A 90,165-nucleotide genomic window follows, 5' to 3' on the forward strand; every position below is an offset into this window, starting at 1 on the left:
GACATCAGGTCTGCCTTTCCCTAAGGAAGGGGTTGCAGCAATTAAGCGTATCGTCTGACGTAATTCTGAAAGGTATGCTTGAGACTGGGTTTCTCCCCACTGTTGCACCGTGTACTGGCGAATACCGATAATATCGGCCTGGGCATCCGGAGTGAGGCGATAGTAAGCGCCAAAGAATCAGCACCTACAATTTAGAATGTAACCGCTTCAAACTAACTCCATCAAATTCAATGTATGGAGTTCAGAATGACCAACCAAAAACGCCAAGACAACTGGCAGCAGATTATTACCCAGTGGCAGCAATCTGATCTTTCAGGTGCTGCTTTTTGTCGGCAGCAGTCCGTATCGTATCATCAGTTTTCCTATTGGCGACAAAAGCTGACAGATGACCAGATCGGTGAGTCAAAACAGCCAACAGGATTGACACGCGTCACTCAGGTCAAGGAATCCATTACCGCCAGTGAACTTGTATTGACCTTGCCAGGTGGCTTTAGCATCACCGGTCTACAGGCCAGCAACATCCATCTGCTGGGTGCTATTTTGAGGCAGTTGTGATGAAAGGTCGATACCTGCGTCCTTCCTATGCGTTGCCTGAGATCTATCTGTATCGCGTACCGATCGACTTTCGCAAACAAGCCAATGGACTGGCACTGCTCGTGGAACACGAGTTGGGACACAGCCCTTTTAGTGGGGCGCTCTATGCGTTCACCAACAGGCAGCGTAATAAGATCAAATGCCTGATGTGGGAAGACAACGGTTTTATCCTGTATTACAAAGCGTTGGCTGAAGAGAAATTCAAATGGCCAAGCCCGTCTGATGAGCTAATGTCCCTGACGGGCGAACAAATAAACTGGCTGTTAGATGGCTATGATATTACCCTGCTGAAGGGCCATAAAGCTCTGCATTATGAGACCGTTGGATAGGTTTTTTACGTGCCATAACAAGCTGTTTTTGTTATACTTTACGCATGAAAAAACCACCTGAAAACCCCGTCAAAACCCCTGATTTTAGTGGCCTTTCGGCCACCGAATTACTGTCTGTGGTTGCAGGGCTTCAGCAGCAGTTGGTTGAAAAAGAAACTGAAATCCAGAAGCGCAATGAGGTGCTCGAACAGCGTAATCAAACCGTCAAGCAACGCGATCAGTATATCCAGCTGCTTGAAGAACTCCTGCGCTGGAAACGCATCCAGCAGTTCGCTGCCAGTAGCGAGAAGTCGGCTCATCAACACCACTTATTTGATGAGGCTGAGCTTGAAGCCGAGATCGATGCACGACGAGACCAATTACCTGACGACATGGAAGAAGCCGATGCACCGCGTGAAAAGCGTAAAGCGCGTCACCGGGGCTTCTCTGAACACCTACTGCGTGAACGTATCGAACTGACACTGACCGATGCAGAGAAAGCCGGTGCCAGCAAAGTGTTCTTTACCAAGGTAAAGGAAGAGCTACAGTTTATTCCAGCTCAGTTGAAGGTACGTGAGATCTGGCAGGAAAAAGCCGTCTTCATCGAACAGGGTGAAGAACGTATTCTGGCCGCCCAACGTCCAGTTCACCCCTTAGGTAAGTGCATTGCTACTACGTCATTGCTGGCCTACATCATCACTGCAAAATATGCGGACGGCTTGCCCTTGTATCGGTTAGAGAACATCTTTAAGCGTCATGGGCACGAGATCAGCCGAACCAACATGGCTCACTGGGTGATCCGCTTAGAACAGGTGTTCAAACCACTGATCAATCTGATGCGCGAAGTACAAAACAGCAGCGACTACTTACAAGCGGATGAAACGCGGATACAAGTGCTGAAAGAAGACGGTAAAACAGCCCAATCGGATAAATGGATGTGGGTGACACGCGGAGGGCCACCGGACCATCCCTCGGTCTTGTTCGAATACGATCCCTCTCGTGCTGGCAGTGTACCCGTACGTCTATTAGATGACTTTAGCGGCATTTTACAGGCTGATGGCTATTCCGGTTATGGCCGTGTCTGTACTGAAAACAACATCACCCGCATTGGTTGCTGGGACCATGCTCGCCGCAAGTTCGTCGAGGCATCAAAAGCCGCCAAGCCCAAAGGTAAGGGCAAACAGGCTAAGCTCTCTAAAGCTGACATGGCACTGAGTTATATCAATAAGCTCTATGCCATCGAACGAGAGATAAAAGACCTGAGTGTGGCTGAGCGTTACCGCATCCGTCAGGAGTTGAGCCTGGCAAAGCTGAATGAGCTTAAGGCCTGGTTGGAAGCCAACGTCACACGCGTGCTAAAAGACTCCCTCACTCGCAAGGCGATGGAGTACACGCTTAACCAGTGGCCAACCCTTGTGGGCTACTGCGAACGTGGCGATTTACAGATCAGTAATGTCTTGGCTGAAAATGCCATCCGTCCCTTCGCTTTAGGCCGAAAAGCCTGGTTGTTTGCCGATACCCCTCAAGGGGCACGTGCCAGTGCAACCTGTTATTCATTGATTGAAACGGCTAAGGCGAATCAGCTCGAACCTGCTGCTTATATCCAGCACATCCTGGAACATATCGCTGAAGCCGAGACAGTAGAAGCACTAGAGCAACTGCTGCCATGGAATGTATCGATGGATAAAACTCCGAAAAAAGTGGCGCAATACGATTAGAGTCAAGGTGCCGATTTAGCGGCGCTTACGATTGTAATATCTCATGTACTTAGCCACATCTTGACTCATATGCTCTCGCGTTGGCTGGTAAACCTTCAGTATCCAGTCATGCTTCAGGCTACCGAAGAAACGCTCAACAACAGCGTTATCCCAACACGCTCCAACGTCCCTCATCGATGAACGCAGACCGTAACTTTTCAGCAGGCGTCGGTATTGCTTGCTGGTATATTTTGATCCTCTGTCACTGTGAAAAACCAAGCCCTTCCAAGCCCTTCTTAGGTTGACGCAGATTATTGGTATCCCCAGGTTTGGTAAATACGTTTATGATTACAATAAATGTTTTCAGTCAGTTTCTCTGAATGACTTATTGAATGATGCGAATATTGGATTTAATAAATATTCGAGAGTCGTTCTTTCTCCTAAAAGGATCATGACTTCAGCAGGCATACCAGGGTAAAGCTTAATGTTTTTGTTTTTTGATATGGACTCTTGGTCGAGCTCTACTCTTATTGAATATGCAGATGTCCGCGTAGTTTTATCATCAATTCTATCAGCAGATACATTCACCACTTTTCCATGAATAGGGAGGACTCGTCTATAGTTATATGATGTGAGCCTTATTTCAGCTTCGAGCCCTTGAGTCACGACATCAATATCGCTTGTGCTGACGAGAGCTTCTACAATAAGTGTGGCTTTTTGTGGCACGATTTCCATTAGTACTTCGCCGGGGTTGATTACTCCTCCTTTTGTGTGAAGCGATAAATTTACTACAGTGCCTTCTATTGGACTGTAGATAGATGTTCGTTCTAACATGTCCTTAGCATCTTGTAACGCAGCTTTTAACTGTAAAATCTTTATATCTAAGCTTTCTAGTTCTTGGCTAGCATCCTTAAGAAAATCTAGCTTGATATTGGCAACTTGTTGCGCAGCTTCAGAAATCTGAAGCTCGGCTCGTGCTGTTTCTGAATCGAAATCGCCAAGTTTTTTCAAGATACTTATCTGTTGAGCTTGTAGCTCAAGTTGTCTGCTTTTTGACACGTAGCCTTTTTTTAGTAGTGAACTCACCATATTTAGTTGTTCTTCTACTACTTTCAGGGATTGGCGGTCTGACTTGACCCTTGACAAGTAGCTCTCTAAATTTTTCTGAGCCTGATATTCCTTTTTCTTCGCTACATCTATTCTACCGAGTAATGACTCTTTTCTACTTAGAAATAATCTGTATTGATTTTGCATCGCTTGAACAGAGGTTTCATTCTTAGAATTGAGTTCTGACGAGAAATTTACATTAGAGTAACTGTTTACTTCGGCTTGTAATCTATTATATTTAGCCAACGCATTTGCGTATTGTGAGTACAGTTGTTGATAATTAGCTTCGTATTTTGTGTTTTTTAGTTGTACTAGTAATTGTCCTTTATTAACAAGGCTTCCTTCATCTATATATATGTTATCGACTATGCCTCCTTCAAGGTGTTGGATTTTTTTACGGCTTCCCTCGACTTCAATTGAGCCAGGTGCGATAGCTGCGCTTTGGATAGGTGCTAAAGCTAACCATGCTATAAATAGAGAAAATCCAAAGACTAGGAAGAAGACACCTAATCTGATCCACCTGTTATGCCCTTCATTTATGCTCATGCTGGTGCGCTATTTTTTGGTTTATCGATTGATTTATGCTGCTGAGAAATTTTTTCAGGTGTTTGATCGCGTTCGATTCTGCCGGAGTTCATAACAACTATTCTTGTTGTTATGTTTAAGAGGGGTGACCGGTTTGTTGAGAATATGGTTGTAAGCTGTTTCTCTTTTCTTCGTATAAATAGTTCTTTTAAAATGTTTTCTCCTGCAGGGTCTTGATATGAGTCAGGCTCATCAAGTACAAGTAACACTGGGTCCTTATATATAGCTCTGGCGAGTAGCAGCCTTTGCATTTCCCCGTGGCTGGGTTTGAATTCAGGCCCTATTGTGGTGTCATAGCCCTTCGGCCATTTTAATATAGTCTGGTGCATACCTGCTTGAATGCATGCATCTATCATATATTCATCGTCATCTCCGCTGAATCGCGAGACATTGTCCTTTATGCTGCCGCTATGAAATGCTGATTCCTGACTCATATAGCCTATGACTTGGCCGATACTGTTATTTGGCCATTGGATGTAGGTAGCGTTGTCCAGGCGTATGGTGCCAAGGGCAGGCTGTTTCAGGCCCACGCATAACTCTAAGAGTGTGGACTTACCTGACCCCGCTGAACCTACTATGCCAACACAGCTACCTGTTGTAATAGTTAGATTTATACTATGAAGAAATGGTGTTTGCGTGCCTGGGTACAGTGACATTATGCCTTGTAGCTCAAGATTCCCTTTTGGTTTTGGGAGTTTTGTTTTAGGGCTAAATAGTGCCTCGGAATACAAGTTCATTGTTTGAAGCTTTTGCCATGACTTCCATGCTATAAGCCAGGACTGAAAGCTTGTAACTGCTACCTCATATGGACCAAAGGCTCTGCCTGCCATCATTGTTGCTGCGATCATTCCGCCGGCGGTTAGTTGCTTATCAAGTACTAGGTAGGCTCCTGTTGCGATGATGACCACTTGAACCAGTAGTCTCAAGCCTTTTGAAAATGATTTTATGTTAGTCGTGTATTCTTGCTTTTTTAGTTTGCTGGAATCGCTTTTAATTTTGTTATTGTGCCAGCGGTCTACAAGAGGCGAGGCTAAACCCATGGATTTTACGTCTGCTGTGTAGGCAACTTGTCCGAAATCCGGGCTTTGCGGTATTTGTTTGCTATTTATTTGATAATTTATGAACGCCATGGTGCCAAGCAGAGCTATTGTGGCAATTGCAATTACGCCATAGAGAGGGTGTAAAAATGCTAAGATTATTACAAATATAGGAGACCAGGGAATGTCTAAAATTGTGCTAAAGCTTGAGTACAGTGTTGACTTAACATTTGCAAGATGAGAATTGAGTTTGTTGCCCTCAGTTTGTTCGGCTTCTACTAAATCTGAAAAATAGATAAGTTTGCTTATTTTGATTTCCCACTGATTCGTTGCTGCGAAGATCATTCGGCTTCTTATCCAATCCATCACGGCATATAAAAAAATGAACCATACGATAATGATGGTGAGCAAGGCGAGTGTATCCAGACTGCGGGAAGAAAGAACTCTGTCAAACACCTGAAGAGAGTATAAAGGAACAGCGAGTATGAGTAGATTGATAAACAGTGAAAAGATTAGAGCCCACTTTAGATTTTGTTTAAGATTTTTTGATGCAATCTTAAGAGCTTCATAAAGCGAAGAAGTGGTGTGAGGTTGTTCTGTATTGTGCTTAATGGCGATCTGGTTCAAGAAGTACTTCCTTGTATAGAGGGATGGGGTAATTCCATCCCTCTATGTTTGATCAAAGACTACTGCTTATGCCGGTAAGTCGGCGGACAGGTCTTCTCCGGTAGATGCATCAGTGATGTCTTCGAGTGACAGATCAGTAATGATAGTAACATGTTCTCCGCTACCTTTAGTGAAGGTATAGGAATGAAGATCAGTATTCGGGCGTTCTAAGCCAATCATTTCGAGGTAAGCTGCTTCTGCTGTTGCGTCAAGGTCGACTTCTATAACATTATAGTCTCCACCTTCATTCCAGTTTCGACCGTTTGCAATTAGCAATGAGTCGATGCCTACAGCAATAAATGTGTTGTCTGCATCGGGAGTACTAGCATCACCATCGTCCTTCGATTGGTTTAGGATCTGGTCAAGGGAGATTTTTAAGCTTACCTCGTCACCACCTGCACGATCAAAATCACCAACCAAAGCTTCAAAGCCTCTATAGGTGCCGGATGTCATGTCGACATCTACGATCTGATCACCAGAGGAGTCGCGAACCTTGAGGATATCGAAACCAGCGTCACCGGTGACTAGGATGTCGTCTTCTGTGGCAGTGATATTATCGTTTCCAAAGCCTCCGTGAATGATGTCGGCACCTAAGCCGCCATTTAAGGTGTCATCACCCATGCCACCTCTTAGAGTATCGTTGCCGTAATTTCCTTCTAGTGTATCGTCACCAGAACCGCCAAGTAGAGTGTCATCGCCTGAAAGCCCAACTAGAGTATCTGAGCCCGCATCTCCAATCAGAGTGTTAGCTGAATTTGTGCCTGATATGTAGTCGTCGCCGAACGTAGTTAGTGTTGATAGTGGAAGACTCATTTTTTTATCCCCTGGGAAGTTAAGTTATCTATGTTTATTCTTAAACAAAAATTTATATCTGTCCTTGATTGTAAATCAAGACCTTTAATGTCCCGATAACTACTTGTCATCTATCAGGCCTATAGGAGTATAACTAGCAGCCTATTGTTTGACTAGTACTTTGTTTTAAATTTCCATTAAAATATATTCGAAAATTGGCTTTTTTTTTTGTTAATGATGTGGTGGTTTTATGATTAATAGATTTAATTTTAAAAAGATCTATTAGTACGATTTAGCGGAAGTTGTTTTTTTAAGTTATTGTTTTTTGGTTGTTTTTTTGTTTTTGTTTATTGTTGTATTATATGTACTCATCACGAAGCTCATCCTGCAATGATATTTGTAATGAGTACATATATGCACTTTTTCACGTGGCTTATTTGTTTTGATTATAGGTTGTTTTTGTTTGATTATGCTATTTCTATAGAGAGCCCTGTGTCGGCATCATAGAAGTCTGTTTCAGATAGATCGGTTATAATAGTTATTTCTGAACCATCATTCTTAGTAAATGTATAAGCATTTAAGTCCAGGTTTCTAGGTGAGCCAATAAGCTCTAGGTATGCGTCTTCTGTTGCTGCATCTAGGTCTTGTGTAGTTACTTGGTATAGGCCGCTTTCATTCCATAAGTTATCGCTGTCTATTACTAGAGTCTCGATGTCTATGGCGATTAATGTGTTGGAGGTGTCTGGCGTGGTGCTTAGACCGTCATCATCATTTTCTTGTAATATGTCTTCTAGGTCTATTGTGACAGTGATAAGGGATTGCTCTGTACCTGATTCGCCAATAATAGCCTCAATGCCATTTATGGATGAGCTTGTCATGTCTAAATTGATGATTTTATCATCATTACTATCTCTTATTCTAAGAATGTCAAATCCGGCGCCTCCGTCTATGAGGAGATCGTTTTCTACAGCGGTTATATAATCGTTTCCTTCTTCGCCTATTATTGTATCTTGGCCAATCCCTCCATGCAGGGTATCGTTGCCAGATCCTCCTGATAGGGTATCATCTCCATTTCTACCGAAGATTATGTCGTCACCAGCGCCGCCGGTTAGAACATCGTTTCCGCTACGTCCATCGAGAGTGTCGTTTCCGCTATCGCCTGAAATTCGGTCATCGCCGTAGGTGCCTTTTATATTATCGTTGCCCTCAAGTGCTTTAACGCACACTCCGTCGTAACCAGGATAGGTAACTGTATCATCATTTATAGTCAACGTTATGTTCTCAGCACCAGATGGGCAGCAGCCATCGCTATTCGTGTGGTTATGGTGTCCGTAACCGTTGCCTCTGCCGTGACTTTCGTGCCCGTAACCGTGGTCTCTGCCGTGGCTGTGGTCTCTGCTGTGGTCATCGTCTCTGTCTTTGCTTTCACGTCCGAAGCTGTGTTTGCCAAAGCTATGGTGTCCAAATGATGTTTCAGTGTTATGGCTGAAGAGGCTAGAGCTAAAGAAATTGCTGAATAGGCTATGGAAGTACATTTTGGTTACCTTTTCCCTGGTTGCCAGGATTCATGTCTGATTTTTGTCGCTACAAACGCTATCAAGTGTCACTAATTTGGGACAACTATAGCTTGTTCTTTTAAAAATGTTAATTAATTTATTGTTAAGTACTCATTTTGTGGTTCGAATCATTGCTTTTTTTTATTTTGTCTGGTGAGAAACCCAAGTTGGGATGTGATGGTGAACCGAATTTGGCTATTTGAACCTGGGTGTTAATATCACCCATCGTGATGAAGGTGAAGATAGGGCGAGAGGAAGAAAGTCGAGATTGAACTTGAACTCACATGGCTTGTTTTGATCACAAATAGCCGATCATAATGATATTCGTAACGATAAATTATCAGTGATATCACCGACGGCTACAGTTGAGTCATGTCTTATTTTTATTACGATATGAGTTGCTTCAACTGCGCTGATGAGCTTTGCTGGAAAGCTTATGAGTTGGTGGTCTGTTTTGGTTGATTACTGCATTATCGTTAGTTTCAACTGTTTGATCCGGTTACAATGTAACCAATTTAAAAATTGCTGCTTATCGCTTTACAATAGGTTCTGATATGACAAATAAAGTTGCACTCATCACCGGTGTTACCGGACAGGATGGCTCTTACCTTGCAGAGTTTCTGCTGGAAAAAGGCTATGAAGTACACGGTATTAAACGACGTGCATCCTCTTTCAACACCCAGCGAGTCGATCATATTTATAAGGACCGTCATGAAGAGGACGTTAAGTTTCATCTGCATTATGGTGATTTGACGGACACCTCTAACCTGACCCGGATTATTCAGCAGGTGCAGCCGGATGAGATCTATAACCTCGGCGCGCAGTCCCATGTTGCGGTTTCGTTTGAATCACCCGAATACACCGCGGATGTTGATGCGATTGGTACGTTGCGTCTGTTGGAGGCGATTCGTTTTCTGGGGATGGAAAAGAAAACCCGTTTTTACCAAGCGTCGACGTCTGAACTCTTTGGTGAAGTGCAGGAGATTCCTCAGCGTGAAACCACGCCGTTCTATCCCCGCTCTCCTTATGCTTGCGCCAAGATGTATGCCTACTGGATCACTGTAAACTACCGTGAATCTTATGGTATGTATGCCTGTAACGGCATTTTGTTTAACCATGAATCGCCTCGCCGCGGTGAAACCTTCGTTACCCGTAAGATTACCCGGGCAATTGCCAATATCAGCCAGGGTTTAGAGAAGTGTCTCTATCTGGGAAATATGGATGCGCTCCGAGACTGGGGCCATGCGAAAGACTACGTGCGGATGCAGTGGATGATGTTGCAACAGGACCATGCTGAAGACTTTGTTATCGCCACCGGCAAACAGATCTCTGTACGTGAGTTTGTGCGTATGTCGGCTGCGGAAGTGGGTATTACCCTTGAGTTTAAAGGGGAAGGCATAGAAGAGTATGCAGTGGTTGCTGGCATCGAGAGTGAAAATGCCCCTGCGCTGAGCGTGGGCGATGTTATTGTTCGCGTTGACCCTAAATACTTCCGTCCTGCTGAAGTTGAAACTCTGCTGGGAGATCCTTCCAAAGCGAAAGAGAAACTGGGCTGGACACCGGAGATCACCGTTGAAGAGATGTGTGCCGAGATGGTTGTTAATGATCTGAACAAAGCGAAACAGCACGCCCTGCTGAAAAAGCATGGTTATGACGTTAATGTTGTTTTAGAGCATTAAGAGCTTTTGGTAAGAGCGTTTTACCACAGTACCCAAAGGACATGCTAAGGGCACTGAGATCCACAGAGAAGGTTTTTTGGTAAGTCCGTTTTATGGTTGCTTTCCCTCAGAGTTCTCGGTGGTGAATATAAGGGGTTTAAATGAAAAATATTTTCGTGGCGGGCCATAACGGGATGGTGGGTTCGGCTATCTGTCGGCAGCTGGCGGCTGATGAATCGGTTGAGGTGGTGACGGCCGGGCGGGCTCAGCTGGATCTGTTGTCTCAGGCGGATGTTGCCCGTTTCTTTAATGAGCATAAGTTCGATCAGGTGTATCTGGCTGCGGCTAAGGTGGGCGGGATCTGGGCGAATAATGAATACCCGGCGGAGTTTATTTTTCAGAATCTTACGATTCAGAATAACGTGATTCACTCCGCGTATCAGTCCGGTGTTAAGAAGCTGTTATTTCTCGGGTCTTCCTGTATCTATCCAAAGCTGGCAGAACAGCCGATGCAGGAGAGTGCTTTGCTAACCGGTATTCTGGAGTCGACCAATGAGCCTTATGCCATCGCTAAAATTGCCGGTATTAAGATGTGTGAATCTTATAACCGTCAGTATGGTGTGGATTACCGCAGTGTGATGCCGACCAATCTGTATGGTGAGAATGATAACTTTCACCCGGAAAACTCCCATGTTATTCCTGCGCTGATGCGCCGCTTCCATGAGGCGAAACTGGCCAACGATGCTGAGGTGGTTGTCTGGGGCACCGGTACGCCGATGCGTGAGTTCCTGCATGTGGATGATATGGCGGCTGCGTCTGTATTTGTGATGAATGCCGATGTTGAGACTTATCAAGCCAACACCGAAACCATGTTGTCGCATCTGAATGTCGGTACCGGTGAGGATTGCACCATCGCCGAGATGGCGCTGACTATGGCGGATGTTGTTGGGTTTGTAGGCAGGGTTGTGTTTGATTCAACCAAGCCGGATGGTACTCCCCGTAAGCTGATGGATGTCAGCAAGCTGAATGCCCTGGGCTGGAAATATTCCATCAGCCTGAAAGAAGGACTGGCAATGACCTATGAGTGGTTCTTGCAGCATCAGGATGATTTTAGGAAATAAAATCAGAGTTTATCTGGGGCTTTATCGCGACGGGGTAGTCGGAGGACATGCTAGCGTCGCTCCCACAGGTATAGCTGTTGCATATTGCTTTTGTAAGAGGCGCGCTGGCATGCTCTCTGGGTACTTCGCGGCGATTTGATGATGGGTGATTGCCTAAGATTTTTTCGGCACGGGGGCGTGCCTCCCACAAAGGCAAAAAAGGTTCAAAATGATGAATAGATTTTTATCCTCAGATGATTTCCGTCTGATAGTCGATTCTACGCCGTTGATCTCTATCGACCTGGTTGTAAAAGATTCTGATGGAAAAGTCTTGCTGGGTAAGCGGTTGAATAAACCAGCCAAAGGGTATTGGTTTGTGCCGGGTGGGCAGGTGTTGAAGAATGAAACCCTGGTGAATGCGTTTATGCGTTTGACGGAGGCCGAGATTGGCGTTAAAACTCCGATTCAGAATGCCCGTTATCTTGGTCTGTATGAGCATTTTTATGATGACAGTGCGATGGGGGATGATGTGTCTACCCATTATGTCGTTAATGCGTTTGTAATAGAATTAAACGAGTCTGTTGCTGGTCTTCCTGTAGAGCAGCACAGTGATTATCAGTGGTTATCTGAAACTGAGTTGTTAGCGGCGGCTGATGTGCATATCCACTCTAAGTGGTATTTCATGAACGAAAAAGGATATTCCGTATGATTCCTGTCATTATGGCTGGGGGCTCTGGCACCCGACTGTGGCCACTTTCCCGTACTCAGTATCCTAAGCAGTTTCTGGCGTTGAATAGTGATCTTTCCATGCTGCAGGAGACTGTCCGGCGGTTAGGCGGTGTGAGCCAGGTTAGCCTGATCTGTAACGAAGAACACCGCTTTCTCGCTGCCGAGCAGATGCGGGTTTTGAATCAATCCTGTTCTATCTTTCTTGAACCGGTGGGCCGAAATACTGCCCCGGCCATCGCCCTCGCGGCTATTGATGCTGTGAATAAAGGGTTGGGCGGTGAGTGTCTGTTGGTGCTGGCCGCGGATCATGTGATTGAAGATGAGCATGCCTTTCAGCAGGTGATCGCTCAGGCTGAGCCCCTGGCGAAAGAGGGGATGCTGGTTACTTTTGGTATTGTGCCTCAGCACCCTGAAACGGGTTATGGGTATATTAAAGCCGATGTCAGTTCTCCGGCCTCTGAGGCCAAGGGTGAAGAGCATACAGCTTACTCTGTTTCTGCGTTTGTCGAGAAGCCTGATCTGGCGACGGCTGAATCCTATCTGACTGAGGGTGGGTATTACTGGAACAGCGGTATGTTTATGTTCCGGGCGGACCGTTTTCTGGAAGAGCTGGGTAAGTTCCGTCCTGATATTCTTGAAGCCTGTCAAAAGGCGATGGTTAATACTGCAGCGGATATGGATTTTGTCCGGGTTGATGCGGAGGCTTTTTCCGCCTGTCCGGATGAGTCTGTCGATTATGCGGTGATGGAGAAGACGGACCGCGCCGTTGTACTACCGCTGGACGCTGGCTGGAGTGATGTCGGTAGCTGGGCTGCACTCTGGGAGATTAAGGACAAGGACTCCAGTGGTAACGTGTTTGATGGCGATGTTATTGCCCACGGTACGACCGAATCTTTTGTTATGTCTTCCAATCGTCTGGTGACCACGCTGGGTGTGGATAACCTGATTATTGTTGATACCCCTGATGCTTTGTTAGTAGCGGATAAAAGCAAGATTCAGGATGTTAAGAAGATCGTTGCTGAGATTAAGGATGCGGGTCGCAATGAAACTTTCCAGCACCGGGAAGTTTACCGCCCCTGGGGTAAGTATGACTCGATTGATCTGGGTGAACGCTATCAGGTAAAACGCATCACGGTTAAGCCTGGGGCTCGTCTGTCCGTTCAGAAACACCACCACCGCGCAGAACACTGGATTGTGGTGAGTGGCACCGCCATGGTCACCAGGGGTAAAGAAACCTTCCTGGTAACTGAAAACCAGTCTACCTACATTCCTTTAGGTGAGATTCACTGCCTGGAAAACCCGGGTAAGGTAGAACTGGAGCTGATAGAGATACAGTCAGGCTCCTACCTGGGTGAAGACGATATCGTGCGGTTGGAAGACCAGTATGGTAGGGCTTAATTCTTTGTAGGAGGCGTGCTGGTATGCCCTCCGGGTACCTCGCGGCGATGGTTTGGTGGTTTAGCCGGGCTTAAATCGCGACGGGGCGTCGCTCCCACAGGTGTAGCTGTTGCATATTGCTCTAGTGGGAGGCGCGCCCTCGCGGCGATAAGAATTAAATCATCTGTTTCTGTTTAAGCAACTCGATGACTTTGTCGGCAGCTTCTTCAGGCGTCATTTCGACCGTTTTCAGGTTGAGTTCTGGCTGTTGTGGCGCTTCGTAGGGTGAGTCGATGCCGGTGAAGTTTTTCAGCTCGCCACGGCGGGCTTTCTTATACAGGCCTTTGACATCACGGTCTTCTGCGACTTCAAGAGGGGTGTTTACATAGATTTCTATAAACTCACCCTCTTCCAGCATATCTCTGGCCATCTTTCTTTCCGCTCTGAACGGCGAGATGAAAGAGGACAGTACGATAAGTCCGGCATCAATCATCAGCTTGGACACTTCGGCGATACGACGGATGTTTTCAACCCGGTCCTGATCGGTAAAGCCGAGATCATTATTCAGGCCGTGACGGACGTTGTCACCATCTAGCAGGTAGGTGTGGTGTCCCGCAGCCAGCAGTTTCTGTTCGACCAGGTCAGCGATAGTGGATTTGCCTGAACCGGATAAGCCAGTTAGCCAGATAACGCACGGTTTCTGGGTTTTCAGCGCGGCGCGAACCTCTTTGTTCACTTCGGTATGCTGCACGGTGATGTTGGTGCTGCGGCGAAGGGCAAAGTTGATCAGACCTGCGCCGACGGTGTTGTTGGTCATCCGGTCGATAAGGATAAAACTGCCGGTATCACGGTTGGCTTTGTAAGAATCGAAAGCGATATCCTGATCCAGGCTGATATTGCATTCGCCGATACCATTCAGTTCCAGCTTCTTGGCCGCCAGGTGTTCCATCGTATTGACGTTAACCTGGTGCTTGATATCGGTGATTGAGGCGGTGACCGTTTTGGTGCCGATCTGCATCAGATAAGTACGGCCGGGCATCAACGGTTCTTCGTGCATCCAGATGATGGTGGTTTCGAACTGTTTACCGATGGAGGCTGGTTCTTCCGCTGAGGTGATCATGTCACCACGGGAGATGTCGATCTCATCATTCAGTGTGAGGGTGATGGACTGACCTGCAACTGCCCGGTCAAGATTGCCGTCGTAGGTAGAGATGGTTGCAACGGTGCTCTCTTTGCCGGATGGCAGGGTGCGGATGCGGTCACCGGGTTTTACAATGCCGCTGGCCAGCTGACCAGAGAAGCCGCGGAAGTCCAGGTTGGGACGGTTGACCCATTGTACCGCCATACGGAACGGTTCTTTCTGCATCAGCTCATCATCGACCTGGACGGTTTCAAGGTAACCCATCAGGGTGGTGCCGTGATACCAGGTCATGTTGTTGCTTGGCTCGGTGATGTTGTCACCGGCTAACGCAGACATTGGGATAAAGGTGGTTTCATTAATACCGATCTGTTTGGCGAACGCGGTATAGTCATCTTTGATCTGGTTGTAGGTCTTTTCAGAGTAATCCACCAGATCCATTTTGTTGATCGCAACCACAATGTGAGGAATGCCGATCAGGGATGCCAGATAGGTGTGGCGACGGGTTTGGGTGAGGATGCCGCGGCGGGCATCAACCATCAGAATCGCTACGTCAGCGGTCGAAGCACCGGTGACCATATTGCGGGTGTACTGCTCATGTCCGGGGGTGTCGGCAACGATAAACTTACGCTTATCGGTAGAGAAAAAGCGGTACGCCACATCGATGGTGATGCCCTGTTCGCGCTCTGCGGCCAGACCATCAACCAGCAATGCGAAGTCGATATTATCGCCCTGGGTACCGTATTTTTTAGATTCAGCTTCAACTGCGGCCAGCTGGTCTTCGAACAGTAGTTTTGATTCGAACAGCAGACGGCCGATCAGGGTGCTTTTTCCATCGTCAACGCTGCCGCAGGTGATAAAGCGCAGCAGACTTTTCTGTTCGTGGTCTTTGAGATATTGAACGATATCTTCGGATATCATGTCTGATGAATGTGCCATTAGAAGTAACCCTCCTGCTTTTTCTTCTCCATTGATGCGGCGGAATCGTGGTCGATCATCCGGCCCTGACGTTCAGATGTTTTGGTCAGCAGCATCTCCTGGATGATGGCTGGCAGGGTGTCTGCTTCAGACTCAACCGCGCCGGTGAGCGGGTAGCAACCCAGTGTTCTGAAACGCACCATTTTCATCATAGGGACTTCATTCGGTTTCAGTGGCATACGCTCATCGTCAACCATGATCAGTGTGCCATCACGTTCAACGACCGGGCGTTCAGCCGACAGGTAGAGCGGCACAATCGGTATCTGTTCCAGGTGGATGTACTGCCAGATATCCAGCTCTGTCCAGTTGGATAGCGGGAATACCCGGATCGATTCGCCGGGACGTTTATTGGCATTGTAGTTTTTCCACAGCTCGGGACGCTGGTTTTTCGGGTCCCAACGGTGATCGGCGGTACGGAAGGAGAAGATGCGCTCTTTGGCGCGGGACTTTTCCTCATCGCGGCGAGCGCCACCAAAGGCAACATCAAATTTGAATTTATTCAGTGCCTGCTTGAGACCTTCGGTTTTCATGATATCAGTATGCAGCGCCGACCCATGAGTAAACGGGTTGATATCTTTCTCAACACCTTCTGGGTTCATGTAGGTGATCAGCTCGACACCTAGTTTTTCCACTAGTTCATCCCTGAAAGTATACATATCGCGGAATTTCCAGCCGGTATCAACATGCAGCAGAGGGAATGGGGGTTTTGATGGGTGAAATGCCTTCATCGCCAGATGCAGCATCACAGCGCTGTCTTTGCCGATGGAATAAAGCATGACCGGGTTATCTGCTTTGGAAACGACTTCGCGCATTATTTGAATGCTTTCCGCTTCCAGTCTCTGTAGGTGTGTTAATGCCATCGTGTTCCTCACATATGACTGAGTGTGTTCGTGTTTAACAGCGGCTGGCGTTGGTGCCCATATGGCGCTGCGCGGCGATGTTGCATAGGTTAATAGAGTGATTTGTGACTGGTTTGCCAGCCATTGCTGAATATCGTTATGTCGGTTGAGTGAAACGCTATGAAAAGACAGTAAGATCTCTGACTTTTGCTGAGCACTCAGCCGCTCGAGAAAACGAATAATGGTGGTGCTGTCGGGCTTATCGGTGGTCGTTAGCCAGAAAAGCTTGCCTCTGAAATCCTGAGCGTAGATAAAATACCCAATGATATTCTCTGCTTTTAGCGTGGCGATCCCGCCCTTCAGAACTTTGCGTTTCTTTGCGGTGGTTGCTGCGCTTTCCTGAGTGCTGAAAAAATCCGGGTGATGCTGGCTTAGCCACTCATTCGCTGATTCAGTTTTATCAGTAGAGGAGGGGGCTGTGATGCCCCACTCTTTGATATAGCGATTGACGGTTTTGGCCGATAAGGGGTGCTGGTGTGTGTGGAACCACTCTATGACAGCCTGGCTATCCCAGAGCCCGCCCTCATCAGGTGGCGTGGTCAGCATAAACTTCAGACACTCGTTCGGTGAGCCTGGGCCTGACGCCGAACTCTTTGGTCTTCCTCGCTTACCGGTGTTTATGGCATCCCATCCACCCGCTATAAAACGTTTATGGGCTGAAATGATGGTTGGGTTCGATAATCCTGTTTTTTGCTTGATCGTGGCAAGGGTGTCTCCGCTAAGACGCAACTGTACCGCTTTTTTTCGCAGTTTATCGAGCGCTGTAGGTGATAGTTTCTTGCCATTCATTATCAATTTCCCGTATAAGAATTGTGATCATACAAAATTAACGGTATGCTGACAAATATTCTTTGTTAAACATTAAGTGTCTTAATCTGATTTTGTGAAGCGAATGGTTTTATAATTGGACGACACGAACTAAAAAAGTCGGAATATGGATTTTTCAGCCGGGTTAACACTCTTTCTCCTTGTTTCAGTGCTTTTGCTACTGGTGTTTAGTCACGTTGCCGCGGATATGATTTTGATGGCTGCCATGGGTGTGCTGATTATATCTAAGGTGCTCACACCTGCTGAAGCGTTGGCGGGATTCTCCAATGCCGGCGTTATCACGATTGCGGCTTTCTACGTGATCGCCGCAGGACTGAAAGAGACTGGCGCGGTGCGCTGGATCGGACAACTATTACTGGGTTCACCAGAGAGTGAAAAGAAAGCTCTGCTTCGCGTTATCATGCCCTCTGCGTTGTTAAGCGCGTTTATGAATAATACCGCTGTTGTCGCCATGTTTATTCCTGCTGTTCAGGACTGGTCACGACGGATTAAAATTCCGGTTTCAAAACTGCTATTGCCTCTCAGCTATGCGGCCATTCTTGGTGGTACCTGCACTTTGATCGGCACCAGTACCAACTTGGTGGTGGATGGTTTGTTGCAGGCGAAAACCGGGATTGCCCTGGGAATGTTCGATCTGGCCTGGGTGGGTGTGCCGGTGCTGCTGATTGCGAGTGGGCTGATTATACTGTTAGCCCCCTGGGTACTACCGGATCGAAAAGGTGTGGTTGAGCAGCTTGAGTCTGCCCGGGAATACGTTGTTGAGCTGCTGGTCAGCCCCGGAGGCCCTATTGTCGGTAAAACGGTGGTGCAGGCGGGGCTGCGACAGTTAACCTATGGTTATCTGGTGGATATCAAGCGGCGAGGACAGCTGCTGACAGCGGTCTCACCTGACGTGGTGCTGGAAGCTGATGATGTGCTGGTGTTTATTGGTGCCCCCGAGAGTGCTCATGAGCTTCGCGGGGTGCGTGGGCTTGTACCGCCGCATGGAGATCTTGAAAAGCTGGATATCGCCGTACAGGAGCGTTGTCTTGTTGAAGCGGTTATTGGCCCTGAGTTTTTTGGCCTTGATCAGACCATTCGTGAGTCTCGTTTTCGTAGCCGTTTCCGCGCTGCTATTCTATCGGTGTGTCGTCAGGGGCATCGTCTGGACGGAAAGATTGGTGATATCCGCTTACAGATGGGCGATACCCTGTTGATGGAAGCCAGCGATGATTTTGTCAGCCAATATCGTTCCCGAAGGGACTTTCTGCTAGTTAGTGCACTAAATGAGTCAACACCACCGGACTTTGATAAGGCGCCGATCGCCATCGGTACACTCCTGTTGATGGTATTCGCCAGCGCGGCAGGTTTTGTTTCAATTCTGGAAGCCTCGATCGTTGCTGCAGGGTTAATGCTGGCAACCCGCTGTGTATCGGTTTCCCGGGCTCGACGTAACGTTGATCTGTCGGTTTTGATTGTGATTGCTTCATCCTTTGCCCTGGGTGCTGCTATGGTGAAAACCGGCAACGCCCGTATGCTTGCTGAGGGGTTACTGTTCTCGGATGCGATCAGCCCCTGGCAGGCACTGATACTGATGTATGTGATCACGGTTGTTGTCACCGAACTGATCACCAACAATGCTGCCGCTGTGCTAATGTTTCCGGTGGCGATGTCTCTGGCAGAACAGTTGGGTGTTAGTTACATGCCTTTTGTTATTGCGGTTATGTTTGCCGCCTCTGCTAGTTTTATTACGCCATTAGGTTATCAAACCAATCTGATGGTCTATGGTCCGGGGGGCTATCGTTTTACCGATTATGCCCGGCTGGGAATACCGCTTAGTCTGACGGCGGGTGGGGTTTCGCTTGCGCTGATTCCACTGGTCTGGCCGTTTTAAAGGCTAATGATGTAATAGCGACTTATTTAAAAGCTTACTTTAAAGAGAGAAGGACGCCATGTTTAACAACTCGGATATTATTGCGCTGGCCAAAAAAGCGGGTGATGCCATTATGGATATCTATCAACGGGATTTTGCCATATCTGAGAAGAGTGACGAAAGCCCTTTAACCGAAGCGGATCTGGCCTCTCATCACTGTATCGTCGATGGTTTGAAGCTGCTGACTCCTGATATTCCGGTGCTGTCTGAAGAGTCCGGTGCAAATGAGCATCAGGATCGGTTGTCATGGCAAACGTACTGGCTGATCGATCCGCTGGATGGTACTAAAGAGTTTATTAAGAAAAACGGTGAGTTTACCGTCAATATTGCGCTGATCGATCAGGGTAAAGCCGTCTTTGGTGTTGTCTATGCGCCTGCGCTTGAAGTGACCTATTGGGGTGATGCCGAAGGTGCTTTTAAAGAGTTGGGTGGGCAGGTGACGCCAATTCGGGTCTCTGAGATTCCCGCTGATAATGCTGTCTGGCGGGTTGTCGGTAGCCGCTCGCATCAGTCTGATGAGTTTAAAGCGTTTGTTAAAGGCTTGCCGGAAACCGAAGTGGTGTCGATGGGGAGTTCTTTGAAGCTCTGTCTGGTTGCTGAGGGTGCCGCTGACATTTATCCGCGTCTGGGCTTAACCAGTGAGTGGGACACTGCGGCTGCGCATGCAGTTGTTGAGGCTGCTGGTGGGCAGGTGCTGCAATATCCAGAGCTGACGCCGCTGTTATACAACACGCGTCCTGATACATTGTTGAACCCGTTCTTTATTGTCTGTGCTGATAAGTCGGATAAGTGGGCTTAAATAATTAATCGCGACGGGTATGGTGTTTTTGTAGGAGGTGTGCCCTCACGCCGCTAATGCTAGGTCATCGCGACGGGGTACCCAGAGGGCATACTAGCGTCGCTCCTACAAAACCCCTACCTTGTGGGAGGCGCGCCCTCGCGGCGATTATTTGACCTGGTGCCTATTGATGGTTTTATCGCGACGAGGGCGTCGCTCCCACGGTTAATGATGACAATTGTGGGAGGCGTGCCCTCACGGCGATTGTTTGGTTATGGTGGTTCAATCGCGACGAGGTACCCAGAGGGCATGCTAGCGTCGCTCGCTACAGGATGATGTTTTTGTAGGAGGCGTTCCCCCACGCCGAATAAGCTAGGTCATCGCGACGGGTATGGTGCTTTTACCCCTGAAAAGGTTTTTTACGAGGAAAATATATGGCAATTCTGGTTACTGGCGGAGCCGGGTACATCGGTTCTCATACTGTGGTGATGCTGCTGGAGGCGGGTTATGAGGTGGTGGCGCTGGATAATCTCTGTAACAGCCATCCGGAGGTTTTTAACCGGATAGAAAGCATTACCGGTAAGCGGCCTGTCTTTGTTGAAGGCGATATCCGAGACCGGGCCTGTCTGGATGCATTGTTTGCTGGATATACGATTGAGTCGGTTATCCATTTTGCGGGCCTGAAAGCGGTGGGTGAGAGCTCCAGAATTCCGCTTGAATATTACCAGAACAATTTTTATGGCTCAGTTGTTCTCTGTGAGGCGATGGCTGCTGCCGGAGTGAAAAAGCTGGTATTCAGCTCATCCGCAACGGTTTACGGTGAAGATGCGCCAGTCCCCTATGAAGAAAGTATGCTGCGGGGGAAAACATCCAACCCCTATGGCAGCTCCAAGGCGATGGTCGAGCTGATGCTCACGGATCTGTGTGTATCTGACCCGGAATGGTCCGTTGCCCTATTGCGTTATTTTAATCCTATTGGTGCCCATCCCAGTGGTCTGATAGGGGAGGACCCTCAGGGGATTCCGAATAATCTGATGCCGTTTATCAGTCAGGTGGCGGTCGGTAAGCGTGAACAGTTATCTATTTTTGGTAATGATTATGGCACCCCTGATGGCACCTGCGTGCGTGATTATCTGCATGTGATGGATCTGGCGGAAGGTCATCTTAAGTCACTCGGTTGCCTGGACCAGTCAGGCACGCACATTTATAACCTGGGTACCGGAAATGGGCTGTCGGTACTGCAAATGGTTAACAGCTTTATTGCGGTAACCGGGGTGGTTATTCCCTATCAGTTTGCGCCGCGACGCGATGGTGATCTGCCCGCTTTCTGGGCGGATGCCAATAAGGCAAACAGGGAGCTTGGCTGGAGTACCCGTTATTCGCTGGAAGATATGATGCAGGATACCTGGAAGTGGCAATCGCAGAACCCTGAGGGGTATCGGTAAGGGTTCCTCGGTTTAATCGCAATGGGTATGATGCTGTTGTAGGAGGCGTGCTAGCGTCGCTCGTTACAAGATGTTGGTTTTAAACCATCCCCATATACCCAGAGAGAAGCCTGGAAAAAGGTCTATTCCGGCAGCGGATTTGATCAGGTACAAAGTCAGAAGCCCCAACAGCGTTGAGACAGTTAGAAATGTTAATAGGAAAAAGGCCTGGATAAAGGCTGCTGTTTTTTTCTCGGCTCTACTCAGCTCCCGTCGGTTACGGCCCAGCAGAATTACAAAGTAGTAGCGCCAGCTCCATATTTTGAGTGTGCCGCGAATATCAACGGGATGTTTTCCCCATTTACGTGCCCCAAAAGCGATTTTCAGGGCTGACAACTGTTCTTGCGTGAAGGTGTGCCGAATATCTTCAGGTAAACGTTTGAGTAAACCCTCTTCGAACCAATCTTTTGTCGTTTCTTCTTCCATGGATATTCTTTGCTGGTTCTAATGGAGTCAGTATCTGGGATGCTTGAGTATAGAAGAGCACTTGCTTGTCCGAAGCCTCAGGATTAGGAACATCGAACAAGCGGAGTGTTCAGGATTGGCTCTTATGCCCGTAACAGCGCTAAAAGCTCATCAGTTTTGCTTTGCATCAGTGCTTCATCACCACGGGTTTCGACATTCAGGCGGACAACCGGTTCGGTGTTGGATGAGCGCAGGTTGAAGCGCCATTCACCCATGTCGAGGCTGATGCCGTCGGTGTAATCGATCGCCTTTGCATCATCCTTGTAAGTGTCCAGAACGCGTTCTATGGCCGCTTTAGGGTCTTCCAGCTTGCTGTTGATCTCACCGGGTGAGGGGTATTTGGTAATTCGATCATCAACCAGTTGGGATAACGTCTTTCCTTTGTTGCTGATCAGCTCTGCAACCAGTAACCACGGCACCATGCCGCTATCGCAGTAGAAGAAGTCGCGGAAGTAGTGGTGGGCGCTCATCTCGCCGCCGTATACGGCGTCTTCTTCGCGCATTCTCTCTTTGATAAAGGCATGTCCGGTTTTGCTCTGGATCGCTTTACCACCACTCGCTTCAACGATATCCAGTGTGTTCCAGGTCAGCCGGGGGTCGTGGATAATCGCTGCGCCAGGATTTTTTACCAGGAACGCTTCTGCCAGTAGGCCAACGATATAATAGCCTTCAATAAAGCGGCCATTTTCATCAAACAGGAAACAGCGGTCAAAGTCGCCATCCCAGGCGATACCCATATCCGCTTTATGTTCCAGCACGGCTGCGATGGTGTCAGCGCGATTCTCTTCCAGAATCGGATTGGGGATGCCATTCGGAAAGGTGCCGTCTGGCTGGTGGTGTACTTTAATAAATTCGACCGGGACAGACGCCGCTTTAAACTGTGTTTCCAGTGCATCGATAACATGCCCGGCAACACCGTTACCGGCGTTTACAACCAGCTTCATTGGCTTGAGTGCTTGCAGATCGATATAGCCTTCAAGGTGTTCGATATAGGCCGCCAGGGTATCCACTGACGTGTAGCTGCCTCGGTTTGCCTCATCGGGAGCGGAAAATTTGTTTTCACGGGCCAACTGTTCGATATCGTTCAGTCCAGTATCTCCGCTGATAGGACGTGAGCCCTGGCGAACCAGTTTCATGCCGTTATAATCTTCAGGGTTGTGACTTGCGGTCACGACTATTCCACCATCGGTTTTCAGATGGGCAGTGGCGAAGTAGATCTCTTCTGTGCCACATAAACCGATATCTAGAACGTTGACGCCGGAATCTCTGAGGCCATTTGCCAAAGCCAGTTTCAGTGATTCAGTGGACAAGCGCATATCACCGCCGACAACAACCGTTTCAGGCTTTAAGAACTCCGCATAAGCGCGTCCGATGCGATAGGTAAGATCTTCATCCAGCTGAGTGCCAAGCTGGCCGCGGATATCATAAGCTTTGAAACAGGCTAGTTTGCTCATTATGGCTTCTCTGAAGTTTGTAAGTTTGATGAATTTGAAAAAAAGTGCCGGCTAATCCGCCAGGCGAGCCAGGGTAGAAAGATGATGGCAATGCCTGTCAGATTGGCATACATATCGTAAAGCGAAAAGTGTCGGTGTGGTAAAAACCATTGCTGAATAAATTCTGCGCTGCAAGCCAGCACGATTAAGCTGACAATAAACAGCTGAATAATCTTGCGAGACAAAGCCCAGATGCCAGCGAAAGTCATTGCTGAAAAGCCAGCGAAATGACCAAACTTATCTGACTGATCGAAAAGCTGTGGTGGCGGTGTTTGACGAAACAACCCATAGAGCAGGCCTGCCGCACAGAGGCTGAAGATAGTCTTGCGCAGCATCAGCGGCCTACACCTATGTAGGTAAAACCATACATTTCAAGAGCTTCCCGGTCGAATATATTGCGCCCATCAATAATCAGAGGCATACGCATCTCTTGTAACAATTTCTCGTAATCGGGTGACCAGTATTCAGGCCATTCTGTAACGACCAACAGGGCATCTGCAGCGGTTATTGCATCATAGGGGTTGTTGCAGAAATGAATGGATGGCTCGTCAGTGTAATACTTTTGCAGGTTGCTCAGGGCTTCGGGGTCATGAACTTTAACAGTGACGCCCTGTGCCAGCAGCGCGTCGATAATTTTCAGGCTTGGCGCGTTATCTATACTGGCGGTACCTGGTTTAAAAGAGGCGCCCCAAACAGCGATAGTTTTATTGGTCAGGTCACACTGGTAGTGTTGCCATAGCTTTTTGAATAACAGCTCTTTCTGAGTTTCATTTTCAGAAATGACGGTTTTGAGCAGCGAGTTTTGGCCCCGTTTTTCAAAAATATCAGAGAAGCGGGCGATGTTCTGGTTAAAGTTTTGTCCACCAAAACCACAGCCAGGCGCCAGGTAGTGGCTACCAATTCGTGGGTCTGCTCCCATGCCTTCCCTGATGGTGTCGATATCGACATCCATCTGATCCGCGAGATTTGCCAGTTCGTTAATATAACCGATACGGATCGCCAGCATTCCGGTGATTGCCAGTTTAGTGAACTCAGCTTCCCGGCTGCTCATTAACAACAGGTGCTCAATGTTCTGCAGAAATGGGCGAATTAACGAGCGGGTCATGGTGATCGCCCAGTTATTATCGCTGCCAATGGTGATGCGCTTAGGCTGACTGAACCCTTGCAGAGCCTTACCTTCCTGAAGATTGTTCGGTATGTAAACGACCACCTGATTGGCGTCCTCATTGAGAATGCTCTGGAGTTGTTCGGTTGCGCCAACGCCAAAATTGCACTGGTTTATAATGAGCAGATTTTGCGGAACGGCTTGTTCCAGTCCGCGGATAATCTGTTGTGCGCCCTGAAATTCATTATGTTCCAGGGCTAGCCAGTGGATATCGGTCTCACACTCTTCTGCCCCGGTTCGTTTGAGCCTGCCTACCTCCATCTGCAGTTGAATCTGATCCAGAAGGCCCGGCTCGTCACGCAGTGCTGAAATATCTTGGAGGGGTTTTTTCAGCTGAGTTTCTGGCCCCTCTATCAGGACATCGTTACCTGCTTTGGCCAGACTTGCAGCCGCTACCCACGCAGTCAGGTCAGCACCGTATACTTTAACCTTCATGACTTATCCTCCTGACGCTGTTGCTGTACAAACCGAATGAGCCCGGCAGTTGAGCTGTCCGTTGTTGCTGCTGAAGGGTTAGCGAGCTGATCCAGCAGTGACGTTGCGACCTGTTTGCCCAGCTCAACACCCCATTGATCGAACGGGTTTATCTCCCAGATAACCGATTGCACGTAAACTTTATGTTCGTACATGGCGATCAGCGCGCCAAAACTTTCAGGCGTGAGCTCATCGATCATGATCGTTGTACTTGGCTGATTGCCGCGATAACGCTTATGCGATGGGGCGTTGACAGCATCCTCAAGTACGCTGTCCCCCAGTGCCAGCAACCTTGACTGAGCCAGACAGTTAGCGAGCGCTAACTGATGCTGAGCCTTAAGCTCATCACCATGCTCCTGATAGCGCAGCGCAGGGGCAATAAAGTCACACATCACGGATTCGGTACCCTGATGCAGCAGTTGGTAAAATGCATGCTGTGCATTCGGGCCTAGTTCGCCCCAGAGGATTGGGCAGGTAGCGTAGTTTAGCTTTTCACCCTTCAGGGTGACACTCTTGCCATTACTTTCCATCTCGAGCTGTTCGAGATAAGCAGGCAGGTGCTGAAGTCGCCCATCGTAGGGCAGAATTGCATGGGCGTGAATATTGAGGAAGTTAATGTTCCAGATACCAACCATTGCCAGCAATACCGGAAGGTTCTCGGTCAAAGGAGCGGAGCGAAAGTGGGTATCCATATCATGCGCGCCAGCCAGGAGCCTGCGAAAATTGGCATTGCCTGTTTGCAAGGCGATCGCCATACCGATCGCAGACCACATTGAGTAACGTCCGCCGGTCCAGTCCCAGAAATGCAGCTGGTTTTTTTCCGGGATGCCCCATTCGGAGGCTTTGGCAGGACTGGCTGTTACACCAATAAAGTGATGTTGGCTGATGAGTTCAACGGGCAATCCACTGGCGTTTACCAGCCACTCACGGGCAGTATTAGAGTTCGCAAGAGTGTCAATAGTGGAAAAAGATTTTGATGAGACGATAAACAGGGTAGAGGCCGGATCAATCTGGTTCAGCAAACGTGCCAGCTGACTGCCATCCATGGAGGAGACAAAGTGTAGTTCAATGTCGCGAATCTCATCTGTGGTAAACAGGTTTAGTGCCCGGCAGGTCATTAGTGGGCCAAGGTCAGAGCCGCCGACACCAATATTAACCACGGTTTTAATGGGGCTGCCGTCATAGCCGCGCCATTGGCCGTTATGAATCTGTTCGACCAGTGCTTCCATCTGTTCCAGAGAGCTGTGAATCTCTTCTGAGATATCAACGCCCTGTAATATCAGAGGCGTCTCTTTCGGCTGGCGCAGAGCGGTATGCAGGGCAGGCCGGTTTTCAGAGGTGTTGACCAGCTCACCCGTGAACAGTGCTTCTATCTTTTGCGGCAACTCTTGCTGTTCGGCTAGCTTAATCAGCTGCTGTAGCGTGTCATTAGTGATACGCTGCTTGGCAAAGTCAGCCAGGCAGTGGGCTGCACTGAAACTGAACTTTTCGAAACGATGAGCATCTTCAGCAAACATATCTTTAAGATGTGTGTCGCGGACTTCATCTGCATGTCTCTTCAGTGCCAGCCAGGCCGGGGATTGATCAATCGTCATAATTTCAGTCCTGTTGCGCGATGAACTGCTTAAATCCTTCAGCGGTTTCCGGGTGTTGCAGTCCGTAGGCTACGTTAGCCTGGAGGAAGCCGAGCTTGTTGCCACAATCGTATGTTTTGCCGGTCATGCGGTACGCTTCGACCGTTTGTTCACGTAATAGCTCATCAAGTGCGTCGGTCAGCTGGATCTCATCTCCCGCACCGGGTTTAGTGTTCGCCAGAAGTTGCATCACGCGTGCCGGCAGAACGTAGCGACCAACCACGGCAAGATCTGAGGGAGCATCTTCTGACTTGGGCTTTTCGACCATACCTTTAATCGGGGTGGACTCGCCTGCAGAGGGTTTGATGCCATTGCAGTCTGCAATGCCGTAGAGGTGTACCTGGCTCTGTGGGACTGATTCAACCATGATTTGCGCAGCGCTATGCTGTTCAAAAGCGTTGATCATTTTCTGCAGGTCATTCTCGTTTTGCTGATAGTTGTTGACCAGTACGTCGGGAAGGATTACTACAAAAGGTTCATTATTGACTGCTTGCGCTGCGCAGTATACCGCATGGCCCAGGCCTTTTGCTTCAGGCTGGCGAACGGATATAATGGTCACATCGCTGGGTACAATATTACGCACAGAATTAAGGATGGCTGTTTTGTTCTTCGACTCAAGCTGATGCTCAAGCTCATAATGGGAATCGAAGTGATCCTCAATGGCTGATTTTCCATTACGGGTGACTAGCACGATCTCTTTGATCCCCGCTTTAATCGCTTCCTCTACAACATGCTGGATAACAGGCTTATCCACCACCGGCAACATCTCTTTAGGAATCGCTTTGCTTGCCGGAAGTACCCGGGTGCCCAGACCCGCAACGGGGATTACAGCTTTACGTACAGTTGTCATAGTATTCCTTTCTATATAAAACCAAGTAATGAGTTATTATCAGACGCCACATAGCTTTCTTTGATATACGTCTCTCTGGAGATTGGCACAGATAAGAGATCGTTTATTATATCGGTTTAAAATGACTTTTATATGATCCGGATTTCGACGAATCCCCCGACGGATGTTATCGATGATCATTTTTCGTTCATCCATGTTCAGACTTAGCCATCCTAACAATCCTGCTTCAGTTAAAGCAATATTCACACCATTTTCCCATGGGCCACTGCTTACTGATTGTCTGATCATATGCTGATATTCCTGATCAAACTCGCCTGATTTTGCTTTTATCAACGCTATATTTGCTTGCGTATAGGGCCATTGAGGTCTCAGTGAGTTTGAATGACGATAGCTGACCAAAGCCTCCTGAAGGGCCGTTGATTTCAGTAGAGGGTTATCGGAAATTAGTGCGTTGTAATGGTGCAATCTCCCCAGGTAATCATAATACTCTGGTGCACGGCTCCAGTTTAGCGCTGTTTCGATTGCGACCCTGGCTTTGGTTAGTTCTTCAGGTACCGGTAATCGGTTTTCCGACTCCCATTTGCTTACTTCATGCCGCGTGGTATAGGCGTTCAGATCTGCGAGGCCCCATTTGACTGCAGGGATGCAAAGAGCAAGCAATAATATCGCTGGGATTAGTGCCAGCTTTCTATTCACTCCCCTCATTTATGAGGCAGCCCGGTAATGATGGCAGGGTTATCAAAGACAAGCTTATTGGCCTCATTTTTGCCGATAATCTCTGCTGCCGCCTGCAATCCTTTGCTTAGAACCGGAGGACGATGTAGACGATTATGGGCATCTGTTGCCAGGATTGTTGCCCACCCCTGTTGCAGAATATGAGTCGCGCATTGCTTAGCCCGATAACCAAACTCTCCGGTCACTGACATTGCTGTTAGTTGTATCAGACATCCAGACTCAATAAACGGAATGAGTTTGTCAAATGACTGCATAATCTCTTTATTACGTTCCGGGTGCGCGATCATCGGCATAATATTATACTTCTTCAGCCAGCCGATCAGCTTGTCTGTACCCGGTAATATATGACTGTGTGGAAGCTCTAGGAGAAGGACTTTCTTTCCTTCCCACTGGCCTATTAATGGGATCTTACCGGCTGGAATCATGCTCAGCATCTCAGTTGAGATGCGTATCTCTGCGCCCATACTGATTGATAACGGTATTTTGTTATCTGCCAGAGCTTGCTGAAGCGTTTTGAGTACCGGTTTTATGGTTGCAATTTCATTGTCATATCGGCCGGGATGAATGTGCGGAGTGACAACCATATGCCGTATTCCATCATTCACAGCTATAACAGCAAGCTCCAGCGACTCTTGCAGAGTCGCTGGACCATCGTCGATGCCAGGCAATATATGATTATGCAGGTCTATCATCAGGCTGGACTTTTAATTTGGTCATCCTCAGTGGCCTCGTCGACGTAACCATACGTATCATAATATCCCTGATAGTCATCACTGTAATATTTACTCGCCTTCTTTATATCAACCTGATTAAGCACAACTCCGATGAGGGGTGCATTAACCTCTTTCAGTCGTTTCAGACCTGCTTTTGCTTGTTGATGGTTGGTTGCATCGGCCTTAACGACATAGATCATTGCGCCCACATGTTGTGCCAGAACCAGTGCATCACTGACTGCCTGAGTGGGGGCGGTATCAATCACGATCCGGTCATAATGAGATTCCAGCACGGACAATACTTTAGCGAAGCGTTTTGATGCCAGCAGGTCGAGGGGGTTTGGAGGAATCGTACCGGCTGTCATAATATCGATATTATTGGTGTCTGACCGATGGATACACTCTTCCAGCTTTGATGTTCCGGCAACCAAGTTTGATAGACCTGTTACTTTACTTGAGAGTCCAAATGCTTTGGCTATAGAAGGTCTGCGCATATCGGCATCAATTAGTAGCACTTTTTCCATCTGTCCGATCGATGTCGCCAGGTTGATTGCCAGCGATGTTTTGCCTTCGCCGGGAACTGAAGAGGTACAGCATAATATCTTATGGGGATTATCAAGTGCCGATAATACCACTCCGGTTCTGATGGTTCTGACGGACTCAGCGTAAGGCGACTTTGGATCGTCAATATAAGCCGTGTAGCTCTGGTCTTCTTTACCCTTTTTCCTAGTGAGCAGAGGTAATAGCCCCAGCATAGTGGAATTCAGTTTGTTTTCGACATCAGTAGCTGATTTTACTGTGTTATTGAGCGCTTCCATGAGGAACGCCAGTACTACTCCGAACATTACGCTGGCGATAAAAGACAGTGCAATAATAAGCTTTTTATTAGGCTTGGCCGGTCTTATTGGTACTTCAGCTGGATCACTGATGCGGGCATTGGCTGATTGCAGGTCGCCTGTCGCATTGGTTTCATTCAGCCGGTTAAAAAACGTATCGTATAATTTACGAGTCGATTCTGCTTCTTTTTCCAGAGATTTGAGTTTGTGATCTTTATTATTTATAGCCTGTAGCTTCTGTTTGGCATTTTCCTGATCAGCTTTGAGGGAGCGTTCATTGGTAAGCGCTATACGATAATCACTTTCTATGCTACTCACTATTCTCTTGATCTGGTTGTAAAGAGCGCCTCTTACATCACTTAGCTCTGACTCTACCGCTTGCATTTGGGGGTGCTTAGGGCCGTAGCGTTTAGCCAGGTCAGCTTTTTTTAAAGCTGTTTCCAGTTCAGCGCGTTTCAGATCCCTGATAAGTGGATGGTTGAGGATAACAGGAATGTTCTCATAAGCTTCCAGATTGCTGGATGAAACCGATTGTATTTGTCGGTACAGGCTTTCAGCTTCAAGTCGTGTTCTGCGAGCGTCAACAAGCCGGGTGGAGATAAGCGATAGTTCATTGTTCGCTATCTCTGCACCACCATCGCTACCGACAATCTGTTCTTTGTTTCTGTATTCCTGAAGTTTCTCTTCGGATGTATTGACCTGCTCTCGCAGCCCGCTCAGGCGCTCCATCAGCCACTCTGATGCTTTATAAGTGAGTTGCATGCGGGCATCTAGGTTGTTTTCGATATACGCATTGCCAACGGCATTTGCGACCTGGGCAGCCAGAAGTGGGTTATTTGCTGCGAATGTTATTTGTACCAGCTGCGTTTTACGTACGGGGGAGATCGTTAATTTTCTGATAAAGCTTTGAGTGAGCTGCTGGAGCTTTATTTTCTTTTCTTCCTCTTCAGTTTTACTTTCCTTCGGACGCGCCACAGGTAGCCAGTCGCGCCAGTTAAAAGAAAATGCTGATGGTTCCGGGTTAAACTCAGGATGATCTATCAGGTTTAGCTTATCGATTACTTTCTCTGCAAGCTGTCGGGACCTAAGAATTTCAAACTGTGTCTGATAATATTCATCATTGTTTGTGTCAAGGCCATAAACCTGCTCAATAGAGACTACGTTAGCTTGTTTGGCTTCGATCAGCAGAGTTGCAGTCGCCTGGTAGACTGGCTTCATTGAAAAAGCAACCAGCGTCGAAAGAATCGAGATAATGATTGCGAAGCCAAGAATGCCCCACTTATGCCGGTATATCGTCATCCAGTATTGACGTAGGTCTATGACCTCTTCCTGCATCGGTTGGGAAAATCTATCCTGGGGCACGTTTTTTTCCATACTGAAAAGTTCTCTGCTTCAATAATCGTTGTTGGCAGGTGGGGAATAAGTACTAAAAAATTACGAATCTTTGTCTGGCTGGTTTAAAAAAATCAGAAGAAGCTTTGCTCTATAGTGATAATGTCTCCGGGCAAAACCTGTCGACTCAGATCAACCATTTCAGGGTCTCCGGTATTCCCGTCGCGTTGAATAAATATCTTTGATTTTGAAGCTCTTTCTGTGAAGCCTCCAGCGATTGCAACAGCTTTTTGCAGTGTAAGGCCCGGCTGAAATGGGTAGCTCCCTGGTTTTTTAACTTCTCCGTTGATGAAGAATTCTCTGTACTCAAGTACGGTCACATTAACGTTTGGGTTCAACAGATAGCCATTAGCTAGCCCGTTAGCAATTTTGCTGCTCAATTCACTTGTTGTAAGGTCTAAGACTTCAAGCTCACCGAGAAACGGGTATGAAATTGTACCCGCATCACTTAAACGGGTTTCAATGCTAAGCTCTTCCTCGCCGAACACGGTGATTTTAACCATGTCGCCAGATCCCAACTGGTAATCTGAAAATTGAGAATTTTCAGCTGCATGCGTTGGTATAAAGGTTGCGAGGAATGCGATAAAAAGGACTCTTAACGAGTGCTTCAGGTAGTTTACTAAATGCTGCATTTGTCGCTCTCAAAGTCCTGATGTAAATCTGATCAGAGTGATCCTGTAACTGATATCAAATATATATTTCGGTCAAATGGGATTCCACTTATGTTTGATTCAGTATTTTGGTGAGAATACCCAACGCCAAAGCTCAGCCAGCGACGCATGTCATAGTTTAACCTCAAACTGGCATCGGTGATCTCATCTTCCCGACCACCAGTAGAACCTTTGTAATCATCATTTGTATACCCTGAGCTGAAGATCGTTTGTAGTTGATCATTCCAGTCATGTGTCCAGGATAAACGGATAACTTTTGAATCGATAAAATCTCCGATGCCTGAAGACTCTTTTTCAGACTGACTTGTTGCAAAATTAAAAACGGAATACGAAAGTGGCTCCCATTTAAGGGCCGCTTCCCAGCTGCTACCGGAAAAGTCATTTCTTGCGGAAGATTTGAAGTCCTTCTGTACGTGGCCCAGTTTAATTGTGCCTGTCGTTTTTGCGGATCCTTCCCAAGTTGCACCGACAAAGTACCGAAGTGTTTCACTATCAAGACTGGCTGCCGGATCAGTTTTATAGTTCAGAGTCTGGTCTCTGATTTCGAACAATAGTGACGTTTTGGGCTGGATTCTGTAATAGAAAGTTCCGCTGAAAGTTGTCAGTTCACTATCTCTTTCATTCGTGATGGTGCGGAAGTTTTGATATTCTTTGTCGTCATATCTGCCGGAAAAAACCAGTTTTCCTGCAGCGTCGACGGCACCATAGGTATAGGTAAAAGAGACTGATTTAGTGTCATATTCCAGCGGAGCCGTTACAGTTGCACCTATATTGCCTGATTCTGTAATTCCGGTGCCCCGTTCTTCGTGGTTCTTCGAGTATGAACTATTCAGATCCAGCATATTGCGTGCATCAAATTCAAGGTGCGCATCTACACCAAGGTTATGGTCTGTATAGTTATCATCAGAGCTACTTTGGTACATTCCATGATTCAGCGTGTAACGGGCTCTATAGGCGTTGAAACCATCTTCTGCAATAACCTGAAAATTCGGGCTTATTACTGTTTTCTGGCTATCAACCTCTGCGCTGTTAGAACTGAATATATTGTCGTCGTAGCTCGTTTGGACATTCAGCGTTGGTATAATGCTGACGGGTTCTGCATCTATAGATGCAGGCCGTATAGCAGCAAATGCATGAGAATAAAGAATAAGGGCGCAAGGCGTTAATATGCTTGCCAAAGTCCGGTTTTTCATCAGCTGATATCCTTGTAAATGTCATGCACTGGCATTTGCTTTCAGCGCCTGCTTAATTCAGGACACCCTGAACAATCAGGGTGTGTTAGGTTCTCTAATACTAGCATGGCTTCTTTTTTAGTGGTACTCGATAGCGAAGCCAAATGGCGACATTTTGCTTTTTTTTGCTGCAGTGCGGTATGGAGGTGCGTAAGGGGTGGGTTTGAGTTATGAAAAATATTTATTATTGTATTGGGTTGCCGTAAATCGGATCACGCTGAGATGATTTTTTATGCTTAGTTTTTTGTTGCAGAGTCGTGTAACAATAGTTTTACAAATATTAAGTTGGGGGGCTCTTATGGGTCATGCAAAAAAAGATGTGCCTTTTCAGTCGTTAAAAATTGCAGTGCTGACCGTTTCTGATACCCGTACGCCGGAGAATGATACCTCCGGTGATGCTTTGGTGAGCGGTCTTACGGACGCAGGTCATACGCTGGCGGATAGGGCTATCAGTAAAGATGATGTGTATCAGTTACGTGCAGTGGCGTCTAAATGGATCGCCGATGAAGCGGTTCAGGCGATTCTGGTGACCGGGGGGACTGGCTTTACCCTGCGGGATACTACCCCTGAGGCGCTGACGCCGCTGTTTGATAAAGCAATAGAGGGTTATGGCGAGCTGTTTCGTCAGCTCTCTTATGAGGAGATCGGCACATCGACAATTCAGTCCAGAGCTTTTGCCGGTGTTGCTAATCGCACGGTGATATTCTGTATGCCGGGTTCTACCGGTGCCTGTAAAACTGCCTGGAACGGGATTATCCGTGAGCAGTTGGATGCGCGTCATCGTCCCTGTAACTTTGTCGAGATGGTGATGACAACTAAGTCTGTTGAAACTGCTTGTGGGCCGCGCGGATGAGTACCGGGAATCATAGTTGTGACGCACCTGCGCAGTCGTTGATGCCGGTTGCTGAAGCACTGGAAAAGCTGCTGGCAGAAGCTAGGGTGAATGTTGCTACCGAGTTAGTGGGCATTGCTGATGCACTGGGGCGGGTGCTGGCAGAAGATCAGCTGTCAACGGTTGATGTGCCTCCCCGGGATAATAGTGCAATGGATGGTTATGCGCTGAAGCTCTCTGATCTTGCAGCAGGCAAGCGTCTGATCGTGTCGCAGCGGATACCGGCGGGCACCGCACCCAAACCACTGCAATCTGGCACTGCTGCCCGAATTTTTACCGGTTCTGAAATTCCCCTGGGCGCTGATGCTGTGGTGATGCAGGAAAATACCACGGCTGGTGAAAGCGATAATCAGCGTTGGGTTGATATCAATGAAGTGCCTGTTGCGGGTAATAATATTCGTCCGCAAGGACAGGATATCCGGGCTGGCCAGGCGGTCATGTCTGCGGGTGCCCGGCTGCAGGCCTCCCATATCGGCGTGCTTGCTTCGGTGGGTATTGCTGCCGTGAGTGTCTATCGTCGTTTGAAGGTTGCAGTGATGGCAACCGGTGATGAGCTGGTTATGCCGGGCAATCCGCTGCAGCCCGGGCAGATCTATAATTCTAATCTGTTTACTCTGCGCGGGCTGTTGCAGGGGCTGGGGTGCGAAGTCGTTGATTGCGGTATTGTTGAGGATACACTCGAGGGAACCAAAGTCGCTTTGAGACAAGCATCAGAGCGAGCTGATTGTATTATTAGCAGCGGTGGTGTCTCGGTGGGTGAAGAGGACCACGTGAAGGCGGCAGTGGAGTCGCAAGGCGAACTGCGGATGTGGAAGCTGGCGATTAAGCCGGGTAAACCGATGGCTTTTGGTTATGTTAATGGTAAGCCATTGCTTGGCTTGCCGGGTAATCCTGCTGCTGTATTGGTGACTTTCAGTATTCTGGCGCGTCCCTTTCTGCTCAAGTCGATGGGGGTTCAGCGCGTTGTGCCAAACAGTTTCCCGGTTGAAGCAGGCTTTAGCCGGCCAAGGGCGATTAGTCGTCAGGAATACCTTCGGGTTCAGCTGCTCGATGGTCGGGCGGTGATTGGCTCAAGTCAAAGCTCGGGTGTGTTAAGCTCTTCGGTGACGGCGGCGGGATATCTTGTGGTGCCACCGGATACGGTGGTTGCTGAGGGTGATTTCCTGATATTTATTCCGTTTAGTGAAGTGTTGAATTGAGCGTCCGGAATACGGGTGCTGAAAAGATAGGTTGTATGATGGTAAATGTGTTTTTTTTTGCGTCCCTGCGTGAAGCGCTCGGGGTGTCTCAGATGAATCATTCGCTGGACCGGTCGGTCACGGCGGGCGAGCTCCTTGAGCAGCTGAAGGAGCAGGGGGCTGAGTGGGATAAAGCGCTAAAGGGGCAGCTGCTCTGCTCGATTAATCAGGATATTGTGTCGTTAGATACTGTTGTTTCTGATGGCGATGAAGTCGCATTTTTTCCACCCGTAACCGGCGGCTGATTCTGTTGGACGTTATTATTCTGGCGGGTGGCGAAGGACGCCGTATGGGTGGTTGTGATAAAGGGCTGGTGCCGTTTCAATCGCAACCGATGGTTGCCTTTGCGGTTGAGCTGGTCAGGCCTTTTGTTTCAAGAGTGATTATCAGCTGTAATCGGCATCTGCCGGAGTATGCGGTGCTGGCGGATGAAGTGGTAGAAGATTCTCTTGAGGGATTTCAGGGGCCTCTGGCGGGAATTCTGGCCGGGCTGAAAGTGAGTAGTTCAGATCAGGTGCTGGTGCTGCCCTGCGATACGCCGTTGCTGGAGGCGGTGTTGATAGAGCGTTTGTTTGCGGCGGCAACCGCTTCTCCAGAGTCAATTACTGTGTTGTCCGAAGGCGATAAGTTGCATCCGTTGCATGCGGTGCTGCCTCGTTTGCTTGTGGATGATCTTGAGCAGTGGCTGGCGGGTGGGCAGCGTGCGGTGCAGGGCTGGATGCGTAATCATTCGATGCAGTTAATTGATATTTCTGATCTCTCTGATCAGCTGTGTAATCTCAATACTTTTCAGGAACTTAAATCTTTAGAAGCATTAACGTCCGAGCGTTAAGCAGGCGATTGTTTTGCCGGATTCTGTATAATCGCCACAATTTTATATTTTAAGGGTTGGGTTTGATGGATCAGTTGGTAAGTGTGGCAGGCGCCTTCTTGTTAGTGTTTCTGGCGGAATTTGGCGATAAAAGTCAGTTGGTCTGTATGACCCTGGCGACCCGTTATCGGGTTTTACCTGTGTTAATGGGGGCCATCGTCGCGTTTGCAGTGTTGAATCTTCTGGCTGTTCTGGTGGGGGCTGTTGCGGCGACCTGGTTGCCCCGTCCGGTTGTTTTGGCTGTGGTTGCGCTTCTGTTTCTCTGGTTTGGTGTCCAGTCTTTTCGAGTGGAGGAGGAAGAGGATGATGACAATGTTTCACTCTCTGTTAAGAGTGTTTTTATCTCTGCCCTGCTGATGCTGTTTTTTGCTGAGCTGGGGGACAAAACCCAACTGGCAGTAATGGGGTTGGCGAGCACGGAGCCTGCGCTGCCGGTCTGGATCGGTTCAACGCTGGCGCTGGTGTCTACTTCTGCTCTGGGAATTCTGGCGGGTAGAGCGCTGATGCGTTATGTCTCGATCGCCTGGTTGCACCGGGCATCCGGAGTGTTGTTTGTGGTATTTGCTTTATATGCCGGAACAGAGGCTGTGTTGTTGGTGATTTGATAAGGCATGTCTGACGTGCGCAGGGCTTAGAATGTTAATTGGTTTTTTGATTTTGCTGCTGTTTCAGTTTGCCGGAGAGCTGATTGTTGTGTTCTCGGGCTTGCCAGTGCCCGGACCTGTTGTGGGGATGGTGCTATTGCTGATGGGGTTGATTATTAAAGGCGAAGTGCCTGAATACTTACGGATTCCCAGTGAGGCGTTATTAAAGCACCTGGCGTTGCTGTTTGTGCCAGCGGGTGTTGGGCTGATGACCCATTTCGGATTGTTAAAACAGGACTGGCTGGCAATTCTGGTTGCTCTGATTGTCAGTACGGCGCTGACAATCGTTGTCACCGCGCTGATTCTCAACCCTTCGGCTAAAAAGTTGCATCGGCTGAGTCGCGTTAAGCATGGCCAGGATACGCTGGGTGAGGATAGTCACTGATGGAGTTCTGGACCTTTTTTGCCGCGAAGCCGCTGATGTGGCTGATTGTTACTATCGCAACCTTTATTGTGACCTCCTGGCTCAACCGCCGTCTCGGAGGCACGCCATTGCTGCATCCGGTATTAGTGTCTCTGTTTCTGATTATTGTCTTCCTGTTGCTGACCGGTACTTCCTACGAAACCTATTTTGAGGGTGCGCAGTTTATTCACTTTTTGCTGGGTCCTGCGACGGTGGCGCTTGCGGTGCCGCTGTTTGATCATTTCGAGCGTGTGAAAAAACTGCTTCTGCCGCTGCTGCTGGCGTGTATGGCTGGGGCTGTCACCGCGGCCGCGTCAGCATTGCTGGTTGCGCAGGCACTTGATGCATCACTGGGGACTCTGCTGTCTATCGCGCCTAAATCAGTCACCTCGGCAATTGCCATCGGTGTGGCAGAAAAGCTGGGTGGTTATCCATCGCTGGCATCGGGTTTGGTGCTGATTACCGGTGCGCTGGGGTGTATACTTGCGCCGCCGATCTATCACATACTCAATGTTACCGATGAGGCTGTCAAAGGGTTCACGCTGGGAGTCTCGGCGCACGGTATGGGCACCGCCTTCGCCTTCGAATACGGTCTGATGGCGGGCGCCTTTGGTGGGCTGGCAATGGGGATGACCGGCGCATTTACTGCCTTCATGTTGCCACTGCTGGTGCCGTTGCTGGGGATAGGTTAAGTGGCGCGAGCGCCGCTAGCATGCCCTCTGGGTACCTCGTCGCGATTAACCCTTTGGTGAGCGTTGCGTTCGGACAGCGGGCTTCAGCTCTTATCCCTTTGTTGCGTTGCAAAATCCGGGGGTGGGGAGTAAAGTGCCCATCCTTCGTTTTCTTCTTATCTATCTGAATTGGCTTGAATGGTACGGTTTTCGGCATGACTCCTATTGATCGTTATAAAAAAGACCTTGAACGCGACGACTTCTCCTATGATGCGGCGCAGGAACTGGCAGTTAAAAATCTGCAGCGCCTTTATGATGATCTGCTGGCGAAGCAAAATCAGCCAAAGCCTAAGGGCTTGGTGAGTCGCTTTTCGGCTAAATTAAAGAAGCCACAGGTAGAGCCAGTTAAAGGGCTTTACTTCTGGGGTGGGGTGGGTCGTGGCAAGACCTATCTGATGGATACCTTTTACGAAAGTCTGCCGTTTGAGAATAAAGAGCGCACCCATTTTCACCGCTTTATGCAGCGCGTACACAAAGAGCTGAAGCTTTTAGACGGTACACCTAACCCTCTGGTGGCTATCGGTAAGAAGTATGCCTCTGAGTTTCAGATTATCTGTTTTGATGAGTTTTTTGTCACCGATATCACCGATGCGATGATTCTGGGCGGCTTGCTTGAAGAGTTATTCAAGAACGGTGTATCGCTGGTGGCCACCTCCAATATTGTGCCAAATGGCTTGTATGAGAATGGATTGCAGCGCGCACGTTTTCTGCCCGCAATCGATATGCTGAATAAGTATACCGACGTTGTGAATGTGGATAGCGGTGTTGACTACCGTCTACGAACCCTTGAGCAGGCTGAGTTGTATCATTATCCGCTTGATGAAACTGCAGACCTGAGTCTGAACTCAAGCTTTGAAAGCCTTGCTCCGGATCTTCAGGAAGTTGTTGAAGACTGTGCTCTGGAGATTAACGGGCGGGATATCAAGGCACGTCGTTGCTGTGAAGATGTTGTCTGGTTTGATTTTAAAGAGTTATGTGAAGGGCCGCGCAGTCAGAATGACTATATTGAGTTGGGTAAGATCTTTCACGCAGTGCTGATCAGCAACGTACCGCAGCTGGGTCGTAGTAATGATGACGCGGCGCGCCGTTTTGTTAATCTGGTGGATGAGTTTTATGACAGTGGTGTAAAACTGATTCTCTCTGCGGAAAAATCGATCCACGAAATCTACAGCGAAGGGCGTCTGGAATTTGAAATCCAGCGTACTCAGAGTCGTTTGCTAGAGATGCAATCGCATGAGTATCTGGCTAAAGAGCATCGGGCTTAAGAGCAGTTGTTAGACGCGGCTTCGCCGCTTGCGAGTGGTTAGGCGTCGCTGCGCGACTTGCTAGAAAAGAAAGTTACCTGTAAAGGCTTGTTGTGTGTGTCGTTGAAGGTCGCAGTTGTGTTTGGGTTTTTCAGTTAAGTGCGACGGGAAGACCTGTAGTGTGCTGATGTTGCTCCCAAGTGAAATTACAGGTTTTGTTTTTTCTTTTTCTAGCAAGCAGAGCGGAGCTTTGCGTCTAGCAAGCGACGAAGTCGCGTTCTAACATCTAGCAACTGAGTTTCGCGTTCTAACAACTAGCAGCTGTTTTTTTATTGGCATATTTTTTAACTTACAGTATAATCCGCGCTCCTTTGGATAGGTCCGGGGATTTATGACGTTGTAAATCAAGGTTTGCAACCAATAATTATAAGGTCGTCGAGCATTGCGAGCCCTTTGGTTTCGCAGTGATCAGACTGATGTATAGGTAAATTTATCATGACTACATTTAGCGCAAAGCCTGCAGAGGTTAAACGCGACTGGTATGTTATCGACGCTGAGGGTAAAACTCTGGGTCGTATGGCTACTGAAATCGCCCGTCGTCTGCGTGGCAAGCATAAAGCAGAATTCACTCCTCACGTTGACACTGGTGATTACATAATCGTTATCAATGCTGAGAAAGTAAACGTAACTGGTAACAAGCGTAAGGACAAAATGTACTATCGCCATACCGGTTACCCAGGTGGTCTACGTGAAACTTCTTTCGAGAAGATGGTTGAAACTCATCCAACACGCACCATCGAACTGGCCGTTAAAGGTATGCTACCTAAAGGTCCCCTGGGTCGTGCTATGTACACTAAGATGAAAGTGTACGCTGGTGCAGAACATCCGCATGCGGCTCAACAGCCACAAGAACTGAACGTCTAAGGGGCAGGTCAATATGTCTACAACTCAGTATTACGGCACAGGCCGTCGTAAGTCCTCTACTGCACGCGTATTCCTGCGTCCAGGTACAGGTAAAATCACTGTTAACCAGCGTGAACTTGATGTTTACTTCGGTCGCGAAACTGCTCGCATGATCGTTCGTCAGCCTCTGGATCTGACTGGCAACACTGAAAAATTTGATGTTTACATTACCGTTAAAGGCGGTGGTGGTTTTGGTCAGGCTGGTGCGATCCGTCACGGTATCACTCGCGCGCTGATGGAATATGATGAGACTCTGCGTCCTGAGCTGCGTGCTGCTGGTTTCGTTACCCGTGATGCGCGTGAAGTTGAACGTAAGAAAGTGGGTCTGCGTAAAGCACGTAAGAAGCCACAGTTCTCCAAGCGTTAATTCGCAGCGATACAGTTTCTGTGTCGTACAGAAAAACGCCCCTGCCAGAGATGGTACGGGCGTTTTTTTTGGTTTCAATTGTGGCGTTGCGGGATGAGGTCAAGAGTAGGTCGACTATAGGCGTAAAAAGGAGGTTTTACCCCTAATTAGCCTTGTAAGAAGGGGTGAATTTCATTACTATTTGTGCCATTTTAAAAATCCGTTAATTCGGGATTCATTACTGAGCAACCGGGCAATTGCTGCACTGCAATAGGGTGGCAATGAGAGGGTTGAGTGAGGGGAGATAATCTTAATGAGTAATGACGGCGTGAATAAGGGGCGGCGACGTCTCCTGATCGGTGCCACTTCTGCTGTTGGGGCAGTGGGTGCCGTAGGAGCTGCAGTTCCGTTCGTGGCTTCATGGAATCCGAGTGCAAAGGCTAAGACAGCTGGTGCCCCGGTTAAAGCTGATATCAGCAAGCTGGAAGTGGGTCAGCAGATGATCGTCAAATGGCGCGGCAAGCCTGTTTGGATTGTTCGTCGTGGGCCTGAAGCGCTGGCTAATCTGGCTAAGCTTGACGGAAGTCTGGCTGACCCTAAGTCAGAAGCTCCACAGCAGCCTGCTTATGTGCCAGGTACTCCAGCCCGTGCGATTCGTGAAGATATCGCGGTGATGGTTGGTATCTGTACCCACCTGGGTTGTTCTCCGACTTACCGTCCTGAGCTGGCACCAGAAGATCTGGGTCCTGAGTGGGTTGGTGGTTTCTACTGCCCATGTCATGGTTCTCGTTTTGACCTGTCAGGTCGTGTAATGAAAGGTGTTCCGGCACCGACTAACCTGGTGATTCCACCTCATTTTTATGAGAGTGATAATGTGATCATCGTTGGTGTGGATCAGGAGACTGCATAATGGCTGGCAATCGTAATAAAGGAAATCCAGGCATCATGGGCTGGATCGACGATCGTTTCCCATTGACGGCAATGTGGGATGATCATTTAGCAAAATACTATGCTCCGAAGAACTTTAACTTTTGGTATTTCTTCGGTTCTCTGGCTTTGCTGGTTCTGGTTAACCAGCTGTTAACCGGAATCTGGCTGACAATGAGCTATAACCCTACAGCAGAGGGGGCATTTGCTTCTGTTGAATACATCATGCGTGATGTGGATTACGGTTGGCTGCTGCGTTACATGCATTCTACTGGTGCTTCTGCGTTTTTCGCGGTTGTGTATCTGCACATGTTCCGTGGTCTGCTGTACGGTTCTTACCGTAAGCCCCGTGAATTGGTGTGGATCTTTGGTATGACGATCTACCTGGCGCTGATGGCTGAAGCGTTCATGGGCTACCTGCTACCATGGGGTCAGATGTCTTACTGGGGTGCTCAGGTAATCGTATCTCTGTTCTCTGCTGTTCCGGTGATTGGTCCTGATCTGGCTGAGTGGATTCGTGGTGACTACCTGATCTCTGGTATTACCCTGAACCGTTTCTTCTCTCTGCATGTTGTTGCACTGCCGATCGTTCTGCTGGCGCTGGTTGTTATGCACATTATCGCGCTGCATGAAGTGGGTTCTAACAACCCTGACGGTATCGAGATCAAAGATAAGAAGGATGAGAACGGCGTGCCGCTGGATGGTATCCCATTCCACCCTTACTACACCGTTAAAGATATTGTCGGTGTTGTGGTCTTCCTGTTTGTATTCTGCCTGATCATCTTCTTCTTCCCGGAGATGGGTGGTTACTTTATCGAGCAGCCTAACTTCGAACCGGCTAACCCGCTGAAGACTCCGCCGCATATCGCGCCGGTATGGTACTTCACGCCGTTCTACGCCATGTTGCGTGCGATTCCGCCAATTGCGGCATCTCAGTTCCCGGGTGTTGTGGTAATGGGTGGTGCAATTGCTATTCTGTTTGTTCTGCCTTGGCTGGACCGTAGCCCGGTTAAATCCATGCGCTACAAAGGCTGGATGAGTAAGGTTATGCTGGTTATCTTTGCGATCAGCTTCGTTATTCTGGGTTATCTGGGGGTTGTTGCATCTTCTCCTGGTCGTACGCTGGTGGCGCAGATCTGTACTGCACTGTATTTTGCATACTTCTTCCTGATGCCGTTCTACACCAGAATGGAAAGCACTAAACCGGTACCAGATAGGGTGACAGGCTAATGAAAAAGTTTTTTATCGCAATCTTGTTAGTGCTGGCGCCAGTGGCTGCTAGTGCTGCTACGGGTGGAGTTCATCTGGATGAGATGGCTCCGGATCATGCGAATAAAGAGTCGCTGCAGCGTGGTATGGCGACTTTTGTAAACCATTGTATGGGTTGCCACTCGGCTAACTTTCAGCGTTATGAGCGTGCCGCAATGGATTTAGATATGCCTAATGAGCTGGTGCAAAAGCATCTGATCTTCGGTGATTCTAAAGTGGGTGAGCAGATGACTATTGCTATGCCTCAAACCGATGGTGCTGCATGGTTTGGTACGCCTCCGCCGGATTTGACGCTGGAAACGCGTCTGCGTGGTGAGGCGTGGGTGTATACTTACCTGCGTAGCTTCTACAAAGACCCTGCTCGTCCTTGGGGTGTCAACAACGTTGTCTTTCCTGACGTGGGTATGCCTAACGTTTTGGAAGGCTTGCAGGGGCTTCAGGTTAACCATTGCACCCCAGCGGAGATGGCTCACCAGGTGAAGACCATTGATCCTCTGACCGGTGTTCAAATGGGTGGTTGTCTGAGCATTGCTGAAAAAGGTCAGCTCTCAGTTGAAGAGTTTGATAATACTATCTATGACCTGGTTAACTTCATGTCTTACATGGGTAACCCTGTTAAGCTGCAGTCCCAGGCAATTGGTTATAAAGTACTGATCTTCCTGTTTATCTTCTTCTTCTTTGCTTACGCGCTGAAGAAAGAGTACTGGAAAGACGTTCACTAAACGTTTGCTGGTCAGTAATACCGATACGCGGTCCAATTTAGTTGGTCCGCGTATATTTTTTTTATGGAACATGTGAAACGGGGTGATTTAATGGGTGTAGTGGCCAAGCGTTCTTCTATGACTTTTTACTCCGATGGTAATGATCATTACAGCCATCGGGTACGTATCGTTCTGGCAGAAAAGGGTGTTGCAGTTGAGATTAACGATTGCGATCCAAACAATTTGCCTGAGGATCTGGCTTCACTGAATCCGTACAACAGCTTGCCGACCCTTCTGGATCGTGAGTTGGTATTGTATGAGCCAAATGTGATGATGGAGTATCTGGATGAGCGTTTTCCTCATCCGCCGCTACTACCTGTCTATCCTGTTGCACGTGCTGAAAGTCGTTTGTTTATGTACCGTATTCAGCGTGACTGGTGTGCTTTGGCAGATGTTATTCTGACGGCAGAGAGTGCTGGCGAGGTTGATGAGGCCCGTAAAGCGCTGCGTGACAGTCTGGTTGCTGTTTCACCTATCTTTGGTGAAAAAGACTATTTCATGAGTGAAGAGTTTACCCTGGTAGACTGCTGTATCGCTCCGCTGTTGTGGCGTCTTGAGATTCTCGGTGTTGAGTTGCCGGAAGCGCAGTGCAAAGATCTGATTAAGTATATGACTCGCCTGTTTGAGCGTGAGGCATTTCAGATCAGCCTGTCTGAAGAAGAACGCGAAATGCGTGACTGAAGCCGGGTTTGTGATATTGATACATAAAGGATGGGTTATTACTCATCCTTTTTTTTGGAGTATGTAATGCAATCGAGTCGTGGATATCTTCTCCGTGCACTGAATGAGTGGATTCTGGACAGTGGCTGGACGCCACACCTGGTGATTGATGCTGAGATTCAGGGTGTAATGGTGCCGCAGCAGTTTATCAGTGATGGGCAGATTGTTCTTAATGTCGCACCTTCTGCTGTGCAGGGGCTGCTGATTGAGAATGATGCGGTCAGTTTTAATGCCCGCTTTGGTGGTGTGCCAATGAATGTATTTGCGCCGATGGTAGCTGTAATGGCGATCTACGCGCGTGAGAACGGGCAGGGCATGGGCTTCGGCGCTGAACCAGGTGTTGAGGCGTTGTATGATGGCGAGCCTGAGAATGACCCTACACCGCCGGAAGCGCCTAAACCGAATAAGCGGCCTTCATTGAAGGTGGTTAAATAAGAGTCGGGGTCTGAAGTCCGAACGCTGCGCTTGTCCGAAGTCGGGAAAAACTGAGGTTGGTAGCTGAGGTAGCTGAGGTTGGTGGGAGGCGTGCCCCCGCGGCGAATATTTGTTGTCAGTGTCTGCTGATTGTTTGTTGCTGCTAGTGTCCCGCGGACAAGCAGTGAAGCTGCGCTCGGGCGAGCGCAGCGATCGGACTGTGGACATCTGCCTTTAATCGATATATTCAAATATCTTAATGATTTTCTGAATGCCATTCACGCTGCGTACAATCCGCACTGCGTTATCAGCCTGAGAGCGTGTGACGAGACCCATCAGATAGACCACGCCGTTTTCAGTGACGACTTTAATCTGTGTTGCGTCGACCTGTGTATCACCGATCATATTGGCTTTGATCTTGGCGGTGATCCAGGTGTCGTTGGCGCGGGCCAGGGTTGCGGTAGGACTGGCGACGGTTAGTTCGTTGTGGATGCGGCGGATTTTACGTACCTGGCTGACAATCTGTTCAGCTTCCAGGCGAGTCTCTTCGGTGGCGACCTGGCCGGTCAGCAGCACGATACCGTTAAAGCTGGTGACGTTGACATGGCTGCTACTGAGTTCAACGGAGCCTTTGCTGATGTTAACGTTGGATTTGATCTCAATTAACTCGTCATCAACAAAGCTACCGGTGGTGCGGTCTGTTGGATTTTCCTTAATGGGTTCCTCTTTAAAGCTGCTGACAATCGTAGAGCAGCCGCTGCTTAAAAGACCTGCGATAATCAGGATAGCGATGCGTTTCATCAGTTATTCTCCGCCAAAAAGTTGATAATCTATGAGATCGCACAGGGCATGCAGAATTAGTGTCTGTGCACCAAAAATCAGTGCCGGGTCATCTGCTGGTATGCAAAATTCGACCTCATCCGGCAGTAGTAGAGAGTGAATGTTGTCATTAGTTCCCCCGGTGAGTGCAATTACCAGCATATCCCGGTCATGGGCTGCCTGAATTGCCTGGACTAAATTGGCGGCGCGACCGTCATTTGACAGTATCAGCAGCAGGTCGCCAGGCTGTCCAAGGGCGCGTATCTGTTTTGAAAACACCTCATTAAACTGATCGTCATGGGCGATTCCTGTCAGCGCAGAACCATCTGCACTCAGGCATATAGCGGGCAAACCGGGTCGCTCATGGCGAAACTGATTCATTAGTAAGCTGCTGAAGTGTTGAGACAATGCTGCACTGCCGCCATTGCCGCAGCAGAGGATTTTATTTTCAGACATCAGGCAGCTGAGTAACAGCTCTCCGGCATGTGATATCAGCGGTGTGTATTCTTCGATGGTTTGGGCATTAACCTCCATGCTGTTATGGAACAGGCTAATAACTCGGTCTTGAAGTACCATCGGTGCTCCTGTCAGAAAGTGGCTTCAGGTCTGAAGGCGTCTTTATACCATACAGGGCAGGAATCTCCACTCCCGTTATCCTGTTTGGCTTCAAATGCTATTACATCAAACCGACATACTGGCAGGTTACTGCTTTTCTGCTGGCTGAGATAGTAACTGGCTGTTTTTATTAATTTCTTCTGTTTACGGAAGTCGACAGAGAGAACGGCGCCACCCCAGTTGCTGTGACGTCGACTGCGTACTTCGATGAATACCAGCTGCTCACTGTCCTGCATAATCAGGTCAATCTCACCAAACCGGCAGTGAAAATTCTTGCTAATTAGTTTTAGTCCTTGTTGCTTCAAGTAACTCAGTGCTTTCTGCTCGGCGTCCTTGCCGATCTGCTGTCTGTCCATGCTTTATCCTGCCTGGGTAGTGCTATTTTAGTTCTCAGATTGGGCGATTCCCTGTTTAAAGGTTACCCAGTTAAGGGTTCGTACAATCTGATTGTTCTTTCCTAAAGAAAGTGATCCGGTCTCGCCCTCTATCTTAGCAGACGCAGAGGCAGATAGTTGCGCAAGATAGGGAAACAGGCCGAAAGCGTCGATACCCAGTGCGTAGAGGCGACCAAAGCGGCTGTTGGTGTCGTCCCGTAACTGTGCCAGTTGCAGATGGGTGGTTGATGGCGGTGCGCTTAACCAGGGTGTAGCAACAAAGCGGATACCGTTCAGGTCCTGATCTTCAATGGCTGATTCTGCGCCGGTATAGATCTGTGATGTAGCGTAAACGGGGATGTTGCCCGCATAGTGGTATGCCAGCGTAGGTTTAATCTGTCGGGCGGTTTGCGGTAGTGCGGAAAGGAATATTGCATCCACATCCTGTCGTCGGCGGCTTTCAAATTCGGGTCGTGCACCAATAATCCGGGTGAGCTGGGTATCTCGTGCACTGCTTTTCTCAGTGCCTAACAGTGTGGCTATCTGCTCAGAATAATTGGTGTCGGTGTTGTAAGTGAGGCTATCAAGGATGGTGCCTCCCAGTTCGGTAAAGCGCTGCTTGAAGGCGATCGCTGAGCGAACCCCCCAGTCAGTGTCGGGGGTGTAGATTAACGCCTGCTTTTTCTGATCGTTCCAGGCTTGTTCTGCTGCCTGGATCGCTTCGTCTTCGATGGCTAGTCCAAACTGATAGATGTTAACTTGCTGGCTTCCCGGAGCGGTGTTGAGTGTTAACGTTGGAATGGGTGCCGGGCCAAAGTTGATCAGGTTTTCTACCATCTCTTTCTTTAGTGGGCCAATGATCAGGTCGATACCCCGCTCCTGTGCTATCTGGTAGAGCTGCTCGGGGTTGGTGATCTTGGTTGAGTCTAGCATGGTGATTCTGGCTGTGGTTCTGCCTGCTTTGACGGCATTGTAGTAAGCGGTCATGAATCCGGTGGTTATCGCTTCTGCCGGTTTTTCCAGGTTGCCGCTCAGAGGTAGATAGAGTGCGATATGTTCCGCGCTGAGGGTGTCAGTGGCGGTTATTGCCAGGAGTGCATCCGGTGGGGTTTGTTGTGCCGGATGCGACTGCCAGAGGATCTCCCACTGCCGCATCAGTTTGTTTTGCTGGCTCAGGTCCTGTTGATTGGCGGTGCTAAGTGCCAGTTCATACCAGCCCTGTTGGTAGTAGCTGTTGTCGAGTCGCTGGCTTAGCTGTTTTAGCTGGTCTGCCGGAACCTGGGTGAGGAGTGTCCAGATGCGGTTGTGCAGTGCTTTGGTTTTGTCGGCCGGACTGTAGCTGCTGAGCTGTATCAGCTGCTGTAGTTCGCTGAGCGTGTTCTGCTGATAACGGTAGGCGTCTGCCTGCATCTCGCCTATCTGATATTGCTGTTCGGCAGGCAGGTTTTTTGTGGTTTCAGGCGGCAGCTGTTGCAGGTAGCGCAGGGCGCTCTGGCCGTCCTGTTGCTCCAGGGCGGTGCGGGCCTTCAGCTCTGATATCTCAAACTGCAGAGCGGGTGTCAACAGCTGCATGTTGATCTCATCCAGGAGGCGGGAGGCTTCTCCCTCGCGATCCTGCATAATTAAAATACGTGCTGCTTCTGCTTTCAGTTGCGCGCTTTTGATGGGGGCCGCGGTCTCTGCCTGCAGGATTAATTCAGCGACTTGCTGCATGGGGTCGTCAGACCGCTGTGTTGCAATATTGCCCTGCTGGGAACCACAACCTGCCAGAAAAAGTGTCACGCTGGCGGTCAGGAGCAGAGACAGGCGGCTTGGAAACGTCATATACTTTCACACCCTGAATTTATAAATGGCTCGAATACTGATGTCCGAAGCAGTTTTGTATGTTGTCGCAACGCCGATTGGTAATTTGGAAGATATGACGCCGCGCGCGCTCCGTATACTGGAGTCGGTTGCATTAATTGCGGCTGAAGATACCCGCCATAGTGGACGTTTGCTGTCACATTTTAATATCAAAACGCCGATGATAGCAGTTCATGACCATAATGAACGCCAGCAGCAGCAAAAAATTATCGAAAAGTTGCAGCAGGGTAATGATATTGCACTGATTTCTGATGCGGGTACGCCGCTGATCTCCGATCCGGGCTTTGTTCTGGTGCGTGAAGTGCGTGCTGCAGGATTCAGAGTTGTGCCGCTTCCCGGGTGTTGCGCGCTGGTGGCTGCGCTGTGTGCTGCGGGCGTGCCGTCCGATCGTTTTGCCTTTGAGGGGTTTCCACCGGCAAAGTCGCAGCAGCGGCTTAATTTTTATAGCGCATTGGCGGCTGAAAACAGAACGTTGATGTTCTATGAATCACCTCACAGGATTATCGATAGTTTAAAAGATATAGCGACTGCCTTTGGGGCTGAACGTCCTATTGCGATAGCCCGGGAGCTGACCAAGACATTTGAAACCTTTCTCAGTGGTACCGCCGAAGAGGTTCTTGCTCAGGTTGAGGCTGATCCTAATCAGCGTAAGGGGGAATTTGTTTTGATGGTTGAGGGAGCGCCGCAGCAGGATGATAGCCTGCTTGACCCTCGTAGTAGTGAGGTGTTGGATATCCTGCTTGAGGAGCTCTCCGTGAAGCAGGCTGCGGCGCTGGCGGCAAAAATTACCGGGATCAAAAAGAAGGTAATGTATCAGGCGGCACTGGATCGTAAATAATTCGCTCACTGCGTCACAGTTCTGCTTGCTTATGGTGGGCTTGCTGGTATCCTTTGCGCCGTAGAGTTCGCCAGACAATCGCTGCTCCTGTGAGGGAGGGGAGGAAAGTCCGGGCTCCATAGGGCAGGGTGCCAGGTAATGCCTGGGGGGCGAAAGCCTACGGCAAGTGCAGCAGAGAGCAAACCGCCTACGTTTCCTGTTTACAGGAAGCCGGTAAGGGTGAAAGGGTGCGGTAAGAGCGCACCGCGTGCGTGGTAACACGTCACGGCAAGGTAAACCCCACCTGGAGCAAGACCAAATAGGAATCCATGAGGCATGGCCCATGCTGGATTCGGGTAGGTCGCTTGAGGCCTGTGGCGACGCAGGTCCTAGATGAATGATTGTCCTCGACAAAACCCGGCTTATCGGCGAACTCTACACTTATTTAACTCAGATGAATGATTGTCCTCGACAACTCTTCAAAAAGCTCGGGGCTTATCGGCGAGCTCTACACTTATTTAACTCAGATGAATGATTGTCCTCGACAGCTCTTGTAAAAGATCAGGGCTTATCGTCGAGCTCTACACTTATTTAACTCAGATGAATGATTGTCCTCGACAGCTCTTGCAAAAGATCAGGGCTTATCGTCGAGCTCTACACTTATTTAACTCAGATGAATGATTGTCCTCGACAACTCTTCAAAAAGCTCGGGGCTTATCGGCGAACTCTACATTTTTTATATCTATAATACCCGCGCCTCTTAAATTCCATAAGCTCATCATGATAGGTTGTCCTCGACAGCGCTTGAGGAAAGTTCAGGGCTTATAGGCGAGCTCTACACTTATTTAACTCAGATGAATGATTGTCCTCGACAACTCTTACAAAAGATCAGGGCTTATCGTTGAGCTCTACATTTTTTATATCTCATAATACCCGCACCTCTTAAATCTCATAGGCTTGATATGAGCGCTTGTCCTTGACAACTCTTCAGAAAGAACAGGGTTTATGGGTGATCGCTGCACATTTTCTTAGTTTGACGACAATATTTTAGACGTTTCGGCGGCAGAGCTGCTTTGGGAGCCAGGGATTGTTCGTAAAGGCTGGCATGTTTGTCAGTAGTGCTGCTTTGAATGTCTTTGAATTAATAAAGTTGTATTTTTCTTTTTCTTTTTTTTCATCTGTTGGTTGCCTCTGTTCTGTAGTTGTTAATCGTCTCTTGTTTCAACTCTCTGTTTTATCTCCTGTTTTTTTCTGGCGCTTCGATGCAGGAAAAAACTGTATTCGTCAGGCTCATAATCTTGCTTTTTATAGTGCTGTACTGAGGAGTTTCTCCCTTGCAAACCAGTGGGTTAATTCCTATAGTGTGCACTAGTGGGAAATTGTGGGTAAATGTGGGTTAATTTGGTTTTCGGGAGAGCTTTTTGCAGTTTCGTGGTGTCAATCCAATCAATCTGGATGCTAAAGGCCGTATGGCCATACCAGCACGCTACCGTGACACGATCACGGAGCACTGCTGTGGGCACCTGGTTGCGACGATTGATACAGAGGAACGCTGCTTGTTGTTGTACCCGCTGGCTGAATGGGAAGTGATTCAGGAAAAGATTGAAGCGCTTCCCAGTTTTAACCCTGCGGCCCGCCGTATTCAGCGCTTACTGATCGGTCATGCTACCGATATTGATATGGATGGCAATGGGCGTTTGCTGTTGCCCGCACCGCTACGTGACTATGCCGGACTGAATAAGAAGATTGTTCTGCTGGGGCAGGGTAATAAGTTTGAGATCTGGAGCGAGGATCTCTGGCTGGCGACCCGTGAAGAGTATCTGGCTGAAGCGGATGGTGGTGCAGAACTACCGAACGAGTTACAGAATTTATCACTTTAAACCGACAGGGGTTAGCACATGAGTGCAGAGTTTAAACATATCACAGTGCTGCTGAATGAGGCTGTGGATACCCTGGTCGATGATCCGGATGGCTTTTATATCGATGGTACTTTCGGGCGTGGTGGTCACTCTGCACTGGTTTTGAGTCGTCTGTCTGAGAATGGCCGACTGATGGGGATCGATAAAGATCCTGAGGCGATTGCCTGTGCGGCTGAGCGTTTTGCTGATGAGCCGCGCTTTAGTATCGAGCGGGGCTCATTCGCGCAGCTGGAAGAGTTTGTCCGTCAGCGTGAGCTTGCCGGGCTGGTTAATGGGGTACTGCTTGATCTTGGCGTTTCATCGCCGCAGCTGGATGACCCCAATCGCGGCTTTAGTTTTATGTCGGATGGCCCGCTGGATATGCGCATGAATCCGGATGTGGGTGAGAGTGCTGCCGAGTGGATCGCCCGTGCCGGGGAGAAAGAGATTGCCGACGTGCTGTACACCTATGGTGAAGAGCGTCATTCCCGGCGGATGGCCCGCGCAATCATTAATGAGCGTGAGCAAGAGCCAATTGTGACGACCGGGCGGCTGGCAAAAATTATTACCGAGGCGAATCCTGCCTGGGAAAAGGGTAAGAATCCGGCAACCCGTGCATTTCAGGGGATCAGGATCTTTATCAACCGCGAGCTGGAAGACCTGGAAGACTGTCTGGATCAGGCGCTGGAGATGCTCAAGCCCGGCGGCCGGCTGGTGGTGATTAGTTTCCACTCGCTGGAGGATCGAATTGTTAAGCGCTTTATTCGTAAGTATGTAAAAGGTGATGAACATCTGCCGCCGGGCATTCCGGTGACCGATGATATGCTGGATATCCGCCTTAAAGCCGAAGGTAAGGCGGTGAAGGCGGGGCGTGATGAGGTGTCAGATAACCCCCGCTCACGTAGCGCCGTGATGCGGGTAGCGAAAAAGATACGATGAAACTGAGTTTGCCACTGCCTGGATGGCTGAAGGCTGAAGAGGAACAACCGATTGACGGGGTAATAGAACCGGTTGAGTTGGTTAAACCGGGGCTTATCTTGTTTTGTATGGTCGGCCTGGTTGTGGTGTCTTCGCTATTGGTTATCTGGTCCGCACATCAATATCGGATTTTGTTTAACCAGCAGCAAGAGTTAGTTCAGCAGTGGGATGAGTTGCAGGTTGAATGGGGGCAACTACTGCTGGAACAGGGTACGCTGGCCGCCAATAATCGGGTTGAGTCAGTGGCAATTAAACGCCTGGGAATGCGAATTCCTGAGCAGGTTGAGGTGATCAGAGATGAGCGATGAGCAGGATTTTCAAGCTCGTGCGGCACGGGGCTGGCGCTTATGGCTGGTGTTTTTGCTGCTGTTTCTGATTGCTGGCGCAGTGGCCGGCAAAATGCTTTCCCTGAATGTTCAGGAGCAAGCCTTTCTCAAGCGTCAGGGTGATGCCCGGGTGTTGCGGACCGCGGTGATACCGGCCCATCGGGGTATGATCAGCGACCGCAACGGACTGCCGCTCTCGGTCAGTGCTCCGGTATCAACGGTGTGGATGAACCCGAAAGAGTTTGATCTGCAAAATGCCTCAATCAACAAATTGGCGTCACTGGTAGAGAGTGACAAGACCTCTCTGTTGAAGCGGGTGTCGCAGTCCCGTGATAAGCAGTTTATCTACTTGAAACGGCAGATGACCCCGACTCAGGCCGAGCAGGTGGAAGATCTGCATATGCCGGGCGTTTATGTTGATCGGGAGTACAAACGGTTTTATCCCGCAGCCGAAGTTGCCACTCACCTGGTGGGATTTACCAGTGTCGATGGCGTAGGGCAGGAAGGAATTGAGCTGGCGTTTGAAGACTGGTTGCAGGGTGTGCCAGGTAAAAAACTGGTAATGCGGGATCTGCTGGGACGTACCGTCAAGCATATTCGTGAACTGGAACCGATGGTTCAGGGTAAAGATCTACAGCTGAGTATCGATTTGCGGCTGCAGTATCTGGCCTATCGGGAGCTCAAAGCAGCGGTGCAGGCGCATAAAGCTGACTCTGCGGCGATGGTTGTTCTCGATGTGCATACCGGGGAAATACTGGCGATGGTGAACCAGCCTTCTTACAACCCGAATGATCGGAGTAATCTCGGTGCTGATATGGAATCGCTGCGTAACCGGGCGGTGACCGATACCTTTGAGCCCGGTTCGACTGTGAAACCGCTGACTATTGCGGCGGCACTGATGAGCGGTCTGTATACCACTGACAGCGTGATTGATACCTCTCCGGGATTTATTCGGGTGAAGGGAAACACTATTCGCGATCACCGTAACTACGGTGAGCTGGATCTGGAACGGATTATTACCAAGTCGAGTAACGTGGGGGTTACCAAGCTGGCTTTGAGTATGCATGGTGACGCGGTGCGTAATATTTTTCAAAACGTAGGGCTGGGACAGGTGCCTGGAACCGGCTTTCCGGGAGAGCAGTCGGGGGTTTTGCCCTATCTGTCTGAGAAACGGCTGGTTGAGCGTGCCACGATGGCCTATGGCTATGGCATTGCGGTAACGCCGTTACAGCTGGCTCAGGCGTATCTGCCCTTTGCGACCGGAGGGTTGGTGCGTCATGTGTCGCTGCTGAAGCTGGATCGGCCAGAGCCCGGCACCCGGGTAATGCCGGAAAAAACAGCCAATCAGATTCTTAGAATGATGGAAACGGTTACCCAGGCCGGTGGTACCGGGCGTCGTGCAGCAATTGAGGGTTATCGTGTCGCAGGTAAGACGGGTACGGTGCACAAGGTTGGTGCTGGTGGTTACGCGGACGACAAGTATGTGTCGATCTTTGCGGGCGTCGCGCCGGTTGATAATCCAGAGATTATCGCCGTGGTGATGGTGGATAACCCGAAAGGACAGGAATATTACGGTGGCGAAGTCGCAGCGCCGCTGTTTTCACGTGTTGTGGGTGGCGCACTGCGAATGTTGAACGTGGCACCGGATAACTGGCAGCCGGTTAGCTCTCAGATGGTGATGAAATGAGCCGCGCAAGCTATTGCTTGTCAGCGCTGATGCCTCAGCTGGCGGATAGCGACCTGGCGCAACTGCAGATCAGTGGGATCTGTCAGGACAGCCGTAATGTTAAACCGGGTGATCTGTTTTTTGCCCGTAATGGTGTTAACCATAAAGGGATCGATTTTGTTTGCTCCGCTGCAGCAGAAGGGGCAGTTGCTGCGATTGTTGATGACGCAGAACTGGCTGCAGCGGACTCTATTGATGTGACTATCCCGCTGATCGGTGTGGCTGATGTTGCCGCACAGATTGGCGAGGTAGCTTCACGTTTTTTTGGAGAACCCTCTCTTCACCTGCGGGTGGTGGGTGTTACCGGTACCAACGGTAAAACCTCCTGTGCCCATTATATTGCTCAGTTGTTAGAGCAGTGCGGTGAGACCTGTGGTCTGATCGGCACCGTGGGTAATGGCTTGCTTGGTCAGTTGAACGAGGCGACCCATACCACTCCGGATGCCATCGGCGTCCATCGGTTACTGGCAGAGTTAAAGGGTAAAGGCGCAACCGCAGTGGTGATGGAAGTGTCGAGTCACGCGCTCGATCAACAGCGGGTAAGCGGCGTACATTTCAGGGCGGCAGGGTTTACTAATCTGTCCCGGGATCACCTGGATTATCACGGTGATATGGAGCGTTACGGAGCCGCTAAAGCCCGGCTTTTTTATGACATGGATATTGATCATCAGGTAATCAATGCCGATGACGCCTATGGCGCGGTTATTCTGGCGCGCAAAGATGGGCAGGATCGGATTGGTTTTGGTGAGTCAGAACGGGCGACAGTGCGGGCAACTGAGGTAAGGCTTTCAGCTGCCGGAATTAATGCGCACATTGAAACGCCGCAGGGTTCGTTTTCGCTGGATAGCGGCCTTATCGGTCGTTTTAACCTGAGTAATCTGTTGCTGACGGTCGCGATTATTCAGGCTATGGGCTTCGATCTGAAACAGATTGAAAACGGTCTGCACCGCTTAACTGCGGTAGCGGGACGGATGCAGCTGGTGTCACGGCAGGCGCCGCGGGTGGTGGTAGATTATGCCCATACACCGGATGCACTGGAAAAAGCATTGGAAGCACTGCGCAATCATTGTCAGGGACAGGTCTGGTGCGTATTTGGTTGTGGTGGTGATCGGGATACCGGTAAGCGGGCGCAGATGGCGCAGGTCGCTGAACGACTTGCGGATCGTATTGTTGTCACCAGCGATAACCCCAGAACAGAGGACCCGCAACAGATTATCAACATGATTATGGCGGGCTTTGAAGGTAGCGGGTCGGTGATCTGTGAGCCTGACCGAAAGATAGCGATTGAACAGGCTATTGCAGCGCTGCAGTCTGACGATATTTTATTGATTGCCGGAAAGGGGCATGAGAACTATCAGGATATACAAGGGGTGAAGATGCCGTTTGATGATCTGGCCGTTGCCAGAGAGGCCTTGGGTCTAGCCGATGAGCAGATAATAACGCAGGAGCGTTGCCGATGAACGGTCCGTTTGGTCTGAGTGATCTGGCTCCGGCACTGTCTGCCCGCCTGATTGGCGGCAGTTGTGATGTACAGGGAGTAAGTACTGACACCCGCAATATTCACGCCGGTGATCTGTTTGTTGCGTTGCGCGGCGAGAATTTTGATGCCCATGACTTTGTCAAACAGGCGGTCGCCGATGGTGCGGTTGCTGTTGTGGTGGAGCATGAGGTTGATGTTGATGTGCCCCAGTTGGTGGTCAGCAACACCCGCATGGCACTGGGTAACCTTGCAGCCTATAACCGTAGCCAGTTTAACGGCTCAATGTTTGCGGTGACCGGTAGCAGTGGCAAAACCACTGTAAAAGAGATGCTGGCATCGATCAACCGGCTGCGCGGGCAGACCCTGGCAACCCAGGGTAACCTGAATAACGATATTGGTGTGCCGCTGACCCTGTTAAGACTGTCTGCGGGAGACTGTTATGGCGTGATTGAGATGGGTGCCAGTGGTGCCCATGAGATCGCATATAGCACGCGCCTGGCGAAACCGGATGTGGCCATTCTGAATAACGCCTTTGGTGCCCACCTGGAAGGGTTTGGCTCGCTTCGGGGTGTAGTTCTGGCCAAGGCAGAGATTTTTGAAGGTTTGTCGGAGACCGGCACGGCGGTGGTTAACCTGGATGATCCTCATGCGGATATCTGGCTGGGGATATTGCAGCAGCAACCGCTGATGACCTTCTCCATAGCAGACCCGGGCGCATCGGTTTTTGCGTCAGATATCCATTTGCAGGCGAACGGCTGTTATGCCTTCAAGCTGAACTATTTGGGGCGTCAGTATCCGATCAGTCTTAGCGTGATGGGACGACATAATATTGCTAATGCCCTGGCGGCAGCGGCAGCGGTACTGGCAGATGGTTGTCAGCCAGAGGTTGCAGCAAAGGGCTTAAGCCAGTGCCAGGCGGTTGCAGGGCGGATGCGTCCGATTCAATTAGATCAATCTACGTTGATTATTGATGATAGTTATAACGCTAATCCTGATGCGGTGAAAGCTGCTGTCGATGCACTGGCTGAGCTGGAAGGCGAAAAGGTTGTAGTGCTGGGTGATATGGGCGAGCTGGGCGAGGGCGCAGAGGCAAAGCACCGTGAAGTGGGTGAGTACGCTGCGACTAAAGCGATCGATCTGTTGCTGAGCTGTGGTGCGCTGAGTGCCGCAACCCATGAAGGATTTATCGCAGCTGGCGGTGAAAAAGCCGAACATTTTAACGATAAAACCGCGCTGCTGACTACATTGCAGCAGTTGCCAAAGCATCAGCGTATTCTGCTGGTAAAAGGCTCCCGCAGCGCGGGGATGGATCAAATTGTAACGGGTCTGACAAATCCAGGCTCTACCGATGGGGGTAGTCACTGATGTTATTGCTTCTGGCCAACTGGCTGGCTGAATATAACAGCATTTTCTCCGTATTCAGCTATCTGACGCTGCGCGGAATTCTGGGGGTGCTGACGGCACTGGCGATCTCATTGTTGTTGGGGCCTGCGCTGATCCGTAAGTTGAAAAGTAAACAGATTGGCCAGACCGTTCGCAGTGATGGGCCTGAGTCCCACTTCAGCAAAGCGGGTACGCCGACGATGGGCGGTGCGCTGATTATTCTGGCGATTATGATCAGTAGTCTGCTCTGGTCTGATCTGAGTAATCGTTATACCTGGATCGTGCTGGGTGTGACTTTTGTCTTCGGTGCGGTTGGCTGGGTTGATGATTACCGCATGGTGATTGAAAAAAGCACGCGGGGTCTGCCGGCTCGCTGGAAGTATTTCTGGCAATCGGTAGGTGGCTTTGGTGCTGCCATCATTCTGTATGTGACGGCCCAATCCCCGGCAGAGACGCAGCTGATTATTCCGATATTTAAAGATGTCGCCATAGAGATGGGGCTGTTCTTTATTGTCTTTACCTATTTTGTGATTGTCGGCACCTCCAACGCCGTTAATCTGACCGATGGCCTGGATGGGCTGGCCATTCTTCCTACGGTACTGGTAGCCGGTGCGCTGGGCTTTTTTGCTTATTTGGGCGGTAACGTTAACTTCGCCAGCTATCTGCACATACCGTACATCGCAGGTTCAGGTGAGTTGATTATTATCTGCGGCTCGATAGTGGGTGCAGGCCTTGGCTTTCTCTGGTTTAACACCTATCCCGCTCAGGTGTTTATGGGTGATGTGGGTGCGCTGGCGCTGGGAGCCGCTCTGGGTGTTATCGCGGTTATCGTGCGCCAGGAGCTGGTATTGATGATTATGGGCGGTGTGTTCGTCATCGAGACGGTATCGGTGATTCTGCAGGTCGCGTCGTTCAAACTTACCGGACGACGGATCTTCAGAATGGCACCCCTGCACCACCATTTTGAATTGAAAGGCTGGCCGGAACCCCGCGTTATCGTGCGGTTCTGGATTATCACAGTCGTACTGGTCCTGATTGGACTGGCAACCCTGAAAATACGTTAACGGAGCAATAGTGAGCCTGATAGCGACTGATCAACTGCGGATAATCATCGGTCTGGGACAGACCGGGCTTTCCTGTGCCCGCTATCTGGCGCGTAAAGGCAGTGCGTTTATTCTCGTTGATACCCGTGATCTGCCGCCCAATCTTGAACTGATCCGCACCGAGTTTCCGGGTATGGAGGTGTACTGTGGTGAGCTGGATCAGGATCTTTTGTGTCGTGCCAGTGAGATTTTGTTGAGTCCTGGGGTGGCCAAGGATCAACCCGCTATTCAGGCAGCCGTCGCTGCTGGTGTAAAACTAAGCGGAGATATCGATCTGTTTTGTCAGGCGGTTACGGCACCGATTGTGGCCATTACGGGGTCAAATGCAAAAAGCACGGTGACGACGCTGGTGGGACAGATGGCGCTGGATGCGGGTATTGATACCGGTATTGGCGGCAACCTGGGTACCCCGGTGCTGGATATGCTCAGCGTGAGTGAGCAGCAACTCTATGTTCTGGAACTGTCCAGTTTTCAGCTGGAAACGGTGAATGACTTGCGGGCAACCGCTGCGACCGTGCTGAATGTCAGTCCGGATCATCTGGATCGCTACAGCAATAGTTTGCCGCTTTACTATCAGGCGAAGCATCGGGTGTTCAAAGGTGCTGCTAATGTCATTGTTAATCGTGATGATGCGCTGACCTCGCCGCTAGTGAATTCCGGTGTGAAAGTGACCAGTTTTGGACTGGGGCGTCCCGATCTTAATCAGTTTGGCCTGATCGAAAAAGAGGGTGAACTGTTTCTGGCCCGGGGGTTAAAACCGCTGCTGGCCGTGAGCCAGCTGAAAATTCAGGGGCAGCACAATATTGCCAACGCGCTGGCGTCACTGGCGTTGGGTGAAGCGGTCAATATTCCACTGGAGTCGATGCTGCAAACCCTGAAAAACTTTGCCGGATTGAAGCATCGCTGCCAGTGGGTGGATGATAAACAGGGTGTGGCATTCTTTAATGACAGTAAAGGCACCAATGTTGGTGCGACAGTGGCGGCCATTAATGGTCTGGCTGCCACCCTGTCTCCCGGCAGTAAAATTGTGCTGATCGCGGGTGGTGTGGGCAAAGGTGCCGATTTTAGTGATCTGAATGAGCCAATGCAAAACGCGGGTCGGGCACTGGTGCTGATCGGTAAGGATGGCGGCTTAATAGACCAGGCAGTTAACTGTCTTGAAGGGCAGTACGCCACTGACATGCAGGATGCCGTCTCACTGGCAGCCAGTTTGGCGAAGCCAGGTGACATTGTGTTGCTCTCACCTGCATGTGCCAGTTTTGATATGTTCAGCGGTTTCCCTGCCCGTGGTGATGCCTTTGTCGAGGCAGTGGAGGCGCTATGATTATCGCTGTTGCCGCCCCTGTCACCCCTACCAACCGGGTATTGCCGTTTGATCCGCTGTTGCTGGCGGTGACACTCTGTCTGATTCTGATCGGTTTTGTGATGATCAGTTCGGCGTCGATTGAGGTCGCGGCGGTGCGCAACAGCAATCCGTTCTTTTATATGATTCGCCACGGGGTGTTTATCCTCATAGGGCTGGCGGTTGCGTTAGTCGTGCTGAGAATCCCGGTCAGTTTCTGGCAGCGTAGTGGCCCCTGGTTACTGCTGGTCGGTTTTGTTCTGTTGGTGTTAGTGCTGGTGGTTGGCCGTGAGGTTAACGGTTCGGTTCGCTGGATATCTCTGGGGCCAATCAATCTGCAGGCTTCAGAAGTGGCGAAGTTTACTATGGTGATCTACCTGTCGGGTTATCTGGTGCGCCGGTTGACCGAGGTGAGAAGTAGCTGGAAGGGGATAGCAAAACCGGCATTGCCGCTGGCCTTTTTCGTCTTTCTGATGATTCTGGAACCTGATTTCGGTGCTGCAGTGGTATTGATGGCCAGCGTGATGGGGATGATCTTCCTTGGGGGGATGAAATTCAGTCAGTTTGCCATGATTGTGGTCGGTTGTGCTGTGGTTATTCCCTCCCTGGCAATGCTTCAGCCTTACCGGGTGGTGCGTTTGAAGACCTTCCTTGACCCCTGGGCGGACCCATTTGGCTCAGGCTATCAGTTAGCTCAGGCGCAGATCGCCTTTGGCCGGGGAGACTGGTTTGGTGAAGGGCTGGGTAACAGCGTACAGAAGTTGTTTTATCTGCCGGAGGCGCATACCGACTTTGTATTTTCTGTGCTGGCCGAAGAGATGGGTCTGGTGTTTGCGCTGCTGGTGGTGGGTCTGTATGGGCTGATGGCGGTGCGGATGTTCCGTATAGGTCGCAGAGCGGAAAAGCTGCAAGCGTTTTTTATGGCTTATGTCACTTATGGCTTCGCTATCATGCTCACCGGTCAGGCGCTGATCAATATTGGGGTAAATGTTGGTGCTCTGCCGACTAAGGGGCTAACACTGCCACTGGTTAGTTATGGCGGCAGTAGTCTGGTGGTTAGCTGCGTCATGATCGCCATCGTGATGCGGATAGACTATGAGATGAAACGGTTGCAGGTGGATGCTGCAAGCGCGCCTGTGGCAGCAAAAAAGAAAAGATCGAAACTGGACAGTGCTGATGAATAACAGTCGTAAAGCTCTGATCATGGCAGGCGGTACCGGCGGACATGTCTTTCCAGCGCTGGCAACTGCTGATTGCTTGCGTCAGCAGGGCGTTGCGGTGGAGTGGCTGGGTACCGCTGCCGGTATTGAGGCGGATGTGGTGCCCGCCGCGAATATTAAACTGCACTGTATTGATGTTAAAGGTTTACGGGGTAAGGGAAAGTTGAGCTTGCTGCTGGCGCCCTTGCGATTACTGCATGCTTTGTATCAGGCCTTAGGCGTGTTGCGCCGGGTAAAACCTGATGTGGTGTTAGGCATGGGCGGTTTTGCTTCCGGTCCGGGCGGTCTGGCGGCCTGGCTTACTGGTGTTCCGGTCGTTGTGCATGAACAGAATGCCTGCGCCGGGATGACCAATAAAATTCTATCGCGCATGGCCAAACGTGTGCTTGAGGCCTTTGGTGGTGCATTCAGAGGCAAAGTTGTCACAACGGTGGTGGGCAATCCGGTACGGGGCGATATTCTCAGCCTGCCGGAGCCCGGTTTGCGCTTTGCTGAGAGACAGGGGCCGATTCGATTATTAGTGGTTGGCGGCAGCCTGGGTGCAAAGGCGATCAATGAGTTGCTACCTGCGGTACTGAGTCGCTTAGCGGATGATGTTCAGCTGGAGGTTCTGCATCAGGTTGGTAAGCGCAATCTCACGGAGACCCAGGCGCTGTATAAAGAGGCGGGTCTTGAGGGTAGGGAATCTATCCGGGTGGTGCCGTTTATCGAGCGGATGGATGAAGCCTATGGCTGGGCGGATCTTGTTCTGTGTCGTTCCGGAGCGCTGACCGTCAGTGAATTGAGTATCGCCGGTGTAGCGTCTGTTCTGGTGCCCTTCCCGTTTGCAGTGGATGACCATCAGACAGGCAATGCCCGGTTTCTGGCGGAAGCCGGGGCGGCCATTCTGATTCAGCAGAGAGAGCTGGATCTGGACCGTCTGACAAATATTTTGACAGAGCAATTGAATGACCGGCAGGTACTTCTGGAGATGGCGCAGAAAGCGCGTCAACTGGGACAGCCTGAAGCCAGTCAAACGGTAGCAGATATCTGTCTGGAGGTGATGAAGAAGTGACTGAGAATACGATAGAAGTTTATGAAGTACCTGAGATGCGGCGTATTCGCAGGATCCACTTTGTCGGTATTGGCGGCGTGGGGATGTGCGGAATCGCTGAGGTTTTGTTAAATCAGGGCTATCAGATCTCGGGATCGGACATTAAAGCCTCGGCAACCACTGAGCGCCTCAAGGCGATGGGCGCAGAGATTTTTATTGGTCATCTGGCGGAAAATATTACTGCCGCTAACGTGGTGGTTACCTCAACGGCGGTTCAGGAAGATAACCCTGAAGTAAGTGCCGCCCGCGAACGACGTATTCCGATAGTCCGGCGTGCAGAGATGCTGGCGGAGCTGATGCGTTATCGTCACGGCATCGCCGTTGCTGGGACTCACGGCAAGACGACCACGACCAGTTTGCTGGCATCGGTGATGGCGGAAGCCAATTTAGATCCGACCTTTGTCATTGGTGGACGGCTGAACAGCGCTGGCACTAACGCTAAGCTGGGCGGTAGCCGTTATCTGGTGGCTGAAGCGGATGAGAGTGATGCATCTTTCCTCCATCTGCAGCCGATGGTCGCGATTGTTACCAATATCGATGCTGACCATATGGATACCTATGGCGGTGATTTTGGCAAGTTGAAGCAAACCTTTGTCGACTTTCTGCATAATCTGCCATTTTATGGTCTGGCCGTGCTTTGTACCGATGATCCGGTCGTTAACGAGATTATTCCGGCGGTTGGCCGACCAATCGTCACCTACGGCGTTAATAAAGAGGCGGATTACCGCGCTGAGAATATTGTTCAGAACGGCTTGAAAACCAGTTTTACTGCAAAACGACCGGATGGCCGTGCCGATCTGCAGGTGACACTGAATATGCCGGGCAGACACAACGTACTGAACGCCCTGGCAACTATTGCTGTGGCGACCGATGAAGGGATCGATGATCAGTCCATCTGTAATGCCCTGCAAAAGTTTGAAGGGGTTGGTCGTCGTTTCCAGGTGCTGGGCGAAATTCCGGTTGTGGGCGGAACCGCGATGCTGGTGGATGACTATGGACACCATCCCCGCGAGGTGCAGGCGACTATTCGCGCGGTCAAAGAGGGCTGGCCGGGTAAGCGACTGGTGATGATCAATCAGCCGCATCGTTATTCCCGTACCCGTGACCTTTATGAGGATTTCGTGCAGGTACTGTCTGAAGCCGATGTTCTGCTGCTGATGGAAGTTTACGCCGCCGGTGAAGAGCCGATAGCGGGAGCTGACAGTCGCAGTTTGTGTCGTAGTATTCGTCAGCGGGGCAGTATTGATCCTGTGTTTGTTGAGTCTGTTGCAGCGGTTCCCGGATTATTACAAAACCTGCTGCAGCCTGGCGATCTGCTGCTGACCCAGGGGGCCGGGAATATTACCGCACTGGCCCACGAGCTTTCTAAATTAGATCTGACTGTGGCAACGGAGGCAGGTTGATGGCGACCTATATTATTTCTGCTGAGGAACGTGCACAGTTTGGTCGGGTAGCAGTGCTCTATGGCGGCTCATCGGCTGAGCGGACGATCTCTCTGAAAAGTGGTGCTGAAGTATTAAACGGGCTGCAACGGGCCAATGTTGATGCCTTTGGCATCGATCTCTGTGCTGATGGAGCAGACCCTTTGCAGCAGCTGCAAGCAGCGGTGTTTGATCGGGCGTTTCTGATTCTGCATGGTCGTGGTGGTGAAGATGGCACCATGCAGGGGGTTTTGGAAATTATGGCCAAGCCCTATACCGGCAGTGGCGTTATGGCGTCTGCGTTGGGTATGGATAAGGTTAAGTGTAAGCAGATCTGGAGCGCTGCGGGCTTGCCAACACCGGCGTATGCCGTGCCTGACGAAAACACTGATCTGCAACAGATGGCCGGGCAGCTGGATTATCCGATGATTGTTAAGCCAGCGCATGAAGGTTCGAGTATTGGCATGAGTAAAGTTGGCAGTGCCGAAGAGCTGGAACAGGCGATCAGTGCGGCGCGACAGTTTGACCGTGCCGTTCTGGTGGAAAGCTGGATCAGTGGGCCGGAGTTTACGATTGCGGTGTTAAATGGCAAAGCTCTACCGGTTATCCGGCTGGAGACGCCTCATGAGTTTTATGATTTTGATGCTAAATATCAGGCCAGCGATACCCAGTACCATTTCGATAATGATCTGACACAGGATCAGGAAACTGAACTGAAACATCTGGCCGAACAGGCTTTTGAAATGGTCGGTTGCAGTGGCTGGGGCCGGGTGGATGTGATGTTAGATCAGCAGCGAGGGTTTCAGCTGCTGGAAGTGAATACGCTGCCCGGCATGACCGATCATAGCCTGGTGCCGATGGCCGCCCGTGAAGCGGGCATTAGTTTTGAAGAGCTGGTGGTGACGATCCTGCGGGGGAGTCTCTGAATAATGTTGAAAAAACTGTTTTCTACCGCTGAACAGCCACCGGAGCCGCCCAAACGGGGGGCCTCAGTGACTGTTAATAAGAAAGCAGAAAACAACAATACCCGTAAACGTTTCTGGTTGTTCGAGCGCTCCGCTGACGCAGAGAGTGCAGCAGTAAAAAAACAACAGTCAACCGGATCTGAAAGGGTTTCGGGAGAAACGGATAGCGCGACTGGGGAGGTTCAGCTTTTGAGTGGTATTGATGGTGACTGGTGGATTAAACCGGCCACTATCCTGACCGCGCTGGCGGTATTTGTTGCGTTGGTTAACTACTGCTATGGCACGGTTTATAGCTGGCTGGATAAGCCTGTTGAACGGGTCACCTTTGATGGCAGTACCCGGCATCTGGACCGGCAGCAACTGGCAGCCAGTTCTGTTGCCCTGATGAATGGTGGTCTGTTGAGTGCAGATCTTGATGCGGTAAAAACAGGCATACAGGAAAATCCCTGGGTCTATCAGATAGGCGTGACCCGCCGCTGGCCCGCTGCGCTCTATCTGCAGATAACTGAGGAAGTTCCGGTTGCCCGTTGGGGTGATGATGGTCTGTTAAATCATGAAGGGGATATTTTCTGGCCGGATGAAGCAGCGAGTTACACCACTCTTCCGCTGTTAAAAGGGCCATCGGGGAATACCGCGATGATGATGTCGGAGTATTACGACCTGAATCAGATGCTGCGTAATGCCGGGCTGCAACTGGTGGAGCTTAAACTTGAGGCGCGCGGTGCCTGGACGCTGATCTTGAATAACGGCATTAAAGTGGTTGTGGGGCGGGATCAGGTTGTGGCCCGGCTGGAGCGGTTCCTGACCGTCTATCAGCAGCGTTTACAGGCTGAGGCTGACGCTGGAAGGATAGAGCAGATAGATATTCGATATAACAACGGCATTGCCGTTAAGTGGCGCCCTGAGGTGACCACTAATGATCAACAAAAAGGTTAAAACTGTGAATATGGCGATGAAGCCTGGAAATAACATGATCGTGGCACTGGATATAGGCACTTCAAAAGTGGTCTGTCTGGTGGGTGAGGTTGGCCTGGATGGCATAATCGATATCGTCGGCATTGGCTCCCATGAATCACGTGGGCTGAAACGGGGTGTGGTGGTAAATATTGAATCCACCGTGCATTCCATTCAGCGGGCGGTGGAAGAAGCTGAGCTGATGGCGGGCTGCAAGATCCACTCAGTGACTGTTGGCGTGGCTGGCAGCCACATTAATAGTATGAACTCCCACGGTATCGTTGCGGTGCGTGATGGAGAGGTGATGGAGCATGATCTGGAACGGGTGATCGACGCGGCCCGGGCGGTGGCAATTCCCGCTGATCAGAAAATCCTGCATATCCTGCCGCAGGAATACGTGATCGACAACCAGGAAGGCATTCGCGAACCGCTGGGTATGTCCGGCGTCCGCCTGGAAGCCAAAGTACATCTGGTGACCGGTGCGGTAAACGCGGTACAGAATATCGAAAAATGCGTCAAGCGGTGTGGTCTGGCGGTGGATAACGCCGTGCTGGAACAGCTGGCATCAAGTTATGCAGTGTTAACCGAAGATGAGAAAGAGCTGGGTGTGTGCATGGTGGATATGGGGGGCGGTACTACGGATATCGCTATCTTTACCGGAGGCTCTATCCGACATACCGCGGTGATTCCGATCGCGGGCGATCAGGTGACTAACGATATCGCTATGGCGTTGCGTACCCCGACACCTCATGCGGAAGAGATCAAGATTAAATACGCCTGTGCTCTGGCGCAACTGGCCAGTGCAGAGGACACCATCAAAGTGCCTAGCGTGGGTGACCGTCCTTCACGGGATCTGTCGCGGCAGGCACTGGCTGAGGTGGTTGAACCCCGTTATGACGAACTGTTTAGTCTGGTACAGGCAGAACTGCGTCGCAGCGGGTTTGAAGATATGGTGGCAGCCGGCATCGTTCTGACCGGCGGTACCGCGAAGATGGAAGGCGCAGTAGAGCTGGCGGAAGAGATTTTCCATATGCCGGTGCGACTGGCGTTGCCAAAAGGCGTACGGGGCATGGGCGATATTCTCAATAGCCCAATCTATGCCACCGGTATTGGCTTATTACAGTACGCCAAACAGGATATTCGTCACCTGCGTGAAGCGGTTGCGGTTGAAGATGCGGTTGAGGGACCTAATGTACTGAGCCGTATGAAAGCCTGGTTTCAGGGGAACTTCTGATGTTCCCGAAAACACAGGCGCAGGAGGAACTTTGTAAAACCAGTTTAACGGGGAGCACTCTTCAACGAGGTGCTCAGGGTATTAAACCCGATGATTGACGAGTTCACAGGATGTGACAGACAACAATGAAACAGAACGTAACAAAAAACAGGTGCGGGTCGGGCACTGAACCTGGAGGGAAGGGATATGTTTGAATTAGTGAGTAATATCGCACAGAACGCCGTCATTAAGGTTATTGGCGTTGGTGGTGGTGGTGGCAACGCCGTGCAGCACATGGTCTCATCTGAGGTTGGTGGGGTTGAGTTTATCTGTGCTAATACCGATGCGCAGGCACTCAATAACATGGGCTCTCGTAGCGTGCTGCAGTTGGGTGGTGGCATCACCAAGGGCCTCGGTGCGGGTGCAAATCCCGATATTGGTCGTCAGGCTGCCCTGGAAGACCGGGATCAGATCGTTGAGATGCTTAGCGGTGCGGATATGGTGTTTATCACTGCGGGTATGGGTGGTGGTACCGGTACCGGTGCGGCCCCGGTTGTCGCGCAGGTGGCCAAAGAGCTGGGTATTCTGACCGTTGCGGTGGTCACCAAGCCGTTCCCGTTTGAAGGCAAGAAGCGCATGCTGATCGCCGAACAGGGGATTAAAGAGCTGTCTGAACATGTCGACTCGCTGATTATCGTGCCTAACGAGAAACTGCTGCAGGTGCTGGGTAAAAGCTGCACCCTGATGAAAGCGTTCGATGAAGCAAATGATGTTCTCAAAGGCGCTGTACAGGGTATCTCTGACCTGATTATCCGTCCGGGTATGATCAACGTCGACTTTGCCGACGTGCGTACGGTGATGTCCGAAATGGGTACATCAATGATGGGAACCGGTATGGCACGGGGTGAAAACCGTGCGATTGAAGCAGCTGAAGCCGCAGTGCGCAGTCCGCTGCTGGAAGATGTCGACCTGATGGGTGCTCGCGGTATTCTGGTGAACATTACCGCCGGTCTGGATCTGGGGCTGGGTGAGTTCAGTGATGTTGGTCAGGTGATTGAGCAGTTCGCGTCTGACAGTGCCATTATTGTGGTCGGTACCGTTATCGATCCCGAAATGAAAGATGATATTAAGGTGACCGTTGTGGCCACCGGATTGCAGAAAGCCCGGCAGGAAGAGACTACGGTTAAAGTGGTCAGTAGCAACCGTAAGCCTGATGGTCAGCTGGATCTCAATCAGCTGGAGCTTCCGGCCGTTCATCGCCGTAAGGCGGACCATATTAGCGCTGAAAAAAATAGAGTGTCTCACAGGGAACTTTCCGGGTCACAGCAGTCGAAGACTAACGCAAAAGGGGAAACCGATACCTATCTGGATATCCCGACATTTCTACGGCGTCAGGCAGATTGACAGAATGTTTTGGCCGGCCTGACATTGTAGGGATTGCACTAATCAGTTATTGCTGAAATAGCGGTATTTTTGTTAGTATGTCGCGTTAATTCGCCACACAAGAACCCACCAAAGAGCCTTGGCAGAAAATATGATCGGACAACGTACATTACGGAACAGCATTAAAGCAACTGGCGTGGGCCTGCATACCGGTCAAAAAGTGTATTTGACACTGAAACCGGCGCCTGTAGACACCGGTATTGTTTTCCGTCGGATCGATCTTGAACCGGCTGTCGAAATTCATGCCCGTGCCAAAAATGTCGGCGATACGACGCTGTCCACTAACCTGCAGAAGGGTGATGTACGGGTCTCTACTGTAGAGCACCTGCTGTCAGCGATGGCTGGACTGGGTATTGATAACGCCTATGTCGAGCTGAGTGCTGAAGAAGTGCCGATTATGGACGGTAGTGCAGCGCCTTTCGTCTTTCTGATCCAGTCTGCCGGTATTCAGGAGCAGGATGCGCCGAAACAGTTTATCCGGATCAAAAAAGAGGTGACCGTCCAGCTTGAAGATAAAGTGGCAACGTTTAAACCGTTCAATGGCTTTAAAGTTGGTTTCACCATCGATTTTGATCACCCTGCCTTTGCTGATCGTAACATGGAAGCGACTCTGGATTTCTCCAGCACTTCATTTGTTAAAGAGGTAAGCCGGGCACGTACATTTGGCTTTATGCGTGATATCGAATACCTTCGCGCACAGAACCTGGCGCTGGGTGGAAGTATGGATAATGCTATCGTGGTTGATGATTACCGTATTCTCAATGAAGACGGCTTGCGTTACGACGATGAGTTTGTAAAGCACAAAGTGCTGGATGCGGTCGGTGACCTTTACCTGCTAGGCAAGAGCCTGATCGGTGAGTTTCACGGATTTAAATCGGGCCACTATCTGAACAATTTGTTACTGCGCAAACTGCTGGAAACAGAGGATGCCTGGGAAATTGTCACTTTTGAAGGGCAGGAGCAGGCTGCGCCTATCTCGTACCTGCAGCCAGCTGCTGTAGGCTGATACGCGCTAACTCAATAAAAGCCGGACTGTTTAGTCCGGCTTTTTACTATTATTTCGGGCATTTATACCCACTAAAAAAATATCCCTATTGAGATTTAGTTTGATGCCCCAATAGAGGTAGAATGTTGAGTTAATTTAATACTTTAACCGGCTTACCGGCCGCTTTTAACAGGTAAATAATCAGATTATGTTCACTTCGATGTTAAAGAAGGTTTTTGGTAGTAAGAACGAACGTGTACTCAAACAGATGGGTAAGGTCGTTAAACAGATCAATAGCTATGAAAGCGAAGTTGAACAACTTTCTGATGATGACCTGAAGGCGAAGACGGTCGAGTTTAAGTCCCGCCTTGAGCAGGGCGAATCCCTTGATGCGCTTCTTCCGGAAGCATTTGCGGTTGTACGTGAAGCCTCGCGTCGGGCGATGGGGATGCGTCATTTCGATGTGCAGATGATTGGTGGTATTACCCTGCATGAGGGTAAGGTTGCAGAGATGCGCACCGGTGAGGGTAAAACCCTGGTAGCGACACTGCCGGTGTACCTCAATGCGCTGGTGGGGCGGGGTGTGCATGTTGTTACCGTCAACGACTATCTGGCAAGCCGTGATGCCGAGTGGATGCGTCCACTGTATGAGTTTCTTGGCCTGAGTGTGGGTGTGGTGTTGTCGGGTCAGGATCCGCAAACCAAACGTGATGCTTACCATGCCGATATCACTTACGGTACTAACAACGAGTTCGGCTTTGACTACCTGCGCGACAACATGGCTTTTAGCGTAGAGGATAAAGTGCAGCGTGACTTCTACTTCTCCGTAGTGGATGAGGTTGACTCCATCCTTATTGATGAGGCGCGTACGCCACTGATTATCTCTGGTGCGGCGGAAGACAGCTCAGAGATGTACCGGCGGATGAACACGCTGATTCCGGTACTGGAAAAGTATGATGGCGAAATTGATCCAAAGAGTGTTGAAGAGATTGATGGTGATTTTTCCGTTGATGAGAAAAACCGCACTGTCGAGTTGACTGAGCGCGGTCATCAACGCATTGAAGACATGCTGGCGAAAGAGGGTATTCTCGGTGAAGGCGAAAGTCTCTACGCGCCGCAGAACCTGAGCCTGCTTCACCATGTGCTGGCTGCGCTGCGGGCGCATAACCTGTTTCAGCGGGATGTTGATTATATCATTCAGGATGATCAGGTGGTGATCGTTGACGAGCACACCGGGCGTATTATGCCGGGGCGTCGCTGGTCTGAAGGTTTGCATCAGGCGGTGGAGGCCAAAGAGGGCGTCCATATTAATCAGGAAAGCCAGACCCTGGCATCGACGACTTTCCAGAACTATTTCCGTCTCTATGAAAAACTTTCCGGTATGACCGGTACTGCTGACACCGAGGCGTTCGAGCTTAACCAGATCTACGGTCTGGATGTGGTGGTTATCCCAACCAACGTAGCGGTTGCCCGTATTGATTATAACGACCTGGTATTTCTCACCATTGAGGAGAAGTACGAGGCGATCCTCAAAGAGATAGAGCACTGTGTCGAGCAGAAGCGCCCGGTGCTGGTGGGTACTGCGTCGGTTGAATCTTCTGAGATGATCTCGGCTTTCCTGAAAAAGAAAAAGCTGCCGCATAACGTACTGAACGCCAAAAATCACGGTAAAGAAGCCGGCATTATCGCTGATGCGGGTCGTGCTGGCGCGGTGACGATTGCGACCAACATGGCGGGTCGTGGTACTGACATCGTACTAGGCGGTAAGTTTGAGTCGGTGCTTGAAGGTATGGACAACCCTACAGACGCACAGATAGCAGAAGCGAAGGCTGAGTGGCAGGCACGCCATGATGCAGTGCTGGAAGCCGGTGGTCTGCATATTATCGGCACCGAACGTCATGAATCCCGTCGTATCGATAATCAGTTGCGGGGTCGTGCCGGTCGTCAGGGTGATAACGGTTCATCCCGTTTCTTCCTCTCACTGGAAGATGATCTGATGCGTATCTTTGCTTCCGACCGGGTACGTCAGTTTATGAAAGCCCTGGGGATGGAGAAAGGCGAGGCAATCGAGCATAAGATGGTCTCTAATGCGATTGAGAAAGCCCAGCGTAAAGTCGAAGGCCGTAATTACGATATTCGTAAGCAGTTGCTGGAATATGATGATGTTGCCAACGACCAGCGTCGTGCGGTCTATGATCAGCGTAACGAATTGATGGCCACCAATGATATTTCCGAAACCATCGAAGCGGTGCGTGCTGAGGTAGTCGATAATGCGATTAGTGACTACATCAAGCCACAGAGTCTGGAAGAACAGTGGGATATTCCCGGTCTGGAAAAGCATCTTGAGTCCGAGTTTGGTCTGGAGATGCCTGTGCAGGAATGGCTGGATAAAGATGATACCCTGCATGAAGAGTCCCTTCGCGAGCGTATTCTGCGCGATATCGTTGAGGACTATCAGGCGAAAGCGGCGATTGTGGGTGTAGAAAATATGCGCCTGTTCGAGAAGCAGGTGATGCTGCAGGTGCTGGATACGTTGTGGAAAGAGCATCTGCAGTCGATGGATATGTTGCGTCAGGGTATTCACCTGCGGGGTTATGCGCAGAAGAACCCGAAACAGGAGTATAAGCGTGAATCCTTTATCCTGTTTGAGCATCTGCTGGAAAATATTAAAACCGATGTGATTAAGATTCTCAGTCACGTTCAGGTGCGCCAGCCAGAAGAGATTGAAGAGATGGATCGTCTGCGTCGTGAACAGGCGGCCCAGCAGCAGATGAGTTTTCAGCATGCAGAAGCCTCTGCATTGGGCGCAGATGAGTCTGATTCCGATACTGGTGAGGCTGATGTTGCTGGCGTTGAGACTTTTGTGCGCGAAGGTAAAAAAGTGGGCCGTAACGACCCTTGCCCCTGTGGTTCAGGTAAAAAATACAAGCAGTGTCACGGTAAGCTAAGCTGATCCGGGCAGAGGAAATGTGCCTTTTCTAAGGTAAAATTTTTATTGTTTTACCCTGATCTGGCTATTGATTAACACAGAGAAAGCAGCGAAGCTGCTTTCTTTTTTTCTATCGATTAAAGATAAGGTTAAGGAGTCTGTAATGGCGGTAGGTCCCGGCACGCTTCCAACGCTGCACCCGGTTGCAGGTTTTCGTATAGGCACCACTTCTGCCGGCGTTAAAAAGCCTGGCCGAAAAGATCTGGTTCTCATGGAACTGGCAGAAGGCGCCAGCGCTGCAGGTGTTTTCACCCTGAATCAGTTTTGTGCAGCCCCGGTCAGAATTTGTAAGGCGCATCTGCAACAGGGGATGCCATCCTATCTGGTGATCAATACCGGTAATGCCAATGCGGGTACCGGTAAAGAGGGCTATCAGGACGCGCTGGATGTCTGTCAGGCGGTGGCTGATCAGGGGGGGGTGACTGTTGGCCAGATCCTGCCATTCTCCACCGGTGTCATCGGTGAAAAACTGCCTAAAGAGCGCATTATCGCTGCGATTCCTGCTGCTTTTGATGCGCTTTCGGATAATGGCTGGCTGGAAGCGGCCAGCGGTATTATGACGACTGATACCCGGCCAAAAGCGTATTCGATGCAACTGGAGTATCAGGGGCAGGTTATTACCCTCACCGGGATCTCTAAAGGCGCGGGTATGATTAAGCCCAATATGGCGACCATGCTGGCTTATATTGCCACAGATGCAAAAGTTGAACCTGCACTGCTGCAATCGCTGTTAAGCCGTGCAGCGGATCAGTCATTCAACCGGATTACCATTGATGGGGATACCTCCACAAATGACTCCTGCATCTTGGTGGCGACCGGTGCCAGTGGTGTTGAGGTCTCTGAAGACAATGCCGAGCTTCTGGCGCAGTTCAGCGAAGCTGTGGATAAAACCCTGCTTGAGCTGGCGCAGGCGATCATCCGTGATGGTGAGGGGGCAACCAAGTTTGTCACCATCAGTGTTGAACAGGCGGCCAGTTCTGAAGAAGCACTGAAAACCGCCTATGCCGTCGCTCATTCACCGCTGGTTAAAACAGCGCTGTTTGCCAGCGACCCCAACTGGGGACGGATACTAGCTGCGGTCGGTTATGCGGGTATCGATAATCTGGATGTTGATACTCTGCAAATCTGGCTGGGCGAAGCTTGCATCGTTGAAAACGGTGGCCGTGCTGCCAGTTATACTGAAGCGGCAGGTCAGGCGGTGATGAGCCGTGAGGAGATCACCATCCGTATTATCCTCAATCGTGGTGATCAGCAGGAAACGGTCTGGACCACTGATCTTAGCAAGGATTATGTTGCGATCAACGCCGACTATCGTTCCTGATCAGACTATAGCCAATCGATAGCGTTGGCTGGGAATCGCTTTTGTCCAAACTAATCCATGTCGCGGCAGCGGCTATCTTCAATGAGTCCGGTGAGTTGCTCCTGGCGTTGCGCGATAAAGCGCAGCACCAGGGGGGCTTATGGGAGTTCCCCGGCGGTAAAGTTGAGCCCGGCGAAGATGTTCGCAGCGCGTTGGCCAGAGAACTGCTGGAAGAACTGGGGATTGTGATTGATCAGTCTGCCACTTTACCCCTTATCCAGATCCCCTATCATTACCCCGATAAATCGGTTTTACTGGATGTGTTTCGGGTAAACCGGTTCAGTGGCGAGGCGTATGGGCGGGAAGGGCAGCCACTTAACTGGGTTAAGTTGAATGATCTGCGCGCTTATCAGTTCCCGGCCGCTAACAAACCGATAGTCAATGCACTGTTATTACCGAGTGCGTTAGCGATTACTCCCCGGTTGCAATCAGAACAGTACAGTAGGTTTGTATCTCAAGCGATTCAGCAGGGCGCTCAGGCGGTTATGCTGCGGGCTAAGCACCTGACTGAGGCTGAACAGTTAAGTCTCTATCAACAGCTGTCAGAGGCCTTTCCAGGATTTTTGATAGTATGGAATGGTGCGGTTGCAGCTGCGAACATCGCTGCCGTGTCGGCGCTTCATCTGAGTTCAGAGAGGCTGATGCAACTGGACAGCCGTGAACGGTTCAAGGGGAGCTGGCTGGGTGCTTCCTGTCACAGCGAGGAACAGATTCGTCGCGCTGAGCAGCTTGGTGTTGATTACATTACCCTCTCACCCGTGCAAAAAACATCAAGTCACCCTGAGGTTGTGCCGATGGGCTGGGATGAATATGGTCGCCTGGTGAAAGAGTGCTCACTTCCAGTGTATGCGCTGGGTGGGGTTTCAATGGATGATCTGAATCGTGCAATCTTGGCGGGTGGCCAGGGGATCGCCGCGATCAGCTGTTTTTGCTGAGCTTTAAAACATCACATCCCCAGATATATATAAATGGGTGCTGTTGTGGGAGGCGCGCCCTCGCGGCGATTATTTGCCCCGGTGCCTGTTGATGGTTTTATCGCGACGAGGTACCCAGAGGGCATACTAGCGACGCTCCCACAGGTGTATCCGAAAAAGCGGATAAGCAGCAGAAGGCTGTGTTCAGACAAACGTAGCGATCGGACTAGCGAAGCGATCGGCCAAATAAAATGACCGGACTTTCGTTCCCGCCTCTGCAGTAACAACAATGACTGATTGTTTGTGAAGTGGGTTGTCTAATCAGTGCAGCGGCCGGTCCAGATAGTCAGAGCTTTCACTGTCTTCAAAGCTACTGCTGTAGTCATCCATACTGGGCTCAGCAGGGATCTGATACTCTTCGGATGCCCAGGCACCCAGATCAATCATCTTACAGCGCTCGCTGCAAAATGGTCGGAACTGATTGTCGGTGCTCCACTCCTGCTCTTTACTGCAGGTGGGGCATGCAACCAGTGGCTTTTTATTATGAGACTTGTTAGTCAAGGTCTGACTCCCGTTCCTGTTGTGCTTTCTCCAGAAACTTCTTATGTAACTGTTCTACCCGCGGTTTGAGTGCGTCTACTGTACCGCTGTTATCGATCAGATCGTCTGCTTTAGCGATACGTTGATCACGGTTTATCTGCGCCGCAATAATCGCTTTGACCTGTTCGGTATCGGTACTGTCCCGCGCTACGGTGCGACTGATCTGCGTTGCTTCATCCACATCCACGACAACGACATGATTGACCAGCAGGTGCTGATCTGTTTCCAGTAACAGTGGAGAGGTCAGAATAGCATACTCTGAGGAGGACTGATCCAGTTTCAGCAGAATGCGGTCTCTGATCAGCGGGTGTAGCAACTGCTCCAGCCAGTCCCGTTGTTTTGGTGTTTCAAAAACGATTTTTCGCAGGGCTTTACGATCCAGATGACCATCGGTTAGTAAAATCTCGCTGCCAAATCTGCGGGCGATTTTCTCCAGTGCCGGTTCACCCGGTTCAACCACGTCCCGGGCAACCTGGTCAGCATCAATCACGGTGACCGCCCGTTGCTCAAACAGTCGGGATACAGCGGATTTACCACTGCCAATACCACCAGTCAGTCCTACTACAAACATTTAGCCATCTCGTTTTAGTCGTATGTTAGATAAGCAGCAAATCAGCAGGTTATCAGACAGCCAATAACTGCAGATACCAGCCTGTAAGGTCCTTGCCCCATAACAGAGCGATCCAGCCAGCACCCGCCAGATAGGGGCCAAACGGGATCGGTGTTTGTGATTCATGTCGATTAAACAGAATCATCAAACCACCGACGATCGCTCCGATCAGCGATGAAACCAGAATAATCAGGGGTAGCATATCCGCGCCAGCCCATGCCCCCAAGGCGGCCAGTAGTTTAAAGTCGCCATAGCCCATGCCCTCCTTCCCGGTGATCAGCTTAAACAGCCAGAATACAGACCAGAGAGAGAGATAGCCAAGAATCGCTCCCCACAGGGCTGAGGGCAGGGTAGTGAAATAGCCAAAACTATTCAGTATCAGGCCGATCCAGAGCAACGGTAGGGTGATTTTATCCGGCAGCAGCTGATGGTCGATATCGATAGCGGTGAGTGCGATCAGGCACCAGCTAAAGAAAACAATGCCGAAAGCAACCGGGTTAAAACCGAACTGCCAGACAATAAAGCCTGATATCACTGCGGTTACGAGTTCAATCAGCGGATAGCGCAGTGATATGCTGGTTTTACAGCCACTGCACTTGCCACCCAGAATCAAAAAGTAGCTGATCAGCGGAATGTTTTCATACCAGCGAATCAGGTGGCCACAATTCGGGCAAGTTGAGGCGGGTTGGGCAAGGTTAAAGGTTCCAGGGTGCTCTGGTGGCTTAGCGGGAAATGCTTCCACCCGTTCTTCTGCTGCCTCAATATCCAGCTCGGCTGACATTGAAGAGGGCTGTGAATTAGCCGCCTCCTCTGCCATCTCTAGCCACTCCCGCTCCATCATCAGCGGCAATCGATGGATGACTACGTTGAGGAAGCTACCGACCAGCAAAGAAAAAACAGAGGTGAGCAACACCGACAGCCAGATATTTGCTGCAATCAGTTCAAAAAACATATTAGTCAGATTTACCGGATATCAAAATTTTTGACTTTTTCGCCTTATTATGTTTAAAAAAAGGCTTGCCTTAATGCGTTCATCCGACCACATTGCCTAGCTGGAAGATCGGCAGATACATCGCAATAACCAGTCCACCCACTAGTATCCCAAGAACAGCCATAATCATCGGTTCGATCAGGGTTGAGAGGTTATCAACGGCGTTATCCACCTCCTCCTCGTAATAACTGGCGACCTTGTCCAGCATCATATCTAGTGAACCGGCCTCTTCACCTATGGCAATCATCTGCGTTGCCATGGGGGGGAATAAGCCGGTCATGGTGACGGCATTTTGCAGTGACTGACCGGTGGATACTCCGTTTTTAATCTGCATTATGGCTTTTTCATACACCACATTGCCTGATGCTCCGGCGGCAGACTCCAGCGCATCCACCAGCGGTACCCCGGCGGCAAAGGTGGTCGCCAGAGTTCTGGCGAATCGGGCAATGGCAGAGTTGTGGAGTATCTGCCCGACAATAGGCAGCTTAAGCACTGTGCGGTCGAGCCACTCTCTGAAACCTCTCGATTTTTCATGAGCTTTTGTGAAGGCAAAACCGGCTGCGACTATCGCGATAATGGCGATAAACCACCAGTCCTGGGCTATTTTTGACAAGCCAACAACAAACAAGGTAAAGGCAGGCAGGTCAGCACCGAAGCTGGAGAATACACTTTCGAACTGGGGAACAACTTTAATCAACAGAATAGCCGAGACCACCAGGCCGATCACAATAACCGCGATCGGGTAAGTCATTGCTTTCTTAATTTTCTTTTTAAGGGTTTCGATTTTCTCTTTGTAAGTCGCTATCCGTTCCAACATGGTTTCCAGTGAACCGGAACTTTCACCGGCATCAACCAAGTTGCAGTAAAGATCATCGAAATATTTGGGATGGCGCTCCAATGCTTTGGCAAAGCTGGTGCCACCACTGACATCGGATTTAAGGTCGTAGATCACCTTTTTCATTTTAGCTTTTTCAATGCCGTTGGCGACGATGTCAAACCCTTGAAGCAGTGGCACTCCGGATTTTAGCATGGTGGCGGTCTGGCGGGTAAACAGGGCGATATCCAGCGGTTTTATCGGTTTATTGTGGTTGCTGAACATACTGTATGTTTGTTTACGAACCTTTTTGGGCATAATCCCTTGCTTGCGCAGCATCGCTTTGGCTTCAGTCAGGTTTTCGGCGTTAATTGCCCCTTTGCTGGCATTACCACTCTTATCTTTGCCTTCCCAGTTAAAGGTGAGAGGTGTTTTGTCTGCTGCTTTCTTAGCCATCCGGTTTGTTTCCGTATACAGGTTTAGAATATTTTTCGATTCTGATTTTTAACGTTGTGAGTAATCAACAAGCTATCAACTAAAACAGAGGTTTACAGTTTAATCACCCGATTCATCTCTTCCAGGCTAGTAACGCCCTGAATCACTTTGCGCAGGCCGGACTGACGCAGAGTTCTGAAACCCTGGGCTTTAGCCTGCGCCAGAATATCCAGAGATGAACCGTTGTCCATAATGACCTGCGCAATTTCCGGTGTCATCGCCATAGTTTCATAGACACCGACCCGTCCCTTATAACCCTTATTGCATTTACTGCAGCCTTCCGGGTTATGTTCGAACAGATTCATACCCGCATTAATCTGTTCCGGGGTAAAGCCCTCTTCCAGCAGCGTGGCTTCGGGAATGTTAACGGGCTTTTTACAACCCGTGCATAAGCGTCGTCCCAGGCGCTGAGCAATGATCATAGACACAGAGGTGGCAATATTAAAGGCCGGAACACCCATATTGCGTAGTCGGGTTAAGGTTTCAGCGGCACTGTTGGTGTGTAGGGTTGAGAGTACCATATGACCAGTTTGGGCGGCTTTAATCGCTATTTCTGCGGTTTCGATATCCCGGATCTCACCCACCATCACAACATCCGGGTCCTGACGCAGGAATGAGCGTAGTGCTTCTGCGAAGGTCAGCCCCACTTTAGTATTCACATGTACCTGGTTGATCCCCTCCAGGTTGATCTCTACCGGGTCCTCTGCGGTGGAGATATTCCGTTCTACCGTGTTGAGGATATTCAGTCCGGTATAGAGAGAAACGGTTTTACCACTACCGGTAGGCCCGGTGACCAGGATCATCCCCTGGGGTTTATGCAGGGTTTGCATAAACAGCTCTTTCTGATCTTCATCATAACCGAGGGCTTCGATGCCCATCTGCGCGCTGGTGGGGTCAAGAATACGCAGCACTATTTTTTCACCCCAGAGGGTGGGCAGGGTGTTAACCCGGAAATCGATGGCGCGGTTTTTCGAGATCTTCATCTTGATCCGGCCATCCTGAGGCATCCTCCGTTCAGAGATGTCCATCTGTGACATGACTTTCAGGCGGGCGCAAAGTCTGGAGGACAGGTTTGAAGGAGGTTTTGCCACCTCCTGCAATATTCCGTCGATACGGCAACGGATGCGATAGGACTTTTCATAGGGCTCAAAGTGGATATCCGATGCGCCATTTTTGATGGCATCCAGCAGTATTTTATTAACGAAACGTACAATGGGGGCTTCGTTTGCGGCATCTTCGCCATTGTCTTCCTGCTTCTCGTTGAGCCCCTCATCGATCTCGAGATTGTCCAGGTCGGCATCTTCAAGGCCATCGAGGGCAGAGTTCTGTTCATCCAGAAAGGTGTCGATCAGGTGGGAGAGTTTATCTTCCTCGACAATCACCCCTTCGGTGGTGGTGCCGGTATGAAATTTAAACTCGTCCAGCGCCTGGATATTGGTGGGGTCTGATATGGCAACGTAGAGCCGGTTTTCACGCTTGATCAGTGGCAGGGCGTGGTGTTTGGTGATCAGCTTCTCGTCGACCAACCCCTGGGGCAGGGCTTCGATATCGATCACATCGAGGTCAAACAGCGGCATACCGAACTCATCGGCAGCAGCAGCAGCAGCACGGTAGGCGCTTACCAGCCGGTTTTCGATAATATGGGCAATAAACGGCTTATTGTCCTTACGGGCTGTTTTCAGGGCATCCATCGCAACATCGGATGAAAACACACCATCATTAACCAGTCGTCTGGCCAGGCCACTCAGCGGCTGAAAGGGTTGTACGCTCATTATTCAGAGAATCCATTTTATCTGTTGATATCGGCGACAGAGAAGATAGCTTAAGGTTTTAGCATAATAGCTTATTTAAATAGCTATTTAAGAGCACTTATTTTATGTTCGAAACAAGTACTGTGCTATAAGTGCTGTGCTTTATCCTAAACTGCCTTGTATTATTATCTATTTGTAAAGTAACATCTATCGGTCGGTTTGAGAATCAACAGACGCTTGCTTCAGGTCACTGGACTGCCATAAAAAATAGAGTACTATTCATTCAGGCTCGTATGGAGCATGGAAGATGGGCCCTATGGCAAGGGAAAGAGTCGTTCGGAGCAGGGATTGATGATGAATACTTTACTCGCTGGAGAGATAACTAATGAAAAACACACTTAAAAAACAGCAGGGTTTTACCCTGATCGAATTGATGATCGTTGTGGCGATTATCGGTATTCTGGCTGCCATCGCACTGCCTGCTTACCAGAACTACACAAATAAGGCCAAGTTCACAGAAGTTGTTGTTGCAACATCTGGTGTTAAAACAGCTTTTGAAGTTGCATTTGCTGAAGAAGGCTCAATCGCTTCTGCAGCAGCTAATACTGGTGTAACAAATGCGGTAAGTGACGCAGATGGTCAAGGCGGGTTTATTGCGTCCGTGAGTATTTCGAACACTGGTGTAATTACCGCGACTTCTCAAAATATTGGTGCTAATGCAAACTATACTTTAACTCCAGATACCACAAATGGTAATGTTAAATGGGCTAAAGGCGGCTCGTGTGTTGCTGCTGGCTGGTGTTAATGTTTATTAGATAATGAGTAGAAAAAAACCCGGTTATTGCCGGGTTTTTTTTAGTATTTTGGTTTATATGTGTTACGTTGCTGTTTGTTTTATGAAGTTTATGATTGCTAGATAGTATAAATTAATGAATAAGAAGACGATCCTGGTTATCCTGATTGCTATCACCGTAGCTGTCACCTACTACCTCTATGAAGAGCCTCTCCCGATTGAAAAACGAGCCGTGGTTGAAGCGGATCTGGCATCTCAGCCTGACAAGTACCCTGCGACCCCTGTCTGGTGGTCAGATGGTGGAGTGCTGGCGATCGGTATGCTGCCCCGTGACAAGGGAGAAAAACGCAATGACAGTGCTAAAGAGATCTGTAAGATTCTCTGGAAGCATAACGTCAATAAGACCGTGGTCGAGGTTTACGATATTCTGCAGATTCAGAAAAGTGATGAGTGGGAGCTGATCGGTGCAGCCGATTGTCGGCGTAAGGCTCCGTAAACAGGTTAATAATTTTCAGGAATCTTTGCTTTTAACGACAAATCAACCGCTAGATTGCAGGGTTGTTACTCAAAGTGAGTATGATAGTTTTACGGCTATTCTTTCTCTTTTGGAATTAATAGACGCTTTTAAACATAAAAAATCCGCTCATATTGGCGGATTTTTTTCTTTTTTCAGCAATTGATCGGTTTCAGCAATTGATCGGTTGTAGTTGCCTCAGATAAACCGCATTGACAGATCAACCGCTTTACAATCTTTGGTCAACAGTCCGATAGAGATGTAGTCAACGCCGGTTTCGGCAATACTTCTTAACGTGCGCTCATCGATACCACCGGAGGCTTCCAGTTTGGCGGGTGTCGGGTGTTCTTTGTTTTTCTGTACCGCTAAACGCAAGCCTGCATGATCGAAGTTATCCAGCATAACGATGTCGGCGTTGGCATCAAGCGCCTGCTGTAACTCTTCAAAGGACTCTACTTCAACTTCCACTGGCTTCCCCGGTTCGTTGTGTTTCGCCGTGGTGATCGCGTTGGCGATTGAGCCGCAGGCCATAATATGGTTTTCCTTGATCAGAAATGCATCATAGAGACCGACTCGATGGTTATAACAGCCGCCACAGGTAACGGCATACTTCTGCGCATTGCGCAGCCCGGGAATGGTTTTACGGGTATCGAGCAGCTTCACGCCGGTACCCTCTACCAGTGACGCATAGTAGGCGCTGATAGTCGCGGTGGCCGAGAGGGTTTGCAGAAAGTTCAGTGCGCTGCGCTCGCCAGTGAGCAGTGAGCGGGCGGGCCCCTCTAACTCAAACAGGACTTGATTGGCCGAAACGCTGTCGCCATCGCTGACCAGCCAGTTTACCTGGACGTTGTCATCCACCTGTCGAAACACCTCATTGACCCATTCGACACCGCAGATTACCGCATCTTCACGACTGATCACCCGGGCTTTTGCCTGTTGTTCCACTGGAATCAGTTGGGCGGTGATGTCACCGTCACCAATATCTTCCGCCAGCGCGGTTCGGACGGTAGCGGGGATATCTCTGAGCAGTCGGGTGTTGGCCATAGGGGCTCCGTATAAAAGTCTTTCGCTATCATTTGTGGTGAATATGCTGATAGCTTGTCAGCAATGAATGGCGTGGTACTATCAAGGGGCTTTTAAGGGCCACATCAAGCCCGGTATTTTAACGGAAAGCCGCTGGGTAAAGTAGCTGCTCTAAGAGGAAAAATGGCACAGTTTAATGAAATTCTCGAGATAGAGGCTGGCTGGTTGAGCGGAGTTGAACGCTGTCCGTCGCCCAACTTTAATCAGCGCCCGGAAAATATACAGCCGCGGTTGCTGGTGATACACAATATCAGCCTGCCGCCAGCCCGCTTTGGCGGGGGCTACATCAAAGACTTTTTTCTCAACCGGCTGGATACTTCTGCACACCCCTATTTTGAGACGATTGCCGCGTTGCAGGTATCGGCACACCTACTGATTGAACGTAGTGGTGGTATGGTGCAGTTTGTTGGTTTTGATCAGCGGGCCTGGCATGCGGGTCAGTCACACTATTGCGGTGTTGATAACTGTAATGACTTTTCCATCGGTATTGAGTTGGAGGGAACCGATGATATTTCCTATACCGAACAGCAATATCTGCAGCTGGCCAGAGTGACAAGGGCTCTGCTTGATTACTATTCTGAGATGAGTGAGGCGCATATTACCGGTCATGCCGATATTGCCCCACAGCGCAAATCAGACCCTGGCCCGGCGTTTAACCGGGACTACTTTAATCGTCTGTTGAAGAGGGAGTTGCACAGATGAAGTTTCTTGCGGTAATGCTGACGATAATTCTGGGACGCTATAAGCGCCGGTCACAGCGGATAGTCAATCTGTCCCGGGCTGCTACTCCTCAGAGTTATCTCCACTGGCTTATGTTGATTCTGTATATGCTGGCGTTGGAAGCCCTGCTGTTGCAGTTTTTCCGCTGGGAATTCGGCATTTTTATCTTAGCGATTGAGTTGCTGGCACTCTATATCTATCTGGAAAACTGGTCGCCCAGTGACCTGACCGGAAAGTATTACCAGGACTGGTGCCGGGGCGACTTTCAGGCCTCATGGTTGCAGCTGGCTGGGCTGCTTGGGCTGAATCGTACCGATGATGTAACCGATTGCCAGTCGGCACATTATGCGATCTGTCAGCAATATCTCTATCTGTCGTTAACAGGTTTTTTTGCTGTGCTGTTCTGGTTTATCTTTCTGGGGATTCCCGGGCTCTTTCTTGCCCTCTGGGCGGGCTGGCAGCTGCAGCGCCAGAATAAAAACTACTGTGTTCGAGTGGCCAGGCTGGTGATCTGGGTACCTGCCCGGGTGTTGGGCTTTACCTTCTTTATTGTCGGCAACGGTGTCAGCGCCTTCCATCAGCTAAAAGAGTCACATGCAGACGATAAGGGGGTGAGTGACTGGCTTTTCCGGATCGCACTGGCGGCCATGGGCGAAGAGAGTTATCAACAGTTCAGGCAGGAGGGCGGTTGTGGTGATGAGCAGTTCCGGCATCATGCAGCTGAAGAGATTATTAGCCTCAATAAACTGATTCGCCGTTCAGCGATTTTATGGCTGATTGTGTTTGCTGTGCTGACAATGTTGGGTGTTGAGACGCCGCTGTATTGATAAGAATCGGTAGTGACCGCTCTGCTAACTTGAAATAGTTTCAGATATAAGCGAGAATCATTTTCATTTGGAAAAGAGACTGCTGGACCTATGACTCCTCTTCTGGAACTCCGATCTTTAGGCTGTGGCTATGACAACACCGTTATCGCTGAACAGCTGGATTTGCAACTGCAGGCGGGCGAAATAGCCTGCCTGTTAGGCCCCAGCGGTTGTGGCAAAACGACCGTGCTGCGGGCGATTGCCGGTTTTAATCCGCTGTTGTCTGGCGCTATTGTTCAGAATGGCGAGGAGATCTCTGCTGTCGGTTTTATGCTGCCGCCGGAGCAGCGTGGCATCGGTGTCGTGTTTCAGGATTATGCACTGTTTCCCCATCTCAACGTGTTTGACAACATCGCGTTTGGTTTACACGCTCGCAGCGCTGCAGAAAAAAAACAGACCGTTGCTGAGATGTTGAAGCTGGTTGAACTGCCTGACCTTTCATCCCGTTATCCCCATGAGCTTTCGGGTGGCCAGCAGCAGCGGGTGGCGCTGGCCCGGGCGCTGGCACCTAAACCTAAACTTCTGCTGATGGATGAACCATTCTCCAATCTGGATACCGATCTGCGTAAACAGCTAGCGCTGGAGGTGCGAGCGATTTTAAAAGATCAGGGAATCGCCGCGATTATGGTGACCCACGATCAGCAGGAAGCCTTTGCTATTAGCGATAAACTGGGCATTCTGGCGCAGGGCAGGCTGCAGCAGTGGGGCACACCGACTGAGTTGTATTACCAACCGGCTAACCCCCTGGTCGCGGGGTTTGTTGGCAAGGGCGAACTGTTTGACGCCGAATGTCTGAGTGAGACTACGGTGCAGACTGAGCTGGGTATCATTGAGTTTGCTGAGCCTTTTGGCGCGGTTACGGGTAAGCAACTCTCACTCTTTATCCGCCCTGCGGATATTCGGCCCAGTATAGAAAAGGGCAGTGTGATGGCCCGCGTTGAGCAGAAGGAGTTTCTCGGCAGTTCGGTGGTGTATCAGTTGCTCCTGCCCTCCGGACGGCGGGTCGAGTCAGAAATTTTTGAACCCCGAATGTTTGAGGTCGGCGCTCAGGTTTCTTTGCATGTTGCGGCTCATCGGCCGATAGCGTTTAGTGCCTGATACTCTTAGCTATCTTAAGAGATCAGTTGCTGTTGCGGGTGGATGAAATAGTCCGGCTTAGCAGTATGACCGGAATAATCCCCACCAGAACGATCAGCAGGGCCGCCAGGGAGCAGGCCTCCAGCATCTCATCTGAGGCATACTGGTAGACATAGGTCGCCAGGGTATCGTAGTTGAATGGCCGCAGGATCAGCGTTGCGGGCAACTCCTTCATGCAGTCAACAAATACCACCAGTGCAGCGGTTAGTATGCCGCCTTTTATCAATGGCAGATGAACTCTGATCAGGGTTTGCAGTGGCGAGAGCCCCAGTGAACGGGATGCCATATCCATGCTTTCGGTAATCTTGTTAAGACTGGATTCTACCGAGCCTACCGATACCGCCAGAAAACGCACTACATAGGCGAAGATTACAGCGAAAGCGGTTCCGCTGAGCAACAGTCCGGTGGATAGATTGAAAAACTGCTCCATCCGGGCGTCGATAAAATTATCAAATGCCGCCAGCGGGATAATTACACCAATAGCTAGCACCGCGCCGGGCATGGCATACCCCAGACTGGAAAACTGTGCGGCCACCTTCAGGCTACTTTTTTTATGCAGCCGCTTTGAGTAAGCCAGCAGCAGCGCAATCATAATGGTCAGCAGCGCGGCACAACTGGAGAGGATAAAGCTATGGCTGGCATGGGTGATGAAGTCGTTGGTCCATAGTTGGTCGAAGTTGCTCAACGCATAACCGGTTAATACCCAAACCGGAATGATAAAGCCGGTGATCACCGGTAGCGCACAGAGTAGTGTTGCTCCCCAGGCGCGCCAGCCTGATAGTCTGTAGCCGGTGAGCGTCTTATAGCGGTCAGCACTGTTAAACTGCCGTTGCTTCGCCCGGGCCAGTCGTTCCAGTGAGATCAGGATGACCACAAAGATCATCATCAGACTGGCGATCTGGGCGGCCCCGCCTAAGTTGCCCATATTCAGCCAGGTATCATAGATGCCTGCGCTCATACTTTTAACCGCAAAATAATCCACAGTGCCAAAATCATTTATGGTTTCCATCGACACCAGTGACAGGCCTACGGCGATGGCCGGGCGGGCGATTGGCAGGGAAACCCGGTAGAAACTTTGCCATGGCGTGCAGCCTAAGGTGCGACTGGCGTCATGGATGGTGGTGGACTGCTCCAGAAAGGCGGCGCGGGTCAGTAGATAGATATAGGGATAGAGCACCATGGCCAGCATCAGAATCGCACCGCCGAGGGTGCGAATATCGGGAAACCAGTAATCCTGTGCGGTTTGCCAGCCGAATAGCTCCCGCAGGGCGATCTGTAACGCGCCGGAGTATTCCAGCAAGTCGGTGTACACATAGGCGATCACGTAGGCAGGTACGGCAAACGGCAGCAGCAGCGCCCATTCGAACAGGCGCCGGCCAGGAAAACGGCACATAGTCACCAGCCAGGCGCCGCAGACGCCGATAGCGATGGAGAGTGCCCCGACCCCGAGCATCAGCGCCAGGGTGGTGGTGATGTAAACTGGAAGAACGGTTTCCGCCAGGTGGGTCCAGATATTTTCCCGGGGGAACAGCGCCAGATAGAAAACAGACAGCACGGGCAACGCCACCATCAGGGCGGTACCCCAGGTGGTGCTATACCAGCCAAGCAGATAGCTGCCAGGCCTTTTGATTGTTGCGGTGATTTGTTGACGCTCCCTGATGCCCTGCATAACTCTCTTCTGTTAACGAAAAAACGGTAGTACGAAGACTACCGTTTGGGTGGATGGTTGTCGATAACGCGCCTTAATCGTTGGCGGATCAGTTATCGAAGCCCACTTTATCAGCCATTCGCGCAGCCTGTGCCCGCAGTTCGGCAATTTTTTGCAGGTTGATACTGTCCTGCTTAAAGTCGCCCATATACTGATCTAACAGTGGGGAGCGCTTGGTTCCCGGACGTACCGGAAACTCAAAGTTAGCCTCAGCATACATCGACTGGGCCTGCTCTTCACTGAGAAATTCCATCAGTTTAATCGCATTCTCTTTATTCGGTGCATATTTGGTCAGTGCTGCTCCGGAGATACTCATATGTGCGCCACGATCATCCTGATTGGGGAAGATCAGGTTGACAGCGTTGGCCCACTCTTTCTGTTCTGGCTGCTCTTCATTGGTGATCATCTTGCCAAAATAATAAGAGTTACCCAAAGCGATGTCGCAGACCCCCTCTTTAACGGCTTTAACCTGTGCCCGGTCGTTGCCCTGTGGTTTACGTGCGAGGTTCGCTTTTAATCCTTCTAACCATTGCTCAGCCTCCGCTTCACCATGATGCGCAATCATCGAACCGATCAGTGACAGATTGTAGGTGTGTTTACCGCTGCGGGTACAGATACGACCTTTCCATTTAGGGTCTGCCAGCTCTTCATAGGTTTTAATCTCACCCTCTGCAACCCGTTCTTTAGAGGCGTAGATCAGTCGGGTGCGGCTGGTAAGGCCGAACCAGTGGTTAGCCGGGTCGCGGTAGTGTGCAGGAATATTCTGCGTCAGAACTTCACTAACGACCGGCTGGGTCAACCCCTTTTCGACCACATCGTAGAGTGGCCCGATATCGGATGTCAGCACAATATCTGCAGGAGAGTTTTTGCCTTCATGTTGCAGACGTTCAATTAGCCCTTTTTTAGCAAAAATGACATTCGTTTTGATGCCCGTGTCTGCGGTGAACGCTTCGAGCATCGGCTGAATCAGGAACTGCTGGCGGTAGGAGTAGATATTCACCTCATCCGCGGCGGAGACGTGAGTGGCTGCTAGCGTCAGCGGCAGAGTCAGCATCGCCAGTTTTTTAAAGTTTGTTTTTAAGTTTGTAGTTAAATTTTTACGCATAATAGGGTTACCTGATTCAGATTATTGCATGTAACAAGTTCTTAATTGCTAATGCGAACTATTCTTATTTATATCGAAATAAAAGTCAACCGTAATGCGTATGATTCTCAATTAAGTTGTTCGGGATGCTACAGACAGGCTGTTCTCAGATAGGGAAAAGTCGGGATAACAGCACCGGAACGGCATTTTCTACCCTGAGAATCCGGGGGCCGATATGGATCGCTGTAAACCCGGCGCTTTGCAGCTTATTCACTTCATAAGGGATAAACCCTCCTTCAGGGCCAATAGCCAGCGTGGTAGCGATGTTTTCTGCAGCGGGGCAGATTTCGGCATTGTAAGGATGGGCAACCAGCGCCCGGGTATGTTGTGCAATTTCCGGCAGTTCATCTTCGACAAAGGGCTTAAAACGTTTGCGCAGATGAATTTCTGGCAGCAGGGTATCACCGGCTTGCTCAAGACCCAGTAATAGCTGTTCTGTTAAATATTGTTCATGCAGCACCGGGCTTGACCAGTAACTCTTATCAACTTTGTATGAGTTGATAAGATAGATCTGCTTAACCCCCATGCTGGTGACGGTCTGCAGAGTACGCTTGAGCATTTTCGGGCGCGGCAGGGCCAGAATCAGCGTGATAGGCAGAGGTGGGGGCGGTTGTTTATCCAGTTTTATCTGCAGCGTGACCGATTGCTCTGCCAGGGTAATGACAGTCCCCAGACCGATATCGCCATCCAGCAGGCCAACCTTGAGTTGCTGGCCTTCAACCGGCTGATGAAACTGTTTGATATGGTGAAAACGCCGGTCGCTGATAACAACGGTATCGGTTGCGATAAAATCAGTTTGGAAAAGCAGAATCAGATTCATGTCAGCCCGGCATGGTGGTTATTAAAGGCCGCCATTCTAAAGCAGCTTTATGACGTTAGCTATCGTCCATCTTTTTCAGTCGATAGGCCAGTGCGGGGCGTGTCAGTCCTAGCTTTCTGGCCGCTTTAGAAACATTACCATTCGTCTGTGACATCGCTTCTTCAATCAGTTGCTGCTCCAGTTGCTCCAGATTGAAGTTGTCGACCAGCAGACGACTAACCGCTTCTGTGTCGTCAGCGGGTTGTTGCGCCCGCGTCTCTTCGCACAGTAAGCCTCTGCCATTAATAATATTCAGGGGATGAGAGGGTTCAGATAGCGAGGGAAAGAAACTGGCTAAACCGATGGTGTTGTTATTTTCAGTGAGAATAGCCCCCCGTTCGATCATATTTTCCAGCTCACGAATATTTCCCGGCCATTTATATTGCGTCAGTGCCTGCATCGCTTTATCAGACACTCCGGCCGTTTTCTTGTTATACAGTGCGCAATATTTTTTCAGAAAATGCTCTGTCAGCAGGGGGATATCTTCGGTGCGATCCCGCAGTGGAGGGATATGCACTGGGTACACATTTAAGCGGTAAAACAGATCTGCTCTGAAACGCCCCTCCTGCACTGCGTTTTCGAGGTTTTCGTTAGTCGCAGCCACCACCCGCACATCAATTCGACGGGTTTTGATATCACCTACCCGTTCAAATTCAGACTCTTGCAGGACTCTCAGCAGCGACGCCTGTGCCCGGGGTGTCAGCTCAATCACCTCATCAAGGAAGATAGTGCCGTTATGCGCTCGTTCAAACTTGCCTTCGCGGGATTGAGTGGCGCCGGTATAGGCGCCTTTTTCCACTCCGAATAACTCAGCTTCAATAAGGTCTGGCGGGATACAGGCGCAGTTTACCGCAACAAAGGGTTTGTCTGCCCGGTCGCTGGAGCTGTGCAGGCCCCGCGCCACGATCTCTTTGCCGACACCGGTTTCTCCCTGTAACAGTACGCTGACTTTGCTTTTAGAGGCTTTTTTAATCAGGTTACAGACATTCCTGAACGCCGCCGAGTGGCCCACGCTGTTAAACAGCAGATCTTCTTCCACCTCAGTGCTGCGAAACTGATCTTTCAGCGAACTGACTTCGTTTTGCAGCGCCAGTAGTTGTTCAATCATGGGATCTGGCAGCAGATATTTTTCAGTCTCGTCAGCATCGTCCCAGTCTTCTGCCAGACGGCCTTCAATATGGCAATGATCAGCGCCGGTTCCCGCGCACTGGGTTTCCCGGAAAATGATTTGACGGTTCATGTAGAAGGTGGAAAATCCGCTGGCGTAACCGATCAGTGTCCAGCAGATGGGTACGTCTGATTTGCCATAATTGGCCAGATGCGCTTCTACTTCATGTGAGTTAAACCAGTCAAAAGCTGCATGGAAATAGCCGCTTTCAACGTCGAAATTCAGTGAAACAGGGGTTACTTTGACCATACCTTTGATCGCGTGCAGTTGTGGCCCGACCATAAACGCTTCTTCGGGCGTCATCTCCGGCCGGACTTTTTTGGCCAGTTCTGCATCGCGCCAGCCGCTATGGTAACCAAAGCGCATCAGAAAGCCTTTGGCCCGCTCCAAACCCATCGTCTGAATCAGTTCCTGTCGCAGCAGGCCCATCACCGACGAGTGGATCAGCAACATACGTTGCTCATCAAGCCAGATCTTTCCTTCGTCGTTTTCGAAACGTATCTGTTGCAGCAGATCCTGTGGATCCGGGAGTATGGGGTGTAGTTCAGTCATCACTTTGTACAGCTTAGTTATTGTTATTTTCTTTGTGCTCAGGGTTATAACCCTTTTCATTGTGACTCTATTTGTTGCACAAAAACAACACCCAATTTGTATCGCTCACTGCTTTGCCTGGCAGGGAATCACCCACCGCAGGAAAATGGGTGGCAGAGGTACAAGTTGATTTTTTCATGAAGTTTTAATCATTTGATCAGTTTTCAGCCGAGAGGGTCAATGATATAAACCAGTAGCGATGAATGATCTTAAAATTTATTTATCCTTTTTAAATCAGTGTATTAAATCTTGTCATTGTCTTTCTGTCAGGGTGTTCTTTTCGCTGGCACAGACGTTGCTCTATCACCTGTGATTAAAACTTAACGTCACAGGAGGCCCTATGCCCGATCTGCAACTTCATACCCGTGAAGGCTCTGAGCATCGTCCCGGGTTCGATCAGCTGACCAAATATGTGCGGGTGCGCAGCTCCGTTAATTCACGGTTTGTTGAGTTTGATTTTGCCATTGGTGACCCGACGCTGTTTGTTGAACTGATTATGCCTGAGAAGGCATTTAAGCGTTTCTGTGAGATCAATGAAGTCGTTTTCATGACTGTTGAACAGCAGCAGGCAGTGGATATCGAGATGGAAAAATGGCGCTACGGCGAGGAGACCCTGATGGCAAAAAACCATAGCTGACAGAGCTAACCGCTGCGCTGATAAATAAAAATAAATAACCCGAACAGAAGGGATCAAGCAAATGACCATAGAGATCAAAACCGCAACGCTGGAGCCG

Annotated in this window: 83 protein-coding genes, 1 other RNA gene and 2 pseudogenes; 52 read left to right on the forward strand and 34 right to left on the reverse strand. The window is 49.9% G+C overall.

The window, feature by feature from the left end; translation table 11 throughout:
* Positions 1-150: pseudogene (locus tag Q0499_RS13390) on the reverse strand (type II toxin-antitoxin system RelE/ParE family toxin); the annotation flags it as partial.
* A 96-nt stretch (positions 151-246) separates the two neighbouring features.
* On the opposite strand from Q0499_RS13390, the gene Q0499_RS13395 reads away from it, so the two are divergent.
* Genes Q0499_RS13395 through Q0499_RS13405 form a run of 3 tightly spaced genes read left to right on the forward strand, consistent with a single transcriptional unit; the run spans position 247 to position 2,620 of the window.
* Positions 247-555: an IS66 family insertion sequence element accessory protein TnpB gene (locus tag Q0499_RS13395; protein ID WP_299200223.1), complete on the forward strand. Its 309-nt coding sequence runs from the start codon at positions 247-249 to the stop codon at positions 553-555.
* Complete coding sequence (gene tnpB / locus Q0499_RS13400; protein WP_299200225.1) at positions 555-923, forward strand: IS66 family insertion sequence element accessory protein TnpB; 369 nt, start codon at positions 555-557, stop codon at positions 921-923. The genes Q0499_RS13395 and tnpB overlap by 1 nt, the downstream gene beginning before the upstream one ends.
* A gap of 44 nt (positions 924-967) precedes the next feature.
* The gene (locus tag Q0499_RS13405; RefSeq protein WP_299200227.1) at positions 968-2,620 is read left to right on the forward strand and encodes an IS66 family transposase; all 1,653 of its coding nucleotides are present in this window, start codon (positions 968-970) and stop codon (positions 2,618-2,620) included.
* A gap of 21 nt (positions 2,621-2,641) precedes the next feature.
* On the opposite strand, the pseudogene Q0499_RS13410 reads toward Q0499_RS13405, so the two are convergent.
* The 6 genes and pseudogenes from Q0499_RS13410 to Q0499_RS13435 all read right to left on the reverse strand — a co-directional run.
* A pseudogene (locus tag Q0499_RS13410) lies at positions 2,642-2,902 on the reverse strand (integrase core domain-containing protein); the annotation flags it as partial.
* Positions 2,903-2,962: 60 nt separating this feature from the next.
* The gene (locus tag Q0499_RS13415; RefSeq protein ID WP_299200229.1) at positions 2,963-4,252 is read right to left on the reverse strand and encodes an HlyD family type I secretion periplasmic adaptor subunit; all 1,290 of its coding nucleotides are present in this window, start codon (positions 4,250-4,252) and stop codon (positions 2,963-2,965) included.
* On the reverse strand, positions 4,249-5,955 hold the full coding sequence (locus Q0499_RS13420; protein WP_299200231.1) for an ATP-binding cassette domain-containing protein: 1,707 nt from the start codon (positions 5,953-5,955) through the stop codon (positions 4,249-4,251). The genes Q0499_RS13415 and Q0499_RS13420 overlap by 4 nt, the downstream gene beginning before the upstream one ends.
* A gap of 66 nt (positions 5,956-6,021) precedes the next feature.
* A complete protein-coding gene (locus Q0499_RS13425; RefSeq protein WP_299200233.1) occupies positions 6,022-6,807 on the reverse strand; it encodes a calcium-binding protein in 786 nt (261 codons plus the stop codon).
* A gap of 446 nt (positions 6,808-7,253) precedes the next feature.
* A complete protein-coding gene (locus tag Q0499_RS13430) occupies positions 7,254-8,057 on the reverse strand; it encodes a hypothetical protein (RefSeq protein WP_299200235.1) in 804 nt (267 codons plus the stop codon).
* Positions 8,058-8,059: 2 nt separating this feature from the next.
* Positions 8,060-8,194: a hypothetical protein gene (locus Q0499_RS13435; RefSeq protein ID WP_299200236.1), complete on the reverse strand. Its 135-nt coding sequence runs from the start codon at positions 8,192-8,194 to the stop codon at positions 8,060-8,062.
* 702 nt (positions 8,195-8,896) lie between these two features.
* On the opposite strand from Q0499_RS13435, the gene gmd reads away from it, so the two are divergent.
* The 4 genes from gmd to Q0499_RS13455 all read left to right on the forward strand — a co-directional run bounded on the left by gmd (position 8,897) and on the right by Q0499_RS13455 (position 13,227).
* Positions 8,897-10,021 (forward strand): GDP-mannose 4,6-dehydratase, encoded by a 1,125-nt coding sequence (gene gmd, locus Q0499_RS13440; protein WP_299200238.1) that lies wholly within the window; start codon positions 8,897-8,899, stop codon positions 10,019-10,021.
* Between the two features lie 140 nt (positions 10,022-10,161).
* A complete protein-coding gene (locus Q0499_RS13445; RefSeq protein ID WP_299200239.1) occupies positions 10,162-11,121 on the forward strand; it encodes a GDP-L-fucose synthase in 960 nt (319 codons plus the stop codon).
* 211 nt (positions 11,122-11,332) lie between these two features.
* Positions 11,333-11,809, forward strand: coding sequence for a GDP-mannose mannosyl hydrolase (locus Q0499_RS13450; RefSeq protein ID WP_299200240.1), 477 nt, complete (start codon positions 11,333-11,335; stop codon positions 11,807-11,809).
* Positions 11,806-13,227, forward strand: a complete 1,422-nt coding sequence (locus Q0499_RS13455) for a mannose-1-phosphate guanylyltransferase/mannose-6-phosphate isomerase (protein WP_299200241.1) — start codon at positions 11,806-11,808, stop codon at positions 13,225-13,227. Before Q0499_RS13450 ends, Q0499_RS13455 begins: the two co-directional genes overlap by 4 nt.
* A 154-nt stretch (positions 13,228-13,381) precedes the next feature.
* Here Q0499_RS13455 and cysN read toward each other — a convergent pair whose 3' ends face one another.
* Together cysN and cysD are read right to left on the reverse strand one after the other, a co-directional pair.
* A complete protein-coding gene (gene cysN, locus Q0499_RS13460; RefSeq protein ID WP_299200242.1) occupies positions 13,382-15,283 on the reverse strand; it encodes a sulfate adenylyltransferase subunit CysN in 1,902 nt (633 codons plus the stop codon).
* Positions 15,283-17,010 carry a sulfate adenylyltransferase subunit CysD gene (cysD, locus tag Q0499_RS13465; RefSeq protein WP_363317800.1) on the reverse strand — a complete coding sequence of 576 codons (1,728 nt, stop codon included), beginning with the start codon at positions 17,008-17,010 and terminating at the stop codon, positions 15,283-15,285. The genes cysN and cysD overlap by 1 nt, the downstream gene beginning before the upstream one ends.
* 145 nt (positions 17,011-17,155) lie before the next feature.
* Between cysD and Q0499_RS13470 the strand changes: the two genes are divergently transcribed.
* From Q0499_RS13470 to galE, 3 genes are all read left to right on the forward strand, one after another.
* On the forward strand, positions 17,156-18,922 hold the full coding sequence (locus Q0499_RS13470) for an SLC13 family permease (protein WP_299200243.1): 1,767 nt from the start codon (positions 17,156-17,158) through the stop codon (positions 18,920-18,922).
* A gap of 58 nt (positions 18,923-18,980) precedes the next feature.
* Positions 18,981-19,760 (forward strand): 3'(2'),5'-bisphosphate nucleotidase CysQ, encoded by a 780-nt coding sequence (gene cysQ / locus Q0499_RS13475; protein WP_299200244.1) that lies wholly within the window; start codon positions 18,981-18,983, stop codon positions 19,758-19,760.
* 413 nt (positions 19,761-20,173) lie between these two features.
* Entirely contained in the window at positions 20,174-21,184 is a 1,011-nt protein-coding gene (gene galE / locus Q0499_RS13480; protein WP_299200246.1) for a UDP-glucose 4-epimerase GalE, read from the forward strand.
* A gap of 63 nt (positions 21,185-21,247) precedes the next feature.
* Here the strand turns inward: galE and Q0499_RS13485 are convergent, their stop codons facing one another.
* The 11 genes from Q0499_RS13485 to Q0499_RS13535 all read right to left on the reverse strand — a co-directional run bounded on the left by Q0499_RS13485 (position 21,248) and on the right by Q0499_RS13535 (position 32,844).
* Entirely contained in the window at positions 21,248-21,649 is a 402-nt protein-coding gene (locus tag Q0499_RS13485) for a 3-phosphoshikimate 1-carboxyvinyltransferase (RefSeq protein ID WP_299200247.1), read from the reverse strand.
* Between the two features lie 122 nt (positions 21,650-21,771).
* Positions 21,772-23,142, reverse strand: coding sequence for a phosphomannomutase CpsG (locus Q0499_RS13490; RefSeq protein WP_299200248.1), 1,371 nt, complete (start codon positions 23,140-23,142; stop codon positions 21,772-21,774).
* Positions 23,142-23,516: a VanZ family protein gene (locus Q0499_RS13495; RefSeq protein WP_299200249.1), complete on the reverse strand. Its 375-nt coding sequence runs from the start codon at positions 23,514-23,516 to the stop codon at positions 23,142-23,144. The genes Q0499_RS13490 and Q0499_RS13495 overlap by 1 nt, the downstream gene beginning before the upstream one ends.
* Positions 23,516-24,781, reverse strand: a complete 1,266-nt coding sequence (locus tag Q0499_RS13500) for a nucleotide sugar dehydrogenase (protein WP_299200250.1) — start codon at positions 24,779-24,781, stop codon at positions 23,516-23,518. Before Q0499_RS13500 ends, Q0499_RS13495 begins: the two co-directional genes overlap by 1 nt.
* Positions 24,778-26,415, reverse strand: a complete 1,638-nt coding sequence (pgi, locus tag Q0499_RS13505) for a glucose-6-phosphate isomerase (protein ID WP_299200251.1) — start codon at positions 26,413-26,415, stop codon at positions 24,778-24,780. Before pgi ends, Q0499_RS13500 begins: the two co-directional genes overlap by 4 nt.
* A gap of 4 nt (positions 26,416-26,419) precedes the next feature.
* A complete protein-coding gene (gene galU / locus Q0499_RS13510) occupies positions 26,420-27,304 on the reverse strand; it encodes a UTP--glucose-1-phosphate uridylyltransferase GalU (protein WP_299200252.1) in 885 nt (294 codons plus the stop codon).
* A gap of 39 nt (positions 27,305-27,343) precedes the next feature.
* Positions 27,344-28,000 (reverse strand): hypothetical protein, encoded by a 657-nt coding sequence (locus tag Q0499_RS13515; RefSeq protein ID WP_299200254.1) that lies wholly within the window; start codon positions 27,998-28,000, stop codon positions 27,344-27,346.
* A 5-nt stretch (positions 28,001-28,005) separates the two neighbouring features.
* Entirely contained in the window at positions 28,006-28,731 is a 726-nt protein-coding gene (locus Q0499_RS13520; protein WP_299200255.1) for a CpsB/CapC family capsule biosynthesis tyrosine phosphatase, read from the reverse strand.
* Entirely contained in the window at positions 28,731-30,962 is a 2,232-nt protein-coding gene (locus tag Q0499_RS13525) for a polysaccharide biosynthesis tyrosine autokinase (RefSeq protein WP_299200256.1), read from the reverse strand. Before Q0499_RS13525 ends, Q0499_RS13520 begins: the two co-directional genes overlap by 1 nt.
* 92 nt (positions 30,963-31,054) lie before the next feature.
* Positions 31,055-31,612 carry a polysaccharide biosynthesis/export family protein gene (locus tag Q0499_RS13530; protein WP_299200257.1) on the reverse strand — a complete coding sequence of 186 codons (558 nt, stop codon included), beginning with the start codon at positions 31,610-31,612 and terminating at the stop codon, positions 31,055-31,057.
* A 32-nt stretch (positions 31,613-31,644) separates the two neighbouring features.
* On the reverse strand, positions 31,645-32,844 hold the full coding sequence (locus Q0499_RS13535; RefSeq protein ID WP_299200258.1) for an outer membrane beta-barrel protein: 1,200 nt from the start codon (positions 32,842-32,844) through the stop codon (positions 31,645-31,647).
* A gap of 337 nt (positions 32,845-33,181) precedes the next feature.
* Here Q0499_RS13535 and moaB point away from each other — a divergent pair, with 337 nt between their 5' ends.
* From moaB to Q0499_RS13610, 15 genes are all read left to right on the forward strand, one after another.
* Entirely contained in the window at positions 33,182-33,736 is a 555-nt protein-coding gene (moaB, locus tag Q0499_RS13540; RefSeq protein WP_299200259.1) for a molybdenum cofactor biosynthesis protein B, read from the forward strand.
* Complete coding sequence (gene glp, locus Q0499_RS13545) at positions 33,733-34,974, forward strand: gephyrin-like molybdotransferase Glp (protein ID WP_299200260.1); 1,242 nt, start codon at positions 33,733-33,735, stop codon at positions 34,972-34,974. The genes moaB and glp overlap by 4 nt, the downstream gene beginning before the upstream one ends.
* A 35-nt stretch (positions 34,975-35,009) precedes the next feature.
* Entirely contained in the window at positions 35,010-35,258 is a 249-nt protein-coding gene (locus tag Q0499_RS13550; RefSeq protein ID WP_299200261.1) for a MoaD/ThiS family protein, read from the forward strand.
* 5 nt (positions 35,259-35,263) lie between these two features.
* Positions 35,264-35,845 carry a molybdenum cofactor guanylyltransferase MobA gene (gene mobA, locus Q0499_RS13555; protein WP_299200262.1) on the forward strand — a complete coding sequence of 194 codons (582 nt, stop codon included), beginning with the start codon at positions 35,264-35,266 and terminating at the stop codon, positions 35,843-35,845.
* Between the two features lie 65 nt (positions 35,846-35,910).
* Entirely contained in the window at positions 35,911-36,489 is a 579-nt protein-coding gene (locus tag Q0499_RS13560; protein WP_299200263.1) for a TMEM165/GDT1 family protein, read from the forward strand.
* 31 nt (positions 36,490-36,520) lie between these two features.
* Positions 36,521-36,913, forward strand: a complete 393-nt coding sequence (locus Q0499_RS13565) for a CidA/LrgA family protein (protein WP_299200264.1) — start codon at positions 36,521-36,523, stop codon at positions 36,911-36,913.
* Entirely contained in the window at positions 36,913-37,623 is a 711-nt protein-coding gene (locus tag Q0499_RS13570) for an LrgB family protein (protein WP_299200265.1), read from the forward strand. The genes Q0499_RS13565 and Q0499_RS13570 overlap by 1 nt, the downstream gene beginning before the upstream one ends.
* A 194-nt stretch (positions 37,624-37,817) precedes the next feature.
* The gene (zapE, locus tag Q0499_RS13575) at positions 37,818-38,927 is read left to right on the forward strand and encodes a cell division protein ZapE (RefSeq protein WP_299200266.1); all 1,110 of its coding nucleotides are present in this window, start codon (positions 37,818-37,820) and stop codon (positions 38,925-38,927) included.
* Positions 38,928-39,401: 474 nt separating this feature from the next.
* Entirely contained in the window at positions 39,402-39,830 is a 429-nt protein-coding gene (gene rplM, locus Q0499_RS13580) for a 50S ribosomal protein L13 (protein WP_296062242.1), read from the forward strand.
* Between the two features lie 13 nt (positions 39,831-39,843).
* Positions 39,844-40,236 carry a 30S ribosomal protein S9 gene (gene rpsI / locus Q0499_RS13585; RefSeq protein WP_296062245.1) on the forward strand — a complete coding sequence of 131 codons (393 nt, stop codon included), beginning with the start codon at positions 39,844-39,846 and terminating at the stop codon, positions 40,234-40,236.
* 292 nt (positions 40,237-40,528) lie between these two features.
* A complete protein-coding gene (gene petA / locus Q0499_RS13590) occupies positions 40,529-41,125 on the forward strand; it encodes a ubiquinol-cytochrome c reductase iron-sulfur subunit (RefSeq protein ID WP_299200267.1) in 597 nt (198 codons plus the stop codon).
* The gene (locus Q0499_RS13595; RefSeq protein ID WP_299200268.1) at positions 41,125-42,372 is read left to right on the forward strand and encodes a cytochrome bc complex cytochrome b subunit; all 1,248 of its coding nucleotides are present in this window, start codon (positions 41,125-41,127) and stop codon (positions 42,370-42,372) included. Before petA ends, Q0499_RS13595 begins: the two co-directional genes overlap by 1 nt.
* Complete coding sequence (locus Q0499_RS13600; protein ID WP_299200269.1) at positions 42,372-43,133, forward strand: cytochrome c1; 762 nt, start codon at positions 42,372-42,374, stop codon at positions 43,131-43,133. Before Q0499_RS13595 ends, Q0499_RS13600 begins: the two co-directional genes overlap by 1 nt.
* A gap of 90 nt (positions 43,134-43,223) precedes the next feature.
* Positions 43,224-43,853, forward strand: a complete 630-nt coding sequence (sspA, locus tag Q0499_RS13605; protein ID WP_299200271.1) for a stringent starvation protein SspA — start codon at positions 43,224-43,226, stop codon at positions 43,851-43,853.
* Positions 43,854-43,919: 66 nt separating this feature from the next.
* Positions 43,920-44,327 (forward strand): ClpXP protease specificity-enhancing factor, encoded by a 408-nt coding sequence (locus Q0499_RS13610; RefSeq protein ID WP_299200272.1) that lies wholly within the window; start codon positions 43,920-43,922, stop codon positions 44,325-44,327.
* A 213-nt stretch (positions 44,328-44,540) separates the two neighbouring features.
* On the opposite strand, the gene Q0499_RS13615 is transcribed toward Q0499_RS13610, so the two are convergent.
* The 4 genes from Q0499_RS13615 to Q0499_RS13630 are packed head-to-tail and all read right to left on the reverse strand — an operon-like array spanning position 44,541 to position 47,938.
* The gene (locus Q0499_RS13615; protein WP_299200273.1) at positions 44,541-45,107 is read right to left on the reverse strand and encodes a BON domain-containing protein; all 567 of its coding nucleotides are present in this window, start codon (positions 45,105-45,107) and stop codon (positions 44,541-44,543) included.
* A 3-nt stretch (positions 45,108-45,110) separates the two neighbouring features.
* Positions 45,111-45,701, reverse strand: coding sequence for an SIS domain-containing protein (locus Q0499_RS13620; RefSeq protein WP_299200274.1), 591 nt, complete (start codon positions 45,699-45,701; stop codon positions 45,111-45,113).
* 11 nt (positions 45,702-45,712) lie between these two features.
* Complete coding sequence (locus Q0499_RS13625; protein WP_299200275.1) at positions 45,713-46,096, reverse strand: YraN family protein; 384 nt, start codon at positions 46,094-46,096, stop codon at positions 45,713-45,715.
* Between the two features lie 27 nt (positions 46,097-46,123).
* Positions 46,124-47,938, reverse strand: coding sequence for a penicillin-binding protein activator (locus Q0499_RS13630; RefSeq protein ID WP_299200276.1), 1,815 nt, complete (start codon positions 47,936-47,938; stop codon positions 46,124-46,126).
* Between the two features lie 40 nt (positions 47,939-47,978).
* Here Q0499_RS13630 and rsmI point away from each other — a divergent pair, with 40 nt between their 5' ends.
* The 21 genes from rsmI (at position 47,979) to Q0499_RS13735 (ending at position 73,608) form a co-directional block, all read left to right on the forward strand.
* The gene (gene rsmI, locus Q0499_RS13635) at positions 47,979-48,815 is read left to right on the forward strand and encodes a 16S rRNA (cytidine(1402)-2'-O)-methyltransferase (RefSeq protein WP_299200277.1); all 837 of its coding nucleotides are present in this window, start codon (positions 47,979-47,981) and stop codon (positions 48,813-48,815) included.
* Positions 48,816-48,877: 62 nt separating this feature from the next.
* Positions 48,878-49,235: RNase P RNA component class A (gene rnpB / locus Q0499_RS13640), an RNA gene on the forward strand.
* Positions 49,236-50,215: 980 nt separating this feature from the next.
* On the forward strand, positions 50,216-50,674 hold the full coding sequence (gene mraZ, locus Q0499_RS13645) for a division/cell wall cluster transcriptional repressor MraZ (protein WP_299200278.1): 459 nt from the start codon (positions 50,216-50,218) through the stop codon (positions 50,672-50,674).
* Between the two features lie 18 nt (positions 50,675-50,692).
* The gene (rsmH, locus tag Q0499_RS13650; protein WP_299200279.1) at positions 50,693-51,631 is read left to right on the forward strand and encodes a 16S rRNA (cytosine(1402)-N(4))-methyltransferase RsmH; all 939 of its coding nucleotides are present in this window, start codon (positions 50,693-50,695) and stop codon (positions 51,629-51,631) included.
* On the forward strand, positions 51,628-51,978 hold the full coding sequence (gene ftsL / locus Q0499_RS13655; protein ID WP_299200280.1) for a cell division protein FtsL: 351 nt from the start codon (positions 51,628-51,630) through the stop codon (positions 51,976-51,978). The genes rsmH and ftsL overlap by 4 nt, the downstream gene beginning before the upstream one ends.
* Entirely contained in the window at positions 51,968-53,683 is a 1,716-nt protein-coding gene (locus tag Q0499_RS13660) for a penicillin-binding transpeptidase domain-containing protein (protein WP_299200281.1), read from the forward strand. The genes ftsL and Q0499_RS13660 overlap by 11 nt, the downstream gene beginning before the upstream one ends.
* Positions 53,680-55,182 carry a UDP-N-acetylmuramoyl-L-alanyl-D-glutamate--2,6-diaminopimelate ligase gene (locus Q0499_RS13665; RefSeq protein ID WP_299200282.1) on the forward strand — a complete coding sequence of 501 codons (1,503 nt, stop codon included), beginning with the start codon at positions 53,680-53,682 and terminating at the stop codon, positions 55,180-55,182. The genes Q0499_RS13660 and Q0499_RS13665 overlap by 4 nt, the downstream gene beginning before the upstream one ends.
* Positions 55,179-56,567 carry a UDP-N-acetylmuramoyl-tripeptide--D-alanyl-D-alanine ligase gene (murF, locus tag Q0499_RS13670; protein ID WP_299200283.1) on the forward strand — a complete coding sequence of 463 codons (1,389 nt, stop codon included), beginning with the start codon at positions 55,179-55,181 and terminating at the stop codon, positions 56,565-56,567. The genes Q0499_RS13665 and murF overlap by 4 nt, the downstream gene beginning before the upstream one ends.
* Positions 56,567-57,649, forward strand: a complete 1,083-nt coding sequence (gene mraY / locus Q0499_RS13675; protein WP_299200284.1) for a phospho-N-acetylmuramoyl-pentapeptide-transferase — start codon at positions 56,567-56,569, stop codon at positions 57,647-57,649. The genes murF and mraY overlap by 1 nt, the downstream gene beginning before the upstream one ends.
* Before the next feature lie 10 nt (positions 57,650-57,659).
* Positions 57,660-59,012, forward strand: a complete 1,353-nt coding sequence (gene murD, locus Q0499_RS13680; RefSeq protein WP_299200285.1) for a UDP-N-acetylmuramoyl-L-alanine--D-glutamate ligase — start codon at positions 57,660-57,662, stop codon at positions 59,010-59,012.
* Positions 59,009-60,214, forward strand: a complete 1,206-nt coding sequence (gene ftsW, locus Q0499_RS13685) for a putative lipid II flippase FtsW (RefSeq protein WP_299200286.1) — start codon at positions 59,009-59,011, stop codon at positions 60,212-60,214. The genes murD and ftsW overlap by 4 nt, the downstream gene beginning before the upstream one ends.
* Positions 60,207-61,304: an undecaprenyldiphospho-muramoylpentapeptide beta-N-acetylglucosaminyltransferase gene (murG, locus tag Q0499_RS13690; RefSeq protein WP_299200287.1), complete on the forward strand. Its 1,098-nt coding sequence runs from the start codon at positions 60,207-60,209 to the stop codon at positions 61,302-61,304. Before ftsW ends, murG begins: the two co-directional genes overlap by 8 nt.
* A gap of 35 nt (positions 61,305-61,339) precedes the next feature.
* The gene (murC, locus tag Q0499_RS13695; RefSeq protein ID WP_299200315.1) at positions 61,340-62,746 is read left to right on the forward strand and encodes a UDP-N-acetylmuramate--L-alanine ligase; all 1,407 of its coding nucleotides are present in this window, start codon (positions 61,340-61,342) and stop codon (positions 62,744-62,746) included.
* Positions 62,746-63,690: a D-alanine--D-alanine ligase gene (locus tag Q0499_RS13700; protein ID WP_299200289.1), complete on the forward strand. Its 945-nt coding sequence runs from the start codon at positions 62,746-62,748 to the stop codon at positions 63,688-63,690. The genes murC and Q0499_RS13700 overlap by 1 nt, the downstream gene beginning before the upstream one ends.
* A gap of 3 nt (positions 63,691-63,693) precedes the next feature.
* Positions 63,694-64,665 (forward strand): cell division protein FtsQ/DivIB, encoded by a 972-nt coding sequence (locus Q0499_RS13705; protein ID WP_299200290.1) that lies wholly within the window; start codon positions 63,694-63,696, stop codon positions 64,663-64,665.
* A 10-nt stretch (positions 64,666-64,675) separates the two neighbouring features.
* Entirely contained in the window at positions 64,676-65,917 is a 1,242-nt protein-coding gene (gene ftsA / locus Q0499_RS13710; RefSeq protein ID WP_299200316.1) for a cell division protein FtsA, read from the forward strand.
* Between the two features lie 186 nt (positions 65,918-66,103).
* Entirely contained in the window at positions 66,104-67,300 is a 1,197-nt protein-coding gene (gene ftsZ / locus Q0499_RS13715) for a cell division protein FtsZ (protein ID WP_299200291.1), read from the forward strand.
* A gap of 130 nt (positions 67,301-67,430) precedes the next feature.
* A complete protein-coding gene (lpxC, locus tag Q0499_RS13720; RefSeq protein ID WP_299200292.1) occupies positions 67,431-68,345 on the forward strand; it encodes a UDP-3-O-acyl-N-acetylglucosamine deacetylase in 915 nt (304 codons plus the stop codon).
* 187 nt (positions 68,346-68,532) lie between these two features.
* Positions 68,533-71,277 (forward strand): preprotein translocase subunit SecA, encoded by a 2,745-nt coding sequence (gene secA, locus Q0499_RS13725; protein ID WP_299200293.1) that lies wholly within the window; start codon positions 68,533-68,535, stop codon positions 71,275-71,277.
* Between the two features lie 139 nt (positions 71,278-71,416).
* A complete protein-coding gene (gene argJ / locus Q0499_RS13730; protein WP_299200294.1) occupies positions 71,417-72,634 on the forward strand; it encodes a bifunctional glutamate N-acetyltransferase/amino-acid acetyltransferase ArgJ in 1,218 nt (405 codons plus the stop codon).
* Between the two features lie 41 nt (positions 72,635-72,675).
* The gene (locus Q0499_RS13735) at positions 72,676-73,608 is read left to right on the forward strand and encodes a Nudix family hydrolase (RefSeq protein ID WP_299200295.1); all 933 of its coding nucleotides are present in this window, start codon (positions 72,676-72,678) and stop codon (positions 73,606-73,608) included.
* 300 nt (positions 73,609-73,908) lie between these two features.
* Here Q0499_RS13735 and yacG read toward each other — a convergent pair whose 3' ends face one another.
* The 5 genes from yacG to pilB form a co-directional block, all read right to left on the reverse strand.
* A complete protein-coding gene (gene yacG, locus Q0499_RS13740; protein ID WP_299200297.1) occupies positions 73,909-74,148 on the reverse strand; it encodes a DNA gyrase inhibitor YacG in 240 nt (79 codons plus the stop codon).
* Complete coding sequence (gene coaE, locus Q0499_RS13745; protein ID WP_299200298.1) at positions 74,141-74,758, reverse strand: dephospho-CoA kinase; 618 nt, start codon at positions 74,756-74,758, stop codon at positions 74,141-74,143. The genes yacG and coaE overlap by 8 nt, the downstream gene beginning before the upstream one ends.
* A 52-nt stretch (positions 74,759-74,810) precedes the next feature.
* A complete protein-coding gene (locus Q0499_RS13750) occupies positions 74,811-75,749 on the reverse strand; it encodes an A24 family peptidase (RefSeq protein ID WP_299200299.1) in 939 nt (312 codons plus the stop codon).
* Positions 75,750-75,828: 79 nt separating this feature from the next.
* Positions 75,829-77,058, reverse strand: coding sequence for a type II secretion system F family protein (locus Q0499_RS13755; RefSeq protein WP_299200300.1), 1,230 nt, complete (start codon positions 77,056-77,058; stop codon positions 75,829-75,831).
* Between the two features lie 92 nt (positions 77,059-77,150).
* Complete coding sequence (pilB, locus tag Q0499_RS13760) at positions 77,151-78,869, reverse strand: type IV-A pilus assembly ATPase PilB (protein ID WP_299200301.1); 1,719 nt, start codon at positions 78,867-78,869, stop codon at positions 77,151-77,153.
* A gap of 364 nt (positions 78,870-79,233) precedes the next feature.
* Here pilB and Q0499_RS13765 point away from each other — a divergent pair, with 364 nt between their 5' ends.
* Together Q0499_RS13765 and Q0499_RS13770 are read left to right on the forward strand one after the other, a co-directional pair.
* Positions 79,234-79,653: a prepilin-type N-terminal cleavage/methylation domain-containing protein gene (locus tag Q0499_RS13765; RefSeq protein WP_299200302.1), complete on the forward strand. Its 420-nt coding sequence runs from the start codon at positions 79,234-79,236 to the stop codon at positions 79,651-79,653.
* A 124-nt stretch (positions 79,654-79,777) separates the two neighbouring features.
* Positions 79,778-80,137 carry a hypothetical protein gene (locus Q0499_RS13770; protein WP_299200303.1) on the forward strand — a complete coding sequence of 120 codons (360 nt, stop codon included), beginning with the start codon at positions 79,778-79,780 and terminating at the stop codon, positions 80,135-80,137.
* Positions 80,138-80,353: 216 nt separating this feature from the next.
* Here Q0499_RS13770 and nadC read toward each other — a convergent pair whose 3' ends face one another.
* Positions 80,354-81,199, reverse strand: coding sequence for a carboxylating nicotinate-nucleotide diphosphorylase (gene nadC / locus Q0499_RS13775; RefSeq protein ID WP_299200305.1), 846 nt, complete (start codon positions 81,197-81,199; stop codon positions 80,354-80,356).
* A 162-nt stretch (positions 81,200-81,361) separates the two neighbouring features.
* Between nadC and ampD the strand changes: the two genes are divergently transcribed.
* The 3 genes from ampD (at position 81,362) to Q0499_RS13790 (ending at position 83,922) form a co-directional block, all read left to right on the forward strand.
* Positions 81,362-81,940, forward strand: a complete 579-nt coding sequence (gene ampD, locus Q0499_RS13780) for a 1,6-anhydro-N-acetylmuramyl-L-alanine amidase AmpD (protein WP_299200306.1) — start codon at positions 81,362-81,364, stop codon at positions 81,938-81,940.
* Complete coding sequence (locus tag Q0499_RS13785) at positions 81,937-82,785, forward strand: hypothetical protein (protein ID WP_299200307.1); 849 nt, start codon at positions 81,937-81,939, stop codon at positions 82,783-82,785. The genes ampD and Q0499_RS13785 overlap by 4 nt, the downstream gene beginning before the upstream one ends.
* 90 nt (positions 82,786-82,875) lie before the next feature.
* Positions 82,876-83,922 carry an ABC transporter ATP-binding protein gene (locus Q0499_RS13790; protein WP_299200308.1) on the forward strand — a complete coding sequence of 349 codons (1,047 nt, stop codon included), beginning with the start codon at positions 82,876-82,878 and terminating at the stop codon, positions 83,920-83,922.
* A gap of 22 nt (positions 83,923-83,944) precedes the next feature.
* Here the strand turns inward: Q0499_RS13790 and Q0499_RS13795 are convergent, their stop codons facing one another.
* From Q0499_RS13795 to Q0499_RS13810, 4 genes are all read right to left on the reverse strand, one after another.
* Complete coding sequence (locus Q0499_RS13795; RefSeq protein ID WP_299200309.1) at positions 83,945-85,630, reverse strand: iron ABC transporter permease; 1,686 nt, start codon at positions 85,628-85,630, stop codon at positions 83,945-83,947.
* Between the two features lie 88 nt (positions 85,631-85,718).
* Positions 85,719-86,774 (reverse strand): Fe(3+) ABC transporter substrate-binding protein, encoded by a 1,056-nt coding sequence (locus tag Q0499_RS13800; RefSeq protein WP_363317801.1) that lies wholly within the window; start codon positions 86,772-86,774, stop codon positions 85,719-85,721.
* Between the two features lie 145 nt (positions 86,775-86,919).
* Positions 86,920-87,633, reverse strand: a complete 714-nt coding sequence (locus Q0499_RS13805) for a 16S rRNA (uracil(1498)-N(3))-methyltransferase (RefSeq protein WP_299200310.1) — start codon at positions 87,631-87,633, stop codon at positions 86,920-86,922.
* A 55-nt stretch (positions 87,634-87,688) separates the two neighbouring features.
* Entirely contained in the window at positions 87,689-89,392 is a 1,704-nt protein-coding gene (locus Q0499_RS13810) for a sigma-54-dependent Fis family transcriptional regulator (protein ID WP_299200311.1), read from the reverse strand.
* Between the two features lie 379 nt (positions 89,393-89,771).
* On the opposite strand from Q0499_RS13810, the gene Q0499_RS13815 reads away from it, so the two are divergent.
* A complete protein-coding gene (locus tag Q0499_RS13815; RefSeq protein WP_299200313.1) occupies positions 89,772-90,068 on the forward strand; it encodes a phenol hydroxylase subunit in 297 nt (98 codons plus the stop codon).
* The last annotated feature ends 97 nt before the right edge of the window (positions 90,069-90,165 follow it).

Origin of the sequence: uncultured Amphritea sp., assembly GCF_937127095.1 — a bacterium.
In the GTDB taxonomy this organism is placed as follows: Bacteria; Pseudomonadota; Gammaproteobacteria; order Pseudomonadales; family Balneatricaceae; genus Amphritea.

Bases quoted from the DNA above. Each gene is read 5' to 3' on its own strand.
- Q0499_RS13560 (WP_299200263.1), top strand. From the start codon at position 35,911: ATGGATCAGTTGGTAAGTGTGGCAGGCGCCTTCTTGTTAGTGTTTCTG.
- gmd (WP_299200238.1), top strand. From the start codon at position 8,897: ATGACAAATAAAGTTGCACTCATCACCGGTGTTACCGGACAGGATGGC.
- Q0499_RS13620 (WP_299200274.1), bottom strand. From the start codon at position 45,701: ATGGTACTTCAAGACCGAGTTATTAGCCTGTTCCATAACAGCATGGAG.
- Q0499_RS13395 (WP_299200223.1), top strand. From the start codon at position 247: ATGACCAACCAAAAACGCCAAGACAACTGGCAGCAGATTATTACCCAG.
- tnpB (WP_299200225.1), top strand. From the start codon at position 555: ATGAAAGGTCGATACCTGCGTCCTTCCTATGCGTTGCCTGAGATCTAT.
- Q0499_RS13665 (WP_299200282.1), top strand. From the start codon at position 53,680: ATGAGCCGCGCAAGCTATTGCTTGTCAGCGCTGATGCCTCAGCTGGCG.
- lpxC (WP_299200292.1), top strand. From the start codon at position 67,431: ATGATCGGACAACGTACATTACGGAACAGCATTAAAGCAACTGGCGTG.
- moaB (WP_299200259.1), top strand. From the start codon at position 33,182: ATGGGTCATGCAAAAAAAGATGTGCCTTTTCAGTCGTTAAAAATTGCA.
- Q0499_RS13810 (WP_299200311.1), bottom strand. From the start codon at position 89,392: ATGACTGAACTACACCCCATACTCCCGGATCCACAGGATCTGCTGCAA.
- Q0499_RS13520 (WP_299200255.1), bottom strand. From the start codon at position 28,731: ATGATAGACCTGCATAATCATATATTGCCTGGCATCGACGATGGTCCA.
- Q0499_RS13450 (WP_299200240.1), top strand. From the start codon at position 11,333: ATGAATAGATTTTTATCCTCAGATGATTTCCGTCTGATAGTCGATTCT.
- ftsA (WP_299200316.1), top strand. From the start codon at position 64,676: ATGGCGATGAAGCCTGGAAATAACATGATCGTGGCACTGGATATAGGC.
- Q0499_RS13630 (WP_299200276.1), bottom strand. From the start codon at position 47,938: ATGACGTTTCCAAGCCGCCTGTCTCTGCTCCTGACCGCCAGCGTGACA.
- Q0499_RS13610 (WP_299200272.1), top strand. From the start codon at position 43,920: ATGCAATCGAGTCGTGGATATCTTCTCCGTGCACTGAATGAGTGGATT.
- murG (WP_299200287.1), top strand. From the start codon at position 60,207: ATGAATAACAGTCGTAAAGCTCTGATCATGGCAGGCGGTACCGGCGGA.
- nadC (WP_299200305.1), bottom strand. From the start codon at position 81,199: ATGGCCAACACCCGACTGCTCAGAGATATCCCCGCTACCGTCCGAACC.
- pgi (WP_299200251.1), bottom strand. From the start codon at position 26,415: ATGACGATTGATCAATCCCCGGCCTGGCTGGCACTGAAGAGACATGCA.
- rsmI (WP_299200277.1), top strand. From the start codon at position 47,979: ATGTCCGAAGCAGTTTTGTATGTTGTCGCAACGCCGATTGGTAATTTG.
- cysD (WP_363317800.1), bottom strand. From the start codon at position 17,010: ATGAATGGCAAGAAACTATCACCTACAGCGCTCGATAAACTGCGAAAA.
- Q0499_RS13570 (WP_299200265.1), top strand. From the start codon at position 36,913: ATGGAGTTCTGGACCTTTTTTGCCGCGAAGCCGCTGATGTGGCTGATT.
- ampD (WP_299200306.1), top strand. From the start codon at position 81,362: ATGGCACAGTTTAATGAAATTCTCGAGATAGAGGCTGGCTGGTTGAGC.
- Q0499_RS13495 (WP_299200249.1), bottom strand. From the start codon at position 23,516: ATGCTGCGCAAGACTATCTTCAGCCTCTGTGCGGCAGGCCTGCTCTAT.
- Q0499_RS13660 (WP_299200281.1), top strand. From the start codon at position 51,968: ATGAGCGATGAGCAGGATTTTCAAGCTCGTGCGGCACGGGGCTGGCGC.
- mraY (WP_299200284.1), top strand. From the start codon at position 56,567: ATGTTATTGCTTCTGGCCAACTGGCTGGCTGAATATAACAGCATTTTC.
- Q0499_RS13455 (WP_299200241.1), top strand. From the start codon at position 11,806: ATGATTCCTGTCATTATGGCTGGGGGCTCTGGCACCCGACTGTGGCCA.
- ftsW (WP_299200286.1), top strand. From the start codon at position 59,009: ATGATTATCGCTGTTGCCGCCCCTGTCACCCCTACCAACCGGGTATTG.
- zapE (WP_299200266.1), top strand. From the start codon at position 37,818: ATGACTCCTATTGATCGTTATAAAAAAGACCTTGAACGCGACGACTTC.
- rplM (WP_296062242.1), top strand. From the start codon at position 39,402: ATGACTACATTTAGCGCAAAGCCTGCAGAGGTTAAACGCGACTGGTAT.
- rpsI (WP_296062245.1), top strand. From the start codon at position 39,844: ATGTCTACAACTCAGTATTACGGCACAGGCCGTCGTAAGTCCTCTACT.
- Q0499_RS13615 (WP_299200273.1), bottom strand. From the start codon at position 45,107: ATGAAACGCATCGCTATCCTGATTATCGCAGGTCTTTTAAGCAGCGGC.
- Q0499_RS13485 (WP_299200247.1), bottom strand. From the start codon at position 21,649: ATGGAAGAAGAAACGACAAAAGATTGGTTCGAAGAGGGTTTACTCAAA.
- Q0499_RS13625 (WP_299200275.1), bottom strand. From the start codon at position 46,096: ATGGACAGACAGCAGATCGGCAAGGACGCCGAGCAGAAAGCACTGAGT.
- Q0499_RS13600 (WP_299200269.1), top strand. From the start codon at position 42,372: ATGAAAAAGTTTTTTATCGCAATCTTGTTAGTGCTGGCGCCAGTGGCT.
- Q0499_RS13815 (WP_299200313.1), top strand. From the start codon at position 89,772: ATGCCCGATCTGCAACTTCATACCCGTGAAGGCTCTGAGCATCGTCCC.
- Q0499_RS13790 (WP_299200308.1), top strand. From the start codon at position 82,876: ATGACTCCTCTTCTGGAACTCCGATCTTTAGGCTGTGGCTATGACAAC.
- Q0499_RS13700 (WP_299200289.1), top strand. From the start codon at position 62,746: ATGGCGACCTATATTATTTCTGCTGAGGAACGTGCACAGTTTGGTCGG.
- Q0499_RS13565 (WP_299200264.1), top strand. From the start codon at position 36,521: ATGTTAATTGGTTTTTTGATTTTGCTGCTGTTTCAGTTTGCCGGAGAG.
- murC (WP_299200315.1), top strand. From the start codon at position 61,340: ATGCGGCGTATTCGCAGGATCCACTTTGTCGGTATTGGCGGCGTGGGG.
- Q0499_RS13435 (WP_299200236.1), bottom strand. From the start codon at position 8,194: ATGACCACAGCAGAGACCACAGCCACGGCAGAGACCACGGTTACGGGC.
- Q0499_RS13705 (WP_299200290.1), top strand. From the start codon at position 63,694: ATGTTGAAAAAACTGTTTTCTACCGCTGAACAGCCACCGGAGCCGCCC.
- secA (WP_299200293.1), top strand. From the start codon at position 68,533: ATGTTCACTTCGATGTTAAAGAAGGTTTTTGGTAGTAAGAACGAACGT.
- Q0499_RS13500 (WP_299200250.1), bottom strand. From the start codon at position 24,781: ATGAAGGTTAAAGTATACGGTGCTGACCTGACTGCGTGGGTAGCGGCT.
- ftsZ (WP_299200291.1), top strand. From the start codon at position 66,104: ATGTTTGAATTAGTGAGTAATATCGCACAGAACGCCGTCATTAAGGTT.
- Q0499_RS13755 (WP_299200300.1), bottom strand. From the start codon at position 77,058: ATGGCTAAGAAAGCAGCAGACAAAACACCTCTCACCTTTAACTGGGAA.
- ftsL (WP_299200280.1), top strand. From the start codon at position 51,628: ATGAAACTGAGTTTGCCACTGCCTGGATGGCTGAAGGCTGAAGAGGAA.
- pilB (WP_299200301.1), bottom strand. From the start codon at position 78,869: ATGAGCGTACAACCCTTTCAGCCGCTGAGTGGCCTGGCCAGACGACTG.
- argJ (WP_299200294.1), top strand. From the start codon at position 71,417: ATGGCGGTAGGTCCCGGCACGCTTCCAACGCTGCACCCGGTTGCAGGT.
- Q0499_RS13795 (WP_299200309.1), bottom strand. From the start codon at position 85,630: ATGCAGGGCATCAGGGAGCGTCAACAAATCACCGCAACAATCAAAAGG.
- Q0499_RS13470 (WP_299200243.1), top strand. From the start codon at position 17,156: ATGGATTTTTCAGCCGGGTTAACACTCTTTCTCCTTGTTTCAGTGCTT.
- rsmH (WP_299200279.1), top strand. From the start codon at position 50,693: ATGAGTGCAGAGTTTAAACATATCACAGTGCTGCTGAATGAGGCTGTG.
- Q0499_RS13415 (WP_299200229.1), bottom strand. From the start codon at position 4,252: ATGAGCATAAATGAAGGGCATAACAGGTGGATCAGATTAGGTGTCTTC.
- Q0499_RS13425 (WP_299200233.1), bottom strand. From the start codon at position 6,807: ATGAGTCTTCCACTATCAACACTAACTACGTTCGGCGACGACTACATA.
- Q0499_RS13800 (WP_363317801.1), bottom strand. From the start codon at position 86,774: ATGCGTAAAAATTTAACTACAAACTTAAAAACAAACTTTAAAAAACTG.
- galU (WP_299200252.1), bottom strand. From the start codon at position 27,304: ATGACAACTGTACGTAAAGCTGTAATCCCCGTTGCGGGTCTGGGCACC.
- galE (WP_299200246.1), top strand. From the start codon at position 20,174: ATGGCAATTCTGGTTACTGGCGGAGCCGGGTACATCGGTTCTCATACT.
- Q0499_RS13805 (WP_299200310.1), bottom strand. From the start codon at position 87,633: ATGAATCTGATTCTGCTTTTCCAAACTGATTTTATCGCAACCGATACC.
- cysQ (WP_299200244.1), top strand. From the start codon at position 18,981: ATGTTTAACAACTCGGATATTATTGCGCTGGCCAAAAAAGCGGGTGAT.
- Q0499_RS13785 (WP_299200307.1), top strand. From the start codon at position 81,937: ATGAAGTTTCTTGCGGTAATGCTGACGATAATTCTGGGACGCTATAAG.
- Q0499_RS13770 (WP_299200303.1), top strand. From the start codon at position 79,778: ATGAATAAGAAGACGATCCTGGTTATCCTGATTGCTATCACCGTAGCT.
- glp (WP_299200260.1), top strand. From the start codon at position 33,733: ATGAGTACCGGGAATCATAGTTGTGACGCACCTGCGCAGTCGTTGATG.
- Q0499_RS13530 (WP_299200257.1), bottom strand. From the start codon at position 31,612: ATGCAGCATTTAGTAAACTACCTGAAGCACTCGTTAAGAGTCCTTTTT.
- petA (WP_299200267.1), top strand. From the start codon at position 40,529: ATGAGTAATGACGGCGTGAATAAGGGGCGGCGACGTCTCCTGATCGGT.
- Q0499_RS13490 (WP_299200248.1), bottom strand. From the start codon at position 23,142: ATGAGCAAACTAGCCTGTTTCAAAGCTTATGATATCCGCGGCCAGCTT.
- Q0499_RS13595 (WP_299200268.1), top strand. From the start codon at position 41,125: ATGGCTGGCAATCGTAATAAAGGAAATCCAGGCATCATGGGCTGGATC.
- Q0499_RS13535 (WP_299200258.1), bottom strand. From the start codon at position 32,844: ATGAAAAACCGGACTTTGGCAAGCATATTAACGCCTTGCGCCCTTATT.
- coaE (WP_299200298.1), bottom strand. From the start codon at position 74,758: ATGTTTGTAGTAGGACTGACTGGTGGTATTGGCAGTGGTAAATCCGCT.
- Q0499_RS13750 (WP_299200299.1), bottom strand. From the start codon at position 75,749: ATGTTTTTTGAACTGATTGCAGCAAATATCTGGCTGTCGGTGTTGCTC.
- murF (WP_299200283.1), top strand. From the start codon at position 55,179: ATGAACGGTCCGTTTGGTCTGAGTGATCTGGCTCCGGCACTGTCTGCC.
- Q0499_RS13550 (WP_299200261.1), top strand. From the start codon at position 35,010: ATGATGGTAAATGTGTTTTTTTTTGCGTCCCTGCGTGAAGCGCTCGGG.
- sspA (WP_299200271.1), top strand. From the start codon at position 43,224: ATGGGTGTAGTGGCCAAGCGTTCTTCTATGACTTTTTACTCCGATGGT.
- Q0499_RS13445 (WP_299200239.1), top strand. From the start codon at position 10,162: ATGAAAAATATTTTCGTGGCGGGCCATAACGGGATGGTGGGTTCGGCT.
- Q0499_RS13525 (WP_299200256.1), bottom strand. From the start codon at position 30,962: ATGGAAAAAAACGTGCCCCAGGATAGATTTTCCCAACCGATGCAGGAA.
- Q0499_RS13405 (WP_299200227.1), top strand. From the start codon at position 968: ATGAAAAAACCACCTGAAAACCCCGTCAAAACCCCTGATTTTAGTGGC.
- cysN (WP_299200242.1), bottom strand. From the start codon at position 15,283: ATGGCACATTCATCAGACATGATATCCGAAGATATCGTTCAATATCTC.
- Q0499_RS13765 (WP_299200302.1), top strand. From the start codon at position 79,234: ATGAAAAACACACTTAAAAAACAGCAGGGTTTTACCCTGATCGAATTG.